91 protein-coding genes, 12 tRNA genes, 1 rRNA gene and 3 pseudogenes (1 of these 107 running past the window's edge) are annotated in these 115,343 nt (G+C 49.1%); 30 read left to right on the top strand and 77 right to left on the bottom strand.

Annotated features, from left to right (window positions below; genetic code table 11):
- A protein-coding gene (locus tag WMW72_RS08495) for a thermonuclease family protein (protein WP_341414998.1) crosses the window boundary here: on the top strand, positions 1-1,445 show its 3' portion. Its footprint begins 1,261 nt before the window's first position; 1,445 of the gene's 2,706 nt are visible here — the last part of the coding sequence; its start codon lies off the left edge, out of view; its stop codon occupies positions 1,443-1,445.
- A gap of 263 nt (positions 1,446-1,708) precedes the next feature.
- Here WMW72_RS08495 and WMW72_RS08490 read toward each other — a convergent pair whose 3' ends face one another.
- From WMW72_RS08490 to WMW72_RS08470, 5 genes are all read right to left on the bottom strand, one after another.
- On the bottom strand, positions 1,709-3,274 hold the full coding sequence (locus WMW72_RS08490) for a response regulator (protein ID WP_341414997.1): 1,566 nt from the start codon (positions 3,272-3,274) through the stop codon (positions 1,709-1,711).
- Positions 3,249-5,165: a cache domain-containing sensor histidine kinase gene (locus WMW72_RS08485; RefSeq protein ID WP_341414996.1), complete on the bottom strand. Its 1,917-nt coding sequence runs from the start codon at positions 5,163-5,165 to the stop codon at positions 3,249-3,251. The genes WMW72_RS08490 and WMW72_RS08485 overlap by 26 nt, the downstream gene beginning before the upstream one ends.
- A 123-nt stretch (positions 5,166-5,288) precedes the next feature.
- Positions 5,289-6,989: a type 2 periplasmic-binding domain-containing protein gene (locus WMW72_RS08480; protein ID WP_423227528.1), complete on the bottom strand. Its 1,701-nt coding sequence runs from the start codon at positions 6,987-6,989 to the stop codon at positions 5,289-5,291.
- Positions 6,990-7,036: 47 nt separating this feature from the next.
- Complete coding sequence (locus tag WMW72_RS08475; RefSeq protein WP_341414995.1) at positions 7,037-7,924, bottom strand: carbohydrate ABC transporter permease; 888 nt, start codon at positions 7,922-7,924, stop codon at positions 7,037-7,039.
- A gap of 18 nt (positions 7,925-7,942) precedes the next feature.
- The gene (locus tag WMW72_RS08470; protein ID WP_341414994.1) at positions 7,943-8,905 is read right to left on the bottom strand and encodes an ABC transporter permease; all 963 of its coding nucleotides are present in this window, start codon (positions 8,903-8,905) and stop codon (positions 7,943-7,945) included.
- Positions 8,906-9,162: 257 nt separating this feature from the next.
- On the opposite strand from WMW72_RS08470, the gene WMW72_RS08465 reads away from it, so the two are divergent.
- From WMW72_RS08465 to WMW72_RS08450, 4 genes are all read left to right on the top strand, one after another.
- Positions 9,163-9,945 (top strand): lipase family protein, encoded by a 783-nt coding sequence (locus WMW72_RS08465; protein ID WP_341414993.1) that lies wholly within the window; start codon positions 9,163-9,165, stop codon positions 9,943-9,945.
- Positions 9,946-10,188: 243 nt separating this feature from the next.
- The gene (locus WMW72_RS08460) at positions 10,189-11,208 is read left to right on the top strand and encodes a serine hydrolase domain-containing protein (protein WP_341414992.1); all 1,020 of its coding nucleotides are present in this window, start codon (positions 10,189-10,191) and stop codon (positions 11,206-11,208) included.
- Positions 11,201-11,716 (top strand): hypothetical protein, encoded by a 516-nt coding sequence (locus tag WMW72_RS08455; protein ID WP_341414991.1) that lies wholly within the window; start codon positions 11,201-11,203, stop codon positions 11,714-11,716. The genes WMW72_RS08460 and WMW72_RS08455 overlap by 8 nt, the downstream gene beginning before the upstream one ends.
- Positions 11,717-11,802: 86 nt before the next feature.
- The gene (locus WMW72_RS08450; protein WP_341414990.1) at positions 11,803-12,141 is read left to right on the top strand and encodes a response regulator transcription factor; all 339 of its coding nucleotides are present in this window, start codon (positions 11,803-11,805) and stop codon (positions 12,139-12,141) included.
- Positions 12,142-12,223: 82 nt separating this feature from the next.
- Here WMW72_RS08450 and WMW72_RS08445 read toward each other — a convergent pair whose 3' ends face one another.
- From WMW72_RS08445 to WMW72_RS08405, 9 genes are all read right to left on the bottom strand, one after another.
- Positions 12,224-13,204 carry a carbohydrate kinase family protein gene (locus tag WMW72_RS08445; protein ID WP_341414989.1) on the bottom strand — a complete coding sequence of 327 codons (981 nt, stop codon included), beginning with the start codon at positions 13,202-13,204 and terminating at the stop codon, positions 12,224-12,226.
- Positions 13,205-13,249: 45 nt separating this feature from the next.
- Positions 13,250-14,260, bottom strand: coding sequence for a zinc-dependent alcohol dehydrogenase family protein (locus WMW72_RS08440; RefSeq protein WP_341414988.1), 1,011 nt, complete (start codon positions 14,258-14,260; stop codon positions 13,250-13,252).
- Positions 14,261-14,282: 22 nt separating this feature from the next.
- Positions 14,283-15,089, bottom strand: a complete 807-nt coding sequence (locus WMW72_RS08435) for a histidinol-phosphatase (RefSeq protein ID WP_341414987.1) — start codon at positions 15,087-15,089, stop codon at positions 14,283-14,285.
- Positions 15,086-15,748, bottom strand: a complete 663-nt coding sequence (locus WMW72_RS08430; protein WP_341414986.1) for an MgtC/SapB family protein — start codon at positions 15,746-15,748, stop codon at positions 15,086-15,088. The genes WMW72_RS08435 and WMW72_RS08430 overlap by 4 nt, the downstream gene beginning before the upstream one ends.
- 57 nt (positions 15,749-15,805) lie before the next feature.
- Complete coding sequence (locus tag WMW72_RS08425; protein ID WP_423227527.1) at positions 15,806-16,594, bottom strand: carbohydrate ABC transporter permease; 789 nt, start codon at positions 16,592-16,594, stop codon at positions 15,806-15,808.
- 57 nt (positions 16,595-16,651) lie between these two features.
- The gene (locus tag WMW72_RS08420; protein ID WP_341414984.1) at positions 16,652-17,548 is read right to left on the bottom strand and encodes a carbohydrate ABC transporter permease; all 897 of its coding nucleotides are present in this window, start codon (positions 17,546-17,548) and stop codon (positions 16,652-16,654) included.
- A gap of 139 nt (positions 17,549-17,687) precedes the next feature.
- A complete protein-coding gene (locus WMW72_RS08415; RefSeq protein ID WP_341414983.1) occupies positions 17,688-19,292 on the bottom strand; it encodes a response regulator transcription factor in 1,605 nt (534 codons plus the stop codon).
- Positions 19,264-21,015 (bottom strand): cache domain-containing sensor histidine kinase, encoded by a 1,752-nt coding sequence (locus WMW72_RS08410; RefSeq protein ID WP_341414982.1) that lies wholly within the window; start codon positions 21,013-21,015, stop codon positions 19,264-19,266. The genes WMW72_RS08415 and WMW72_RS08410 overlap by 29 nt, the downstream gene beginning before the upstream one ends.
- A 105-nt stretch (positions 21,016-21,120) precedes the next feature.
- The gene (locus WMW72_RS08405; protein WP_341414981.1) at positions 21,121-22,467 is read right to left on the bottom strand and encodes an ABC transporter substrate-binding protein; all 1,347 of its coding nucleotides are present in this window, start codon (positions 22,465-22,467) and stop codon (positions 21,121-21,123) included.
- Between the two features lie 830 nt (positions 22,468-23,297).
- Here WMW72_RS08405 and WMW72_RS08400 point away from each other — a divergent pair.
- The gene (locus WMW72_RS08400) at positions 23,298-24,851 is read left to right on the top strand and encodes a glycosyl hydrolase family 18 protein (protein WP_341414980.1); all 1,554 of its coding nucleotides are present in this window, start codon (positions 23,298-23,300) and stop codon (positions 24,849-24,851) included.
- 258 nt (positions 24,852-25,109) lie between these two features.
- Here the strand turns inward: WMW72_RS08400 and WMW72_RS08395 are convergent, their stop codons facing one another.
- The 4 genes from WMW72_RS08395 to WMW72_RS08380 all read right to left on the bottom strand — a co-directional run bounded on the left by WMW72_RS08395 (position 25,110) and on the right by WMW72_RS08380 (position 28,535).
- On the bottom strand, positions 25,110-25,478 hold the full coding sequence (locus WMW72_RS08395) for a hypothetical protein (RefSeq protein ID WP_341414979.1): 369 nt from the start codon (positions 25,476-25,478) through the stop codon (positions 25,110-25,112).
- Positions 25,479-25,614: 136 nt separating this feature from the next.
- Positions 25,615-27,450 carry a glycerophosphoryl diester phosphodiesterase membrane domain-containing protein gene (locus tag WMW72_RS08390; protein ID WP_341414978.1) on the bottom strand — a complete coding sequence of 612 codons (1,836 nt, stop codon included), beginning with the start codon at positions 27,448-27,450 and terminating at the stop codon, positions 25,615-25,617.
- Between the two features lie 171 nt (positions 27,451-27,621).
- Positions 27,622-27,795 carry a hypothetical protein gene (locus WMW72_RS08385; RefSeq protein WP_341414977.1) on the bottom strand — a complete coding sequence of 58 codons (174 nt, stop codon included), beginning with the start codon at positions 27,793-27,795 and terminating at the stop codon, positions 27,622-27,624.
- 98 nt (positions 27,796-27,893) lie between these two features.
- Entirely contained in the window at positions 27,894-28,535 is a 642-nt protein-coding gene (locus WMW72_RS08380; protein ID WP_341414976.1) for a lysoplasmalogenase, read from the bottom strand.
- Between the two features lie 246 nt (positions 28,536-28,781).
- Here WMW72_RS08380 and WMW72_RS08375 point away from each other — a divergent pair, with 246 nt between their 5' ends.
- From WMW72_RS08375 to WMW72_RS08365, 3 genes are all read left to right on the top strand, one after another.
- On the top strand, positions 28,782-32,651 hold the full coding sequence (locus WMW72_RS08375) for a helix-turn-helix transcriptional regulator (RefSeq protein WP_341414975.1): 3,870 nt from the start codon (positions 28,782-28,784) through the stop codon (positions 32,649-32,651).
- Between the two features lie 131 nt (positions 32,652-32,782).
- The gene (locus WMW72_RS08370) at positions 32,783-36,436 is read left to right on the top strand and encodes an S-layer homology domain-containing protein (protein ID WP_341414974.1); all 3,654 of its coding nucleotides are present in this window, start codon (positions 32,783-32,785) and stop codon (positions 36,434-36,436) included.
- Positions 36,406-36,573 carry a transposase gene (locus WMW72_RS08365; RefSeq protein ID WP_341415184.1) on the top strand — a complete coding sequence of 56 codons (168 nt, stop codon included), beginning with the start codon at positions 36,406-36,408 and terminating at the stop codon, positions 36,571-36,573. Before WMW72_RS08370 ends, WMW72_RS08365 begins: the two co-directional genes overlap by 31 nt.
- 356 nt (positions 36,574-36,929) lie before the next feature.
- On the opposite strand, the gene WMW72_RS08360 is transcribed toward WMW72_RS08365, so the two are convergent.
- From WMW72_RS08360 to WMW72_RS08285, 16 genes are all read right to left on the bottom strand, one after another.
- Positions 36,930-38,105, bottom strand: a complete 1,176-nt coding sequence (locus WMW72_RS08360; protein ID WP_341414973.1) for an amidohydrolase — start codon at positions 38,103-38,105, stop codon at positions 36,930-36,932.
- Between the two features lie 221 nt (positions 38,106-38,326).
- Positions 38,327-39,487 carry a M20 family metallopeptidase gene (locus WMW72_RS08355; RefSeq protein WP_341414972.1) on the bottom strand — a complete coding sequence of 387 codons (1,161 nt, stop codon included), beginning with the start codon at positions 39,485-39,487 and terminating at the stop codon, positions 38,327-38,329.
- 14 nt (positions 39,488-39,501) lie between these two features.
- The gene (locus WMW72_RS08350; RefSeq protein ID WP_341414971.1) at positions 39,502-41,475 is read right to left on the bottom strand and encodes a S9 family peptidase; all 1,974 of its coding nucleotides are present in this window, start codon (positions 41,473-41,475) and stop codon (positions 39,502-39,504) included.
- Entirely contained in the window at positions 41,472-42,479 is a 1,008-nt protein-coding gene (locus tag WMW72_RS08345; protein WP_341414970.1) for an ABC transporter ATP-binding protein, read from the bottom strand. The genes WMW72_RS08350 and WMW72_RS08345 overlap by 4 nt, the downstream gene beginning before the upstream one ends.
- A complete protein-coding gene (locus WMW72_RS08340) occupies positions 42,476-43,492 on the bottom strand; it encodes an ABC transporter ATP-binding protein (protein WP_341414969.1) in 1,017 nt (338 codons plus the stop codon). The genes WMW72_RS08345 and WMW72_RS08340 overlap by 4 nt, the downstream gene beginning before the upstream one ends.
- Positions 43,479-44,336 (bottom strand): polysaccharide deacetylase family protein, encoded by an 858-nt coding sequence (locus tag WMW72_RS08335; protein ID WP_341414968.1) that lies wholly within the window; start codon positions 44,334-44,336, stop codon positions 43,479-43,481. The genes WMW72_RS08340 and WMW72_RS08335 overlap by 14 nt, the downstream gene beginning before the upstream one ends.
- Before the next feature lies 1 nt (position 44,337).
- Positions 44,338-45,144: an SDR family NAD(P)-dependent oxidoreductase gene (locus WMW72_RS08330; RefSeq protein ID WP_341414967.1), complete on the bottom strand. Its 807-nt coding sequence runs from the start codon at positions 45,142-45,144 to the stop codon at positions 44,338-44,340.
- 8 nt (positions 45,145-45,152) lie between these two features.
- Positions 45,153-46,058 carry an ABC transporter permease gene (locus tag WMW72_RS08325; RefSeq protein ID WP_341414966.1) on the bottom strand — a complete coding sequence of 302 codons (906 nt, stop codon included), beginning with the start codon at positions 46,056-46,058 and terminating at the stop codon, positions 45,153-45,155.
- Positions 46,055-46,984, bottom strand: coding sequence for an ABC transporter permease (locus tag WMW72_RS08320; protein WP_341414965.1), 930 nt, complete (start codon positions 46,982-46,984; stop codon positions 46,055-46,057). Before WMW72_RS08320 ends, WMW72_RS08325 begins: the two co-directional genes overlap by 4 nt.
- A 61-nt stretch (positions 46,985-47,045) precedes the next feature.
- On the bottom strand, positions 47,046-48,623 hold the full coding sequence (locus WMW72_RS08315; RefSeq protein WP_341414964.1) for an ABC transporter substrate-binding protein: 1,578 nt from the start codon (positions 48,621-48,623) through the stop codon (positions 47,046-47,048).
- A gap of 89 nt (positions 48,624-48,712) precedes the next feature.
- Positions 48,713-49,372 (bottom strand): helix-turn-helix transcriptional regulator, encoded by a 660-nt coding sequence (locus WMW72_RS08310; RefSeq protein ID WP_341414963.1) that lies wholly within the window; start codon positions 49,370-49,372, stop codon positions 48,713-48,715.
- Positions 49,373-49,390: 18 nt separating this feature from the next.
- Positions 49,391-50,605: a threonine synthase gene (locus tag WMW72_RS08305; protein WP_341414962.1), complete on the bottom strand. Its 1,215-nt coding sequence runs from the start codon at positions 50,603-50,605 to the stop codon at positions 49,391-49,393.
- Between the two features lie 422 nt (positions 50,606-51,027).
- The gene (locus tag WMW72_RS08300; RefSeq protein WP_341414961.1) at positions 51,028-52,485 is read right to left on the bottom strand and encodes a sulfatase; all 1,458 of its coding nucleotides are present in this window, start codon (positions 52,483-52,485) and stop codon (positions 51,028-51,030) included.
- Positions 52,486-52,512: 27 nt separating this feature from the next.
- A complete protein-coding gene (locus WMW72_RS08295; protein WP_341414960.1) occupies positions 52,513-53,379 on the bottom strand; it encodes a carbohydrate ABC transporter permease in 867 nt (288 codons plus the stop codon).
- 9 nt (positions 53,380-53,388) lie between these two features.
- Positions 53,389-54,261, bottom strand: coding sequence for a carbohydrate ABC transporter permease (locus WMW72_RS08290; RefSeq protein WP_341414959.1), 873 nt, complete (start codon positions 54,259-54,261; stop codon positions 53,389-53,391).
- Positions 54,262-54,321: 60 nt separating this feature from the next.
- Positions 54,322-55,485, bottom strand: a complete 1,164-nt coding sequence (locus tag WMW72_RS08285; protein WP_341414958.1) for an ABC transporter substrate-binding protein — start codon at positions 55,483-55,485, stop codon at positions 54,322-54,324.
- 339 nt (positions 55,486-55,824) lie between these two features.
- On the opposite strand from WMW72_RS08285, the gene WMW72_RS08280 reads away from it, so the two are divergent.
- The 3 genes from WMW72_RS08280 to WMW72_RS08270 all read left to right on the top strand — a co-directional run bounded on the left by WMW72_RS08280 (position 55,825) and on the right by WMW72_RS08270 (position 59,062).
- Entirely contained in the window at positions 55,825-56,778 is a 954-nt protein-coding gene (locus WMW72_RS08280) for a helix-turn-helix domain-containing protein (protein ID WP_341414957.1), read from the top strand.
- 219 nt (positions 56,779-56,997) lie between these two features.
- Entirely contained in the window at positions 56,998-57,831 is an 834-nt protein-coding gene (locus tag WMW72_RS08275; protein ID WP_341414956.1) for a helix-turn-helix domain-containing protein, read from the top strand.
- A 229-nt stretch (positions 57,832-58,060) separates the two neighbouring features.
- Positions 58,061-59,062, top strand: a complete 1,002-nt coding sequence (locus WMW72_RS08270; RefSeq protein WP_341414955.1) for a hydroxyacid dehydrogenase — start codon at positions 58,061-58,063, stop codon at positions 59,060-59,062.
- A 91-nt stretch (positions 59,063-59,153) separates the two neighbouring features.
- Here the strand turns inward: WMW72_RS08270 and WMW72_RS08265 are convergent, their stop codons facing one another.
- Positions 59,154-60,548, bottom strand: coding sequence for an MDR family MFS transporter (locus tag WMW72_RS08265; protein WP_341415183.1), 1,395 nt, complete (start codon positions 60,546-60,548; stop codon positions 59,154-59,156).
- 14 nt (positions 60,549-60,562) lie between these two features.
- Positions 60,563-61,303: an SDR family oxidoreductase gene (locus tag WMW72_RS08260; RefSeq protein WP_341414954.1), complete on the bottom strand. Its 741-nt coding sequence runs from the start codon at positions 61,301-61,303 to the stop codon at positions 60,563-60,565.
- A 218-nt stretch (positions 61,304-61,521) separates the two neighbouring features.
- Here WMW72_RS08260 and WMW72_RS08255 point away from each other — a divergent pair, with 218 nt between their 5' ends.
- Positions 61,522-61,950, top strand: a complete 429-nt coding sequence (locus tag WMW72_RS08255) for a MarR family winged helix-turn-helix transcriptional regulator (protein WP_341414953.1) — start codon at positions 61,522-61,524, stop codon at positions 61,948-61,950.
- Between the two features lie 12 nt (positions 61,951-61,962).
- Here WMW72_RS08255 and WMW72_RS08250 read toward each other — a convergent pair whose 3' ends face one another.
- Complete coding sequence (locus tag WMW72_RS08250; protein ID WP_341414952.1) at positions 61,963-62,244, bottom strand: hypothetical protein; 282 nt, start codon at positions 62,242-62,244, stop codon at positions 61,963-61,965.
- A 141-nt stretch (positions 62,245-62,385) separates the two neighbouring features.
- On the opposite strand from WMW72_RS08250, the gene WMW72_RS08245 reads away from it, so the two are divergent.
- A complete protein-coding gene (locus WMW72_RS08245) occupies positions 62,386-62,949 on the top strand; it encodes a DUF4367 domain-containing protein (protein ID WP_341414951.1) in 564 nt (187 codons plus the stop codon).
- A 367-nt stretch (positions 62,950-63,316) separates the two neighbouring features.
- Here WMW72_RS08245 and WMW72_RS08240 read toward each other — a convergent pair whose 3' ends face one another.
- From WMW72_RS08240 to WMW72_RS08215, 6 genes are all read right to left on the bottom strand, one after another.
- On the bottom strand, positions 63,317-63,748 hold the full coding sequence (locus WMW72_RS08240; protein WP_341414950.1) for a universal stress protein: 432 nt from the start codon (positions 63,746-63,748) through the stop codon (positions 63,317-63,319).
- A 5-nt stretch (positions 63,749-63,753) separates the two neighbouring features.
- Entirely contained in the window at positions 63,754-64,986 is a 1,233-nt protein-coding gene (locus WMW72_RS08235) for a CynX/NimT family MFS transporter (RefSeq protein ID WP_341414949.1), read from the bottom strand.
- A gap of 219 nt (positions 64,987-65,205) precedes the next feature.
- Complete coding sequence (locus WMW72_RS08230) at positions 65,206-65,766, bottom strand: helix-turn-helix domain-containing protein (protein ID WP_341414948.1); 561 nt, start codon at positions 65,764-65,766, stop codon at positions 65,206-65,208.
- Positions 65,767-66,096: 330 nt separating this feature from the next.
- Positions 66,097-67,875: an ABC transporter ATP-binding protein gene (locus WMW72_RS08225; RefSeq protein ID WP_341414947.1), complete on the bottom strand. Its 1,779-nt coding sequence runs from the start codon at positions 67,873-67,875 to the stop codon at positions 66,097-66,099.
- Positions 67,853-69,604: an ABC transporter ATP-binding protein gene (locus tag WMW72_RS08220; protein WP_341414946.1), complete on the bottom strand. Its 1,752-nt coding sequence runs from the start codon at positions 69,602-69,604 to the stop codon at positions 67,853-67,855. The genes WMW72_RS08225 and WMW72_RS08220 overlap by 23 nt, the downstream gene beginning before the upstream one ends.
- Before the next feature lie 552 nt (positions 69,605-70,156).
- Positions 70,157-70,612, bottom strand: a complete 456-nt coding sequence (locus WMW72_RS08215) for a DUF6262 family protein (RefSeq protein ID WP_341414945.1) — start codon at positions 70,610-70,612, stop codon at positions 70,157-70,159.
- Between the two features lie 158 nt (positions 70,613-70,770).
- On the opposite strand from WMW72_RS08215, the gene WMW72_RS08210 reads away from it, so the two are divergent.
- Positions 70,771-71,055: a hypothetical protein gene (locus WMW72_RS08210; RefSeq protein WP_341414944.1), complete on the top strand. Its 285-nt coding sequence runs from the start codon at positions 70,771-70,773 to the stop codon at positions 71,053-71,055.
- Positions 71,056-71,256: 201 nt separating this feature from the next.
- Here WMW72_RS08210 and WMW72_RS08205 read toward each other — a convergent pair whose 3' ends face one another.
- Complete coding sequence (locus WMW72_RS08205) at positions 71,257-71,835, bottom strand: TetR/AcrR family transcriptional regulator (protein WP_341414943.1); 579 nt, start codon at positions 71,833-71,835, stop codon at positions 71,257-71,259.
- 119 nt (positions 71,836-71,954) lie between these two features.
- Here WMW72_RS08205 and WMW72_RS08200 point away from each other — a divergent pair, with 119 nt between their 5' ends.
- The 5 genes from WMW72_RS08200 (at position 71,955) to WMW72_RS08180 (ending at position 75,380) form a co-directional block, all read left to right on the top strand.
- On the top strand, positions 71,955-72,314 hold the full coding sequence (locus tag WMW72_RS08200) for a DoxX family protein (protein WP_341414942.1): 360 nt from the start codon (positions 71,955-71,957) through the stop codon (positions 72,312-72,314).
- A 65-nt stretch (positions 72,315-72,379) separates the two neighbouring features.
- Entirely contained in the window at positions 72,380-73,219 is an 840-nt protein-coding gene (locus WMW72_RS08195; protein ID WP_341414941.1) for an SDR family NAD(P)-dependent oxidoreductase, read from the top strand.
- Between the two features lie 2 nt (positions 73,220-73,221).
- Positions 73,222-73,905 (top strand): SDR family NAD(P)-dependent oxidoreductase, encoded by a 684-nt coding sequence (locus tag WMW72_RS08190; protein ID WP_341414940.1) that lies wholly within the window; start codon positions 73,222-73,224, stop codon positions 73,903-73,905.
- Positions 73,906-74,407: 502 nt separating this feature from the next.
- Positions 74,408-75,040, top strand: a complete 633-nt coding sequence (locus WMW72_RS08185) for a TetR/AcrR family transcriptional regulator (RefSeq protein ID WP_341414939.1) — start codon at positions 74,408-74,410, stop codon at positions 75,038-75,040.
- Positions 75,033-75,380, top strand: a complete 348-nt coding sequence (locus tag WMW72_RS08180) for a DUF4260 domain-containing protein (protein WP_341414938.1) — start codon at positions 75,033-75,035, stop codon at positions 75,378-75,380. The genes WMW72_RS08185 and WMW72_RS08180 overlap by 8 nt, the downstream gene beginning before the upstream one ends.
- A gap of 567 nt (positions 75,381-75,947) precedes the next feature.
- On the opposite strand, the gene WMW72_RS08175 is transcribed toward WMW72_RS08180, so the two are convergent.
- Positions 75,948-77,042: an L-dopachrome tautomerase-related protein gene (locus WMW72_RS08175; protein WP_341415182.1), complete on the bottom strand. Its 1,095-nt coding sequence runs from the start codon at positions 77,040-77,042 to the stop codon at positions 75,948-75,950.
- Between the two features lie 317 nt (positions 77,043-77,359).
- Here WMW72_RS08175 and WMW72_RS35540 point away from each other — a divergent pair.
- Positions 77,360-77,818, top strand: a pseudogene (locus WMW72_RS35540) (CBO0543 family protein); the annotation flags it as partial.
- Positions 77,794-78,276 carry a CBO0543 family protein gene (locus tag WMW72_RS08170; protein ID WP_341414937.1) on the top strand — a complete coding sequence of 161 codons (483 nt, stop codon included), beginning with the start codon at positions 77,794-77,796 and terminating at the stop codon, positions 78,274-78,276. The pseudogene WMW72_RS35540 and the gene WMW72_RS08170, both read left to right, overlap by 25 nt.
- Positions 78,277-78,608: 332 nt before the next feature.
- On the opposite strand, the gene WMW72_RS08165 is transcribed toward WMW72_RS08170, so the two are convergent.
- A complete protein-coding gene (locus WMW72_RS08165) occupies positions 78,609-78,890 on the bottom strand; it encodes a hypothetical protein (RefSeq protein ID WP_341414936.1) in 282 nt (93 codons plus the stop codon).
- A 192-nt stretch (positions 78,891-79,082) separates the two neighbouring features.
- On the opposite strand from WMW72_RS08165, the gene WMW72_RS08160 reads away from it, so the two are divergent.
- The 5 genes from WMW72_RS08160 to WMW72_RS08140 are packed head-to-tail and all read left to right on the top strand — an operon-like array spanning position 79,083 to position 81,402.
- Positions 79,083-79,325: a spore gernimation protein GerQ gene (locus tag WMW72_RS08160; protein ID WP_341414935.1), complete on the top strand. Its 243-nt coding sequence runs from the start codon at positions 79,083-79,085 to the stop codon at positions 79,323-79,325.
- 12 nt (positions 79,326-79,337) lie between these two features.
- On the top strand, positions 79,338-79,724 hold the full coding sequence (locus WMW72_RS08155; RefSeq protein ID WP_341414934.1) for a spore coat protein: 387 nt from the start codon (positions 79,338-79,340) through the stop codon (positions 79,722-79,724).
- Positions 79,721-80,857: a zinc-dependent alcohol dehydrogenase gene (locus WMW72_RS08150; RefSeq protein WP_341414933.1), complete on the top strand. Its 1,137-nt coding sequence runs from the start codon at positions 79,721-79,723 to the stop codon at positions 80,855-80,857. Before WMW72_RS08155 ends, WMW72_RS08150 begins: the two co-directional genes overlap by 4 nt.
- Positions 80,858-80,888: 31 nt before the next feature.
- Positions 80,889-81,092, top strand: a complete 204-nt coding sequence (locus WMW72_RS08145; protein WP_087568450.1) for a hypothetical protein — start codon at positions 80,889-80,891, stop codon at positions 81,090-81,092.
- A 13-nt stretch (positions 81,093-81,105) separates the two neighbouring features.
- Positions 81,106-81,402, top strand: coding sequence for a spore coat protein (locus WMW72_RS08140; protein WP_341414932.1), 297 nt, complete (start codon positions 81,106-81,108; stop codon positions 81,400-81,402).
- Positions 81,403-81,950: 548 nt separating this feature from the next.
- Here the strand turns inward: WMW72_RS08140 and WMW72_RS35535 are convergent.
- The 18 genes and pseudogenes from WMW72_RS35535 to ppc all read right to left on the bottom strand — a co-directional run bounded on the left by WMW72_RS35535 (position 81,951) and on the right by ppc (position 103,481).
- Entirely contained in the window at positions 81,951-82,082 is a 132-nt protein-coding gene (locus tag WMW72_RS35535; protein WP_423227529.1) for a helix-turn-helix domain-containing protein, read from the bottom strand.
- A gap of 456 nt (positions 82,083-82,538) precedes the next feature.
- Positions 82,539-83,837: a hypothetical protein gene (locus tag WMW72_RS08135; RefSeq protein ID WP_341414931.1), complete on the bottom strand. Its 1,299-nt coding sequence runs from the start codon at positions 83,835-83,837 to the stop codon at positions 82,539-82,541.
- A 152-nt stretch (positions 83,838-83,989) separates the two neighbouring features.
- Complete coding sequence (locus WMW72_RS08130; protein WP_341414930.1) at positions 83,990-85,066, bottom strand: hypothetical protein; 1,077 nt, start codon at positions 85,064-85,066, stop codon at positions 83,990-83,992.
- Positions 85,066-85,698 (bottom strand): hypothetical protein, encoded by a 633-nt coding sequence (locus tag WMW72_RS08125; RefSeq protein ID WP_341414929.1) that lies wholly within the window; start codon positions 85,696-85,698, stop codon positions 85,066-85,068. The genes WMW72_RS08130 and WMW72_RS08125 overlap by 1 nt, the downstream gene beginning before the upstream one ends.
- Positions 85,679-87,730 carry an AAA family ATPase gene (locus WMW72_RS08120; RefSeq protein WP_341414928.1) on the bottom strand — a complete coding sequence of 684 codons (2,052 nt, stop codon included), beginning with the start codon at positions 87,728-87,730 and terminating at the stop codon, positions 85,679-85,681. The genes WMW72_RS08125 and WMW72_RS08120 overlap by 20 nt, the downstream gene beginning before the upstream one ends.
- Before the next feature lie 208 nt (positions 87,731-87,938).
- Positions 87,939-89,561 (bottom strand): Tn7-like element transposition protein TnsE, encoded by a 1,623-nt coding sequence (locus WMW72_RS08115; RefSeq protein ID WP_341414927.1) that lies wholly within the window; start codon positions 89,559-89,561, stop codon positions 87,939-87,941.
- Positions 89,561-90,685: a TnsD family Tn7-like transposition protein gene (locus WMW72_RS08110; RefSeq protein ID WP_341414926.1), complete on the bottom strand. Its 1,125-nt coding sequence runs from the start codon at positions 90,683-90,685 to the stop codon at positions 89,561-89,563. The genes WMW72_RS08115 and WMW72_RS08110 overlap by 1 nt, the downstream gene beginning before the upstream one ends.
- Positions 90,686-90,898: 213 nt before the next feature.
- Positions 90,899-91,024, bottom strand: a pseudogene (locus WMW72_RS35530) (hypothetical protein); the annotation flags it as partial.
- A gap of 173 nt (positions 91,025-91,197) precedes the next feature.
- Positions 91,198-91,506 (bottom strand): annotated as a pseudogene (locus WMW72_RS35525) (TnsA endonuclease N-terminal domain-containing protein); the annotation flags it as partial.
- Positions 91,507-91,704: 198 nt separating this feature from the next.
- Positions 91,705-92,064: a hypothetical protein gene (locus WMW72_RS08100; protein ID WP_341414924.1), complete on the bottom strand. Its 360-nt coding sequence runs from the start codon at positions 92,062-92,064 to the stop codon at positions 91,705-91,707.
- 72 nt (positions 92,065-92,136) lie between these two features.
- On the bottom strand, positions 92,137-92,493 hold the full coding sequence (locus WMW72_RS08095) for a helix-turn-helix domain-containing protein (protein WP_341414923.1): 357 nt from the start codon (positions 92,491-92,493) through the stop codon (positions 92,137-92,139).
- A gap of 231 nt (positions 92,494-92,724) precedes the next feature.
- On the bottom strand, positions 92,725-94,554 hold the full coding sequence (gene glmS / locus WMW72_RS08090) for a glutamine--fructose-6-phosphate transaminase (isomerizing) (RefSeq protein ID WP_341414922.1): 1,830 nt from the start codon (positions 94,552-94,554) through the stop codon (positions 92,725-92,727).
- A gap of 769 nt (positions 94,555-95,323) precedes the next feature.
- Positions 95,324-96,664 (bottom strand): phosphoglucosamine mutase, encoded by a 1,341-nt coding sequence (gene glmM / locus WMW72_RS08085; RefSeq protein ID WP_341414921.1) that lies wholly within the window; start codon positions 96,662-96,664, stop codon positions 95,324-95,326.
- 187 nt (positions 96,665-96,851) lie between these two features.
- Positions 96,852-98,138, bottom strand: coding sequence for a CdaR family protein (locus WMW72_RS08080; RefSeq protein WP_341414920.1), 1,287 nt, complete (start codon positions 98,136-98,138; stop codon positions 96,852-96,854).
- Positions 98,139-98,954, bottom strand: coding sequence for a diadenylate cyclase CdaA (gene cdaA / locus WMW72_RS08075; RefSeq protein WP_341415181.1), 816 nt, complete (start codon positions 98,952-98,954; stop codon positions 98,139-98,141).
- Positions 98,955-99,097: 143 nt separating this feature from the next.
- Positions 99,098-99,709 carry a zf-HC2 domain-containing protein gene (locus tag WMW72_RS08070; RefSeq protein ID WP_341414919.1) on the bottom strand — a complete coding sequence of 204 codons (612 nt, stop codon included), beginning with the start codon at positions 99,707-99,709 and terminating at the stop codon, positions 99,098-99,100.
- 82 nt (positions 99,710-99,791) lie between these two features.
- On the bottom strand, positions 99,792-100,358 hold the full coding sequence (gene sigW / locus WMW72_RS08065; protein ID WP_341414918.1) for an RNA polymerase sigma factor SigW: 567 nt from the start codon (positions 100,356-100,358) through the stop codon (positions 99,792-99,794).
- 330 nt (positions 100,359-100,688) lie between these two features.
- Positions 100,689-103,481, bottom strand: coding sequence for a phosphoenolpyruvate carboxylase (ppc, locus tag WMW72_RS08060; protein ID WP_341414917.1), 2,793 nt, complete (start codon positions 103,479-103,481; stop codon positions 100,689-100,691).
- Between the two features lie 204 nt (positions 103,482-103,685).
- Between ppc and WMW72_RS08055 the strand changes: the two genes are divergently transcribed.
- The 3 genes from WMW72_RS08055 (at position 103,686) to WMW72_RS08045 (ending at position 113,413) form a co-directional block, all read left to right on the top strand.
- Entirely contained in the window at positions 103,686-106,424 is a 2,739-nt protein-coding gene (locus tag WMW72_RS08055; protein WP_341414916.1) for a CHASE3 domain-containing protein, read from the top strand.
- A 269-nt stretch (positions 106,425-106,693) separates the two neighbouring features.
- Positions 106,694-107,515: an SDR family oxidoreductase gene (locus WMW72_RS08050; protein WP_341414915.1), complete on the top strand. Its 822-nt coding sequence runs from the start codon at positions 106,694-106,696 to the stop codon at positions 107,513-107,515.
- Between the two features lie 165 nt (positions 107,516-107,680).
- Complete coding sequence (locus WMW72_RS08045) at positions 107,681-113,413, top strand: choice-of-anchor I family protein (protein ID WP_341414914.1); 5,733 nt, start codon at positions 107,681-107,683, stop codon at positions 113,411-113,413.
- 114 nt (positions 113,414-113,527) lie between these two features.
- Here WMW72_RS08045 and WMW72_RS08040 read toward each other — a convergent pair.
- From WMW72_RS08040 to rrf, 13 genes are all read right to left on the bottom strand, one after another.
- Positions 113,528-113,601, bottom strand: a tRNA-Gly gene (locus WMW72_RS08040).
- A 10-nt stretch (positions 113,602-113,611) separates the two neighbouring features.
- Positions 113,612-113,688, bottom strand: a tRNA-Pro gene (locus WMW72_RS08035).
- A 20-nt stretch (positions 113,689-113,708) separates the two neighbouring features.
- Positions 113,709-113,785, bottom strand: a tRNA-Arg gene (locus tag WMW72_RS08030).
- Positions 113,786-113,791: 6 nt separating this feature from the next.
- Positions 113,792-113,866: transfer RNA gene (locus WMW72_RS08025), tRNA-Gly, on the bottom strand.
- A gap of 684 nt (positions 113,867-114,550) precedes the next feature.
- Positions 114,551-114,630 (bottom strand) — tRNA-Leu (locus WMW72_RS08020).
- Positions 114,631-114,637: 7 nt separating this feature from the next.
- Positions 114,638-114,710 (bottom strand) — tRNA-Lys (locus WMW72_RS08015).
- Between the two features lie 4 nt (positions 114,711-114,714).
- Positions 114,715-114,789, bottom strand: a tRNA-Gln gene (locus WMW72_RS08010).
- Between the two features lie 7 nt (positions 114,790-114,796).
- Positions 114,797-114,872: transfer RNA gene (locus WMW72_RS08005), tRNA-Thr, on the bottom strand.
- A gap of 13 nt (positions 114,873-114,885) precedes the next feature.
- Positions 114,886-114,961, bottom strand: a tRNA-Val gene (locus WMW72_RS08000).
- Between the two features lie 4 nt (positions 114,962-114,965).
- A tRNA-Glu gene (locus tag WMW72_RS07995) sits at positions 114,966-115,040 on the bottom strand.
- Between the two features lie 4 nt (positions 115,041-115,044).
- A tRNA-Thr gene (locus WMW72_RS07990) sits at positions 115,045-115,120 on the bottom strand.
- Positions 115,121-115,123: 3 nt separating this feature from the next.
- Positions 115,124-115,199 (bottom strand) — tRNA-Asn (locus WMW72_RS07985).
- Between the two features lie 20 nt (positions 115,200-115,219).
- Positions 115,220-115,336: ribosomal RNA gene (gene rrf / locus WMW72_RS07980) — 5S ribosomal RNA — on the bottom strand.
- Positions 115,337-115,343: the final 7 nt, after the last annotated feature.

Raw genomic sequence — 115,343 nt, 5'->3', positions numbered from 1 at the left:
GACTGCTCGCGCATGTGTACCGCAAGAGCGACAACCTTGACGTCAACAAAGAAATGCTGAAGCGCGGTGCGGCCGTCAACTATTACATTTACCCGAACATGAAATACTTTGCGGAATACGGGACGGCCGCCAAGCAGGCTTCGCAGGAAGGCAAAGGCATCTGGAACCCCAGCCAGCCGCTGCCCAAGCTGCCGTATGTATACCGGGCCGCAGGCTGCATGGAGCGGTATGTCGGTCATGCAGAGACGAAGAAATACTATGTACCGAAGCGGTACGAAGAAATTCCGTTCGAGTACCGCGTATTCTTCGGCTACGACAAGCAGGAGCCCAAGACGGCCGGCTATACCCCGGCTGACCCCTCCGATCCGGACCATAACCCGGCTACGGACTGCACGACCGGAAGCCTCAAGACGATCGCAGAGGTTCGCGGCAATTGGAATACAGACACCACCTATCAAGTGATCGGCGAAGTGACGGCTGTACATCCCCCCGACCATGCGTTTATTCAAGATACGACAGGCGGCATCCATCTCTACGGCAAAATTCCTGCCGATCTTCAGGTCGGACAAGAAGTAAAAGTGGACGGCAATGTGCAGGAGTTCTACGGCGACTTGGAATTCAAGAACGCCAGGATCGAGAAGCTGGACCAAGACCGAATTCCGACGCCGATTCCACTGGAGCTCAAGCTGAATCAAGTGGCGGAGTCGAATGAAGGGCTCCTGATTAAGGTGAGCAACGTCTGGATCACGGGCAATTACAGTGGAGGCAATGGAGGCATCCGGATTACGGATGACACGGGAACGGAAGTCGTTGTTATCTCCCCGACCAAGGGAGGGGTATTCCTCACCGAATTGCAGAAGCTGCCACAGGGCAAGTCGCACAAATTCAACATCATCGGCGGAAGCTCCGTGTGGAGCAGCCTGCGGGAGATCTACCCCCGCTCCCTGGCTGACATCGTGCCGGTAGACGGGCAGAGCGGCCAAGGCTCGCTCACTGGAACGGTGAAAGCTGAGGGCCGCAGTGCACAGAGCTCGATTGAGCTTACGGCGAAGCACCAGACGAGCGGCAAGGAAAGCAAAATTACCGCTTCGGCCGACGGCTCCTTCACGATCGCGAATCTGGCGGCCGGCTCCTACACGGTGACAGCCAATCTGAAGCATTACCTCCCGGTCAAAGCGACAGCCATCGTGCAGGACGGCAAGGCTACCGATATCGGAAATTTGGCGGTGGCAGCCAACGGGGGAAGCCAAGAAGGGTTCATGCGTGGGGGCAACGTGTATCCCGATGCGGAAATCAATATTTACGATGCGGTCATCGTAGGCGCTTCGATCGGCAAAACGACGCCTGAAGCGCTGGCGGCGGCAGATATCAACGGAGACGGAAAGGTCGATCAGGCCGACCTCGATCTGGTCGAGAAGAACTTCCTGATTCCAATCGCAAACTAACGAGCAGTTGGTCCAAAAAAAGCGGCGCCCCTTTACGAGCTGAATAGCTCGCAGGGCGCCGCTTCTTGTTGCGGACTTGAAGACGGGGCAGTGGTGGAGCGAAGGGATAAGCCAGGCGTTGTATGGTTTCAACACCCCAGACTCATGGGGTTCCCCGCACGTCATCCTAATCCAATCTTTAACCAACAAGCAAGCTTTTGGAAGGTATTCGAACAGGAATGCCCTCTTCGCATCGCCGTCATGCCGCCCCGGGCACGGCTGCTTCACCGGCGCATAGCCTCACGCTGCTCACGGTATTCCTGGGGACTGACTCCCTCCAGCTCCTTGAAGACGCGGCTGAAATGCTTTGTATTCTCGAACCCCGTCATCTCGCTGATCTCATAAATTTTGTACTCCGTTGTGTCCAGAAGCTCTCGAGCCTTGTCGATCCGCAGCTTCTTCAGGAAACTGAGAAAGCTCTCGCCCGTGTACTCCTTGAACGCCTGGCTGAAGTACGAATAGTTCAGCGACACATGATTCGACACGATCGTCATGTTCAGATCCTTGTGGAAATGCTCCTGCATATACTGCACGGCCCTCTTCATTTCCTTGTGATCGATATGGAAAGCTTTCATGCTGCGTACGTAATCATTCAGCCGCTGCAGGAGCCGTTCCACGTTATGATAGTAGTCATGGAAATCCTGAAAATTCCCGATATCCCCGACGGTCTTGAACAACCGCAGAATCTCGACCGATTCGCCTCCATACACGTGGAAGACCTTGTCGAAGACCAGCTCGTTGAACGCCTGGCTGATGCCCTCCAGATACGAAATATCGTATCGCGCTACGGTCTTCATATCGAAAACTTCCATCAGCAGTGCCGTCATCTGCTTCTCCCGGTCCGTGCCGAGCATATTGGCGATCTTCCGGATCGTCTCTGCGGGAATCACGAACTCTGTGCTTTTCCCTGAGATAGACCCGTAGCGGACCACCCCCGGAGCTGATTGCAAGAACGTATACTTTAGCGCTTGTACCGCCTCCTGGTACGCTGCTTGGATGCGGGTCACGCCCCGGGTAGGCTCGCTCATGCCCATGCTGTAGGTGAAATACCCCGCTCCCTCAATCCGTTCAGCCAGAAATTGAAACAGCTCGCTATGCTCCGCGATCAGCACCAGCTGATTCTCCTTATCCCACACATGCGCACGCCGCATGCGGAATCTCTCAGGGGCATTCTCCAGCTCCGCCTGGATGCGTGCCAGAAGCTCGGGGGAGCCCATCGTCTTCACGGTTCCCCGGTATCTCAGCGCCCCCAGCTGGAAGCCTTCCTCCAGCCATTCCATATCCGTACCCTGCAGATGCTCGCGCAGCCCGCTGTCGTCCAGATGCGGATGACGCAGCAGGTAGCTGAGCTGGCTTTCCCGGTAGGCCTCCCGCTGCCGGACAGAGCCCGTGAGCTGGTCATGAACCTGTTCCCGCTGGGCCAGCTCCTTCTCCAGCCGCAGCATCGTACGGGCCAGTTCCTCGCGGACAATCGGCTTGAGCAAATATTCAAGCACCTGGTAGCGGATCGCCTCCTGTGCGTAATGAAAATCATCGTGGCCGCTCAGGATGATCACGGCCGGCTTATCGTCCAGCTCCTGAATCCGCTTGATCAGCGCCAGCCCATCCATGACAGGCATCCGCAGGTCGGTGATGACGACGTCCACGGTCGCAGCGGTCAGAAGCGACAAGGCTTCCTGTCCGTCCTGAGCAAATTCGAACGCATAGACGCCCGGGAACTCCCTCGCAATCATCGCCTTCAGACCGAGCCTGATATTTTTCTCATCATCCACGATAAGCACTCTTCTCATCCTCAGACAACCCTCCCGATAAGATCAGATAAGGCAGCTTCATCCGCACCTGCGTATAAGCGCCCTCCTCACTTTCCACCGTAATGCCGTACTCATAGCCGTAATACATCTGAATCCGCTGCGTCACATTGCGCAGTCCGATCCCATTGCCTTCCTGCTCGCCTGGCAGTCGATGTCCGTACTTGATCTGGAACCGCGCATCGTCCATCGTCAGCTTCTCATGCAGCAGGGCCAGCTGTGCGGCAGACATGCCCGCACCGTTGTCCGTCACCTCGATCAGCATGTCTTCATCCCGCTGCCAGGCCCGAATCCGGATCGTCAGCCCCTCCCGCCGCGTCCGTTCCGTCCTCATGCCATGCTTCACCGCATTCTCTACCAGAGGCTGCAGCGACATTTTCAATACTTCTTGCCCCTGATAGCCTGGAGGAATGTCGAGCTGCAGCACCAGCTTATCGTCATAGCGAATATTCATAATGGCCATATAGTTCTGGATATGCTGAATTTCATGCCGGAGCTGCACATGGTCGTGCGACCATTTCAGGCTGTAGCGCATCATCGCGCCCAGCGAGGTCAGCGCATCCGAGATCGTGTACTGCTCCTCAACCTCAGCGAGCATTTTCAAATTTTCGAGCGTGTTGTATAGAAAATGGGCGTCGATCTGATTTTTCAGAGAATTCAGCTCCGCTTCCTTGGTCGCAGCCCGCTTATTAACCCCTTCCACGATCAGCTCGTTCATCTTCTTCATCATCTGCCGGAAGTGATGCGCGAGCTCGCCTACCTCGCCGCCCGCATCCATATCGATATGGACGTTGAGGTCTCCACGGCGCACCTTCTTCATCGAGTCGCGCAGAATATGCAGCTTCTTCAGAATCAGCGACTGCAGCAGATAGGTGATGACCGATAGCAGCGTGATGAGGATGACGGCTGCGGCGATGAACCAATTGCGCGTCTGATTAATCTGCTTCAGCGGCTTCTCCAGCGACACGACATTAACCAAATAAGCATCGAGCCCCTCAATGGGCAGCGTCAGACACAGATAGGGCGTGTCGCCAGCCATAAAGGTAAAACTGCTGTCCTCCCGGTCAGGGCGCCCTTCCCAGTTACGGCGAAGCTGCTCCAGATCGATGGCCTTGAAGAAAGGGCTGCTCATATCCGTAAACAGATGCCCCGAACGGTCAATGACCAGCATGTGGGACTGATCGTCCTGAATGGGGCTGAACGTCTTCTGGAAGAAATCTTCGATCCGCATATCGACTTCTATGAGGCCGACAGGACGATCTGTCTGCGGATCGACTTCTTGGATCAACGATACGTACGTAGACTGGTCCGGGTCATCCGGCTTCGTCCGGATCGCCATCTCCCGCTCATTCTCCAAGATTCCCCACCAGGGAGCCCCCTTCTGCGCCAGCACGCTCTTGTACCAGCCCCGCTCGATGACCCGGCTCTCGTTGAAGAAGATCGGCCAGATTTCCCGCGCATTCGGATTACCGGTGAACAGCCGGACATTGGCAATACTCGGGTTGTTGTACATCAGACGCTGGAGGTTCGAGTAGGTGCTCATTTTGAAATCAATCAATGCCATCACATCCAGATCGGACGGGCTTTGCAGATAATTCATCGCCTCTTTGTCAGCAAGAAAAATCTGGGCCGTCCGCCGCATGCCCTCCATATGATTGAGAATATGCGTGTTCTCTCCGGCCAGCACATACTGGTTTTTCTTCAGCGTATCCTCAATCGTGTTCTGGTAGAAGCCCTTGAACATATACCAGGAAAATAGAATAATCGGGATCAGGATAATGAAAATATAAGCGGCGATCAGCTTCGCCTGGATCGAGATGCGATCCGTTACTTGCTTCAGCCTTGCTTTCCACCTTCGCAGGATGCGTCCCATGCTTTGCCCAGCCTCTCTCCATTCTTTTCCTGATTTTAGTATAAGCGGATGGTCTTGTGGAAGAAAGGCGAAAAACCCGAAAGCCCGGATGTGGATCGGGCTCTCGGGCTGAACGTTCCCAAGTTACTTCGTGAATTTGGCAATTTTCTCCCGGTTGGCTTCGAATTCCTTCTGGGAATAAGCCTGAACCTTATCCAGCCCTGCCGATTGGCGCTCTTTCTGGTACTTGTCGAAGAGCTGGTCGAATTCCGCATCGGATTTGGCGAGCAGCAGCTTCGGCAGTGCACGGCCCCAAGCTTGCGCCATCTTGCTATTGGCGATACCTTCCGGAGAGTTCCCGGTCGGCACGATATTATCGTATTGCGAGAAGTTCTTCGTCTTGCCGCGAGTCCATTCCTCCGGCTGCTTGATCGGCTCCACACTCGGCGGCTCCCAATCCAGGTTCAGGTTCGTATCCATCAGCATCCAGAAGGTAAAGGAAGAGCCGTACTTCTTGTCAAATGCACCACGGTCCTTATTTCTCAGATCGAGAACCTCCGGCTTGAATTGATCCTTGCCATTAATCACATCGTAGCTGACGCCCTTCTCGCCGAAGAACAGATCCTTGTTGCCCTCTTCGCTGATCAGATAGCTGAGGAACTTAATCGCTCTCTCTTTGTCCTTAACATCCTTGGAGATTAGCGTGACGGTCCAGCCGGCGATACCCGGACCTGCCAGGGTAGGCGGTTCCTGCTTGGCATTGGCAGGTCCATCCACAGCAATATACACGGAATTCGGGTCTTTCTGATGCAGCGAGATATTCTGCTTCGCCAGGTCCGTGCGCTGGTACAGCATCGCAAAGTAACGGCCCTGTGCAATCTTCTCCTCCATCTGAGGACGCTTGTCGATGAAAATGTCCTTGGCCAGCAATCCCAGTTCATTGGCCTTGCGGAATGTTTTCAGCCAGCTCACAAACTCCGGATCGGTGGAACGGTCATACAGCTTGTTGTCCTTCTCGTACGGAACCGCCAGGAAATTGGCGAGCATCGAGCCGTTCTGAGCCCCGTCGAGCAGGGAAGAGTTTCCATTCTCGTTGAATTCATGCAGCCCCAGCGGGATCAGCGGCTGACCGTTAACCTCTGGGAATTTTTCCTTGGCTGCCTGCAGTGCCTTCAGGAAACCCTCCTGCGTCCGCATATCCGGCTTCCCAAGCGCTTCATACATGTCCTTGCGCACCAAGAAGGTCTGGTTGCCGATGAACTTGCTTCCATACTTCTTGTAATCCTCCGGTGAGGAGGACGCATTCGGATAGCCGTAGAATTTGCCGTCCTTCTGCGTGTACCAGGCGATCTTGGCAGGGTCCGCTACTTTGAAGAAGTAAGGGTCATACTGCTTGGCCAATTCATCCAGCGGCAGCACCATGTTGCCCTCGATCATTTTCTTCACGGCATCCTCATACCAGCCCAGCGTGATGAAATCAGGCAGCTTGCCCGAAGCGATCATCGTATTCAGCTTCTCGTTCTCATTGCCGGCCGGCACGATAAAGTTGATGTTCACGCCGGTTTTCTTCGTGATGTATTGGGAGGTCGGATCTACGCCCCATTTGTTAGGAAACCAGGAGAAGTTCAGGTACCAGTCGAACGTAATCGGCTTATTATCCGACTTCCAGCCTGGCTGATCGGCGTTCACTGCCGCCGCCGGCGGCGCGGGCGTGGGTTCCTTGCCGCTAGCCGGCTCGGTGGTTCCTTTCGTGCCCTGATTGGTGGAACATGCGCTGATGGAGACAGCCGTGAACAGCGCAAGCAGAGTGGTCAGCGTCTTGCGGGTTTTACTTATTTTCATCATGCGTTTCCCCTTTTCTCATTCATAATCGGCCGAATGGCCGGATAGGATTAGCCCTTGATGGAACCAATCATGAAGCCCTTCACAAAGTATTTCTGCAGAAACGGATACGCGAGAACGATCGGAAGCGTCGTGATGACCATCGTCGCCAGCTTGATGGTCTGGGAGGAGACGGACTTGGAGACATTGCCTGCCGCCGCATTCATCATCTGGTTCGAGCTCGATTGCGCTACCACACGATACAGATACGTTTGAATCGGCTGAAGCTCGGACTTGTTGATATAAATCATGCCTGTGAAGTAATCATTCCATTGATAGACCCCGTGGAAAAGGGCAATCGTGGCGATGACCGGCATGGATACCGGAATGATGATCTGATAGAAAATTTTGAAATCATTGGCCCCGTCCAGCTTGGCTGCCTCCTCCAGACCCTCAGGAATCTCCCGGAAAAATGCCAGGAAGATAATCAGATCGAAGAAGCTGAACATGGCAGGAATGATATATACCCAGAAGCTGTCCAGCAGATTCAGATCGCGGATCAGCAGGTATGTGGGAATGAGCCCTCCGCTGAAGAACAGGGTGACCGTCCCCAGCATCATGTACACCTTGCGGCCGATCAGCTCCTTGCGCGAGAACGCATACGCCACCATGGCGGTGAATAGCACATGGATGACGGTTCCGACAAGTGTCTTGGCAATCGTGACGCCCATCGCCAGCATGATGCCGTCGTTCTGGAATACGGCATGATAGCTGTCCAGACTGAACATCCGGGGCCACCAGTAGATACCGCCCCGCATCGCGTCATTGCCGTCATTGAGGGAATTCACAACCACGTACCAGATCGGGTAAAGCGTCACAAAGCAGATGACCAGCATCAGGACATTGTTGAAATGGTCGAATATCGCCTCCCGCATCGTTCTGCGGTTCAGAGAAAGCATGATGCCCTCAGCTCCTTGCTAGAATAAGGATGTGTTATTTAGCCGCTTCGTGATGTAATTGGCCCCAAGCAGCAGGACGAGCGATATAAGCGACTTGATCAGGCCGACCGCTGTCGCATAGGAGAACCGGCTTAGCTTCAGACCTGTCTGATACACATAGACGTCGATGACGTTGCTGGCACTTTCATTCAGCTGATTCTTGAGCACGAGAATCTGATCAAAGTTCGAATTCAGAATGCCGCTGACCGCCAGGATGAACAGAATCGTGATCGTCCCCTTGATGGAAGGCAGCGTGACGTAGAACATCTTCTGAAACCGCCCAGCGCCATCAATCGTCGCTGCTTCATACATCTCCGGTGATACGCCGGCCATGGCAGCCAGGTAAATGATCGCCGACCAGCCTAGCTCCTTCCAGATGTCCGAGGAGACGACAATGCCCCAGAAATATTGCGGCTCCGCCAAGTAGCTGATCGGTTCTTGGATGAAACCCAGTGCCATCAGCAGATCATTGATGATGCCGACATCCGACAGCCAGGTCGCCAAGATCCCGCCCAGAATGACCCACGACAGGAAGTGGGGCAGATAGGAGATCGTCTGTACAGCCTTCTTATACCGGACCGAACGCAGCTCATTGAGGAATAGCGCGAAGATAATCGGCAGCGGAAAGCCGAATAGCAGCTTGAGCACACTCATACCTAGCGTATTCTTGATCACATCCGCCAGGCTGTCATCGTCGAAGAAGGCCTTGAAATGCTCCAGTCCCGCCCAGGGCGCTTCCGAAATCGGCTTAACGATATTAAAATCCTTGAAAGCGATGATGATGCCGTACATCGGCACATAGTTGAACAGAAGGATCCAGGCTACGCCCAGTAAAGCCATCACTTGCAGATACCGCTGTGCGTACAGCGTCCGTAGCAGCTTGGATCGTCTGACGGCTGATGAGGACTGCCGTGAAATTTGGATATCGTTATGGGGATCCATCCCGCTGCACCTCCGACTGCATCTTCATAGTGTAAGCACTTACAGTTATTTATTGTAAACGGTATCCTCTGCTGGTGTAAGTAGCCAAATTTCAGATGAGGTCTCTCTTTTTCAGGTCGGTGCCCAATATCCGACAGTTCTGCTGCCTTTCTTGGGCGCGAAGTCCTCCTACATCTGGGTATATGTCGGAAGACAGGTGTCCTTCGCCCTCATAATATATGAGGAAGAACGATGTCGGATTTAGGGGAGAGGATCTTATGAGCTCAAGCCCGTTTGATACACGGAACGCTATTTTCCTTGCTGCGGTATGCGGACAGACCTACAGTCAGTTCGATAACCAGGACGGCACCTTCGTCTTGCCCCACGGTTACCGTCTCATTGCCTCCTTCAAGGCCTCCTCCTTCATGGGCAGTGAGGCGTGGTTCGGATTTATTACCGAATCCGCAGACCGGATCATCATCGCCTTCCGCGGTACGAATACGAGACCGGAGTGGATCTCGAATTCCATCGCACGCCAGACTCCCTATCCGTTCCTCAGCGACAGCGGGCTGGTACACAGCGGGTTTCTGGACATCTACCGGACAGCCCGCAAGTCTATTCTGTCCGCTCTGCGCAAGCTGCCCGAGGACCGGAAGCTATTCATCACCGGCCACAGCCTCGGAGGCGCTCTAGCTACCCTGTGCGCCGTCGACGTTGCAGCGAATTCCAAGTTCAAATCGCCCGTCGTCTACACCTATGCCTCACCACGTGTAGGCAATCCCAAGTTCGCCATGCGCTTCAATAACCTCTTGTCAGGCCGTCACCGCATCTATAACAACAATGACTTGGTTCCCGGGCTGCCGCCCCTTGTCTACCGCTCGCCCAAGACGGACCGCACGTACTTTTACGTTCATGTGAAGAAGGGCTTTGAGCTTTCGTTCCAGAACGGCTCCGTGTCGGCTAACCACTCCCTCCCCAGCTACTTCGACCAGTTGGCGAAGCTGAACCCCGCCTATACCCGGGAGATGTGCTCCCGCAATCCGGGATTTTGTCCGGTCTGAGCGGACGTGGAGGCAGAGAAAGAGACCGGGAGCCCATCCTCCCGGCCTCTTTTCGTCTCCGGTCATGGAATCATGACCCCCATTCCCCCGAACGACCGCTGAGATCGATGAGGATTGCGCGATCACGCCAAATAAATGCGTGAAGGGGGCGAATTCCGCCTGCGGATACGGATTTGCTTTTCCGAAGGGTATGGTACAGTAGGGGCAATATCGCCCTGCTTAACGGGAAAAGGAGATCTCTATATGCACCTGCTGGCTTACAACGTGACCGTAAAAACCCGGAAGAAGTTTCTGGCTGCGTTAGCGGCATTCAGCCTGATTTCGTCCATGGCCTGTCCCTCTATGCTGTCCGCCGCATCTGCGAAGCTCTCGGATACTCAGGAAGTAGAAGCCTTCGTGGACGGCTTCTTCCAGCGCCCAGACATCCGTAGCAAGCTGGCCGGCGCGGTCGTCGTCGTCGTAAAGGGGGACCAGACGCTGCTGAACAAGGGTTATGGATACGCCAATATTGAGCGGCAGACGCCGGTAGACCCGGAGAAGACGCTGTTTCGTCTCGCCTCGATCTCGAAAACCTTCACCGCAACTGCCGTCATGCAGTTGGCTGAACAGCATCAGGTGGACCTAGACCGCGATATTACGGGCTATCTGAACGGCCTGGATATTCCGAATCCTACGAAAGACCCCCTGACCTTGAAGCATCTGATGACGCATACCAGCGGGTTTGACCGCACGGAGGCTGCTGAAGATGAAGGAGCACCGGGTACTATATCTACGCTGGACGCATTTGTAAGAAGCTATGTTCCTACCGTCATCCGCAAGCCGGGAGAAGCGTACCGTTACGACAACTATGCGTATAATCTGCTGGGCTATATCGTTCAGAACAGGACGGGCCAATCGTTCGATCAGGTGATCGCGGACCGTATTTTCAAACCGCTCGGGATGACCCACAGTTATTTCGCGCTCACCCCCGATATTCAAGAGCAGCTCGCTACCCCTTACGACGGGGAAGGCCAGCCGCTTCCGCAGTATGCCACCCTGCCCAACAATTCGCCTGACGGGGGCTTGATCTCCACAGGGGGCGACATGGCCCGCTTCCTCAAGGCCCAGTTGAATGGAGGCAAGCTAGGGCAGGCCTCGATCCTGAGCGAGCCGTCCTTGCTGCAGATGCAGAACCAGCGTGTCCATTCAACCGGATATGCCGGGCGTCGGGTACGGGTGCGAAACTACTTACCCGCAGTTCAGCAACGGGCAGACCGTGATTGACAAAGGAGGCGTCGCCTCCGGCTTTCAATCGCATCTGTGGCTGCTGCCGGAGCAGCAAACCGGACTCTTCGTCGCGCTTAACAGCACCCAGAACGCCAAAGCGCTCCAAAGCTCGCTGTTCGAGAGCTTCATGAATCATTATTTCCCGCCCACGAAACAGAGCGGGCAGCCGCAAGCGTCCGTGCCGAGCACGAAAGAACAGCTCGCTCGTCTGGAAGGGGTGTACCGCGACCTGAGGCTCCCCATGTGGCATTACGATATTGTGGCGCATGACGGCGGACTCACCGTCACCGATGGCTACGGAGAGCATCACCTGACGCAGTTGGAAGACCTGCTGTTCATAGACGAGAATGGAAGAAAAGCAGGCTTCAAGGAGAGGGAGGACGGGACGATCGCCTATTTCTCCTATAACAAGGCAGACAGCTGGTCGGAGAAGCTGCCGGAGCGGCAGCCCTTCGCCGATGTGCCTGACGATCATCCCTACGCGCGATTCATAAGGAGCGGCTAGGGAATACGCTCAAAATCATCCTATTATCCGGCTATACCTATGACGAATTCTACAGCAAGGCTTATGAGATAGGGGCCCACGCCTACTTGTCCAAGCAAAGCACCTACGCCCAGATCATCAATGCGATCAAACAGAGCATGCTGGGACATGTACTTGTCCCGGAGAAGCTGCTGGCCAAGCCGCTTGACCCGCTAACCCCTACAGAACGCGAAATTCTCAGGCGCATCGCGTCCGAGCAGAAGAATAAGGAGATCGCCAAGGAACTGGCGATGAGTCAGCGTACCGTGGAATCCCACATGACTTCGATGAACCAAAAGCTCGGCGTCAAAACCCGGATCGGAGCCGTAGCCAAGGGCTACGAGATGGGATTGCTGGGCCCGGTGAGCGAGGGGCGTTCTTCGGATCGGGATGACTTCCGTATGTAAGAATGAACAAACGAAAAGGCTGGTCGTATATCTATTAGATATCGACTGGCCTTTTCCGTCATTGGGCTTATTTATCCATCCTTCACAAATTTCCCTTGTTAATATGCCTGGTTCCACATAACCGCTGAATGTCGGCCAAGGCGGGCATAGCGGGTATTCCTCCTCTCTTCGTCGCAGCCAGCGCGCCTGCCGCGCAGGCGAAATGAACGAATTGCTCCATATCGGCTAAGGTTATCGCGTCCAGCGTTCCCGAATATTCGAGCACCTGGTATAGGACGGCCGCCATGAAAGCATCCCCGGCTCCGGTCGTATCCACAGCCTCTACAGGATAAACGGGTAAACATCCGCGCTCGCCTCTCAAATTAAATACGCAGCCTTGCTCTCCCAGCGTAACGAAAATAAGAGGGATGCAGTACCGGTTATAGAGCTGCCCGATAGCCAGGTCCATATCCGGTTCGCCGGTGACGAACGTCAGCTCCTCCCCGGAAATTTTCACGATATCCGCATACGGCATGCCTTGCAGAATCATGCGCCGTGCCTCGTCTAAATCGCTCCATAAGGATTCCCGCAAATTCGGATCGTAGGATATAAGCTTGTTTTTACGTTTCGCATGCATGACCGCTTGAAAGGTAGCCGTCCTGGAAGGCTCCCCACTCAGCGATACCGAGCCAAAGTGAAACATGCTCGCGCGATCGATCAAGCCGGTGTCCACTTCGCCGGGTTGAAGCTCTAGATCCGCACCCGGATTCCGGTAAAAACTGAAGGAACGGTCGCCTTGGCCGTCTAGATGCACGCAGGCCAACGTGGTAGGCGTCCGGCTGTCGAATACGAGTCCTGTTCTGTCGATGCCGCTTGCCTTCATCGCGGCTTCCAATTGACGTCCGAATGCATCCTGGCCTACCTTGCCGATGAATGCCGTTTTTTTGCCTAGCTTGCTTAGGGCAGCCAGCACATTGGTCGGGGCTCCGCCCGGATTAGCTTCATATAGGGGATGTCCCTGTTCGGACATGCCACAAGGAGTCAAATCAATGAGCGATTCTCCAATGGCTAATACATCGTACACGTCCTCTCTTCTCCCCTCTATACCTGATTCGCGCAATGGCCAGTTTTATAGCTCAATTTGTACCTTCAGCAGATCCGGTGATTTCGGCTCGTTGAAAAACGGAATGGCTTCCTCCAGCGAAATTGTCTTAGATATAAGCGGCTTAACCTGTATCCGCCGTTCCTTCAACCAGTGGAAGGCAGGGATAAACGTATGGTTAATGGCCATAGAGCCGAGCAGCGTCCAGTCCTTATGGTACAACTCAAACGGATTAACCCGGATGCTGGCATGGTCAGGTGTTACGCCGAATTGCAGATAGGTACCTGCAGGACCGATGTACGGCATCGCCGTTTCGATAACAGCAGGTATACCCGTCACATCAATGACAGTGTCAAAGCCGAACCGGTATTGCGGGTCCGCCTTGATCTCCTCGGCTAGCCTCTGGCTAAGCACCGCTTTGGTCGCCCCGTTCTCCAGCGCCATAGCCAGCTTGCCCGGAGAAATATCGACCGCGACTACCTCTGAGGCTCCAGATACGGATAAGGCTTGAATCAGCTGTTGTCCCATTGCCCCCGCGCCGAATAGAATGACTCTGCTGCCGACTTTAAGCTGCAGACGATTCATTGCGTGTACGATGCAGGCGACCGGCTCGATGAAGGCTGCCTCGTCAAACCCCATCGAATTCGGCAGCTTCACCACATTGGCGGCGGGCACGGCGATATACTCGGCCATACTGCCGTTCTTCGTTACCCCAAGAGCCCCCCATCTCTCACAATGGTTGCCCCTCTGAGTCAAGCAGAATTGACACGCCCCGCAGAACAGAGATGGATCTGCGCTAACGCGGTCGCCAGCATGCAAGCCGGTAACGCCTTCCCCCACCGAATGAATGACGCCTGAGAACTCATGGCCCGGCACGATGGGAAAGTGAGAGAGGTATTCCCCTTCGAAAATATGAAGGTCCGTACCGCATATACCGACGCGTTTCACTTCAATCGTGACCTCGTTCTTGCCGGGCTCGGGATACGGAAGCTCGCGGATCGCGGCTTGACGGGCCCCTTCGATTACCAATGCCTTCATATCTATCATCTCCTCATGACGTTTAGAGAGGTATGCTTTGACGCTTTCTTTCCCGGTAGAAGGTCCACTCTTTAAACCCGAGCTTCTTCAAGGCTTCGCGGACATCCTCCCACTCATCCCCGACCCGCTCCGGCACATGTGAATCCGAGCCGAACGTGACGGACACGCCGTAATAAGCTGCCCGCTCTAGGATATCCAACGACGGGTGCCAGCCTCCGCTTGGCTTGAACTTGCCGGAGGTGTTCACCTCAATAGACACCCCGCTTGCGGCGATAACCTGCAGCGTCTGCTCCATCAGTGGAGACAGATGACCGGCGATCGCCGGACAAAATCCTTTAATCGCGTCGATATGTCCTAGGATTTCGAACATACCGCTTTGGGCGGATGCCTGAATAAGCCCCAAGTATATTTCGGCTTCGGTCTTCAACTGTTCCTCGTCAACTTTGTCCCAACGCGTTTTATCGAAAATATGCTTGCCGCTGGATACATGGACAGAGCCGATCCTATAGTCGAAGGGATATTCCGCGTATACGCGTTTGTAGAGCTCTGCGTGCTCCGGGAAAAAATCGGATTCGATGCCGAGAAGCACTTCGATTTTTCCCCGGTATTGCTCCTTCAGCCGCAGCACCTCCGCCACATATTCCGGCAGCTCCGACTTCGCCATTGCGATCGCCGGATTTAGTTGATTTTCCTCGCTGGCCAGGAACGGAGAATGATCGGAAATACCAATGATGCTTAATCCGTTAGCCAGTGCTGCCTCAATATAATCGCGAATCTTTCCCTCCGCATGCCCGCAGCGGTCATGATGGGTATGCAAATCGAATTTCACAGGCTTGCCTCCTTGTAGTTGCCCACGCTTTTAACGCCCGGTATGAGCTTGATGGTTTCCGTAATGAGGAACAAGTTTTGCTTCTTGGTGCGGTAGCTGATTCGAATGCCAAGCATGCCGTCATCCATAGACTCTACGTTCAGATAACCAAGCTTGACGTTCGGAGTGTCCAGCGCATGCGAGATTTGCTTCAGCATGCCGGGCGCGTCTTCCACGACGATATGAAGCGTCTTGGTCGTGCGTGAGGGGATTACTCTCTTGCCGAGTCCGTTCAGGGCCAGCAAAGTGATCATCATCAGCACGGTAGCCAGGGCGGTCACGAAGTAAAACCCCGCTCCCGCGGATAATCCGATCGCGGCGGAAACCCACAGCGATGCGGCTGTCGTCAGACCCGAGACGGACAAGCCGTTTCGGATAATGGTGCCTGCCCCGAGAAAGCCAATCCCGCTGATTACCTGGGCACCGAGTCGGGCGGGATCCATCCGTACGTTCGGCTCTTCTGCGAATTGGGAAAAGCCGTACATCGACAAGAGCATGATCAATGCAGCCCCTAAGGCAACGAGCATATGGGTTCTCAGTCCGGCATGATGATTTCCCCACTCCCGCTCAAACCCGATCATGCCTCCGCCCAGCATCGCCGCGAATAAGCGGATGGTCATTTCCCCATGTGAAATATGCCATACATCCATTTCTCTTCCATCCCCTTACTTCCAGGCTTAGCCTTTTACCCCCCCGCTAGATAGCCCTTCGATAACCTGCTTTTGTCCGATGATGAAAATAATGAGCAGCGGCAAGATCGCGGAGACGGCTCCCGCCATAATCAAAGAGTAGTACACACCGCTCAAATCCGAAAATTTAGCCAGACCCAACTGCAGCGTAATTTTAGTTTCCGACCGGATAAAAATAAGCGGATTCTGATAATCGTTCCAGGTCCAGATAAAGCGCAAAATCGCGTAAGTCGCAATCGCCGGTCTCATCAAGGGCATAACGATCCGGGTAAACGTGGTGAAATGTCCCGCTCCGTCGATTTTGGCCGACTCAATAAACTCATTGGATATACTCATGAAAAATTGCCTGAGCAGGAACGTCCCGAGCACGCTGAAGCTGGACAGCAGCACCAGCCCGAGATGGCTGTCGAACAATCCGACCCACCGGTAAATCAGGAATTGCGGCACGAGCGTCGCTTGATGAGGGATCATGTAAGTCGATAACACGATCAGGAACAAAACGTCTCTTCCCTTGAATTTCATCTTCGTAAAGCCGTAGGCCGCCATGCTGGAGAACAAAGCCGATAATACCGTCGTAATCACGGCCACCTTGATGGAATTCCAGTAATACAGACTGAATGGGAATTTGCCGAACCACACCTGCGTGTAATTTTCTATGGCGTTCCATGTCGAAGGAATCCACTCGATCGGATATTTGAATACATCCGACTCTACCTTGAAGGAAGCCGACACCATCCAGATAAACGGGAGCACCATGACAATGCCGAATATGAGCATGATAACGGTTATCACTGTTTTTTGTATTCTTATCTTCCTGTGCATAGGAGCCTCCCGTTAGTAGTTAACCCATTTTTGCTGCGCTTTCCACTGGATGACGGTAATGATGAATACGAGGATAAACAGGATCCAGGCCATCGCGGAAGCGTACCCCATGTTCAAATTGATAAATGCCGTTTCGTATAAATAATAGACGATGACGGAGGTCGACAACGCCGGTCCCCCTTGGGTCAGCACGTTAATGATATCGAACACCTTGAAGGAGGATATGATGCCCGTGACGAGCAGGAAAAACGTCGTTGGCGTCAGCAGGGGCAGTGTCAGCTTGAAGAACTTGCTCGCCGGTCCGGCGCCGTCGATATCCGCGGCCTCGTACAGATCCTTCGGTATGGACTGCAGTCCGGCCATGTAAATGATGAGATTAAAGCCAATGTTGATCCAGACTACGATCATGATGACGGAGGGCATGGCATAGTGAATATCGGCCAGCCACTTGGGCGGATTATCGATTCCGATGGCCGTCAGCATGTGGTTAACCGGTCCGAAGGAAGGCTGGAAAAGCACCATCCAGATAACCGATACGGCGACAACGCTCGACACATACGGGAAGAAATAGACCACTTTGAAAAAACTCTTAAAATAAACGTGCTTGTTGATAAGGACCGCCAATAGCAGGGAAATAGCCAAGCCGATCGGCACTTGAATCATAAAAGTAAAATTGTTGATGACGGAGCGGATAAAGACCTCGTCGTCCGCCAGCCGGGCGAAGTTGGCGAGTCCCGTAAACTTGATCGCCCCCGGACTGAAGCCCTTCATAAAATTCCATTCCGTAAAGCTGAGGACCAAAGAGATCAATATAGGGGCAACCGTAAGCACCAGTACGCCTAACAGCATCGGTCCGACAAAGACATACCCGGCCGCCGTATCCTTCCACTTCATCCAGGTCGTTCTCATGGATATTTTTCTCCTTTCACATTCTCGTTGCTTGCCTCCTTATCATAGGATTTCTCCCTTTCATTTGTAATGTAGATTCCTGACCAGTTACTGTCCATTCTTGCTATGCCGCAGACATGAAGGCTGTCTGGGGCTGCCGCTAGCGGTAGCCTCTGTAATGATTGGGAGTCATGCCGGTCAGCTTTTTGAACACCTTATAGAAGTAATTCTTCTCATAGCCGATTTTCTCTGCGATCTCATCGACTGATAATTGCGTCTGGTCCAGAAGCTCCTTGGCATGCTCGACTTTAACTTTGGTGATGTATTCGACGAAATTCTCCCCTGTTTCTTTCTTGAACAAGCGGCTGAGGTAGCTCGGATTGAGATGAAGAACGCTGGAGAGCTCCTCCAGCGTGACGATTTTGTCGATATTCACAATCACGTAACGCTGCGCATTCAGAATTTCGATACGCCGGATGCCATGACTTTCTTTTTTCATTTTGGTCATCATGCTGCCGACGAGGCCGAGCCACTCATCCTTCATTTCCTGCAAAGAACAAGCATTGCTCATGGTAACCGGGAACTCTTCGTTGGCATCCACGGCAATCAAGCAAAGAGATCTGACCTTCATCTGCAGCTCGACGACAACCTTATTAATCCATTCCTTAGAAATCACGCTTGGAAAACGCTCACGACGAATAAAATCGACCCATCTGCACACGGTCGCTTCCATCTGCGCGGCTTGTCCCGAGATAGCCGCCCGCTTCATTTCATCCAGCGCTTCATAGTAATAGCGAAAAATATCATCCTTGGACAGAACCGGGGGATTCAGCTTCTCGACGGCCCCCGGCTCCATATAAAAATACTGCTCGTCCGAATGAAACAGCAGCTTCAAATGACGGGCCAAGCCTGCCGAGAAGTCGGTTGGCTTGCCGATAATAAACGACATATCAAGCGACATCCGCTTGCGGAGCTGCCTCTGGATCGATGTCATGATCGCAGAAACATGATCATAGATATTGATCGCGGGATTCGTCTGAAAGGAGAATAGGATAAAATCCTTCCGCGCATCATGTTCGAAATATATAGCGTTATCATACTCCTCGAGCAATTCCTCCATCGCATTGGCCAACGCAAACTTGAGCAAATCCCCGGACATTTTCAGTCTGCGCTGCGTTTCATCCGCACGGTTTAACATGCATAATACGGGAAGCAGCACAGGCGATTGCGTATCAAGTCCGCATTCGGCCGCCTCGCTTTTCCAGCGCGCATCGTTCCATATGGGGTTATGCAGAGTCGTATGCATCCAGCGGTTACGCTGAATCGACAAGGCGGATTTGCCCGAGAACTGCCTGTCCTGCTTTTGCTGTCGGCTTGCGTTGGACCGATGATCGAGAGTCTCTTTGAACTTTCTCAAGGTCTGGATGACCTTGTCGATATCGAAGCTCTCCTTCAGCATATATTCGCATACACTCAGACTGATGGCCTTTTGAGCATATTCGAATTTATCATGACAGGAAATAATGATGGAGAGCAGCTCCGGCTGATACGCTTTAATGGCTTCAATCAGCTCCAAGCCGTTCATCTTCGGGATGCCGATATCCGTGATGAGAATATCCGGTGCATGGCTCTCCGCTGCTTGTAGCGCTTTCAAACCATTTTCGTACATGCCGATTAATTCAATCCCCAGCTCGGTCCAGGGAATATTGCGCGATAGAAATTGCAGTACCGGATAATCATCCTCTACGAGCATCAGCTTGTACATCGAATTCTCCCCCTCCCGAAATCGGCATACTCAATCGAATGGTGGTTCCAAAACCCACGGTGCTCTCGATGTTGATGCCGCAGTCCGTTCCATAGGACAACCGCATCCGATCGTACACATTCGTAAGCCCGATGCCCGCATGCGGCTTATGTTTACCGTCGGCTAGCCCGCTTTGCAGCTGCTCCACTTCCTCGCGCGGCATGCCCTTGCCCGAGTCCTTCACAGCCACGATCAGATGCTCCTCCTCCACCCAGCAGCTTACCGTGATGGTCCCGCCTGTATGCTCCAGCCCATGTAGGATGGCATTCTCGACAATAGGCTGCAGCAAAAGACGGGGCACCTTGAAGACGGAGCTGTCGGACGAGCAGTACATTTCAAACCTGATCGTTTCCCTATGGCGAAAATTCATCAATTTCACATAGTGAGTCATCGTTTCAAGCTCTTCTTCCAGGCGCACCCATTCATTATTACGATTAATGGTCATTCGTAGAAACGAGGATAACGAGAGCAGCAGCCCGGCTGTCTCGTCATGCCCTTGTGACATGCTGTTGATCCGGATCGAATTCAAAATATTGAATAAGAAATGGGGCTGCAGCTGCGCTTGCAGCATCTCCAGTTCCATTTGCCGCTTCAAGTTTTGCTCCGTCTCGATTTGCCGAATCATCACTTGTATCCGGCTGAGCATCGAATCGAAGGAAGTGCCGAGAATACCGACTTCATCGCGCCCCTTGATATGCGAGCGAAACTCCAAATTGCCCGAATCAATCTTGGAAGCCAGGCGTGCCAGCTTCAATACGGGCTTCGTAAAGCGATCCATCATGTAAACGATCAAAATAACGAACAGCGAAAATAGAATCAGCTGAAAAATTCCGATACTGCGGAATAGCTGGGTAATGAAGCGGGTAATATGGTTATACGGAACAAGACTGACAATTTGCCAGCCTCCAAAAGACAGCGCTTTGCTGCTCACGTATAATTCCGACTCGTCGTATGCCAGAGCCGTACCGATCTTGCTCGAATCATTATGGGACAGGATCAAGCCGCCGCTATCGACGATCATGATTTGCTGGTTGCTGTCATACGTTTGCAAAACCTTGCGAACCTTCTCCTCAGGCAAGCTGATAATCAGATACGCATACGGCTTGTCGAACGGACCTTTAATCGCACGGGCAATCGTTAAAGAATGGGGCCTGCCCTGCATATACATGCGGTGCGCTCCCACCCAGAACGTTTCGAGAGCCGTCAGCTCATTTAACTTAGGAAACCATGCTTCATCCAAGTAACGGGAGGGATTCATGCTTTTGTAGGCATAGTTCGTCATAGACGTTCCATCCTCAAGCAGCAGCGTTATATATAAACTGTCATCCATCAATAAATTGTCCAGAAACTGGCCTATTTTTCTTTCGCCCATCCAGATTTGAGGATCGCGTTGCTGGCTTTTGCTTTTCTCGAATGCTTTGTTCTGCAATAAAATCGAATTGATTTCCGGATCAAACTGAATCTTGTTGGAGATATAGATCATGTTCTGAATGAGTGTAAGTACATATTGATGGACCACGTCCATCGAAGCCTCGGCATTATCGATCGCCTGCCGCTTCAGCACGTTTTGGGTCCAATAGCTGGACAAACTGAGCGCTGAAGCCGCAGGGATCAACAAACAAAGCACGGCCGTGATAATGACTTTGGATCTAAGGGAAATAGGTCTTAAGCTGTCTCTGTTCATAGGGATCCTCTTCCTATCGTCGTAGTCGCCACGGGGAAGCCGCCGGCCTTTGGCCTCCTGAGCGATTGAGGAGCCCTAAGGTCTCCATTCCATATTTAAAACCTGTTATTTCTGGTTGAGCTTCGCGATCTTCTTGACCTTCTCGTCCGTCTTCTTAATGGTCGTATCTATATCCTGATTGCCTAATAAGAATAGCTCTACTTCTTCATTATAAGCTTTAATAATCTCATTGTAATAGGTAGGCGGTATTCCCAGCTTGGCAAATTTCACCTTGGACATGACATTCTTGAACGATTGTCCGTCAACGAATTCAGGTTTTTGCGTATGGCTGATAATATTATCGATTTCTTTATCCACATCGAGCTTTTTCCACGCCCCCAGATACTTCCCTTGTACGGAGAAGCCTTGAGTTGTGTAATAACGTATAAACTTATAGCTCGCTTCCTTATTCTTCGAAGCCGCCGCCACGGATAAGTACAAGGTTTCGGAAACAGGAGCGTAATTAGGATCGTCCTTGCTGATTTTCGGAAATGGGGCAAATGCCGTTCGGAAGGTGGCCGGGTACTTGTCATAGCCTCCGACACGCGTCAGCATATATCCGCCCAAAATCTGCATGCTGGCTTTACCGTTGAAATACGGCCAAGCATAGTGGAGCTTCTGGGAAACAATATCCGCATACGCCATCGCAGATTTATCGACCATCTCCGTTTGTTTGAGAATCTCTAGAGATTTTCTCAGCGCGGGACTCGTAACATTAGAGGATTCATCCGCATTGATCAGCATGTTCTGCTCAGGCTGGCTTCTTAAAGCGAACGTATTGGAAGCGGCCCAGTTATGAATGTAGGTGCCGAAACGCTTGCCCGTTCCTTCCCCCTTGGTCAAAATTCGGGCGTATTCGAAAAATTCGTCAAACGTCCAATCCGTAGGAACCGGCAGGTTGGCCTCCTTCAGATGATCCATGTTCAACAGCACCATGTCGGGCATCAAATGCCCTGGCAGCGCATAATAAGCCCCATTCATCTTCGTGTCCAATTTATATTCATCGTCGAATTTCACGCCTTCCTTCTCCAAGAAAGGGTTAAGCGGTTCCAGCATTCCCATTCCGACCCGTTGCGCATAGGTAATGTTGGAGGGCATCATGACAACGTCCAGTTGTTCGCCAGATGCGGCCAACAAGTCTAGCTTCTTCAGAGATTCCGTAGAATCAATCGCTTCCAGACGGATCGACTCCACTTTAATGCCGGGGTTCAGCTTCTCGAATTCAGCAATGACCAGATCCAGCTTCTCATCCTGCGTATTCTGCCAGTGATGAAACTTGATGGTGATGTCTTTTTGTCCATTGTTCGTAGAGGCGGGTGGCTTGTTTTCCTCCGTCGGACTCTTCCCCGTGCACCCGGCCATAACGACAAGAGCGAGCGTCAGACAGAGCAAACGGCTGCTTCGTGTGATCATTTCATTATTCCTCCCCTAAGGCTTGTTTATGATGACGAGTCCAGAGTATCATAATCAATCTTTCCAAATAATCGATAAAATCTACATTTTGCATCTTATCTTGTCATGATAGCCGATCCGGTGGCTTTACCTAGCCATAGGATTCATCCCTAAACAGCCCTAGGTTTATAGCTTCTTACAAAAACCGACGGCATTCATGGGCTTCTTCCGTACTTATTCGACAAACCCTTTCGTTTTCCTTACTATAGTTTTCTATGGTTATGTTCTCTGTCCGAAGGCAGCCACAGAGATGCGTCGCGTCGAACAAGCTCCATTTAATAGAAAAATATGAAATTTTATTGACAATTATTTTGACTCTGTATTATTCTTAATTTAATCTAAACAACTCAGAATTTCCCCTTCTACAAAAACCAACCTTCACTTCCTAAGCAGATAAGTTGAACATCCGCCTGCGTACCCACCCTATCCTTCGTACCCTACACGGTTCGTTTTATGACAGCCATATCAGGTTGACTCATTCACGCTTCCCTTGATACTTTCCAATAACGCCAGTTGACACGGATGGCCAGAATTGGCTTCTCGCGTCTGAGGTCATAGACATGCTGCCGTCTATTCCATGGTATGGAACTGATCGATGTATGAAGTCAATCGAAATGAAAACGATTACAAATAATCTTCTTTATCAGCTTGCTCGCCATCAGGTGTTCGTCGTATTGCCATGATGAAATCGATTTCATTTTATTCAAATTTGAAAGGAGGTGATGCGCTGCCCGATAGAGGCCGCATTGGCTAGTAGAAGTTCAAATCCAAAACAAAAAGGAGAATTTGTGATGAACTCAAATCGAGTTGCCTCTCCCCCTTCCCTAGGGAAAATCGTCCTGCTCTTCCTGCTGTCCTTACTGCTGTTCGCTTCGACATTGATCGTCGGACCGGCCAAGCAAGCCGAGGCCGCTCCTCTGCCCAAGAAAATCATCGCTTACCTCGCCGGCTGGGCGAACTGGACCGCCAATGATATCAAGGCCGAGCAATTGTCTCATATCAATTATTCCTTCGCTCTGATCTCGAACGGCCGAGCGACCATCACGAACAATGATCGCACGAAGCTGCAAGTCCTAGTCGGACTGAAATCCAGAAATCCGGACCTGAAGGTCGTGTTGTCCATCGGGGGCTGGGGGGCTAACGGCTTCTCCGACGCGGCTCTGACGGACGCCTCCCGCACGATCTTCGCGGATAGCCTCGTCCAGCTCGTCACCTCCAACAACCTGGACGGCGTCGACATCGACTGGGAATACCCGACTAATCCAGCAGCCGGGACGACAGCTCGTCCGCAGGATAAGCAAAACTTTACGTACCTGCTCTCCAAGGTCCGCGAGAAACTGAATGCCGCCGGGCAAACCACCGGCAAGCAATACCTGATGACGATTGCAGCCGGAGCCAGCAGCGGCTATCTGAACGGAGTGGAGATCAACAACATCACTCCTCTGCTGGACTGGATCAATCTTATGACCTATGACTTCCATGGAAGCTGGGATTCCACCACAGGGCATCATACCAATCTGTCGGCGAGGGACAACAGCGTCACCGCTTCGGTCAATCTGTTCCGCAACAGCGGCGTACCCGCCGCCAAGCTCGTCATCGGCGGAGCCTTCTACGGCAAAGCCTGGACCAACGTCCAAAATGGAAATAACGGTTTGGACCGTCCGGCTTCCGGAGGCTTCGACGTCGAATACAATAACATTGTCAGCCAGTATCTGAATAAAAACGGCTATACCCGGTATTGGGACAGCAGCGCCCAAGCGCCTTACCTGTTTAACGGGAATACCTTCATCTCATATGACGACCCGCAATCTCTGGCGCTGAAGGTTCAATACTTGAAGAATAACAACCTCGGCGGCATTATGTTCTGGGAGTACAGCAATGACAGATCAGGAGCGCTGCTTCAGACTATTTACTCGGAGGTCACGGGCAACAGCGTTCCGAATCCGAGCGGATATTCCTATCTCGTCGCTCAAGCTAACCAGCGGATCGTCTCTGCCGAAAACTACGGCAATGACCAATTGGTCGCCAACCGGCAAACTCCCGGCGACTGGGAACTGTTCGAGTTGATCACCAACTCGGACGGAACCGTATCCCTCAAGTCCAAAATCAATAATAAATACGTCACAGCCGACATCAATGCCGGAGGCGCGCTGATCGCCAAGGCTACCACAATCCAGCAGTGGGAGAAATTCAATCGTGTAGCGCAAAGCGACGGAACGATCGCGCTTCAAGCGCTCGTTAATAACTTGTATGTCACCTGCGACCTGAACAACGGCGGCAAGCTTGTCGCCAGCCGCAATTCCGTAGGTGGAGCCTGGGAAGCCTTCCGGGTTCAGAGCAATTAATCAATGAGGCCGTACCCTTGGCCTTAAGAGTATATCCATGAAAAAAGTGCGGGTCTGCCGTATGCCGTATGCCGCAGGCCCGCATTTCTTCTCTGCCTATCCCTCGCCCACTCCTTCACCGTCTCCTCTTCCTGCCTGATCAGCTCCAGGCTAATCTGCCCATGCTCCACCGTAATCAGGCGAAATGCAAGCAGATCCAGCCCTACCGCCGTCTGAACGAAATACCAGTTATGGTCCCTGAAGATGGAATTCGCATGATTATGACCGCAATCGGCAGCTTGCCCGACCCTGCTTCTTCCCCGTTTTTTCGGATATGCTCATCGATCCCCCTCTGTCCAGCGCCTGCAGATAGGCTGACATCTCGGAGGAAGACGGCGTATTCGCGAAGCAACACCTTTCCTTCAGGGGACAATATAATACAGCATTCATCCGGTTGCTACTCACCGTATCCAGCAGCGTTTCGATAGCGGAGCCGTACAGCTTAATCGTGAGCGTGCCTAGCGGATGGTCGTCCTGGAGGATGTTCTTGCTGACGTACAAGGCTTGCGGGAAGGCACGGAAATGAAATCGGGGGCGACGTCGGAGTGGATAAAGCTGCTGTTGGGCAATGTCCGCGTCCCGTACCAAGGAAAGGAAGACATGGTGGTGGATGTGAAGCGCTCCTCCTCTTCTTGATCAATAGGCGATGGCGTGCAGCAACAATACGGCACGTCAAACAGCCGGAGCATGACATAGCATGCTCTGGCTGTACGCAGTACGTTTCCTAAAAATTCACCCCATTCAACCACTTCTCCATAGCCGCCACAGGCCCTATTCGCAATTCCTCCACGAGAGAGAAGGCCTCCTCGGGATAATCCGTAATGATGCCATCGACGCCCAGGCTGAAGAAGCGGGACATCTGCTCCTTCTCGTTCACGGTCCACACATAGATCGGCTTATGATTCCGCTTGGCGGAAGCGACCACCTTCTCGTTGACCATGTACTCCTCCATCACCACAAAGTCGGCGCGAATTTGCCCCATATCGGGCACACCGGCGAACATGATATAACCGACCTCAAGCTCCGGCTGCGCGGCTTTCACTTGCTGAACGATCTCATAATCCAAGGACTGTACGACGCAATTCGCCTGGAACTGCTGCTCACGCATAATCCGGGTGAAGGTATTCACCAAATCCCGCTCTTTGCCATGCGTCTTGATCTCGATATTCAGCTTGATGCGCCCTCTGGCCGCGTCCATCACTTCCGCCAGACTGCTGATGCGGCCGGTCAAATTCCCCTGCCTCACTTCCAGCTGCCTCAGCTCATCCATCGTCAGATTGTACACTTCGGCATTGCGGCCCGTCAGCCTCTTCAGGTTCGTATCATGAATAACGGCGAGTTCCCCGTCCTTGGTTTCCAACACATCGATTTCAGCATAATCCGCCTTGGCCTCGATGGCCCCTTGGATCGCTTCGATCGTATTTTCGGGCCCCTTGGCCGTGTAGCCCCGGTGAGCCATGATCGACACCTTCTCATCGCCAAGCTGGACGTCGCCTAGCGCCGGTACGAGCACAAGGGCTGTCGCCAAAGCTGTGAGCAGGCCTAGCACGACCAATTTTCTTTGGTGCTTGTGCAGTAAGCCGCGATTCCGTGAGGAACGGGTTTGCTTCTCCTGCACGTCCAGCTCAGGCAGAACGGAATGGCTCGGGTCGGCTTTGGCCGTGTAGATTCGGGTGAGGGTCGTGATGTAAAGCGGCGTTAAGAACAAGGTAGCCAGGTACAGAGCTATGACAGCACTCTTCGAAACGATAGAGCGTATGATTTCAGCCATTCCCGTCTGCCCGGACCATCCTGCATAAATGAGGACCACCGCCCCCAAAACCAAGGCCATCATCAATAGAACGACGATCAGGTACAACAGTATGGCGCAGATGATCACGATCGTGATGCGGATATAGTTTTTCTTCAGGATGGCCGCGCTTTTCTTGGCAGCTTGGCGGAAGCTTAACGTTCCCTCGATGACGATCATGTGCAGCAGGAAGGTCCAGCGAATGTTAAAGAACGTTAGGACGCCAAGCACAACCACGTAGAGCAGCGTGCCCCAGCCTGTCTTGAAGAGCTCTCCCGAGATAAAATTCGGAATTTGCAGGGAAGGCAGCAGGGTGGCGCCAAGCCCTCCGCTCAGCAGAGGGAAAATGAGCAGCAGGTAGAGTGCCCAGCCGACAAACCCGTATTTGAACAGCGAAGGAAGATAGGCCAGTGATTGCAGGAATGCTGGAATTAGCCCGATTCTCTGCTTCTTCTGACCGTAATACGCAAGGAGGACCAGCACCGAAAACTCCAGGAAAATCAGGATCGTAGCGACCGGTATCAAGATCAGCATGCATAAAAAGCCGTATCGGCTGATCACGAAGTTCAGCAGCTCGTAATTCGTGGCGCCGGCAAAGCCGCCCACGCGGAGCATTCCATGAAAAGTGAACGAAATCGCCGGAATAAAGATGAAAAACGTCAGCGTCTTATACAAGAGCTCAAAGATGAACACGGATCGAAAATTAAAGATCAGCGTTCTGAAAATATCGGCAACCTGCCTATGTAGGGGAACCCTGGAAACTCGACGCATCTTAAGCACCTACTTGTACAAAGGATCGATCCATGACCCGGCGAGCGATGGGTCCGCCTGGCGATGAAATATCCTTCATTTTAACACAAGGACAGGAAAATCACGAAAAGGGATGGGAATAATACCCACCCTGCGTTATGAACACCTTCCCCCGACATTCGTTTTTGCTGGCTACTCTTTATTTAATTTTTCAAGAATTTTTTGCAAGGTGGTATTGATGTTCAATAAGGCCATGAATACAAATCCTAACATAATAAAAGTAATAATTTCCTGCGTAAAAATAGATACGACGGCCAGCAATACGGCGTAGAGTATATTCAGATACCCATTTTGAATAAACTTCAATTGAGAATCCTCCTTCGCTAATATCGAATAGGTAAATTATACAAAAAAATACTCGAAAAGGCTTGGGTTTTCAGCCGATTCAAGTATTTGAAATAGCGTCAAGACTTCTTTTCCATACTGAGAGCAATTAAAAACTGCGCCGAATAGTAGGTAATCATCACCCCGTACTTTGCCCACGCAAGCGGAGCGACAAACATATTCCAGGCAAGCAGCGAATCGGACAGAAAGAATAGGACGGCTCCTGCTACGGCAATTCGGCTCCTGCTAATAACGGCGCTCCAGATCATGATGGAAATGACAATGACATAGATGAGCACCGGCATCCATAATCCGCTGTTTCCGCTTGTATACATGCCTTCTTGGAGTTTCCGTAGTAAGAAATAGGAGTACACTGCAATTGGAATAAGAGAAAGCCAATGGACGGAGGAGAACTTCCACTTCGTGATAAACGCCATGATATATACGAGATGCGCTGCCAAAAACGCGAATAGTCCTGCCGCAAACCATTGTTTTCCCGGTAACAGCAACAAGCTGTCGCCAATGGCAGAGAGGAATAAACCGACAATGATGCAAGTTTTATAAGCTTTAGAGACATTGCGGGTTAAACCTGCCAGCCCCATAATAAGAAGGATTGTCCCCGGCTTTAATATCCAGCGCAACACCGTTTGTTCGCCTGCCATGGCGAATAAGTACCCTACCCCGGAAACTATAATAGCGGCTATTAACAGATTTCGATACATAGGCCGTTTCCCCCAATATGAACTTATTTTTGCACGCTGCGCTTGTTCTGCCTGTCGGCAGCATGCCCGAGGTCAGTATAGTTCACTATAACTATTCGCACATATGCCAAATGGTATAGAACACTCAATAACAGCGGGAAACTGCCGATAATATAGATGAAGGAAGCTCAACGGTCTCTATTGTCGAACTACTGTAATTGACCTGCAAATGGATGTACGAAGTGCACAAAAGGGGTAGTGTTTAACATGCAAGAGCTTACCAAGGAGATCCAAATCCCGGATGAAATATATGGTAGAGAAGATGAACTTGCCGTTTTACAAGAAGCATTCCGATGGGCCGCTCTCGGCTCCACAGAGTTAGTTGCCATTTCGGGGCAGCCCGGTGTGGGGAAATCCTCTCTCGTGCTAAAAGCCTTCAGGTCCACCGTCATCGGAACGTGTAAATTCGCTTCAGGCAAATTTGATCAGTACAGTACAGGCATCCCTTATGCGCCTTTTATAAAGTGTTTTCAAACCGTTATTAAGCAAATACTGACCGAGCCTGATCCCATTCTTCAAAAATGGGCCGAGAGTGTTCAAGAGGTGGTCGGTCCGAACGGAGCCGTCATTGCGGAAGTGATACCGGAAGCGGAATGGCTTCTAAAACCGTATCCTCCTCTGGAGCCAATTCCGGCCATAGAATCGCAGAATCGGTTTGAGTCGGTGTTTCTCCGCTTCGTTCAAGTATTCACACAGTTGGATCATCCGCTCGTTTTGTTTTTTGATGATGTGCAGTGGGCTGATGAAGCTTCGCTTCGACTGCTGCACTCGTTGATCGTTGCCCCCGACAGTCAAAATCTGCTTGTGATCGCCGCATACCGTGACCAGGAATGGAATGAGAACATCAACCAGATCGAGCAATGGATGCTTGGAGGAGTACATGCCGGATATTCAATACGCCGGATTTCGCTCAAGCCGCTCGAATTCAGGCATATACAGAAGATGGTGGCGGATTCCATCGATTGTCATACATCCGAAAGCTCTCCTTTGGCTCAGTTGTTATTTGCCAAGTCATTGGGAAATCCGTTTTATTTGAAGCAACTGCTCCAATCGGCCTTCGACGAACAAAGCATTCGGCTTCATCCCAATGGAGGATGGGAATGGCAGCTGGAAGCTCTGAGAAAACTGCCGGAAATCGACGGGCAAGTCGATTATTTGATCGATCGGATCAGCAGAATTCCAATGCGCTCCAGAGAGCTGCTTGTTGTGAGCTCATGTCTCGGCAACAAGTTTAATGCTCGATTGTTAAGCGCCGTGAGCGGTTATACAGAGGACGAGCTGAACCAGCATTTGGCGTCCGCCATGCAAGACGGGCTGTTGATTGCGGTCGATCAGGAGGATACCGTCCTACAATATCAATTTACACACGATCGAATTCAACAGGCGGCTTATTCGCTGCTGGATCGTCAGCACCTGATGGAAGTCCATCTGATCGCAGGGCGCTATTTGATGAAGCAATATTCAAGCGACAAGGATCAGCCTTTGTTCGATATCGTAAACCATCTCAATCATGCGCTCGAGCTGCTATATCCGGAGGAACGCGAAACGGCTGCCGAATGGAACGAGGAGGCGGGCAGGAAAGCGATGCAATCTGCCGCCTATTCGACAGCGCTGCAATATTTTAAGACGGGCATTGAATGCGCTCCAGACGATTTCTGGAATCGCCGCTTCGAATTTACATTTCAAATGCATGTAAAGTGTGCCGAGTGCGCCTATCTATGCGGGCAATATGATCAGGCAGACGCCATACTTAGCGCCGTACTGAAGCGGACGCGCAGTTGGCCGGAGTGCGTGAAGGCGTATACATTGAGAATCGAGCAATACAGCAATATGGGAAAATATTCGCAAGCCATTGAATTGGGGCTTCAAGCGCTAAGGGATGCCGGCATTCGAATATCCGACCGGCCGCATAAACTGGTTATTCTTAAGGAAGTTCAATTAACGAAGCGGCTGCTCGCGAAGAGGATGGAGGAACTGCCCGCGTTGCCCGAAATAACAGACCCTCAGGCCAAAGGCGTGTTGGAGCTGTTAGCGGCTCTTGTGGCGCCGACGTTCTTTTTCAACCGTGACGTGTTCGCTGTCATTGCATCCAAATTCATACGGCTCGTATATGAGCACGGCTCCTCTCCGGTAGCCCCCGGTGTATATGCGGCTTATGGCATACTGCTAGGTACGGCGCTTGGTCAATATGAACTGGGATACCGTCTGGGGCAAATTGCGATCGACTTGGTGGATCGGTCCACCCATGCTTCGGTTAAAACCAAAGTGCATGTCATATTCTATGGTGTCATCTCCCCTTGGATACGATACGACCGCGACGATGAAGTCAAGCTGGAGCAGGCTGCCAGGCTAGGCTTGGAAGCGGGAGATTACGTATACGCAAGCTATGCGATCGGCAGTCTTATCAATTTGTCTTATGTCAGAGATTCGATGGACCACATGTTTGAGGTCAACCGCCAAAGCTTGCAAGTGATCGAGCAGACGAAAGAAGAGCTTGTTTTCAAAAACGCTTTAATTTATATGGAATTGGCAAAGATATGGAAGAACCCAACTGGAGACATAGGGCCGATCACGGGTGGACGGACATCTGAAGCTGAATTTTTGGAAGAAGTCATGAAAGAGGAAGGCCAGGCTGTAACGATGTATCAACTATACACGTATAAAACGCAAATGTATTATTTGTTCGGACGGTACAGGGAAGCGGTTCGCTTCGCTGAATTAGCCAATTCCTATGAGCATTTGTCGGCTCATGCTCCTCACTTGTCAGAGCATCATTTCTACGAGGCGCTGTCGATTGCAAAGGCATGGGAGGCATTTTCTGCAAGCGAAAAAAGCGCGTATTCGAAGATATTAAAGCGGAGATGCCGACAGTTCAAAGCATGGGACAAGATGTCTCCGGAAAACTTCAGACATAAGTGGCTGTTGATTCAAGCGGAGATAGCCCGGTTAAAAGGGGCGGAGCAGGAGATGGTCGATCTGTACGATCGTTCCATTCAATTTGCCCGTGAGCGCAATTATGCCCAGTATCAAGCAGTGGCTTGCGAGTTGGCAGCGAAGTATCATTTGCAAAAAGGCAGAGAAAGAATCGCCCGCGGATATATTCAGGAAGCTTATGACATGTACGGCGTATGGGGTGCGGAGTCCAAGCGACACGGCTTGCGTATGCAATATCCGCAATGGTTGCAGGAATCAGTGAATAGCGAAGAACAGGCGGCTTCACTTATACCGGACAAGGACCAGGATTCAACGCGAGCAGATGACAAGGCGAGCTCCGACAATGCTGCTAAAGGTGACACGGACACGATGCGGCAAGAGGCTGCTGCTAAAGAAATTGACTTTGGTGTGATTGTCAAAGCTTCCTTGTCATTGTCCCAAGGGTTGGACTTGAAGGAGATTTACAAGCATCTGCTGGAAATCATTATAGAGACTTCCGATGCGGTAAAAGGATGCCTGATCGTAGTTAGGAACGGTGAGCTGCATGTAGAAACCGTTATTAAGGCTAACGGTGAGATTAGCGAGCTGTCTACCGCGTTGTCGGATAGCGAGGATGTGCCGGCGTCCCTAGTACAATATGCTTCGCGGCTCGGGCAATGGGTCCAAATCGAGAATGCCTCGCAGGATGATCTTTTTCAGACCGATCCGTACATGACCCGGAACCACTGTCAGACGGTTTGTTGTTTGCCGCTTTTTTTACAGGAGCAGCTTTCAGGCTTGCTCTATTTGGAAAATAGCCGGCGTAGCCATACGTTTGCACATGACAGCATCGCGACGATTCGTATTTTGGCATCGCAAGCTCTGTTCGTCTGGAAGCTGTCCGGCTCTTTCGGAGACATGCCTGTCTCTCCGGTCACGCCGAATGAACCGAAGGATGAGTATTCCATGGACGCCTTGACCGACCGCGAGCTTGAAGTGCTGAACCTGATGGCATCGGGAATGACCAATAAGGAAATTGCTTATCAGTTGGGAGTTACGGCAGGTACAGTCAAAGTTCATATCCATAACCTATTCAGCAAATTAAACGTGAACAGGCGAACGAAAGCTATTGCCGAAGCCAAGAGGAAAAATATACTGAGTTAATCGGAATACGACGGATGTGAGGATGCGATGAGCATCCTTTTTTTGTCCCTCTATACCATTTGGTATATGCGGATTCCTGCCATGACGGATATGATCATGACAAGAAACTATTTAACTAGGAGGATATTGTTTTGGGATTCAAAAGCAGGTTCAGACGTTGGCAAATCATTCTCACTTATATTCTCATTGCGGGGCTTCTCGCCCTCGGAGGCGGGGTTCCCGTTCAGGCCGATTCAGGTGCTGGCAACAGCTCCTTCAGCAGTTTTACGGTTACGACAGAAACACCCGCTTATTTCAGCGGTTATCGGGACAACCAGGGAAATTATACGAAAGAAACGCCGGCCTATCACTTCAAATTTACGACTGCCGACAATTTGCAGGTGGGGGACATGATTCAAGTCGCGCTGCCACATTCGTTTAATTTCGTGGGAAACCCGGGATTTTTTTGGTCGGCCAATAAGGCCGTTCCGCTGGCTAATATTTCTGCTGTAGTCAACGGAACGCCAAGCGGCATTATTGATGCCGCAACGACGCAGTATTCGGATGACGGGTTTCCGGCATTGTCGTTCCAACTATCCAGCGCCATAGCTAGCGGTGCTATAGTGGACGTTCGTTTGGCCAATTTTTTGATTACGCCTGATTATCACCGCAGCAGACCGGGGCTGATGCCGTATGCGCTCCGTTCGAGCGGCAACTCTCATCCATTCTCGACGACTCATGGCTTGTTTACCCGCAATGTTGCCAGTTACTATCCGGACGCCAACTCGTATGCGGCATCGGCCGTCACGGGTTATCATTTCAAGTTTACCGTCATGCAGCCTATAGAACCTAGCGGAACGATCACGATGGTGTTTCCTCAGGGAGCAACAGTTCCTGCTTGGGTCGACGCATCTAAAGTCAAAATCAACGGGACGCCGGCGGCTTCGGCGGTTGTGTCCGGCAATGAGCTGACCGTTCAATCGACGACTGTATTACCGAGCTTCTCAGCAGCTGTGATTGATATCGCCCCGTCTGCCCAACTCGCGAATCCGTCTGTACCTGGCTATTACAATTTCGCCATCAAGACGAGCGTCGATCCGATGGCTGCGACCCGCAGGATCGGAATCATCTCCGCATCGGGCGCTTCCTTAGCCGACAACCCGTCCCACAACAAAGGTTATGTGGACGAGGGCAATACCCATTTGCGCTTTATGTTTACCGCACCTACGATACTGAAGGCAGGAGATACGGTTACCGTATCCAGCGCTCCCGGTACGGTATTGAGCGAACCCGGCATTTCCGCAGCAGATATCACCTTGGAATGGGCATCGGATGATCAGGAGCACAACGTCTCCGCTGCGGCTTCCGTAACCCGGATCGCTGACAACAAGCTGCAATTCGTCCCTCCTCCGGAATATTACGTCGATCCCGACTATCATCTCATATTCAATATTCCGAAAACGATCGTACAAGGCTACGGAGAATACGAATTTCAAGTATCCACTTCGCAGCAGGTCATACCTGCAAGCGTGACGCTATTAGTTGCTCCGCCCCAGATTCAAAATTTCAATGTGAATGCCAGCACTAGAGTTGCAGGCGCACAGAACGTATCCTATACGTTTGCTTTCCAGACGAATGAACCGTTGGTCGCAGGCGACGATTTCAATCTCATATTTCCGCAGGGAATCACAGTCCCGCCGGATATACAAGCAAGCTCCGTTACGGTCAATGGGGTCCAGGCGAGTGGTGTTGCATTTGATAGTTTCCTGCGCAAACTCAACGTAGGCGTCCCTATGAATTTGCACCTGCTAGATGCAGTTTCCATTACGATCACCGGGGATGCAGGACTGACCAATCCGGCTGTCGGAGAGTATTCGTTCAGCGTGTATCCTACATGGTACAGCAATAAAGAAGCGACGCAAACGCTCAATTTTGCAACGATGACGGGAATAGCCGTATCGCCGAAAACCGTGGAGCTGAAGCTGGGAAACACCGTCAGCAAGCAGCTTCAAGTAATAGCGAGTTTGTCGGATCAGACAGCACAGGACGTGACAGCGGCAAGCTTCGGCACGACGTACAGCAGCAGCGACACGACCGTCGCGACGGTCAAGCCGGACGGCCTGATCGAGGCCAAGCAGGCAGGCCAGGCGGTGATCACGGTCACCAGCGGCGGATACACCGATACGGTGAGCGTCACGGTAGCGAATGCCGACGTGCCAACGCCGACCGTCACCGGGATTGCCGCATCTCCAAAATCCGTGGAGCTAAAGCTGGGAAGCACCGTCAGCAAGCAGCTCCAAGTGACGGCGAGCTTATCGGATCAGACGGCTCGAGACGTGACAACCGCAACCTATGGTACGGTGTACAGCAGCAGCGACACGACCGTCGCGACGGTCAAGCCAGACGGCCTGATCGAGGCCAAGCAGGCGGGCCAGGCGGTGATCACGGTCACCAGCAGCGGATACACCGATACAGTGAGCGTCACGGTAGCGAATGCCGATGTGCCAACGCCGGCCGTCATCGGGATTGCCGCATCGCCAAGATCCGTGGAGCTAAAGCTAGGAGGCACCGTGAGCAAGCAGTTGCAGGTGACAGCGAGCTTATCGGACCAGACGGTACAAGACGTGACGAACGCAACCTATGGCACGGTGTACAGCAGCAGCGACACGACCGTCGCGACGATCAAGCCGGATGGCCTGATCGAGGCCAAGCAGACAGGCCAGGCGCTGATTACGGTTACGAATAGCGTCTACAGTGACAAGGTAAACGTCACGGTAACAGCGGATCAGCAAGGAGGGGGTACAGATACAACATCTTCTAGTGGCAGCAGTCATTCGGCCCCTCAAGAGATAGACAGTGTGGAGAAGTATATCGTTGCCGCCGAAGGAGGAAGCCTTGTCTTTGATGGAGTCGCTTCCGTACAAATAGCTCCGAGCTCCTTACCTGCAGACGGGAAAATAAAAATAGCCAAACTGCCAGCACAACATTCACCTCTTGCAACGGGTCTGGAAAGGCTCAGCAGGAATGTCGTGGAGTTCACCAGCAGCACGGGCAAAACATTCAATCGACCGGTAACGCTTGGTTTCAGCTATAATCTGCAGCAAGTGGGCACAGGTTTGAAGCCGGCCGTGTATGACTACAACGAAAGCCAGGCTCGTTGGATGTACTTAGGGGGCAAGGTGAAAGGAGATGGTACAATTGCCGTCGAAGTCAACCATTTCGGCAAGTTCGCCGTATTTGCATCTAGCATAATCGGGTTTGCTGATTTGAAAGGCCATTGGGTAGAGACGTATGCAGACCGTCTGATCGGCATGGGTGTCATTCGCGGCTTTGAAGATCAAACATTCCGTCCCAATCAGAAAGTGACCCGAGCAGAGTTTGTGAAGATGGCTGTCGATCTATTAGCATTAAAGCCTACTGCGGCTCCCGCCGCTTTCGCAGATAACGATTCGATTCCGTTTTGGGCAAAGGGCGCCGTCGATTCGGCTGTTGAGGCAGGAATCATCCAAGGCTATGAAGAGCAGGGCAAACTTTGGTTTAAGCCGAATCAATCGATAACTCGCGCGGAGATGGCCGTCATTCTCTCTAAAGTATTGGAAAAGCAGCGGATTAGCGGGAGTGTAGACAAGGTTGCGTTTTCGGATCAGGCGAGCATTCCGGATTGGGCGCAGTCAGCGGTTCATGCCATAGCAAGCTATAAAATCGTTAGCGGCTATGAAGACGGCACATTCCGCCCGGACAATAACGCCACGAGGGCTGAAACGGTAAAGATGCTATTTATGTTATCGGAGTTCTTGCCTCTTTAGCTTTATGGCAGGCGAACTTAAGCGCAATAGGAAACAGTCCGAATGCCAAACAACTAGTTGCCTATGCTGGTCTTGACCCTGGTGTCTACAGTTCGGGTAAACAAGCTTCTCCATCAAGTCTATGCCATCCTCAATAAAGAGCAGCCCTACCAAATCTAATACCATAATTATCCGGAATCCTTCACGCCAGTGAAGGATTCTTGTTATGCTCAAAAAAGAGTATACCAATTTCTAAAACATTGTCCATACTCTAAAGCTTGACAAACCCGATTGCTTGCTTGGTTTCAACTGAAAAAAGGAGCCTTGTTGGGCTCCGCCTTGACTTTGATTTACACCATACAAAGTACCCCCATGCGTCATGAAGCTAGCCTTCAATGACTTTGCACAGGGGTGCTCTGCCAATCAGTTACCGGATGAATGTCGTTCCGGTTCTACTCGTTATTCCCTATCCTTGAACGTGAAACATGCCCTCTTGTCCAGCCACTTGAACGTATCAGTCTTTGAACAGCAGCCGTTCTGCTACGCCAACGAACAGGCGAGCACCATATTGCAGCGCATGTTCATCAATTTCGAATTTCGGATGGTGATGCGGATGCACGATTCCCGCTTCTACATTGCCGGCACCAATGAAGACGAAGGCGCCCGGTACGACTTGCTGGTAAGCCGAGAAATCCTCAGCGCCCATGCCGGGTGGAAGCAAGGTGACTGCTTCTGTGCCGAAGAGCTCTGCCGCTGTCTCCTCGACAAATCGGGTGACATTGTCGTCATTGACCACCGGTGCATAGCCAAATAGGTAGTCCAATTCATATTCCGCGCCATGAGCGGCCACAATGCCCGCTACGATCTGCTCCAGCCGCTGCCGGGCCCCTTGGCGGATGTCTTCCCGGAAGCTGCGCACCGTACCGCGCAGCACAGCCGAGTCAGGGATGACGTTGTGTGAAGCTCCTCCGGTAAACTGGGTGACGGAAACGACAAGCTGCCCGAGCGGGTCGGTATTGCGGGACACAATGTGCTGCAGATTCGTCACGATCTGCGCGCCGATGGCGATGGAATCAATGGTGTTGTGCGGTGATGCAGCGTGCCCGCCGCTGCCTTTGATCGTAATGGTAAAGTTGTCGGGCGAAGCCGCCCGCTCCCCATAGCCTAGGCCGATCTGGCCGAGCGGCAGCTGGGAAGACAGATGCTCGCCGATAATCCAGTCGACGCCATCCAGAACGCCTGCTGCCACCAGCTCGCGGGCGCCGCCGGGCGGCAGCTCCTCTGCATGCTGGAAGATGAAGCGCACTTCGCCGTGGATGCGGTCTCTGTGCGGGACCAGCTGCTTGGCAACCGTTAGCAGCGTAGCCGTATGCCCGTCATGCCCGCAGGCATGCATGATACCGTCTACCTGGGATTTGTAAGGCGTGTCGTTCGCCTCCTGAATCGGCAGCGCATCCATATCGGCACGAAGCGCCAGCACCTTGCCGGGGAACTTGCCGATTAATCTGGCTACGACACTCGTCGGTGTAGGACGGCTAATCTCCAACTGGCCGAACCCCCGCAGCAGATCCTCCACATATTGCGCTGTCTTGAATTCCTGGAAGGACAGCTCCGGCTTCGCGTGCAGCTCCCTGCGCCAGGCGATCGTCTGCTCGGTAATTGCTTCTGTCCATTGAATAATGCTGCTCATGCTATCAGCTCCTTATAGGCTAGTCATTGGATGACTTCTATGAATTTAGTTCATGACAAAGCTTCGCTTTCTAATCACAAGTAATCTACTTGATTAAGTATGATATGTTGCTATAATAAACCAAACTAGCGCAAAAGTATAATAAAACCAAATAAAAACCTGACCGCAGAAGAACGCAGAACGCCCTTGCAATCAGGATTTTGATGAAACTTAGCAGACGGCTAAGCGAGCGTACCTGTTCCTAGAGGCTCCTCCATCGCTTCCACGATTAAATGAGCCAGCAGTGCCGTACGCAAGACGATGCTGTCTATCTCCACGTATTCGTCCAGCGCATGAGCACCGTGGCCGACCGCGCCGAGCCCGTCCAAGGTAGGAACGTTCAGCGCCGCCGTAAAATTGCCGTCGCTGGCGCCGCCCGTGGCGGTCTCCTCTAGTACGAAGCCCAGCCTGCCTGCAATAGGCTGAGCGCGAGCGAAAAGCTCACGGCTTGCAGTCCGTTCCATCGGCGGGCGGATCATGCCGCCCGTAACTCGCACCTTCGCGTTAGGCAGAACGGGCGAAACACCTAGAATACTGCGGCTAAGCCGCTCCGCCTCCTCCATCGTTTCGATGCGCAGATCAAGCTGAGCCCGCGCCTGGCCGCTGACCACGTTGACAGCCGTGCCGCCTGAAGCGATGCCGACATTAACCGTGGAGCCCTTCTCATAATCGGTTAACCCTTGGAGGAACAATATTTGATGGGCCAGCTCCTCCAGCGCATTGACGCCTTCACTATGGTTGACTCCAGAATGAGCGGATACACCTTCGACCTCCAAGGTAAAACGGCCGACTCCTTTGCGCGAAGTTTTGAGCTTACCCGAAGGGCCCAATGCCGGCTCAAGCACAAAGACGGCATCGCTCTTGCGGGCTTCTTCCTCGATCCATGGCCGGGAGGAGGGACTTCCCACCTCTTCGTCGGTATTGATGAACAAAACGATATTTTTGGCCGGCGCATAATGGGCAGCCACCGCGTGCATCGCGTACAGCCCTTGCAGCAGACCGCATTTCATATCGAAGATGCCGGGACCGTATAGGCGCCCGCCTTCCTGCCGGAACGGACGCTTCGCCGTCTCGCCTTCCGGCCATACCGTATCGATATGCGTCATCAGCAGGATTTGCCCCGTTCCCTTACCCAAATGCAGCTTGACTTGATTTCCGTATTTTTCTTGGCGAATATATTCAACCGTACCGCCCAGTTGCTGCTGGAACCGGTCGATGACAACTTGCATCGCCTGATCCACCAACGCTTTGCTGCCTGTCGGAGTGTCCAGGTTAACCAGATGTTCCAAGTCCGACAGCAAGCTCCCCTGCTGAGCTTTTATAAAATCCAGCAATTGACTCATGATCCTCACCCGCCTTATCCGTTCCGTTGAAACCAATTCGCTACCGCATCAAGCCGTGCTATACGCTGCCGAGGCTTTCCCGACGAAGCCATGGCATGGGAAGCGCCCGGGAAGCGGATAAACTCAACCTGTTTGCCAAGCCGCTTCAGAGCTTGGAACCACTGTTCCCCTTGCTCGATCGGACAGCGATGATCCTGCTCTCCATGGAGAATCAACACCGGTGTGGTTACCCGCTCGGCATATCGGATCGGCGAGCGCTCCATAATATGCTCCTCACCGTTCCAAAGATCCGTCCGTCCCCCAAGCTCGTACAGATTGATCTGAAAACCGAGATCGCTGCTGCCGATTTTGCTGTACAAGTTGCAGATCGACCGCTCGGTTACCGCCGCCTTGAAGCGGTGATCGTGGCCGATAAGCCAATTGACCAAGTACCCGCCATAGCTGCCGCCCATCACATATATCGGCTCGTCTTTCTCCGTACCTGCCGTTTCGAGGAAACCGAGAATATCGTCGACGTCCTTGCCGCCCCACTGCCCAACAACGCCATACGAAAAAGCTTGCCCGTAGCCGTAGCTGCCCCGCGGATTGCAAAAGACGATCCGGTACCCCCGGCTCGCCAAATACCAGAAGTCGTAATGAAACGAGTGGCCGTAAGCAAGATGCGGACCGCCGTGAATCATCAGGATCGTGCCCGCACGCGGTGCCGCTGCTTCCGCATCCTTTCGCTCCAGCGTCCAGCCCTGAACGATCCAGCCGTCGGGCGTACGATGAGACAGCTCGCCAATAGCAACGGCAGGCGCCTGCCGCAGCAGCTCCTCGTTATCGTAAGTGATCCTCTCTACGACTGCAGCGGATTCCCCCTGCCACACCGCGCGGTACAGCTCGCCCAGCCGGTCCATCGCATCCCCGACAAACACCACAGCCGTTTCCCGTTCATCGCAGTGCTCCACATCAAACGCATGCACGTTGAGGGACAAAGGAAGCTCAGCGATATGGAGCATTGCCGTATCCAGCCGGTACAGCGACTGTCTGCCTTCGGATGTTCCGGCAAATACGATGGTCCCGCTCGCCACATGATAAGCGGCGACCGTATTCAGCCCCGTTCGCTTGCTGTCGCCAATAATGTGATAGCCTAACGGTACATCGATGTTCCCCTCCAGCCAAACGGCCTTACCGTTCTGCCGAACAATAAACCACCGGTCAAATTCAGCACTGTTCGGCGTGGTTTCCTTTCCCGTACCGAGCAGACTTCCGTTCTCCAAAGGAATAAGGGCCGAAATCGACTTCACTTCCGGATCGATCGTTGTAATCGAACCGCTTGCCCTGTCCCGTACATGGATGTGGGGATTTTTATGCCGATCGTCCTCTCCCGGGAAATCCACCGAAAAATAAAGCTGTTTTCCATCCGGCGAAAAGGCCGGGTTTCCGTGATCGGACTCCAGCTCGGTAATCTGCTTCACTTCACCCGATTCCAATCCAATCTCAAACAAATGCGTATAGCCGTTCGTCATGCCTTCGCCATCCAGCTTATAGCGCATTCTTTTTACCGCATAAGCCGTTGTGTTAATCTCGTTGACCCGGCTTATAAAAACGATGCTTCCGCCGTCCGGAGCCCATACGAAATCCTTCACCTTGCGTCCGGGCGCAAGAGCCAGCACCGCGCCAGACTCCGGCCGGTACAGCCAGAGCTCGTCGCTTCCTTCTACCTTGCGGATAAAGGCGAGCAGGCTCCCATCCGGCGACCATTTCGGACTGTGATCCAAAGCAGGCGGCTGTCCTTCTCCAGACTCGGCCAACAGAGGCGTTTCCGTATGCGTCTTCGTATCCCAAACGGTCAGCCGGCTGATATAACCATCGTTCTCGATGTTCATGCTCGCCTTGGCGAGCACGACCTCCTCCCGCTTGAGAGGATGGACAGCCGGCGCTCCAAACAACGTGATCCGCGCTAAATCTGTCGATTGCAGCATGCTAAGTTCCGCTCCCTTCATGTTTCGCCCACCAAATGACAGGCTACCCAATGTCCCGGCTCCGCTTCCCGCCACTGTGGCTCTGCTTGGCTGCATCTGGCTTCCGCCCAAGGGCAGCGGGTATGAAACCGACAGCCTGCCGGCGGATGAAGCGGACTCGGCAGTTCACCGCGCAGCGTAATTTTTTCGCGCTGCCGCTGCAGCTTCGGATTCGGGACCGGGATCGCGCTCATCAACGCCTGCGTATACGGATGCAACGGCTTTTGGAATATCGTCTTCTTGTCGCCAAGCTCGACCATTTTGCCCAAATACATGACGCCGACGCGGTCACTGACATGACGGACAACGGATAAGTCATGCGAGATGAACAAATAGGTAAGGTCCAGCTCCTTCTGCAGCTGGCCGAACAAATTGACGATCTGTGACTGTACAGAAACGTCCAAAGCCGAGACCGGCTCGTCGCAAACGATAAATTTCGGGCGCAAAGCGATCGCCCTGGCGATCACTATACGCTGCCGCTGGCCGCCGGAGAACTCATGCGGATATTTATCCAGGCTGGCTGGAGGCAGACCGACCATCTCCAGCAGTTCTTTGACCATCTGTATTTCCCGGCCCGTATGCAACCCGTGAATGCGGAACGGCTCGGACAAAATATCGCGGATTTTCATCCTGACATTCAGCGAGGAATAAGGATCTTGGAAGACGATCTGCATGTCCTTCCGCAGCTCCCGCAGCTGCTCTGCCTTTAATAGGGACAAATCCTGCCCGTTAAATCGTGTCGTGCCTTCCGTCGGGCGCTCCAAATACAGCACTGCGCGGCCTGTCGTCGATTTGCCGCAGCCGCTTTCGCCTACAAGACCCAGCGTTTCTCCCGCAGCTAGCTCGAAGCTGACGCCGTCCACCGCCTTCACGACAGAACGGTTCAAGCCGAACAGCTTGGACGATTGCGTATAGTGCTTTTTGATATTGTCGACGACGATCAGGGGAGCAGCTCCTGCCCCTTTTTCAGCGTATCCTTGACTCATGAAGCTCCCCCCTCCGCCGGATGCCAGCAGGCGACGGCATGACCGTGCCGATCCGCCGTCAGCTCGGGATTTTGCGATGTGCAGATGTCCGTGGCCGACGCGCAGCGCGGATGAAAGGGACAGCCCTGCGGCAAGTTTTTCAAATCGGGAACGACGCCCGGAATGGTGTTCAGCTCCGTCTCATCGTCGCTAGTCAGATCGGGGATGCTATTCAGCAGCCCGATCGTATACGGATGACGCGGTGCCTCCAGCAAATCGTCGACGTCCGCCAGCTCCATCAGTTGACCGGCATACATGACCGCTACCCGGTCGGCGGTATCGGCAATGACGCCCATATCGTGCGTAATGAGCAGAATAGAAGTACCGTAATTGCGCTTGATGTCCTTGAGCAGGTCCAATATTTGCGACTGGATGGTCACATCCAAGGCTGTCGTCGGCTCGTCGGCAATGATCATTTTGGGGCTGCATGCCAGCGCCATCGCAATCATCACCCGCTGCCTCATCCCGCCTGAGAGCTCGAATGGATACTGATGAAAGCGCACGTCGGGCTCCGAGATGCCCACCGATTTCAGCAGCTCGATGACGCTGCGTTTGCGCTCGGCTTTGCTCATCGGTTTATGCAAAATATATAATTCCTCAATTTGCCGGCCGATGGGAATGAGCGGATTCAGCGCCGTCATCGGTTCTTGAAAAATCATCGAGATGGTATTGCCACGAATGCGTTTCATCTCGGATTCACTTTTATTTGTAAGGGACATGCCATCAAGCATGATATCTCCATGGTCAAAACGAGCATTCGCCGGAAGCAGCTTCATAAGAGACAAGGCCGTAAGGCTTTTGCCGCTGCCGCTTTCTCCGACGAGACCGAGAATTTCGCCTTTGTTCAGCTGCAAAGACACGTTGCGCAGAGCCGTTACCGGACCCGACGCTTGCTGAAACGACAAGGAAAGCTTATCGATGCTGACGATGGCTGACGACTCCTTATCGGCTGCCCGTTCTTTAGAGACCGTCATGGCCCAGCCCTCCCAGCGATTCGCGGAATTGCCCGGCATACTGCCTCGCATGGTATTCGGCGATTTCCCCACAGGTGGCCCACCATACCTCGGGATCATTCTTCAGCCTGGACAGCAGTCCTTCAAGCGCGATCAGCCGCGACCCTCGTCCGCTGATCCAATCGTGAACCGTCAGCAGGAACAGTCCGCCGAACCGCTTGATGCCTTCAAACTCCTGCTCCCACGTATCGATCACGGTGCGCGGGTTGAGCGGCGGATTTCCCGCTCCGCCACCGGTATACCGGTAAAAAATAGCATCGTCAAGCAGCCACTGTACCGGGATCTCCGGCAGATCCTCGAACCAATACGGATGGTCGTAGCCCATCAGCGAGCTGTCATAAGGAATCCCATGGCGCTTGATCAGCTCGAACGTATCCGGTGTCATCTCCCAGGAGGGGGAGCGAAAGCCCATCGTTCGCGGACCGATCACCTTCTCCAAAGCCGCCTTTCCCCGGAGAATACTTTCTTCCACCTGCTCTTCGGTCAGCTCATCCACCCGTTCGTGCAAGTAGCCATGCAAGCCGATTTCATGCCCCGCTTGGGCGATCGCTTCCACCGCTTCGGGATAATGCTCGGCGATGACTCCGGGTATAAAAAAACTGGCCCGGATGTCCAGATCGGACAGCATCCCAAGAATCCGGTAAATCCCTTCGCGCGGGCCAAAGGCTCTCTGCTCCAGCTCTCCGAGCGTATCCGGGCGATTATGCCGTGAACGCCATAAGTAGGGAGTTTGCCCGTCAAAATCGATGCTGAATACCGCCGCACAGCGCTTGCCGTCCGGCCAAGCATACGTCGTTTTTGTCATATCAGGCCTGCTTTCCGGCCTGAGCCCCGGAGGATTTGAAGGTGCCGGCCGTACGCCCGCCGTCGACTGTCAGCGTCGAGCCGGTCATAAACGAAGCAGCCTCGGAGCACAAGTACAGAATGGCAGTCGGCGCATCCTGCGGTCCAGATGTGCGGCCGAGCGGAATTTGCGTGAGCATATTCTGCACGTAGTCCCCGGTCAGCTCACTGACCTCGCTGCCAGGTGCAAATCCGGGAGCGACCGCGTTCACGCGAATGCCGTACGGCGCCAGCTCCAGCGCGAACGAGCGGGTCAGCATGGACAACGCCGCTTTGCCCGTCGAATAGTGGCCGCCGCCAATCTGGGTGCTAAGCGCAGCTCCGGAGCTAATGTTGATGATCGAGCCCGGCTTGCCGTCGTCGATCATCTGACGGGCCAGCAGCTGGGTCAGCAGAAATGGCGCCTTCACATTCACGCCGAACGAAGCGTCCCAATCTGCCGCACTCATTTCCAACAGCTTGTGCCTATGATAAACGCCAGCGTTATTAATTAAAATATCGGCGGAGGACCATTCCTTCGCAACGAATTCGGCCAGATCAGCAATGGACGCCTCCTGAGTCAGGTCGGTCGTATGAAACAGCAGCTCCACCTTCTGCAGAAGCGGGTCTTCCTTCATCGCATACAGTTGTTGTTCGCGGATGTCCGACAGCAGCAGCTTCGCCCCTTGGGCTGCAAAGGCCTGTGCGATCCAAGTGCCGAATATGCCGGCCGCTCCTGTAATGACAACCTTTTTGCCGATAAACGCGCCTTCAAAATGCAATTCGATCACCTCGTGGTTTATCTTTTTTGATTTTTCGGGTCCAGCCGATCCCGGACATAATCCCCGATCATGTTAATGGAGATAACGACGGCAAAGATCGCAATGCCGGGAAAAGTCGTAAGCCACCACGCCGTGGAGATGTACTGCTGGCCGATCGACAGCATGGAGCCCCAGCTCGGATTCGGCGGCTGAACCCCCAGCCCGATGAACGATAAAGAAGCCTCGAAAATAATCATCAGCCCGACTTCCAGCGTGGCGACAACAACAAGCGAAGGAATCACTTCAGGCAAAATATGCTTGAACAACAGCCTGCCAGGTCGTGCACCCAAGGCGGCGGTCGCTTTGACAAAATCTTTGTTCACCGTAGCAAGCGTCGTGCTTTGCGTCACCCGGGCATATCGGGGCCAGCGCGCGAGGCCAAGCACAATGATCAGATTCAGCAAACTCGGCCCCAGCACAGCTACGGTCAAGATCGCCAGCAAAAAAAACGGAATGGACAACAAAATGTCGGCCACACGCATAATGAGAGCGCTGACCCAATTTCGATAAAATCCGGCCAGCATCCCAAGCAGTCCGCCGACAATCCCGGATATAAATACCGCGGTCACGGATACGAATAAAGACACGCGGGCTCCGTAGATGAGCCGGCTGAACACGTCTCTGCCTAGCTCGTCGGTGCCGAGCGGATAAGATGACCCATCCGGTCCGATAAATCCCGGCGGCTTCAAGCGGATGGACAGCGCGGTCAGCGTAGGATCATGCTTCGCGAACCATCCGGGCAGCAGCGCGATCAGGACGAACAGCAGTAAAATAAAGGCGAAAGGAACTATGGAAATCGGCCCAAACCTCCACAGTTTGGCCTTCGTTTGCCTGATCCAAGAGCGTGGAGGAGACGACGGTTCCGGTGCGGGCAATAGACTCATTGTGATGTCCCTCTCTCCAGCTTGATTCTTGGATCTACCCATGCGTATACAAGATCGGTAAGCAAGTTAATGAAAATATAAACCGACGCACCGAGCACCACGACAGCCTGCACCAGCGGAAAGTCCCTCGACGCAATGGACTGAATCGTCAGCTGGCCCAGACCGGGCCAAGCGAAGATCGTCTCCGTCAGGACGGAGCCTCCGAGCAGATTGGCACATTCCAAGCCAAGAATCGTAATGATCGGAATGGAGGCGTTGCGCAGCAAATGCCGGTACAGCAGCCTGGAGGTTCCTACCCCCTTGGAGCGGGCGGTTCGGACGTAATCCTGGCCGAGCTGCTCCAATACGCTGGAGCGGGTCATCCGCGCTACCGTCGCAATCGACAGCGAAGCTAGCGTAATGGCCGGGAGCAGCAGCGACTGCAGATCTTCCGCCCCAGACGAAGGCAGCCAGCGCAGCTTAACCGCGAACAGCATGATAAGCAGTATGCCTGTCCAGAAGGCAGGCATACTTTGACCGATCAGAATAAAGGGCATGCACACTTTTTCAATCCAAGTTCCTTTGTAGATCGCCGTAATCATGCCCATGGGCACCCCGATGATCACAGTCAGAATAAGGGCGGACATCGCAAGGTCGATCGTATATGGGATCCGGTCCATCACGATGTCCAGCACAGGCATTTTTTGCACATAAGAGTAGCCGAGATCCCCGGTAAACAGCTGCTTCAAAAACTCCACGTACTGCACAGCTACCGGCTGATCCAGCCCCAGCGCATGGCGAAGCACGGCAATATCTTCAGCTGTCGCATTCTGCGGGACCATGAGCAGTACAGGATCGCCGGTCAAGCGCAGTATAAAAAAGATGATCGTGGCTACGCCAAAGACGGAAATCAGAGCCTGGACGATTCGCTGTCCTACATAAAGCATCGCGATTCCTCCTAAACGTTTTGCCAAGCAAAGCTTGCTTCGTAAGCAACACTAAGCCGCATTATTTGATCCATTTCATGTCTTTGACAAAGAAGTTCTCCTGCGGATCGGGCTGCCACTGCAATTTTTTCGAAGCCCCGTACAGCGCATAAGCTTGGTATAATCCGATACCCGGCACATCCTGCTGGAGCACGTTAAACGCTTTTTTATAATTGTCCTTGCGCACCGCTTCATCGGTTGTCGCTCTCGCTGCGTCAACCGCCTGGTCAAACGCCGGATTGCTGTAGCTGCTCCAAATCGTACCCGTACGGAAGAGCGGGAGGATCGTGCCGTCGGCGTCCATGCACGCGCAGGACCAGATACCCATACGGATGTTCCCCCATTTGCGGGCAGGGTCTTGAACTTTTTTCAGATAAGTCGCGTGGTCAGTGCTCGCGATGTTGACTTTGATCCCGATTTTATCGAGATCGCCTTGAATCGCCTGTACGATTCGTTGGTCAAACGAAGGCGACGTGGCGAAATCCAGCGTAAGTCCGCTCGCATACCCCGCTTCGCTCAGCAGCGCCTTGGCTTTCTCAGGATTGTAGCTATATCCGGAAATGCTCGGATCGTAGCCGAACGAAAGCGGCGTCAGCACTTGGGTAACCGGCTTGCCGAAGCCGTGGAGCAGCGATGTAATCAGCGATTCATAGTTGATCCCGTAAGCGATGGCCTGATTGACCTTGCTCGATTTGGTCGGCGTATCGGTGGCCATATTGAAGGCCAGATAAGCTACGCGCTCCGTTGGCGTCGAGAAGACTTGAAGGTCGGACTTGCTCTTGATGTTCTCTACATCGTCGGGGCTAATTGCCGACACGAAATCGGCCTTGCCAGACTGCAAATCCGCCACGCGGCTTGCCGGATTCGGTACGAAACGGTATTCGATCGCCGGGATTTCCGGCTTGCCGCCCCAATAAGAAGCGTTGGCTTTCAGCGAAATTTGCGTTCCTTTCGCCCAGCTGTCGAATTGGTACGCACCGCTCCCAACCGGGTTCAGGTTGAACTGGTCGTTCCCCTTCTCTTTCACGTATTTTTGCGGCACAATGCTCAGGTTGACCAATTGGGTCAGCAGCGTTGGGCTTGGCCCGTTCGTGGTGATTTTAAGATCGTTGCCTTCCGCTTTAGCCGAAGCAATCATGTTGAAGTTGGCAAACTGCGGACTGCGGAATTCTTTGTCCAAAATACGCTGAATGCTGAAGGCAGCGTCTTCCGCTGTCAGCGGGTCACCGTTGTGGAATTTGATGTCGCTGCGGAGCTTGAACGTCCACTCTGTCGGCGAGTCCTGCTTCCATGATTCGGCCACCCATGGCACAAAGCTGTTGGTTTTCGGATCACGGTGGATCAGGTTGTCGAAAATGTTCCGGTATACGGCATAGCTGTCAAAGTTATACTGAAGTCCCGGGTCCAGGTTGGCCGATTCATTTGCGAGATCGACAACCAGCTTGCGGCTTTCCGTTTTGGCTTCAGCTGTAGCGCCTTGCCCTTGCGACTGCTGCTCATTCTTGTTGTTAGCCGCCTGCTTGGCTACGCTGCAACCTGTCAAAGCCATAAACAAAAATATGCTGAATACAATAATTCCGCTTTTCAATAATGATTTCATGTATGTAGTCCTCCCACGATGTTTACATCAAGCATCAGCATCATACCGTTCGGTATGTCTGTTGGATCCGTACAGCGTCACGCCTGGGGTTAAGAATGGGGATTCAAGGTGGCGTCCGCCCGAATTTTTTGCAAATAGTTGTAGACGGTATATTTCGATACGCCGAGCACTCCCGCCACATATTCGGTAGAGCCCTTGATCAGGAACGTCCCCTTTTGCTCCAGAAGGCGCACGCTTTCAATTTTTTCATCCGTTTCCAGCATGGATGGCGCCTGATTGAAGCCTTTGAGCACTTGGCTTACCAGATTGGCGATCATCTCCTGCACGGAGGAGTGAAACGTTTCTTTGTCCGTTTCTTCATGCTCGAACTGCACCATCTGCTTCAGCTGATTGTTTAAAGTAATATAATGGCTAACATTCAGATTGATGCACATGGCACCGATCACCTTGCTGTCGTCATCGCGAAGAAAAACTGTGGATGATTTCAGCACATATCCATTGGCCGATACCGTCTTATAGTTGGCGATGTCGCGAATTTCCTCAGCTGGCTTCTTCAGCTCCTGCAGCACCAAATCCGTAATCGGGGCTCCGATCTTGCGTTCCGTTATCGTTCCCGCCAGATGAATCAGAGACTTCTCCAGGTTAGAAAAATCATGAATCGCTACTTCGCATTCACTGCCAAGCATTTTCACCAGCATGTCCGCAGTGCGAATAGCCTGGTCAAAAATGGATTGCTTTGTGTGGTCCATGTGCCCCTTCCTTTTCCCTTATTCTCGGATCATCCGTTCACCTGGTTCAAGAGTCGGGACTTCCACCTGCACGGTTTCGGGGTATTTGATCCCGCTGCCCGTATTCAAGGCGATGACGGTCTCGCCCGCTTTGATCCAGCCGCTCTCTCTTAAGCGGCGTGCCGCCGAGAACGTCGCCGCACCCTCTGGACAGATGAATGCTCCCTCCAGACGCGCGATATCTGCCTGCTCTTGAAGCAGCGAGGCGTCATCGATGGCTATGGCGCAGCCGTCCGTTGCATAGATGGCTTCGAGTACAAGAAAATCGCCAAGCGCTTTTGGCACATTGATACCGAAGGCTGCAGTCTCGGAGTTCTCCCAAAATTCGGAGGACGACTTTCTTTCTTCCCAAGCCTTAACGATCGGAGCGCAGCCCGCCGCCTGAACGGCCACCAAACGCGGGAGTTTATCTGAAATCCAGCCTAACTCGGCAAGCTCCTTGAGTGCTTTATAGATCCCAATGATCCCTACTCCGCCGCCGGTCGGGTACAAAATAACGTCAGGCACCTTCCAGTTCAGCTGCTCGGCGATTTCCAGCCCCATCGTTTTTTTGCCTTCAATCCGGTAGGGCTCCTTCAACGTGGACGCATCGAATAAACCGTGATCTCGCACGGCTTGAGCTACTATTTTCCCAGCATCGCTAATCAGCCCGTTGACAAGATTAAGATTAGCGCCTGAAATCGCGCATTCATTGCGGGTAATGACCGGAGCTTCAATCGGCATGACGATAGACGCTTTGATGCCCGCTCTGGCCGCATATAAGGCCCATGCCGCACCGGCATTGCCATTGGTAGGCATAGCGAGCTCGCTTACGCCAAGCTCCTTGGCTTTGGACACGCCGACAGCGGCTCCCCGCGCCTTAAAGCTGCCGGTAGGGATAATGCCTTCATCCTTCATCCAAAGATGATCGATTCCCATCGTGGCACCGATGCGATCCATTCGCAGTAGCGGGGTCATGCCCTCGCCTAAAGTCACGATATTGTCCGGATCCACTACAGGCAGAAGCTCATGGTATCTCCATAGATCGTGGCCACGTCCGGCCAGACTGGAAGGTGTCCAATGTTTTTTTAGCTCCTGCAAATCATAATCGACCAGCAGTGGAGAACCGCACTCGCATAGCTGCTGGATTTGGTCATAGCGGTACTCTTTCTGACATTTAGGACAATGCAGATGGGTAATATAACTGAATTTCATCCGTACAACCTTCTCCCTGAATGAATACCAACAAAAATGAAGTTATTACAATTTTTTGTGAATCAAATCAAGACACTCTCCTGGAAACTAACCAAACAGGCAATCATTGAGTTTCGTACGTACGATGTAACAAGCTTTCGGTGGTCCGATCAGCATTATACACTTGTAATCCAGTTGGTTTACTAGCGTATTATCTTCAACAATTTAGCACGTTAAATAGACCCTGTCAATTTGGTTACAAAAAAATTTTAACAATTACAATTTTTAATAGCTTATAAAAATAAAGACGACTACTCAAGACGCGCTGAGCAGCGTCCTAGATTGTCGTCGTTTGGTGAGGGATAGGGCTGGGATTGAGAGGCCTAAGCTTAATTCTCCCATGTAACGCTAGCCATATAGGGAGATGCGCAAGCCGCATTCTATCAAGAACTTGAGATCCCCAGACGCTCATACTGTTCGTCGGGTGCTTCATTTTCTCTCATAAGCTGCTTCATAAGACTAAGCATTCGCGCTTCAATTTTCGAATCCTGAAGCTGCGACTTTTGCTGCGGGTCGTTGTGTACATCGTATAACAGCGTTCCGAACGCATGCAGATTTCCCCAAGTCCGTGCAGGGATTTTAAGAGTCTGTATCTGCTTGGTAAATGAGAATGGATTCGCCAATTCGATGTTTTGCAACTCTTGCGGGTGGAACCTGCTGCGCATATGAGTCGGCATCAGCGTATAGTTGTAAAGGGGCCGGTTGTCTGCATTTGCGGCTGCACGCATGTAAACATAGCGTCCGTCTGTGACATTGACATGTCCTCCGTGAATACCAAATAATGCTCCCTCACGGATCGGTTCGTCCGTCTCAATGGTTCGCCGTAGCGGTTGTCCCTGCATATCCTTCGGTAGCCCCACACCGAAATAGTCAAGCAGAGTCGCTGGAAGATCAATCGTTTGAACCAGACTTTGCCTGCGTTCTCCCTGCACGCCGGTTCTCGGATCCCAGATGAACAGCGGTGTATGAGCTACTTCGTTGTAGAACGGCTGCACACATTTCGCCCATTGATCATGCTCACCAAGCAGGAAACCATGGTCCGTGTTTACAATCAGCAGCGTATCCTTCCATAGATCGAGACGGTCCATCACATCTAGAACCTTCCCCAAATAATGATCGCACATCGTTAACAAGGCAGCATATTCGAACCTCATGTGCCTCACATCCTCCGGGGTTTCGGTTACTGGTCCATAAATCGGCCAATCTCCTAGCGGACCCTTGTAGTCATGGGCATAAAGTTTTTTATATTGTTCCGGACTGAAAAAGGGCTCATGCGGATCAAACGTTTCGAGCTGAAGATACCAATTGTCCTCCTCATGGTTCAATTCGATAAACTCTAAGCCACCCGAGAATGTCTGAGCTTGGGGAAACTGTTCCTCCTTCCTCATATATTGCCGGTTAATTCGATCCTGGCGGTACATTTTCCTAGCGATCGGATGAAGCCCTTCGAGCGATAAGCCGTCCGGATTGCGTACCTCTCCTTTCCAGGGATCACCTTCCTGTCCTCGAATTAGCTCAAATGAAGCATAACGCGGATGGTAGGTCCCCCCTCCGTCCTCCCAATAATGCTGGTGGTCGGTAATGAGATGGGTATAGACCCCTGCTTCACCAAGCATCTCGATTGCGGAGTCGTCAAAAGGCTCAAGCGGCCCCCAGCTTCGGTGCAGGAAATTATATCTCCCCGTATGAAGCTCTCTGCGGGCTGGCATACAGGGCATACTGCCAATATAACTGTTGTCGAAGACTGCCGTTCGTTCGGCTAGACGCTGAAAATTGGGCGTCTGAATCCAATCCGGGCCACCGTAGGGGGATAACATATGACGATTTAATGTATCGAACATGATCATGATTGCTTTCACTCGTTGATTTCACCCTTTCACTCCGGATGCTGCTACACTCCGAATAAATTGCTTTTGGAAGAACAAAAACATGATGATAATCGGCACAGAAACCAGCAGCGAAGCGGCCATCAGCAGGTTGTAATGAACGTGATGCTCACCTCGAAACGTCTGCAAACCGAGCTGAAGCGTGCGCATAGCTGCCGAATTCGTATAAATAAGCGGGTGAAAAAAATCATTCCATACGCTGACAAATTTGAATATGCCTAGCGTTGCAAGCAAGGGCCCGCTTTGCGGCAAATAGACAGAGAAGAATAAACGCAAATAGCCCGCACCGTCAATAAAGGCGGCATCATCCAGCGCTTTAGGGAATTGGAGATAAAATTGACGAGCCATAAATACACCAAACGCACCCGCAAGCTCCGGCACGATTAAGGAATAGTAACTGTCCAGCCAACCATTGCCCCCTGTGCCAAGCCAATCGTTGCCTCCAAAGAAGGGGATGGATTTCATAATAAGGAACTGAGGAATAATCACGACTTGGGCAGGCACCATCATACCGACCAGCATGACTAGGAAAATCGGCTGGTTTCCTCTGAACGCAATACGAGCAAACGAGAAACCGGCAATCGAGTTGAATAGCAAGCTGCCTATCAAAGCCGCAATCGTAACAAAGGCTGAATTTTTGAAGTACGTTAGCCAATCCCCCATTTGAATAGCCCGAACATAGTTTTCTGGGTGCCAGGAAACAGGCAGAAGCTGCATCGCATTAACCGCGAATTCCTCTTCCCCCTTCATCGAGGTAAAAAAAGCGATCAACAGCGGGAGGATCATAAGGATGGCAATTACAATCAGTGTGACATAGGCTGATATTCTTTCAATAATCGAAGTTTTCATGCTTCACCTCTACTCCGCCGTGTGATTCCGATTGCCCACTGCATACTGAATCAACGTGACAATCAATGTCGCCGCTAGCAGAAATACGGCCATCGCGGATGCATACCCCATTTTGTATTCCTGGAAGCTTGCGCTGACGATTTGCGATACGATGGTGGTGCTCGAATTGGCTGGCCCGCCACCTGTTAGAACGAACACCAGATCGAAAACCTGAAATGAACGGATGGTGGCTGTAATGAATAAGAACAAGGTCATCGGCTTCAGCAGCGGTACCGTGATAAACCAAAACTTCTTGAGCCCGGTTGCTCCATCCAGACTCGCAGCCTCATACAAATGCTCAGAGATGCTTTGGATGCCGGCAAGGAAAATGATCATCGCATAGCCTATACCGGTCCAAGTACCGACGACAATAACGGACCACAGAGAAGTTTCCGGATCCTGCAGCCAGTTACGGCCCCCGATTCCGAGCGTCTCAAGCAACCCGTTAATCGGTCCCTGACGAGGATCAAATAACCAAAGCCAAGTTAGCGATACCGCCACCGATGAAATAACGCCTGGCAAATAAATAATGGCGCGGAATACGGCAAGCCCCCGTAACTTCATCGACAGCAGATTGGCAAGAACAAGCCCCACGGCCATTCCTGGCACCACGGTTCCGATCCAAAACAGAGCCGTATTTTTGATAGCCCGGTGAAAGATATCATCATGAAGCAGCCGCACATAGTTTTTAAATCCAGACCATACCGGCGAGTTCAACATCGTGTAATCCGTTAAGCTCAAATAGAAAATCCAAAAGATCGGGATGAGTATGAATACGGTAAATAAAATGAAGTTCGGTAAAATCAGCAAATAGGGAATGATTCGGTTCAAGCCTTTTTGCACTCCACGTTCCTCCCGGAATTGAAGGGCAGCCTTAGATGGCCGCCCTCACCCGATTTTCTCTCACTTCGCGCTTGCGATTTCCTTGCGCGCCAATTCCGCATTCGTGGTTAGAGCTTCCTTAACCGGCTTGATACCGTGATAGGATTCTTCCAGTGCCAGCCTCAAATATTTCACATGAATTGCCCAGTTGCCCGAGGGACCATATCCCCTTGCATCCTTTAATGCTTCAAATGCAACCGCGTTAGCCGGTCCCAATTTCACATATTGGTCTTTGAGTGATTGAAGCGGGGGAATCATTCCCGTCTTCGTTGTAAACTCGAGGACATTGGAGCTTTCGAACCAGAATTTGATAAATTCCCAGGCTTCCTTCGGATACTTGGTCTTTTGCGCTGCCGTCACAAACGTTCCTAGCATTAACGCTGTACGCTTCCCATCCGGTCCTGCCGGCGGCAGTGTCCATCCGATCTTATCCGCGCCGACCGATTGCTGCAGCGATGCCGCACCTGCGGTTGAAATGAAAGCCAGCGCAGCTTGGCTGCTCTGAAACGGAGTACCACCCGCCTGCTGCTGGTTGGAGGGAATGATCGCCCCCGCCTTGTAAAGATCGACCAGCTTTTGTACCAATTCGATGGATGTCGGCGAATCAAACGTGGGGTTGCCGTTTGCATCATAGAAATCTCCTCCTAGCAAAAGCAGAAGGGATAGGTAAGATTGCTCCCCGTTACTTGTCTGAATGTCGATTCCCGATCGATCCGTCTTCCCGTTCTTCGTCACCTTCAGCTTCTCCGCATAATCGAATATGTCGTTAAACGTCTTCGGCGGATTCTCGGGATCAAGGCCAGCCTCCTTGAAGAAATCTTTACGCCAAGCTAACGGCCGAATTTCCGGAAATAGCAGGCCGTATTGTCCGCCTTTATACTGTCCCGCCTTCAGGATATCTGGGAAAAAGTCCTTCGTTCCTTCCCACTTATCAGCTTCTATATAGGGCTGTAAATCCAAATATTTGCCTTGATTCACCGTCGAGATCAACTGACCGAAACCTAGGCCGTGCACGTCAGGCTGTAAGCCTCCCGAATAAGCAACGGTGAGCTTCTGAAAATAATCCGCCCATGGGATGAATGTGGGTTCCACATGAATGTTGGGGTGGGAACCTTCAAACTTCTTGATCAGATTGGCTACGGCCTCCGTCGCAATCGCATCCGTACCGGGATACCATAGCTTCAAAGTTACTTTCTCCTTATTCGGTCCTGAAGAGGCTGCGCTAGCGTTAACTTCCTTCCCTGTATGGGCCGAAGAGCACGCGGTTACGAACAACATGGACACAGACAATATGGCGGATACAACTGTAATTTTCTTCACTTCGATTTCCCCTTAAGTGAATTTTTAGGTTGAGACCAGCGTCTCCATCCGGTTAACCGGTCTGAAATGCAACTCCACCTTTTCATAGCGATTTACTTGTTTTTACATTTAATGCTTAGTATTATAACATCTAGAGCTGCTTTCGTATTTATCATAAAATCGCGATAATGTTTCAAAAATACACATGATACAGAAGGGAGCACTATGAATACGCTCATAGAGTTCAGCAATCAAAGCTCGCTCGACCATGTGAACATTAATGTAAGATGGCTGAAGGAGTGGAAATTGAACGATACGCGTCCAAACTTGTTCATTTTTCCTTACACGGCCTTCTGGATTGTATTATCGGGAACAGCTGTCATTGAACTGAACCACACCCGTTATACACTCAAGCAAGGAGACATCGTCTCCATACCGTCTAAGTCGGCCCAGTCATGGAAGGAAATCGGTACCGGAGGTCCCTTCCACTATCTTTCCTTTGCATGCGAAGCCAAGACCGGCATGGTCGATTTTATTCGCTCTTATCAATTTCCGGAAGTCGTCACCGATGTAGATCAGGTGGAGATCGATCGGTTAGTCGAAGAATGGAGAAGCTTAGCGTGGGAATATAACGAGTTTTTAAAGCGATTTGATGAGAAGGATATCAAATCGACTGAGAAAGTTTTCATATCGGCTTCTATGGGGAAAGGCATCTCATTTCCTATTTTCACCTTGAGTACGGATCAGACGGTTTTATACCTTCGCATTCGCGCGAAAGGGACGCTATGGGTCCAGCAGCTTTTTCAGACGCTTCGAAGTCGTCTTCCCGATCACCCTATCGCATACGATACCCGGGTGTTTGAGGTTTGCGCTTATGTGGAGCAGCGCCTCCACGATCCGCCTACCTTAGATGAGATGGCTTCTTTTGTCTCGCTTAGTAAAGAACATCTTCGCAAGCTGTTCCAAGCCTCTTATGGCCTTTCTCCGATGCAATACGTCAAGCATGTTCGACTGCAGCATGCCAGAGATTTGTTATTGCTGACTTCCTTCCCCATTAAGGATATTGCCAGTAGGATCGGATATGAAGATCAGCATCATTTCTCCAGGGCTTTTCAGCAATCTGAGGGTATGTCCCCCAAGGAGTACAGACGTCGTACTCTGCAAGGCGGCAGAGTGTAAGGGTGTAGAGACTTTCGAGGACTTGCGCAGGATGCGGCCGTCCGATTCGTGCATCGGTTGTGCGGGTAGACGTGCAGTTGAGTTAAAACGAACAGGACAGCTGTGTGTCATATTACTTTTTTTGGTGCAAAAAATACAGGGATAAAATCGCAACTTGTCAAATAATTAGTTATCTTGTATTTTGCCAGATAAAGTAGTGATTGGAGGCTCCACGCGCAAATGACCAGCAAAAGTGACGATTTATTCATAAAAAATATTCACTTATATGAAAGTAAACATAAAGAAGGCGCCAACGTTACGGAGCATCATCATCAAATTCATCAAATTTTATATGCTTTAGACGGAAAGGGCACCCTTTCACTGGAAGGAAAGAACTTGGAGTTCAACCAAGACAACGGTGTGGTCATCGTGCCTTATGACAGTCATGCGATTTTCTCTGACTCGAAAATGACAGTGCTGGTCCTCGTATTTGATCAAACCACTCTAGATAGCTCGGTGAGTGATTCGCTGTTGGATGAATGTTTCAGCTCCTCACGATTAATCAAGCTAAATCCGTTCGCCGGGAGTGAATTCAGGCAGCTCCTAAGGAAGATGCTGTTCGAGCAGTCACGAGGAAAGCCGTTGAACTTGTTGGCTATGAAAATCCATTTATCCGAAATTCTGCTGGTCCTCGCCCGTTCGCAGCAGGTAACTCCGATATCGGATGCCAACAGTTTACGGGCCGAACGGCTGCGTAATTACATTGACACGCATTACTTTGAAATCATGAGCTCGAATGACATCTCCGCCAAGCTGGGAGTAAGCAATCGGCATATCCATAATATTTTTAAAGAACAATACAGCGTGACCCCGATGCAGTATTTAACCGAAGTCCGGATGGAGTTGGCGAAAAAAATGCTGGCTGAAACGCAGAAAGATATTATATCCATCTGTTTTGAAGTAGGGTTTGAAACGGTGTCTACGTTCTACCGCACGTTCAAAAACGCCGTTCACATGTCCCCGAATCAATACCGCAAAGCATATAAAACCGAACCACCAAACACCGTAACCTAATATACCCATAACCTTCTTCGTTTGCTGGCAATGAAGAGGTTATTTTTTATTCCGGCGGGAGTGCTGCCGGCAATAAAAAGAGTTCCAATATTAAGAAAGCGATTCTCATTCTAGTAAGACAGAGGCTCGCTCTATGCAATACGATAAGTGTATCACGTGACGTAAGTGTGTCTTGTACACCACTGTCATCACGCATATGCCACGCAGATAAGTAGAGGAGGAAGCTGTAGTGCGTACTCTCATTGCTATTTCCAATCCGGACTTGCGTAAGCTCGTTATCTCCGAGCGTGCGATAGCCGCATTGACTGAGGTTTCAGAAATTGATTGGGTTCCCGTAGGAGAATCGTATACGAGTGAAGATTTGGCCAGAGATATTCCAGCTTATGATGCTTGCATCACGAGTTGGCGTTCGCCTAAATTTACACAAGAGGTGCTAGAAAAGGCGGAGCGGTTAACATTTATCGGTCACGCAGCAGGTACGGTCATTCCCATTGTCGATGAATCCGTGTTCCAAAAGCCAATAACGATTGTGAATGCCAACTCGGCGTTAAGCAAATCGACGGCTGAAGGAACGGTTATGATGATGATGCTCGCTGCATGGAATGGCATTCCTTATATTGAGTCGCTGCAGGAAGGGAAATGGTCGCAGAGCAGCCAAGAAGCGGTAATGGGATTGTCTGGCACCACGGTCGGTTTGATTGGCTATGGCGAGATCAGTAGTGAAGTTATTCGCTTACTTGCACCTTATCAAATGAAGATTCTGCTTCATTCACGGTATTGTACGGAGGAGGTGGCGGCGGCATTAGGCGTTCAACTATGTGGTTTAGACGAATTATTGCAGCAAAGCGACATGATCTCGCTGCATAGCACGTTGACGTCAAGGAACTCAGGGATACTTGGCGCACGTGAGCTGTCGATGATTCGTGATGGCGCTGTCCTGATAAATACAGCCAGAGCTCATCTGATTGATGAGCAAGCGCTGATCGACGAATTGCGCAAAGGACGATTTACAGCTGCACTGGATGTATTTCATCAGGAGCCATTAGGCAAAGACCATGAATTGTTGCGCCTATCCAATGTGATTTGTACACCACACATAGCCGGGTTTAATCGCCACTGGAAATCGCAACAAGTAGAAATGGTTGTCCAAGATTTGTTGAGATTGTTAAAAGGTGAGCCATTGCATGGTGAGATCACATTGGATAAGTATCGCCGATTAACATCGAGGTGATAACAGCGTCTTTAATCCATTCATGTGACTAAGGAGCTTAACTTCATATCCAGAACCGCGCTGCTACGCTGGCGTCAAATGCTTGAATGACTTATCCCGCGCGCTTAACGACAACCCGCCGGATGAAGATGGCGACAATCAAACCTATAATCGAGACGATTAGCGAAAAGAAGAACGCGTTCCGGGAGCCAAATGCTATCGCGTCCGCCATTCTATCGAGAGAATTCGACAACATGGAATCCTGCAAGCGCGTATCCGTCCCTCGTGATAGGAGACTGACGGCAATGGCCGTTCCGATCGCGCCTGTCACCTGTTGAAGCGTACTCATGACGGCTGTGCCGTGCGGATGCAGAGCAGGCGGCAACTGGTTCAGCGCGTTCGTCTGCGCTGGCATCATCACCATTGAGATTCCAACCATCAGTCCGATATGAAGAGCGACGATCCATCCCGCTGAGGAAGAAGCCGTTATCCAGCAGTAGAACCCTAACGTTGACGCAATGACCAAGAAGCCCGGGATAACCAGCCGCTTCGGACCGTGCTTATCGAATAAGCGCCCCATCGAAGGGGAGAGGATTCCGTTCAATGCGCTGCCCGGCAGTAGCAGGAGGCCGGTCGTGAACGCGGAGAACTTCAAGCTGTTCTGCAGATATATGGGCAAAATAATCATGCTGGACACAATAATCAACATGCCGATCAGAATGATTGTTTGCCCCACTGTGAACATTGGGTACCGGAAGACGCTTAAGTTCAGCAATGGCTGACGTATGGTTAGTTGCCGAAGCGCGAACAACGCAAGGAATACGATTCCGATCAGAAGGAATACCGTAACCGCCATGCTTGTCCACCCCGCCTCCGCTTCGCCGGCCTTAGAAAAACCGAATACGACAGAGCCGAAACCTACAGTGGATAATACGATAGACAACAAATCGATCGGCGGCTTCGTACGCTTCGTTACATTTTCCAAGTACCTCAGTCCTATTAACAGGCCTATCCCTAGTAATGGCAAGGAAAACCCAAATATGTAACGCCAGGACAAGTATTCAATCAGCAGCCCGGATAAGGAGGGGGCGATGGCAGGTGCGAACATGATAACGAGGCCGACGGAGCCCATCGCCGCGCCTCGCTTCTCTGGCGGATAAGCGACAAGGATCATATTGAATAAGAGCGGAAGAAGCAGGCTCATACCGATTGCCTGCAGAACACGGGCTGCCAATAACATCTCGAAACCGAACGCCAGCGACGCGATCAAAGTGCCGGTTATCGAACTCACAAGCGAGATGATGAACAACTGCCTGGAGGTGAACCACTGTAGCAACAATCCGGTCATCGGCATAAGAATGCCGAGCGTCAGAAGGTAGCCTGTCGTTAGCCATTGCGCGGCAGAGGCCGATATGTGGAAGACCTCCATCAGATGGCTGATGGCGATATTCAGCGCCGTCTCACTGAACATGCCGACGAAGCCGCAGACGAGCAAGGACGTCATCATAAGGCTTCGATGATTCAATTCATTCCTCCGTTAACATGGATGGTCTGACCGGTTATCCAATCGGCTTTATCGCTCACTAGGTATTCAATGGCATTGGCGATATCCACAGGAGTACCCAAGCGGCCAAGGGAGTTCATGCCCTTCATGAACTCAATTTCTTCTTCTGACTTGCCAACGAAGAATTGCTCGGTTTGTATCGGGCCAGGTGCTACTGCATTGACGGTAATTTGCTTGGAACCGAATTCCTTGGCTAACTGACGAGTAAGGTGTTCAACCGCACCCTTGGTGCTCGCATAGACACTCATATCAGGGAAGGTTAGTCTCGTCCCTGCTGTAGAGATATTCACAATTCTCCCGTTGCTCTCCATATGCTTCCATGCTTGCTGACAAGCAAAGAAGACCCCTTTGACGTTAACCGAGAATTGATGTTCGAACTCCCTCTCAGTCACCTCGGACAGAGGGTTGTTCGTGAGCACCGCCGCATTGTTGATCAGAATATCCACTTGGCCGAACTCAGCCAGCGTCTTGGCGAACATCTCCTCAATCTCATGTATTCTGCTGAGATCGGCGCGAACCGCCAACGCTTTTCCTCCATTGCTCAAGATGGTATCCACCAAAGCTAACGCATCCTCTGCGCTATTCGAATAATTGATGACCACCTTGGCCCCCAATTCCGATAACCGCTCGGCAATGCCGCGTCCAATTCCTCTAGAAGATCCGGTAATCACTGCTACTTTTCCATTCAATGAGTTCATGCCTAATTCCTCCAGCTTTCTTGTGTATTGGTGTGTAATTAAGTTGGGTAATTACTTGTTCAAACTTTAACAGTTAGATTTCTAACAGTCAATATTTTTTTATTCGACTTCTATCCGTATTCGAACTAACCACGGTTCCGTTGACACTATTCTTTCATTCTTATATAGTTTAATTACTTACAATTAGAAATTTAATCGTTAGAAAGGAGGAGTCCAGCATGGATACCAACCCCGACACCCCATTTCTGGAAATGCTGCAGCTTATCGGACTTAAATTAAAGAAACAAGCCGATGAGAGCATTAAAGAACTGGGCTTGAATTCTCAGCAGGGAAAATTAATAGCCTACATCCATGAACATCAGGAGCAAGGCCTTATTCAAAAAGATCTTTCCGAACGGTTCCATGTGCGCGGAGCAAGCATCACAAGCATGCTTCAGGGACTTGAGAAGAAGGGATATATCGAACGGAAGATCCCCCCTCATAACGAACGGCAGAAGAACATCTACGTCCTCCCCAAGGGCCTTGCCTTGATCAATGACTTCGAACTATCCTTCCAGCGGGTAGAAGAGAAGATCGTTCAGAACCTCACCGAAGACGATCGGCAAGTTCTTCAACAACTTTTGACGAAGATCAATCAAAATCTGTAGACCATGTTGAGATTATCCCCAGATAAATGCAACTTGGATACAAATTCTGCTGGGAGATGACGCGGCTGAAAGCCAGCATCTTTTGTTTCTAATATATACCTGTTCTTCCATAGAAACTTGCCCAACTCCCTTGGATTCCATCCAGCGCAGCATTTCATACAAGTGCTTCGTCGTGGTCGGGAAAGAGCGGGTTTCGGCGGTTGGCGTTTCATCAGGTAAACCGATCATGACACAAACCACAATGTTTTTTTGATGCACGTCCGTACCTGCACAATGGGTAACAATCGCTTCCAAAAATCAATCTTATGCAAGTACATTTTCTCTGGTTTTTGGCATGGGTGTGAACGTGGTTGCTAAAAGGCAGGTTCATTAAAGTTGGTTTATCGTTTGGATTTTTGGTAACAATACGCCTAATCATTCTTTAGGTGGGATAACATGCGAAGAATTTTTTGCGCAGTGATTGTTGCGGTAATGGCTTCAACCAGTTCATTGGTTCATGCAGAGGTAAGCCCTAATCAAACATCAAATTATCACAAGTTGGATAGCACTACACTGGGTAAAGTTAAGCAGAAATCAAAATTCAAGTTATTTGTTCCTAAAAGCATACCTACAAAGTGGACGGTAGAACTTAAATATCCTTATCCGTTGGATATAACCAAACCAATCCAGAAAGTCAGACTACATTACTTCGATGATGCTGAGAACTACATGGTCGGAATTGAACAACACAAGGCGATCGGGTACAAAGTTAAAAAAGAACAAATAGAATTTGATGTTCGCAATAAAAAAAGTACAAAGAAAATTGTCGAAGAGGATTTCAAATTTGATACACAAGGCGAAATAATCAAGCTTAATGGAATCGAAGCGAGGTTTACTCCTTGGGGAGATCATACACTTGGCGGAATTTTACGATGGGTACAAGATGGTACTTATATTGAGATGGAAAGCACTCAATTGCCGAAGAAGGATATGACTAAGATAGCCGAATCATTGGGGTAAAGACCTACGACCCCGTAGAATAGGCTCAAAGCGGTCTTATGAAGATGTAGATAGGTAGGGGGGTAAATCCTTTATTTTACAAGTGACGTAAGCACTTCCAGCGACCGACTATGATTACTTACCAAATATCTGTTGGACCTTCGGTAAAGTTGGTGAACCATACTCACTTAGCGACATACAAATTGCCTGAGGATTTACAGGAGTGGGTGCAGTAGCATGTGATAAGCTCCCCTTACAGTAGCAGGCTTTTATTCTTTCACCTGTCTACCGTATGGGGAGTATATCAGTCTTAGACTGCCGCTGTAGTCATTTAAATAACGTACCCTTTTAGTATAACAATGCATCCTCTCTGCAGTCCCCGAAAAAGTTAATGCACAATGAGGACTGGGCAACTTGATAGCTGTGAAACCTTGTGGCTGACACTTCCAAGCATCACTTCTTTTATGCCACTTAGCCCACGGCTCCCAATAATAATGAGTTGCTGCTCGGTATCCCCTGCATATTTTAATATTTCATGTGCAGGATCTCCCTTAAGATGAACTGTTTCCGGGTTAATCCCCGCAGATTTTAATTTAGATTTGGCTTGTTGCAGCTGTTCCAAACTCGCTTTCTCCATTTCGTTCAATATTTCTTCCAAGAAATTCTCTGGTAAATATGTCATGCCATTCGTTACATATTCCTGGCTGACATTAACCAAAGTAACTTGAGATTGTTTGTTTCGGGCTACTTCAACGGTTGCATCGAGGAGTTTGTTCGTTATTTCAGCTTTATCAATTGCCACAATAATTTTGTCAAACATATTTATCATCCTTTCCGTGGCAGCTCGTAACTATTTCGGCTACCTACAAAACGGTTTCTTGCTGCTCCTATACCGACTAAAAAGAGCAATACCGCAGCGCCAAGCAGAATGAAAAGTGGCAAGTTCCAACTATTTGTCGCATCATGCAGATATCCTATAAGAGCAGGACCGACTGCGGCAAAAAGATATCCGATCGATTGCGCCATGCCAGACAGTTCCGCTGCTTGATGCGCATTTTCAGTACGTAACCCGAAAAACATCATGGACAAACTAAAGGCGAAACCTACACCTATTCCAAGTAAGATGATCCACAACAGAATGATATTGGAGCTTCCGTAAAGAAGTCCGAGCGTTCCCGTCAAAAGCAAAATGGTTGTGATGACCACTAACAACCGTTGGCTAGACATGCGCCCAGCAATAACGGGGACAATAAAGGCAAATGGAAGCATAACTAACTGCATGATCGAGAGGTACCATCCTGATTGGCCGGAGTCAATTCCTTGCTGCTTTAAAATCTCAGGCAACCATGCGATCAACACATAGAAAACCATGGACTGTATACCCATAAACATGGTTACTTGCCAGGCAAGCGGGGATCGCCAAACATTCACATCGTTGCTGGACATCTTTTGACTCGTCGTGGCTGTTTGCTTCGTTTGATTTCTTAATTGGGGTAACCAACAGAGGATCGATACAAAGCTTAGAATCCCCCATATTCCCAATGCTCCCTGCCATTTTAGACCTGCGTTCACGGCTAGCGGTACACTGATTCCCGATGCGATTGCTCCGCATAAGCTCATTGAAATGGAGAAAACACCTGTCATGGAGCCAATTTTATTGGGGAAATCCCTTTTGATTATACTTGGCAATAATACATTGCATACGGCAATTGCGAATCCAAGAATTGCTGTCCCAATAAACAGATTAGCTGCGCCAGATAAAGAACGTATTACAATACCGACAGTCAGAAAGATCAGGGCGATCATTATGATACGTTCAACCCCATACCTTCGTCCTAATTTTGGTACTAGAGGCGATAATAAAGCAAAGGCAAGCAAGGGTACCGTTGTTATCAGACCTGCTAATGTATTTGAAATATGAACGTCATCCCTGATGAGACTCACTAAAGGACCGACTGAGGTTAAGGGAGTACGTAAATTAGCTGCAATAACAATAATGCCTAGAATTATCAGCCCTATAGAGGATGGTACGGCTTTATTATTTTGTTTATTCGGCACTCTTCATTTCTCCTTCCTGAATTCTTACGTATTATTTGCTTCCTGCTGATTGAAAAAACTATGCAATACATTCGCGCGAACAACAAAAGTATATTATAATATACTAATTTTATCAATAAGTATTTTATAATATACAAAACTCATCTAAAAACAAAAATACAACTCTGAATTCCCGTCATGGAATTCGGAGTTGTATTTAATAATTGGAATTTTCAACTTTTAGAAACCATACTTTAAGGATATATGGAGCACTGTTTCGCTATCCGTATGATTGGTATAAGAATGAGGACAATCTGCACGAAAACTGATCGTATCATATTGATTCAATGTGTAAATCTCTCCATTGACTTGAATTTCAATGGAACCAGTCATGACTGTAGCAATTTCAGTTGTATTGATATGATGACCTTCAGGCTGATACGAGCTATTTGGCTGTAAGTAAGCCCGACACATTTCAATATCGTTACTTTTAAAGATTGGTTCAATGATCCAATTTTTTTGATCATTAGAAAACCGCAGTCCTTCACCTGCTCGATACAAACTAGCAGAGTCTTCTGATTTGAACAAAGCCAATAGCGGTAAAGATATACCTTTTGAAATTTTCCATATAATCGCCAAAGTTGGATTTGTCTCGCCACGTTCGATATTCCCCAGAGTAAGTTTGCTTACGCCCGTTAATCCCGATAAGTCTTCTAAGCTCATGTTTTTTTCTTTTCTGTACTTTTTCAAGGCAACGCCGATTTGTAATACAATTTCTTTTGATTCATCGATTTCATCCATTAGATTCACCTCAACAAAAAACAGTTATAGCTAGTATATTATTTATCTAGATTCTTTTCCATACGATTAGTATTTGATGGTGGACTACACTCCTATGAAAAAATCTGCCCGTTAGCTTTAATGAAGCTTTGTCAGTCTAATACTTTATTTTCTCAGTTTATCAAGACTAAAATTTGAAAAACCAGCACTAAATAAGGAGTTTCACATACTAGTCATAACTAATATGTGAAACCTACTAATGTGTTTAACTAACGTGCCCGCAAAGGCTTTACTTCTACCTACGATGCGGTTCACTTAACATCCCATTGGCAAAGTATTGTACATGCGTTATCAATTGGTTACGACTAGAGGATTTCTGTCCTCCGTATTTTTTACAACAACATTTCCACCTGCTATATACTGATTTTGGAAAAGCAAATCATAGGTTTCGTTTCTGTTACGTAGGTTTTCATGGGTATCAAAAGCTACCATCGCCCCTTCTTTTAAAACCATCACCTTGTCGCAGTCCAATATAGTAGATAAACGGTGAGCAATGGAAATCATGGTTTTCCCCGATGAAAGGCTCTTGAGTTCGGTAATGATGTCATTCTCATTTTCGTTGTCAAGAGCGCTTGTACTTTCGTCAAAAATGATAATGTCCCTGTCCTGTAAAAACGCACGGGCAATTGATAGGCGTTGTCTCTGGCCCCCTGAAAGTTTTACACCTTTTTCTCCGATTATCGTATCTAATTTATTATGCAAGGTTTCAATGAAGTCATAAATACTCGCTCTGCGGCAGCACACTATCAATTCCGCATCGGTTGCGTCGGCCTTTGCCAGCAATAAGTTTTCTCTGATCGTCATATTGAAAAGAACCGGCTCCTGTACAACGATACTAACTTTTTCTGACAGACTCTCGCTGTTCACGGTATATATATCAATGCCGCCAATGCGAATAATACCACTTTGCGGTTTAGCTTTCCCTGTCAACAGTTTAGCAATGGTAGACTTGCCGCTGCCGCTTTTTCCGACGATTGCCAGATGTTCACCCTTATTCACGGAGAAAGAAATCCCGTCAAGAGCAAATGAATCGTTTCCCTTATATGTAAATTTCAGATTTTCAACATGAATATGTGTTCCGTCCATTTTCTGATAGGGTCTCCTATCTACTTCTAAATTCAGGATCTCGACAACTTTTTCGATATTCACCGAATCATTCTTAAAGTTTATTATGGAATTACTAATGTTTTCTATATGCCCGAAAAACTGCCCGTAAAAGCTAATAAAAACGAGCAGCACACCGACTTGCGAGTATCCATTTATTACGAATAATCCACCAATAAAGTAGATAAACAACTGGGTAATGAAGTTTTTCGTGAAGAACGAATAGGTAACCGCTAGATGCGAATAGAGCTGGCTTAGAAACCAAATAGGCCTTATCTTCTTATAGTGTCCGTTTAATTCATCAAGTTGCACGTCCTCAAGGTTGTTGATCTTGACATCTTTCCAGTTTTGAATATTCGAGTGTAAAAAAGTTTCATATTTTGTTTGCAGTTTCCATAGTTCCTCTTTGGCTTTCTTCGATTTTCCTCCCAAAAAATTAACCATTAATAAAGAGATCGGAACAAAAATAAAGCTGAGAAGCGCGATCCGCCAGTCGTAACATAGCAAAATAACCGCCAGCGCAGCAGCGTAAACGACGCCGTAAATAAAATCTAATAGATGGGTCGTAAAAAAATTCTCGGCAACCATTGAATCGCTTTCAATCCGACTCTTAACATCGCCAATGCTATATTTGCTATATGCATCATGATCAAGGCTGATATACTTTTTGAGCAATTTATTTTTTATTCTCAGGTCAAATTTCAGTATTAACCGGTTTGAAAACCTCTTGCTAACTGCGATCCCGATTGTCGCGAACAGGAAAACAGCCAAATAACCGATGATGACAGGCGAAAGCACGCTCATATTTTTATCTACTAAAACGCGATTCACCAAAAACGAGTACAAGAACAAAGGGATAAGCCCGAATATTAAGTTCCACACCTTGAAAAAGCCAAGCGCAATCAACGGCTTGTTAATGCCATCTATATCCCGAGTTAATGCCTTAAAGGTTTCCAACCGGTTCATACGCTTCATCTCCTATGTACTGTTCGCGGAATAAGTCTATATACGTTGCATTTCTTTTAATCAGTACGTTGTGAGTATCATAGCCCACGACAACGCCGTCCGCTAAAACCGCGATTTTATCACAGCTTTTGATGGTAGAAAAGCGATGGGCGATTATAATAAGCGTCCGATCTTTCGACATATCCCTTATCATGTTCCGTATAAGCGCTTCGTTCTGGCTGTCAAGGAACGATGTTGCTTCGTCGAAGATCAAAATCTTAGGATTCTTGACTAATATCCTAGCGATAGCCAGACGCTGCTTCTGCCCGCCGGATAATTGTTGCCCGTCAGTTCCAAGCAGAGTGTCCAGTCCGTTCGGGAGTGTAAGGAAAATATCATAAAGGGCGGCTTTCTTAAGCGCTTCCATCAATAAGTCATCATGATCCTTGTTATTCGTAAATGATAGATTGTAACGCAGAGTATGATCGTAAAGGATTGTCTCCTGATGGACAATACCCACTTGGCTCCGCAAGCTATGTAGGTTATATTCATTGACATTCATTCCATCGATGAGAAGCTCGCCGCCGTCAACGTTATATAAATTGTAGAGCAGGTTCGCCATCGATGTTTTACCTGCGCCGCTCTTTCCAACAATGCCAATTGTGCTCCCAGCTTCAACACGGAGATTGAATCCGTTCAGAACATGCTTATCCTCGGTGTACCCAAATGTGACGTTGTTAAATTCAATCGTGCCAGCTGTAATTTGTTTCGGCGGATGGCTTTCTTTGTAATCCTCTTCATCTTCATTCAGAATATCCACGACACGTTTTATGGAGACAAGTTGCTTCCCGACCTCAACAATTCTACCGTTTATGGTGCTAAAGTAGGTCACAGCCATATTGAAATAGCTTACGGCGGCTACAAAAACGCCGAGCTGCATGTGGTCTTTAACAATGAAATAGGCACAGGTCACAAATATAACCAGTTGTGCGATAAGCATGATGAACGAATTAACCCTTTCTGCCGTCACGTCGATTCTTCCGCTTACCACGTTCATTTTATTGATGGCTGCCGTCTTTCTTAAATAAAACCTCGTTACTTGTTTACGTGCGTTAAGGATTTTTATTTCCTGCAAATTTTTCACGATTTCAAACAAGTAGGAGGACAGTTTACCCTGTTCCTTTGAAATATCATTTCTGACATTTTGCGATTTTTTCTTGAAATGTTTCGAGGTAAAGAAAACGACGGGAACCAGAACGACTGTAAAAACTCCCAAAAGTATATTGTAGTAAAACATAAAGCTGACAGCGAAAAGTATATGTAAAAAGTTAGAATATCCCCAAAGACCGCTCTGGAATACGAAATTCATAATATCCTTCGTGTCGTTGTTCATTCGGCTGATCATATCTCCGCTGTACATCCCAAATAGGTCTTTCCCTTTTTTATGTAATATCTTTGTGAACAGGGCCCGCCGTATATCAAAAACAAAACCCGTCATTAACTGTGATGAAATGAGATTGTTTAACGTCATAAGAATAAACTGATTGAACAAGAGTATGCCAGCATAGATAAAGCACAAATTCAAAAAGGCTGTCGTGTCTTTATCATAAAAAGCGATATTGACAATTTTCCCGTTGAGGAACGGAAAAATCATATTGATCATAGTGCCTAATGTAGTGACGATGAACCCACTTATAAATACCCATTTGTGCATCAATACAAATTTTGTGACCCATTGCCTTGTTGTCACAAATACACCTCTCTTATCTATAACAGATATGGATAACACCTACGCCACTTTATCATTGGTTAATGGCTCAAATAAAGCAATGTTCCGATTCTAGGAGTGCGGTTACACCGAACCATTCATCAGCAATATCATTCCAAAACTTTTTGTTTTGTTCTAAAACCCCTTTAGTATCAAGTGTGTTTTGTTTGAATTTATTATTATATTGCTCATTTAAACATCCTCCTTAATGCTTGGTTTAGGATGTTACCTATCGTAAAACATAATATCTTATTTTACAAACCTCAAAAACGCATGTTCGCTATTTTGCATAGATTTACACATTCACATTACAATGCCTAATTCCAGGTTTTTCAGAAAATAACAACTCTGTTTATCTCTAAAAAACTTAGATTCCCTCACATTTCCTCTATTTGTAAATTGAGATAAACTGCTTATCTCTTAGTTGAGCAAAAAACTGAAATGAGACTGTTTCTTCGGTAATTCAACTTATTGCACAAGAATCCTGTCCAGCCGCGTTGCTTTAGCTCAAGTAGCCGAGGGGAGAGAGTTTTGTCAGATCTTTTGATAGACCTCTGCATACGAAAACTTAAGTTGTTCTCGTAACTTTTTATTTTCTTCCTCGAGCTTCTTCATCTTACGCTTTAATGAAGCAATGATGGCGTCCTTGTTGTTTTCATCCATCTCTTGCTTGATTTGTTTTGGTGTCGGCACTTGAGCTTGCTGCTGACGAAGCGATTCAATGCGCACACGTATCTCAGGATTGTTATAGAGCGTTGCTTTGCTTGATGTATCGATTCCCGCCGTGAATCGGCAAGGCTGTTTCACGCTGAAGGGGATCGGCATAACCGCCATCACAGCGGCCAATTGCGCAAGGCACCGAAGCCAGCACGGTGGTAACGGTGGAGAAGCAGGGTACGTCAGCGGTCTGACCGAGCTCAGCGAGTCAGTCGGCAAATCGACGACTACTTTCACGCCGAAGCCATTTCCGTACAGCTCGACCAGAGTCACGATGACTCCAGCGGCAGAGGATGCTCACGTCCGTCTGACGGATCCGCAAGGCCGGGGGGCAGCCGCTCCGCTGCATTCGTGGATGCTATGCGACCCGTGGATATCAGCGAGCATGCCGAGTGGGTGCTTCAGGTCGTTTCGGAGGACGGCCAGACGATATGAGTAAACGATCTAGATGGTGCGAACGTTCGGTCTCGGCCAATTGTTGTATCGGCCGCGCCTTGATGCCGGCGTTCGCCAGCGACGTGCTCAAGTACGTAATCGAGGTGTCCGCGGAGATAGCCCAGATGCCGCTCCAAGCCGAGACGCTCGACCCTCAATTCTTGTTAACAGGATTTATTAGAGAAATCGCCTTTCTCGAAACTAAAAACAAAATGAAATCTCATCCAGACAATACAGTGTTTTTATTCCTCATTGGTTTTCTACTGAAGGGATGTAATTAATTTTCCAGAGGACAAGAATATACATCCATTACAAGCCGCGCACAGCGCGGTTTTTCGTTTTTAACGGTATAAGTTACTGCCTAGGCACAACCAACCAGTGAGGAGCCGTAGAAGTAAGTGTTAAATCATCTCGGACTAGAGGTGTTTGGTAGAAGAGATCTAGAAGTATCGCTCCTCGTTGTAAACTTATTTTCCGGAAGATTATTCTCCTAATATTAATATTGAGGCTTTCTTGGCTACCTCTTCTTTGTCAAATGTAACTTGCCCAGAAGCCCATAAGTAACCAGCCTCAAGGATAATGTTGGCATATATCGGCACATAAAAACTCTTCTCTATATCTGCGTATATGAAATCTAAACTTTTTGATAATTTTTTTTTCAACTCTAATAACATTTTATCTTTCAATTGCGGGATTAAACTAAAGTAACTGCTGCGACATTGAAAATTTGGTGGTTGATGATAATCACACACAGCTAGAACGAGCTGATGAATGTATTCTTTATCGAATTTCATATTTCCTGATGTGTGTTTTTCAATGACAGCTGAAGCAGATTCATTTACAATGTAATCCAATAATTCGTACTTATCATTGAAATGGGCATAGAATGTAGCTCGATTTACATGCGCTCCTTTGGTCAAATCGGCTACTGTTATTTTTTCAAAATCCTTCTCATTCACCATATTAACAAACGCATTAATCAAAGACTGCTTCGTTTGTGTCGTTCGTATATTTCTCACTTTTGTCCCCATGTTTTCCACCCCAATGCTGGCATTTTTCATTCCTGATATTATAGCAACATTTCAACTTTATTGTTGGTTGTTCTGTTTTGTAATTCGGTGTATGTTTATTAAAGTAACACCAGTTGCTTTAACGTATCATAAAAGGAGGGAATATACAATTGAGTTGGACTGTTCGAATTTTACAATTTTTAATAGGAGTGGGGTTCTTATTATTCGGATTTATGAAAGTAAGCGGAGATCCAACTCAAGTTGAAGCATTTGCGGAGATTTACGGATATGGGACAGGGTTCATGTATGCGGTAGGGGCAATAGAAGTTCTCGCGGCAGTAGGATTACTTTTAGGGTTTTGGAAGAAAAAGCTCGTCCCTGTATTCAGTTCAGTGTTGGTCGTGGTCATGGCTGGGGCTATTTTAACGCATATTAGAGCCGATCAAGGATTTGACGTTATCGTTATTCCCTTGGTGCTTCTCGTGTTGTGTATGCTTCTGTTTCTAGGTCACAGAAAAATGCGTAATTAGTCTTTGGCGATATTTGTTGCGATATTCGCTTTTAAATAAACTGTAACGAATGAGGAGAATAGAAGATGCAAACAATACTTGTAACAGGCGGAACGGATGGTATCGGAAAAGGAGTTGCTGCGCACTTCTTGAAGAAAGGTGACCTTGTAATAGTAGTCGGTAGCTCATCTGCTAAAGGGGACCTCTTCTTAAGGGAAGCTAGACAGTCAGGAGCAAAGGAAAGGGCTTTTTTTCTTCAAGCAAATTTGAGTTTGGTCAAAGAAAACAAGCGCATTATTGAGGAAATAAAAAGCCGGTTCAATTCATTGGATAAGATTGTTTTGTGTGCAACCAGTCACAAGACCAGAAAAGAATATTCTGAAACCCAAGAGGGCTTTGAGTTTAGCTTTGGGTTAGCTTATTTGAGCAGATTTGTTCTTAGTTATGGCTTAAAAGAATTGTTGGAAAATTCCGATAATCCTATGATCCTTAATGTTTGTGCTCCTGGAATGAACGGAACGGTTAACCTAGATGATATCCAATGCAAGAGGAATTACAACGGTGGAAAATCGAAATATCACGGCAGCCGATTAAACGACTTGCTAGGTGTAGCCTTTGCCCGCAATGATACTATTGGAAAAGTAAAATATATTCTCTTTAACCCTTGGGCTGTCCAAACCTCTGGCACTTTTGATGCCATTGAAAATCCAGTGTTGAGGAGTATTACGAAGCTCCTTTATAAAATAGTAGGTAGACCGGTAGAAGAAGCGGTTCTTCCGATTATCGATTTGCTTGAAAATCCGCCTTCACCTTCTTTATCTGCTTATAAAGTGTGGAAAAAAGTAAGTCTTGCGATGAAAACTTTTGATAAAGAAAATGCTCAAAAGCTTTATAACCTAACAGTTCAATTACTAAAAGGAGTTTAAGCATGATGAAAACTATTGCAATAATTGGTGCGGGTCCGGGGTTAGGATTGTCCCTTGCTAAAAAATTCGGGGAGAATGGCTTCAAGGTAGCTGCAGTTGCGCGCAATTCGGAGAAATTGGCCCTTATCATGAATGAACTTAACAAGCAAAATATTGAAGCGAAGTCTTATGTTGCGGATATCGCGGATTTGATCGCTCTGAAAAAAGTGTTACAAGCTATTAAACAAGATTTTGGTCATATCGATGTACTGGAATTTAGCCCATATGCAGGACCTGAGATATTTAGGCATGTATTAGAAACAAAACCTGAACATGTAATGGAACAAGTAAATAGTCATTTACTGCCAGCCATTCTTTCTGTCAACGAAGTATTGCCAGACATGATCAATAGTGGTTCAGGAGCGATTCTCTTTACAACAGGTTTATCCGCAATGTTCCCTATGCCATTTACCAGCAATGTAGGAATCGCCATGTCAGGTCTTCGTAACTATGCAACAAATCTTCACAATGAATTAAAGGAAAAAGGCATATTTGTCGGACATCTCTCCATTGGCACATTGATTCAACCAGGTACAGAAGGTGATCCAGATGTCATTGCAAAAGCTTGGTATGATTTATATGAAAGAAAAAATCACTTTGAACAAACTTTCCCTCAAGGAATTGATCTGACACAACTGTCGTTTTAATAATTAGAAAGTTATAACTACGGACAGAGGGCAACATGGCTTGTGACGCACATGTTGCCCTATAATATAAAACAGGAAAATGGCAAACTGGGACGCAAAGCCATGCCCTAGAGATTGCGTCGGAAAGAAGGCAGGATACAAATACTACTGGTGGACAGCGACCCCATTTTTTCCTATTCGATAGTGGATGTGCCCGGAACGGCGGTTATTAGACGGACGTTTCAGTAACAGCTAGTACAAACGGTAAGTGGTTGTCACATATATGTGTGGCCATTGGTTGCGGCTGCGATTAACCCCGCTTTTGTCGCAATACCATCTAACAATTGCTTTAAAGTGTGCTTTAAGGATTATGATATTAGCCATAAAAAATAACAGAATTTATACGGGAGAAGGAGCAGATAAGAATAAGACTAATTTATAACATTGACTGTTCGAACAAACAGCTTTACTATTAATCATAAGAACTGACTGTTCAACCAAACAGTATGGGAGCGAGGAAGCAATGACTAAAACACAAGCGCCTAACCAGGATGAACGAAGAAGCGCCATCATGCAAGCGGCATTCATGTTATTCGGGCAAGTAGGCTACGCGAAAGCGACCATGAAAGACATTGCGGCCAAGGCGGGTGTGGCTCAAGGGCTGATCGGTTACCATTTCAGCACGAAAGAAACGTTGCTGGTCGAAGTAGTCAGAGAATGGATGATCAACAAAGGAATGAAGGAGGCATTCGCGAGGCTGGATTTGCACGTTTCTCCTGCGGAGATTCTTCAGCAGGGGTTGCTCCATGTGGTTGAATTTCGAAAAGAAAACCCGGAGTGGTTTACGTTATTGATTAGTCTTTGGACGGAGAGCGTGAATAACGAAAAGCTAGCTAAAGAGCTGCTGGAACTTTACAAGGAGATGAAGTCGGGCATTATGGAGGTCATCGATCGCATGGAACTGCAGCTGGAAAAGAGTGAAAAGGAAACTTTAGCTTCGCTGATCCAAGCCGTTTTCGACGGATTGGCACTTCAAGCTCCTGTTCTGCTGTCTCCGGAGCCTCTCTCCCGCGAGCAGGTGTCGCGGGGCATCGGATGGATGCTTGAAGGAATTCGATCTGCAACCCAGAAAAAAGGAGAATCAAATCATGAATAAGAAATTAATTAGAATCGAAGGACTGGTCGTTCTTGCCTTAGGCACCTATTTCTACTTTTCCAACGGGTACAACTGGGCCGTCTTCCTGCTGCTGCTGTTGCTACCAGATGTGTTCATGATCGGATATGCAGTCAGCAAAAAAACGGGAGCATATCTGTATAATTTTGCCCATACGTTCGTTACGCCTTTGCTGTTGCTACTGGTAGGGCTGGCTTTCTCGGTCAACTTCCTCATTATGATCGGCCTGATCTGGGTGGTTCATATCGGCATGGACCGTATGATGGGCTACGGATTGAAATACGAAACTGGTTTTAAAGACACGCATATCCAAAGGTTATAAAGCTCGCACATCAAATACCTCGCGTTTCGGCCGCTATCGTTAGTGGACGGATACCGACGGTTAATATGTAAATAACTCATATCGATCTTACGCAGTAGAACTGAGGACATTCGATTTATGTAGATCCTCAATCAGTCATACGAGCTACGAGCGCACCATTGGGTATGATGACTGGCTTGAAATGGTGGGACCCTTGGTAAACAAGGGTCATTTCTTCTCAAATTATTATTGTACAAAATACTATATAATCTACATTTACAAGGTCGACAGAAAATTCTAGTGTTGAAGCGCATTTTTATGGGTTGTGACACAATATATCAAAAGCAATGCTGAGGGCGGCAGAAATGACTAGTTAGTGGCAGCTTGGCATTGCCGCGGGCGCTGGTATCGGGGGATTGCCGCAGGGAGCTCATCGATGCTGGCGATTACTTGGGTTGGGGCTTCAACTAACGTTCCCCGAGAGCTGAACAGGCTGCCGAGCGGCAGCCTCCAAATTCTTAATAACTATAAAGTCATAAAATACATTTTCTATGCAAATAGAGTTAATTTTGTAACGTGATATATTTACTAAAAGGTAGGAGCAGGTGGTTCGGCTATTTTTATACGTAGTAAACTATAAGGCTTCTGCCGCAGGTCATTTCCATAATGAAATCTTGACTGCCGATGTAATTGGTTCACGATGAAATATAAGTATTGATCTGGACCAACAGAAAAAGTATCCGGCCATAAAATTCTCGGATCATGTGCGATGGTTTCCATTATTCCATTCGGCAATATCTTTCGAATACTATTGTTTTCATAGTCTCCAGCGTAAACGTTTCCTTTTGCATCAGTGATCATTCCATCTGAAGCACCTTTTTCTCCCCAATACTTCACGTGATACTGTAAATTCATATCCGGTATCGTTCGGTCTCTTAGGGCCTCCGTTGAAATCGAGTACAGATGACGACTGGAGAGAGGACAAAAATACAACATCTTGCCGTCCGGGGAAATCGCTATACCATCGGATGCCAATCTAAAGGGTGAAGTAGATCCGTCTTGGTTCCGATTCATCAGGATTTTACCTTCAACTTTCGGTAAGAGATAGAGATCGGGCGAAGTTGAATTTGCCCCATTTAACCGTCTCCAGGCATAACCCGTTTCTAAATCAACGACAATTATGGCTCCTGGTCCTCGGGAAGACGAATCCGTTATATAAGCATAACCTGCTTTACCAACACGAAAGTCAACTCGGACATCATTCAAATAAGTGGTTGGCAGAACAACATCTTCCGTAAATGTATATACCCTTTTTATAGTATTTGAATTTAAATCAACAGCGACTAACTTCGCCCCCCCTTTCATGGGTTCTGAGAAATTAGGAGCTCCTGTATCCAATACCCAAAGTGTACCATTTCCATCAGCAACGATACTTTGGACACTAATGAGGGACGTTGTGATATTCGATGGGCTTACCACATTAACGTCTAAACTAGGATAAGGCTGTAATGTATCGTGAACGATTTCAGCCACCGTAAATTTAACGTCGTCTCCCCATTTCGGAAAGCAAATGAAAATACGCCCGGTTTCAGAAACAGCAACGCCTGTAGGCATGGCTCCGTAAAATAAAAAAACCGCCTCAAACTTACCGAAATACTTTTCACTCGGTAACATCACTTGTATTAAATCCTCCTCAACAGGTTCGAACTGCTATCATCTATTTATATGACTGAATGTGGTTCAATTGCCTGGATAAATAAAATAATTTTACGGGAACCCGCAAGTTCGTATTTATGACGGACAACGAGTAAACGGTGTTGTATTTTTTGCCTAAGTATCACCGCCCACGAAAGTATGAATAAAAGAAATATACTTACATAGGAGCCTCCTTCCTTGTACAAGCTATGGCCATGGACATCGAACGAAATTTATTGCTACTAGTCTGGTTTGTGTGTATAACCACCATCTATTTTCTTGTTCCATGAGCAAAAGCTCATGAATTTGTATTGTGCTTTCTTGCATGTCAGGCTGTGGTATGGACGGTAGAAATGCTGCTCGTTCACTTTGATTTGGTGGCCTACCCGTTGCGTGAATTTCCCAAAGCTTCGGATTTGAATATCACGTTCAAAGTGGTGTGGACGCCTGTTGCGAGCGGTCTTTATTATATGTACAGACCTCGTTCGAATAAGTTGACGAAGTGTTTTTACTTTGCCGCCTGGATTTCACTGCTCACCTTAATTGACGGGTTGCTAGCCGCCAATACCGACTTGGTGGATTATGTACATTTTCACTGGAGTTCGATGGCGATCGTGTTATCGATTATATTCCTATCCGTCTACGGACTAGCGAGCTGGTTCTTTAGAAACCGCAAAGTTTTCAGGAAGGAGGCGAGCGAGCGACGAGTTTGCTACTGCAATACGGCATTATCGTTTCAGTGTGGATCCTTTCATTGTTATTGATTCTCATTATCCCGAGGCAGAAACGTCGATTGGCGATGGTCGCTTTTTTGTTCAAACAATATATTACGTGTATTTTCGGTCATGCCATGGTCGAACTCCAACTTCTCGCCTATCCCGTAAAGGAGCTTGCCGACGTTAGCCGGACGAGCTTCACCTACGAATATATGGCCTATCCGATGATATGCGCGGTGTTCAACGCGTATTATCCGAGCCATCGGAGTGGCTGGATTCAATTCGGCTATTACGTGTTATTCACTACTGTACTGACGATAGGTGAGGTGCTGCTCGTACAATATACCGATCTGATTCGGTATGTTCGTTGGAACTGGTTGTGGTCGTGGGTTACGATTTTCCTCACATTCCTGATGACTCGAGCGTTCTGCGTGACCTACTTCGGAACCATGACACGAGTGGAAACGGCAAAACAAAAGAACGCAGCCAGTACGACACGTTCCTAAATGAGGGGCTATGCCCCCTAGGAAGCAGAAGAAAAAGGGGCTGTCCCAAAAGGCTATAGTGCAGTGGGCCAGTCCCTTTCGCTTGTCATGATTCGCTGCGCTGGTCCGGCAAATCAAGCGCGTTCGTCGGTGACTCTCCATGTCTATGGCAAATACGTTCCTCCGAGCGTCAACGCAGGTCATTTGCCCATGCGGAGAGTATCGGCGTAAATTCGGAAAACATCATACGAAGCGTCTACATAGATAGACGACCATACCTCGACATTAGTGAGCTTGATTCCACGTGTAGCCGAAAAAGAAGGAGAATCTCTGCCACTACCAAAGCTACCGTTTTATTGTTGGTCCGGCAGAAGTAATGCGTTTGCCGAAGTTTGCGCTTGATCTAAAAATCCCTCTGCTTGGGTCAAATGCTGCCGGGCCGTCTCCAAAGCTTGTGAATTTGTTGCCGCATTAGATTCACTTATTGAGCTTATCGCCTGATTTAAAGCCGTTTGCGCATCAGAAACCGCGTTAGATGCATGCTGCTCCAGCGTATTGCCGCTCGAGTGAAGTGTACCTTCTGCCGGTTTTCTTGCATTTTCGGTAGCTAGATCAATTTTGTTTTCATTGGGCAAGATGATTCCTCCTTCCTTGAGCAAAGATCAATAACTTAAACAGAAATAAGTATGCGGTTGAGATTTTGTTTATATTCTTGCGACTGCATGGGAATATTCGGACCCCACATTTCCGGCAATCCATTTTAGAATAGGGATCCAATGCGTAGGAAAATCTAACTTTGATGAAAGAAAGGAAGGGATAATTACTCAATGAATATGCCAACACTAGCGCCACACGAATCGATGGAACTGCATGAAGCGTTAAACTTCAAAACGCTCTGCCTCGCTAAGTCAAAACTTATGCAAGGCTTGGTCTTTGACCAAGAGCTGAAAGCGTTAATGCAGAAGGACGTCATATTATCTACGCAACAGATCGCCGAGCTCCAGGCCATCTACGCAAGAGCTCCATTCCAAGCGCCTGTTCCGAATAGCCCGACACCTATCACTCATTAAAGGGGAGCGCCAATGAACACCGATTATTTAGACCCGATTAATTCATTAAACATGCCGGAGATGGCAGATATGACATTTGCAATGGACTTCCTTATTCGTGCCAAGGAGGGTGTGCGAAATTTGTCCATCGCCCTGACGGAAACGGCTTCTCCCGATGTAAGAGCGCTGCTGCGCAAACATCTTATGCAGGGGATTGCACTGCACCAAGAAATCTCGGAGCTTATGATTCGCAAAAAATGGTTCCATCCTTACGAGCTTAACGAACAGTACCAACTCGACCAGCTTTCAGCGAAAAATACGGTGATGATCGGGCAGATGAATTTGTTCCCGGATGATACGTCGCGTAAAGGGATGTTTGATCGGACCCCAGATGAACATATTGGAGGACATAAAGCATGAAGGCGGTAACGTATCAAGGGATTAAAAATGTCGTGGTCAAAGAGGTGCCGGATCCGAAGATTGAGAAACCGGACGATATGATCGTAAGGATCACCAGTTCCGCCATTTGCGGTTCGGACCTTCACCTGATTCACGGGATGATCCCTAACCTTCAGGAGAACTATGTCATCGGGCATGAACCGATGGGGATCGTAGAAGAAGTAGGCCCTGGAGTGACCAAGGTAAAGAAAGGCGACCGGGTGATCATCCCTTTCAACATCGCATGCGGAGAATGCTTTTATTGTAAGAATCAGCTGGAAAGCCAATGCGACAATTCAAACGAACACGGGGATATGGGCGCATATTTCGGCTACTCCGGAACGACCGGTGGTTACCCTGGCGGACAAGCCGAGTATTTACGAGTTCCGTTTGCTAATTTCACCCACTTCAAGATTCCTGAAAACTGCGAGCAACCGGACGAAAAGCTAAGCTTGATCGCCGATGCCATGACGACGGCATTCTGGAGCGTAGATAACGCCGGCGTCAAGAATGGAGATACGGTCATCGTGCTCGGCTGCGGTCCGGTCGGACTTCTGGCCCAGAAATTCTGCTGGCTGAAGGGAGCAAAGCGTGTCATCGCTGTTGACTATGTCGATTACCGCCTACAGCATGCGAAGCGAACGAACAATGTGGAAATCGTAAACTTCGAACAGGATAAGAATATCGGCAACACTCTCAAGGAAATGACCAAAGGCGGCGCCGATGTCGTGATTGATGCGGTAGGAATGGACGGCAAGATGAGCGATCTCGAATTTCTAGCCAGCGGTTTGAAACTGCAAGGCGGCACCATGAGCGCATTTATCATTGCGTCTCAAGCTGTCCGCAAAGGCGGGACCATCCAAATCACTGGGGTATACGGCGGACGCTATAACGGATTCCCGCTCGGCGACATCATGCAGCGCAACGTGAATATCCGTTCCGGACAAGCCCCGGTCATTCACTACATGCCGTATATGTACGAGCTGGTTACATCGGGCAAAGTAGACCCTGGAGACATTGTTACGCACGTCATTCCACTTAGTGAGGCCAAGCACGGCTATGAAATGTTCGATACGAAAACGGACAATTGCATCAAAGTCATCTTAAAGCCCTGAATACGGGTAAAAGCAGGGGAGGACAATCCGAATGAATTCCAATTACGCTTTGCATGAGATGCTGGAGGTTCATGAAATGGCTGCGTTCAAGACCGTTTGCATGACCAAATCCAAAACCATGCAAGCTCTGGTAACCGATCCGGAGCTCAAGCAAATTTTGCAGCAAGACGTGCAATTATCACAGCAGCAGCTTCAGGAGCTCGGTGGAGTGCTGTCTAAAGTCACCCTAACCTAAAGGAGATAGAAACATGAACACCCTATTAGAACACTTGACAGGGCTTCATACGCTGACCGACGACGTGATCGCAATGGATTTTTTGATGAACGCCAAGAGCGGAGTCAGAAACTACGCCATGGCCGTAACCGAATGTGCCACCCCCGAAATCAAGCAAATTTTGATGAAACAGCTCGACGAAGCTATAGACTCCCATGAAAAGATAATAAACTATATGATGCAACGGGGCCTATACCATCCCTACCATATTCCGGAGCAAATTCAGCTCGATCTGAAAAATATTCAGACCGCTATGAACATTCCGTCCTGACACCGTATTCGTCCCGACAAAACGCGCAAAACCACCATGGTTCAGGCGCGTTTTTTGATTTTAGCCGAAGACTTTAGAGAATTATATGTTCCCCGCGTCAAGAATCCAACAATACAACAAGGGCAGACATACTCCGCTCTTATTTGGGCTTCGTCACAAACACACTTGAACAAGCGCGCCTTCGTTTGTTTTGCTTTTGATTGTCATTGCCACGCACATTCAACTATTCTGCTAGTTTGCTTAAGATCCCCTGCTGATGTTTTGTCCGCTTATGAGATAATCTTCAATCATACTGCCGGTTAGCGTAACGCCGCAGTCGGTCTATATCTTTATTTTCATAATCTACAACTAATTCCGAGTCTATCACTTTATTTTGCAGGGACAGCATGAGCTATGGATATTACTTTGAGGAAAGAGTTTCTTTGCCGAAGAGCTCATTTATATTTGTTTATTAAGCTCATTTGGTACCTATGTAGCATGTAAAAAACTTACTTACTTCATATTAGCTTCGTTTTATTAATCTTAATCTCTCTTTAAGTCGCATTATCTCAATAATTAAGCGTTTCCGCAGAGGGATTACTATTTCCCATTTCAATTTCATTCAGGTTCCCTTGGGAAATTTCAATACTTTTTGCAAACTGAATTTGGTTTAGATTACTCTCTTTTCGGATACATTTGATTCTATAGCCATGTCACTCAACAATTTTACCGCCGATCGTGAAGTTCACTTTATAATTAAAAATATTTATTCAAATTAAAAGGGAGCACCGAATTAATCCTCGGGCTCCCTTCTGGATGTCCAATCATCTTGCTTATCTGTTCCACAGATCTTTACTGGTTCCAGACTTTTTTATCACTGAACATCAGTGTTCGAAGATAATAATGTTTTAGACTAGAGTTCTAGGTTTGACACGGCTTTTAAGTTAATAAATTCGTTATTTTAAATTAATAAAGTTTTAGACTGGCTGTATACATAATTAAATGGAGTATTTAAAACCTGATAATAAAGTCTTAGACTGCTTGTTAAATGCTGTAACACAATCACGTCTCCATCCGCCAGTTTTCTCGCCAATCTAACGAGTTTTGTTCCATTTTATATTACGTAAAACCATTGAAATAATTACTACACCGAAACATTATTCCTTCTGCAATACAATAACAGTCTCTCTTAACCATTTAACCTGACCCGTTTGCTGGCTACTTGTTTTAATCTTTCTTGCCATTCTTATTTCACACACTTTAAAGCCCAAATTGTTTGATATCTCCTCAATAATTCGATCTGTTTCTATAACAACTCCAAAATAAGATGAATTTGCAACATTTATATACAGCTTACCACCGTTTTTCACCTTACTTTTTAGCTTTGTAAGCAATTCTTCAAGATCGCAAAAATAGCCGGCAATCATACTCGGAATGCTTTTATTCCAAAATTTTTCTTTATATAAAAGGATTTTATCCATTCGTTGTTTTAAAATCTCACTTTGGGGGAGAACATACTCTCCCCATCTAACTTGGACATGTGATCGCATTGTGTTTTTTCGCAAATCTCTGACACCTTCATAGTCTCGAACATGACCTAGCATCCATAGCTCAATCATATGGGAATCTGTATAATCTCTAGAGTTTAAATACGGAGGAGAAGTAATGACAATATCAATCGAATCATCTATTAAAGATTCAGCTAACTGTCGACAGTCGCCAGTCATAAAAAATTCTGTGTTTTGAATTGTATTGTTTTTTTTCTTATTTTCTATTTCCTTAATATCCGGTAAGACGTGCTCCAAACATTTTTTTATAAAGGTATCATATACGCTTTTTGTTCTAACAAGTTTTTTCGTCCATCCATCTTTATACTTCAATGCTTTTCCGTCACGATTAACATTGCTGAACTGTAACAATATCGACGCTAGAGTGACATACAGGATGTCCCTGTACTTAGGAGAATTTTCTGTTGCAATATCGATCGCTTTTCTAACATTTAATAAAGCATCGAAAGCAGCCTTATGAAATAGCCACTTCTCTAAGTTTTTCTTCTTTGAAATAGTTTTTAATCCAATCTTAAAATCATGCTTTATTCCTGATTCCAAAGTTTGTTTAATAAGATTTACAACCTCAATAAAATTTACAGAGGAATAATCATCACGCAGTTTCGCTCTACAAACTTGGCTCATAAACGGACTTATCTCAAATGCATAGCATTTAACTCCATTTTCTTGACAAACTAATGAAGTAGTTCCACCACCAGAAAATGGGTCCAAACAAGTGATATTGGTACTATTCTGTTCTTCTAGTATTGACTCAACAAAACTATTTGAAAAACCCTCAAGAATTGGGTACCATCTGTTCACTGATTTTCTTTTATTTTTATTGGCGCTAACGAAATTTAAATATTCATCAGACCAATTAGTGATCTTTGTAGCATTAAATGATAACATTATGATCAAAATCTCCTTTCTTATTAAGCAATTGTACCAGATAAACCTAGTTTCCGGAACAAGATTTTTAGACTATCAATTCAGAAAAAAAGACTGATCTCCCTATTAATCAATAAGGAAGAACAGTCGCAAAATAATTTTAAGATATACATCTAAGCAGGGTGTCTCTTTTCTAATTTTATATTAGGAACTACACTAAATAAAGGCAAATAAGTGCGCAACTCCGGCTTAATAAAATTGAATCCTTGGTAATCTACTTCTTGCTTATCATCCCGTGCATCAAAAAGAACTAAATATCCTGCACGAACATTATTCCCCATTGTTGTAAGTAACTCATCTATGTATTCGAGAGTTTGTGTCACGCCCTCTCTTGCTCGTGCATCACCATAAGAGGTAGATAACTTTGTACCGCAATCACTAATCGACTGTCCTAACCACTTAATTTCAAAAAAATAAAATTCACCATTGACTTCTGTAAATATATCTAGTTCTCGTTTACTGGCTGATAATTCAATCTCAATGCCAAATGTGTGCCTCATTCTCTCATTTAGAAAATTTTTTAAATGATCTCTCATAAATTTTTCTGGTTTATTTTTCAAAATATTTCTTTTAATTAATGATTGATCTATCCGTCTAAGAGTGCTATTGTCAGCAAAAAATACCATGTACTCACTTTGATTTGTTAAGTGTGTTTGTTCATAACTCTTTAAGACTTCAAGGATTTGAGACATGTCCTTTTTCTCTGAAAATCTTGTTAAGTCTTCTGTACAGTAAAATAAGTTTAATTCCCCAAGGTTTTCTCCCCTAATAAAGTAATCTACACCCTCTTTACCGAAGAAAATAACAACGTATCCATCTCTTGAGGAAGCTTTATAAAACTGTTTTGCTTCTGCGGAGGTTCTGAAATGCTGGCTTCGCTGATCTGTAATTTGGAGAACATTATTAACTTCAATAATATTAGTTGTCCTGAGTGCTTCAAAAATCTCTTGTTCAAAATTCTTGTTTATATCTTTCAGATTAATCAAATCTATATCACATTCTTTAATTAATAGAGAAAACAATAAGTTCTTATTGACACGGTTTTGCCAAAGCTTTTCAAAATTCCGCATTTTTAAAATCTTAAATTTTGGGTTGTTTAGTATGCCATTCTTCATTTGAATCAGTAAATCTTCTGCTTTTGCATTTATTTCATCAAGAAAACTTGGGTCGTCAAAATCGTGCCTCTGCATTATTCAGTTTCACCTCGAAGTATCTTACTGAAAACATAGTCAAAATACATATCCAAATATTTTTTGTTCTCTAATTCAGATGCTGAACTACCTAAGCTTTTCTCAAATGCAGCCTTCATTTTTCTTATAGTAATATCTGTTTTATTTCCTGGTTTGATATTTATTTCTTTAATCGAATTCCTCTGTATGTTATCTTGATACTGCGGATCACGAAAGACAAAGTCATATATTTTTTCTTCACCATAAATACCCAGGATATAAATAATCGATTCGATCCAATCTTTACGTTCTTTAAAGTAAGGCATTGAATATAGATCTGGCATCTGCCTATCAGAAAGACTCAATTCCTTATGATCCGTATAGTAAATGAATTCATTAGCTAATAAAAAACTTAATGAACGTGGTATTATTGCTGAGAATGGACCTCTTAATGAAACAGAAAAATCATAATCTTGTTCAAAGGGATTAAATTCGTTCTCGTGTCTAAAACTAAAAAGCACAGATGCTATGTACATTATCCTTTGAACAGAGAATTCTGTGACTGACTCCCATCCTATATCTTCAGAAGTTTTCAAAGCAGATAAAATATCTCCATTAACTCTATACAGAACATCATGCGAACCTTTTTGCATTTACCTTCTCCTCGATCCTTTTTGAGATTGATGTTAATCTCTCACTCCTCTGTTGTATCGGAGATGTTCGACCAAATTCTAATAAATTCAAAAAACTTAATTTATCAGCTTTGTCAATAATCAGATCCATAAATTCACTATTGTTCAAATTTGATGTGATAATTAGTGTATTAGGTTTCTGCAAGTATTTAAGAAAGATTTCCGCTGCATTTGCTTCGTATGAAATGTCTAGACTGCTATCTGGCGTCTCACAAACAAAGAAGGATGGAGTAGTATAAAAATGTCTTAAGAGACTCATTCGAAATGCTTGATCAGTAAAAAATCTTTGGGACTCTGACAATTCCAAAGGATCTGTACGTGGTTTACCTTTTATTACAGGTGTATACATTTTCACATCGTCTTTCAAGAAATTTTCAAATGTCAATTTACAATCCATACCTAAAAAATCACCAGCAAAGTCTGAAAAAATTGCTGACAGTTCTTTTGTGATCTTAATTAAATTCCCTTCAATTTTATTAATAATATTGTCCGCATCTTTATTGAATTTTTCGCTTAATTCTAAATTAAGTTGCTTCTCTCTTTCTAATTCTTCAATTTCTGTCATCATTGCTGTATAAGTAAATGATTCGTTAGACTTTTCTTTGTTACTATACAGATCATGTTCAAAATCCCTAAGCCTGGACTGTAGATCAAAAACTTCTCGTTTAAATTTATTATATATTTGATCTAATTTTTTCATTTCATTTTCTATATTATATATTTCCTTTTCATGACCCTGATTTAATACTAATATTTCATCTAGTTTATTTTTTAACCCAACAATGTGTTCTGGGGTATCAGTTTCTACCGTTAGACTTTCCTGACACAAAAAACAATGATCAGGATTAGCTGTCAAGGAACCATATTTATGTGACTCGATTTGTTGATTACACATTGGGCATGAATGTAGGTCCTTTATATTATCTAAGTAAATATTATATTTAGGATTTAAGGTTCCCCAAATTTTTTGATAAATCTGTGCTTCCTCATCTCGAATTGTTTGTTCTAACTCTTTTGCTTTTCTATTTAAATTATTTCGTTCATTATAGAAAACACTTAATTTTGTTTCTAGATTCTTTCTTTCCTTCTGAGTGTCATTTAACTTATCAGTTTGAAGCTCTAGATTTTTTCTTAGTTTATTAATTTCATTAATCGCATTAACTTCTGTATCTCCTGGTTCGTTTTCAATTTTTTTGATAATTTTACTAATTGCCCTCATATCTTCCGACTTATGACGAGCAATGCTATCATGATATTTGGCTTGACGTTTTGATTCTTGAAAGAGTTCATCTAATTCCGGATCATTGAAATACTTACTTGATAATCTTTCTTGAATTAGTGGTTCCCACATAATAGTTCTTCTATCTTCATCAAAAAATAAGATTTGATTAACAAAAAAAATCAAGTCATTAAAATCATTAATATTAGACAGCTTAGCAACCATATTTTCGTATTGTCCTTGAAGATACCTGTCTTTTTCATTTTCATTTAGACGCTCAAACTTATCCTGCCTAATTACTTCCCCGTCCAAATAATAACTCTCACCATTTTCTAAAACCTTTACACTCTTTAATGTAATCTCATGTAGACCACGAATTATTTCAAATTGAGTAGTATTAATTGAAAATGTCAATTTGACTTCCGCATTTGAATTTCTATCATAATCCCCCACCATACGGTTTTTAAAGTAGTCCATTGAATACTGTTGCCTAGCTAATCTTTTTTCGCTTTTATAAGTTCGAACATCAAGACCTTTTTTGTACAGTCCAATAAGCCCATATTTTATTAAATAAATAAAAGTGGTTTTACCTAAACCATTTCCACCAATAATTAGATTAATTCCGTGAACAAAATCAAAGGCAATGTCCTTCTTGTATAAAGAAAAATCCTTAATTTCAATCTTATGGAGTTCCGGAAGGTATATGTTATTCATAAAATTCAACCCCATTTTTGGATAATATTCATCTACTAAAAAATACCACATATAAGACATTTTAACCAGTCACCAATTTTTTAATAAGTCTTTTTGCTCAATATTTCATCTCTTCACTATGTATATGTTTCATTATAGCCATAAATGTGATCAATTAATTACATCAAGAAATTACGATCAGAATGCCCCCAGCACTAAACCGTTCAATAACCTCATATTCAATGCATGTTCATAGATACACAAGAATACTACTCCTGCTTCCGATTATTCAGTTATAATCAACAATTTTTCTGTAAATTCGTTCCTCCCAAGCAACAATATCATCATTTTGATAATGTTTAAGTTTTTGAATATCTAAATTGCAACCATTTAAAATATACTGATCCCAATGACCACCTTTTCTCACTACTTCCTCTAGTAGATATTTTATGTTTTTCTCGATCTCCCTCACGGTTAATTTTCTCTCATTTGTTAAAATCAAAGTCGATATCGACCACCCATCCGGACGCGCCATCTCAAGAATATACTTCTGCGAAACCGCCGTCGTAACTTGAGCAAGGGCACAAGTCCTCCGCACTCCATTATCGCAAACAGAGTACCTCTTCCCTAGGGGAAGCTGAAATACGCTCATCTTAATATTCATTCCATAATCATCGATCAGCTTACGAATTACTTTGAAGAAATCCTCTAGCCCTATACCCTCAGACATTGGTACAGCCTGCAAGCTTTCAAATTCAATCGGAGGAACTTCTCCACCTATTGCTGTATCCTCTAGACTTACCTCTTTTGCACCATCATTTTGATTCTTTCCGCCGCGCCCAATAGGTAATATGACTTCCTCACCAGCATTTACCTTTCGTCGTTCTTTTCGATCTATAATGATCTCAGGCTTTTGAGCAAAGCCATAAAAGGTAGGGGGTACATCGAGTACATCTTGATGTGTATTTTCTTTTGCGAAATCATTATCATCGGTTATTTCCAAATCTTCTTGTTCTGATTGATCAGTTATTCTAGTCTTCTTGGGTCCATCATATGTAATCTGTTTCTTCATAACTGGATGACTGTACACTAATTTTTCAGCAGGCAATTTCAAGCTAGATATTCCCATTATCTCTAAAACTAGAACTTGATTTCCTTTGCGTATGCAACGAACCAACACTTCGCATGGATCAAGGAAAGGTAGGTCAAATTTTAACGCTATTCCTTTACGGAAAATACTTTTAGGATCCAAACTATCCTTCTTTGAAGCTGACCGGAACAGGTAACTATAGATGGAATCCCAAGAATTTCGTATGGTTCCATTTCCATGGATCCAAGCTATGTGGAGAGCGCTATCTTTATTCTGTGCGATAGTCACAGGAAGAAGCCTATTAAAATCAATGAACATGGTTTCGTCTCGTAGCTTTACATTTTCGAATATCTGTTCTAAGCCGTGAGGCTGTAAAATTAAATGAGCAAGGGTTCGGTTCTTGACGAACAAGCATCTTGCCCATTCCAGCATAGGGACATAATACTCAAAGCCATTAATCTCATATTTCCAAACGTACTGTTTACCGAGATCCTTTTGTTTATCTAGATATAATAACTTACTAGGAACGTCGAACCCAAATACAAGTTGTCCCTGCTGGATATCTGTAACTTGAATGGTTTCTACAATACCCGCTATTGGTCTAGTCACTTCAAATGCGTTATCGGTATATATCTGTCCTAAACGTAGCATTGGCCAAACTCCGATTGGGTGATCAATGATTGCAATCGACTTATCTGATCGTCGAAAGGCCACATTCATTCTCCAATCTCCCTTTATCCCCGTGAAAAGAGAGCCTATCCAGCATAATTCAACTGTTTCTCCCTTATCAAATTGCCATCTACGAAATTTAGCCGCACACATTAGACCACCTCATTGTCCACATACAGAAAATTTGATTGTGATATATGCTTCTCGATTTCATGTTCCACACATTCTGAATACTTAGGACGAATGCCGGCAGCTTTAAACAACTCCCACTTTCTTAGTGGACAATTTCTTCCCCTTTTGAGAGCAGCCCACTTTATTCGGCGAATCTGAAACTGCTCAACAGTTTCTATATGTCGCTCAAGTTCAGCCATTGTTTTGGGGAGCTTTTCCTTCTGATTTTCAAGAAGACTCAATTTGCCTATTTTCTTGGCTACAGTGGTGAATCTTACTTGTACTGGTTTTTGAGCTGAAATCTGGAGCATTTCTTTACATTTCGCCGCGACAATGATGCTTAATTCTTCATCTCGCCGAACCCAGTTCACACGACTTCTTGTGATACTATGAGTGAATCTCCGTTTTTTCGAGCTATCTTCAGCTTTCTGAACTTTTGATTCCCCATAACAACAATTTGAGATTTCAGGCTTTTCGGATCGTGTATATTTGATAACAGTTCCTACATCCACACCTAATATTTTAGCTGTCTGTCTATAAGACAGTCCTTGATTGCGGTATTCTGTAGCCTTATTTATCCAAATCAAACCATACTCCCTAATCCTTCCAATATGTATCCGGTCCTTAATAGACTGATCCGGTCCACGTCTGGAATATATATGGCCACATTCACAGGAAAAGATTCCGATTGGCTTGCCGGTGTCGCTGCATCTGGATATTTGTAATGTTTGGACAACATTTTCTCCAAAATGATCCGCTGCTCTATTTAAGCAAGGCCAGGGGCTATCACCGAACGGTCGATAATTAGCACCATCAGCCTGAATAAACTCGTTCCACGAACCGTACAAAAAACGAATCAATAATAAATATCGGACTGGGCTTATTACTCGCCGTTCTTTTCTGGTCGCAAAATTTAGCCAGGAAGAATCTTGAGAAATACCACTCCCCAAAAGCTCTAGAAAATCTTCTCCGTAGAATGTATTAAATTGCTCTTGGAGCTGAGCCTGTCTTATTCTATTTGCAGAGGTAACATAACCTTTTTCCGCAAGACGAGGGAGTAGGAGCCTCTTGCTTGAATAAAAACATCGATTCTCATTGGTTTTCAATACATTCGCTATGTCTAAAGAAAGGCTCGCGAGTTTAGATATCGTTCTCTTCGATGTAGTTAGAGGAAGACAAGGATTGGATTTAAATAGTTTTGTTGATACAGGTAGAACTGTTATCCCCTGACGATCCTCTAAAGGCTCACTAACATTGTGGAGTATGCAGTTATGTTCAGCACATACAAACACACCTGAGGCTTGATGACCTCGATGCCAGTAGGGCTCACCATAGTGCTTAATGTCATCTTCATAACAAAGATGACAAAAGGATAGGGTTTCTTTAGATGCAACTCCTCCCGCAGACAAGCCAACAAAAGCATGTATGCCAGAGCGTCGTCGCACAAGGCAGCAGATCGATTGAGAGGTTCCTCGTTTCGCAAATACTTCAACATTAACTGCTCCAAATTCCCCGTAAGAGCTATCCCCAATTTATAGATATCCTGGTTATCATATTCGCGGTGAAACCATGAGATGTTACGTGTTTCATTCTCTGGAATTTCGTTTTCAGTCACTATCGCCCATTCGATGTTCCTTTCCTTCCAGAAGCGCCGCTCAATCTCAAGCTTCTCTATAACTCTATCATTTTCTAGGTTGCTTGACGGTTTGATACTTCTTGCTATATTCGAATTGCTAATCGAAATTAAAAAGTCGGTAGTCATAACGATTGGATCGTCGGTTTTAGGGTCTGTAGGATGTTTCACACCTAATTTTTCTGCAATAATTAACGTATCATCAAGGGGGAGTAGCGGATACTGCTCGCGAATATCAGTAACGGATTCAGAAAAATCCAGAAGGTAAAAATAATCTCTTTCAAGATTCGACATTAAATGGTGATAGCGATTGCTTGTCCATCCTTTAAGACGAGTTGCCAAGCCCTCTGATGGGACATCTTGAATGGTAAGCCAAGGTTTATACTGTGAGCCTTCACCTTGGCCCCTTCCTTCTTTTATCCACTTTTGGATCTTATTCATTGTTACATCGCGGTTTCTTTTCGCCACAACTAGCCACACTACCTCTCTCAATTACAGGAACTGATGATCCTTTAGTTTCTTTAGCCTGCGCCGCCCTGCACCGCGATATTTTCGCTGACTTCGCTTTAACCTTTTAAGTCTTTCTAGCTCCACAAAATACAGAGACTTAATTTCATCTGGTATAGTCTGATGTTTAACTTTGTAACAAACTATGAGTTCATTCTTATGAAAGATATAGATGCGAGACTTATCCTTGGTTCTAAAGCAAACTTGAAAAGCCCACCCACCATTATGTATAGCTTTTGAAAACCACTGTTCCTGTATCGCTTGTGGACAAGAATAATAAGCTGCTTGATACATGATGCCAAGTTCAGTTATTACTGCAAATCTAGTAACCTCCGTATAAGTCATATGGATCACCTCATAATAGATTTTATATCCATTATTAATCTTATCGGATATTTTATTCCAAAAAATATTTATTTAATTCGGATATCCGATATTATTCTTTTTCGCTTTAATTTTAGCTATCTGATGAAATTCGTCTTTCTCCAATTCAGGCAAGGTACGAAGTAATTGTATTAGTGCGATCTCCTGCTCAGAGACATTCACAGCAAATAGTTCATTATCGGGTACTGAATCTAACTCTTCATCAATAAGCCAATTCAAATCGCACCTAAATGCCTTTTTAAGAGCAAAAATAGTTTCATAAGAGGGGAAACCATTCCCACGTTCAATATCGCTTAGCGTGCCTTGTGAAACGCCAATACGATCCGCAAACTCCCTTTGGTTCATTTGGTTGGTCTTTCGGATTTGTTTAATCCGTTCTCCTAATTGCATCTGATTCCCTCCTGAATACAAAGAACCCCGAAATTATGAAAAACATAATTTCGGGGTCCAAATGCATTGATGTAGTAGTCTTGAAGCTCTTGTTGGAAGAACTGCCCGAGCAGAGTCAGTCTAAAACTTTATTATTCCAGTCTACAACTTTATTATCACAGTCTAATACTTTATTATTCAGTCTAAAACATTATTATTTGCGGACAATCAGTTGTTATCCTTGAACTCTCCCTACTCTACCGTCACGCTCTTCGCCAAATTCCGCGGTTTATCCACGTCATGGCCCAGAGCAAGTGAAGCATAGTAGCTCAGCAACTGCAGCGGAATAACCGACAATGCCGGAGCAAGCAGCTGATGCGTTTGCGGGATCGCGAACGTTTCATCCACGACCTTGCTCAACTCGTCGTTGCCTTCCATATGGATGCCGTACACCTGAGCGCCGCGAGCTTTGACTTCCTTGATATTGCTAACGGTTTTCTCGAACAGCACCTCTTGAGTCGCCAGGGCGATGACAGGGATGCCGTCCTCGATCAGGGCCAGCGTACCGTGCTTTAACTCACCTGCGGCATAAGCCTCGGAGTGAATGTAAGAAATTTCCTTCAACTTCAACGAGCCTTCCAGCGCGGTTGCGAAGTCCAAGCCGCGTCCGATGAAGAACAGGTTGTGATGCTTCGCGATCTGCTCAGCAACCTCACGGATCGAATCCGCTTGAGCCAGTACCTGCTCGACCTGCTTAGGCAGCTCCTGCATAGCAGCCAGCACTTCCTTCACATAGCCAGCTTCCACCTTCTCCAGCGTCTGAGCCAGATAGAGGCCTAACAGGAAGAACGCGATCAACTGCGAAGTGTAAGCCTTGGTCGAAGCGACCGCGATCTCCGGTCCGGCCCAAGTAACGATTACATCGTCCGCTTCGCGGGCGATCGAGCTGCCGACTACGTTTGTAATCGCCAGGACGCGTGCGCCGTTGCGTTTCGCTTCGCGCAGCGCAGCCAGCGTATCCGCAGTTTCACCCGATTGGCTGACTACGATCACCAGCGTTTGAGGCGTGATGATCGGCGAACGGTAGCGGTACTCGGAAGCGACATCAGCCTCGACAGGAATACGTACGAGCGTCTCAATAACCGACTTACCGACTAAGCCAGCATGGAAAGCCGTTCCGCAAGCGATGATATGCACGTTGCGGATATCTGCAATCTGCTCCCGTGTCATGCCGACTTCAGGCAGCAGCACCTTGGTTCCTGATGCATCGATTCTCGCACCCATCGTGTCCCGGTAAGCCTTAGGCTGATCGTAGACTTCTTTCAACATAAAGTGATCGAATCCGGCTTTTTCCGCCGTCACAATATCCCAATCGACATGAAATAATTCCCGGGAAATAAAATTGCCTTCAAGCGTCATCAATGTGACGTCGTCTTTTGTCAGAAGAGCCATTTCGCCGTCGTTTAGAATATAAACGTTGCGCGTATGCTCGAGAATTGCCGGGATATCGGAGCCGATGAAGTTCTCGCCTTCGCCCACGCCGATGATCAGCGGACTCGACAAACGAACGGCTACCAGTTTCTCCGGCTCATGCTCAGTCAGTACGCCCAAGGCGAAGGCGCCTCTCATCCGGGTAACGGCCTTCTGGACCGCACGGACGATATCGCCCTCGTACAAGCTGGCGATCAGGTGGGAGATGACCTCCGTGTCTGTTTCCGACACAAATACATGACCTTGTGCAATCAATTCTTCTTTGAGCGAGATGTAATTCTCGATAATTCCGTTATGAACGACCGAGAACTTGGACGAATTGTCCGTATGCGGATGCGAATTCACATCCGAAGGCTTGCCATGCGTCGCCCACCGGGTATGACCAATCCCGATGTTTCCGTTCAGCGGCGCTTCTTCGAGCTTCGATTCCAGAACAGCCAGACGGCCCTTGGACTTCTTGATCTGCAGGCCTTCCGTCGTGTAGACCGCTACACCGGCGGAGTCGTACCCGCGATACTCGAGTTTCTTCAATCCGTCAATCAATATATTTTGGGAATCCCGTTTACCTACATAACCAACAATACCGCACATATGCTCTTATCCTCCAATGGTTAGGAAAAGCCCTTCCGGCTCTTCATCGGAGAAACGCATACAGCGTTTGCGGGAAGCTAGCTTCGTGCTCCGTGCGCAAAGAAAGCTTCGTTCGCCTGTTCCAGGCGTGATTATTCAATTGTCGACACGAAGCGAAAAGCTCCCGCAGCTTGCGCTCTCACGAAGAAGCGTTTGCCCATGGCAAAGAAGCTTTTCATTCGTTTTAGTTTAGTGTCGGCTGCTGTCGAAGCATGCCGTTGTCATCCTGTCGAGCTTTTGTCCGCCCGGTCGCCCGGTCGATTTGTTGCTCGGCTTACGGTTAGGATGCTGACCGGAAGGTCCCCGCCGAATGTTTCGAACACCTTCACCTCGTCAACTGGATGAACGTCTGAGTCCCTGCTTCTGATGTGTTGTCTAAGAGTTTGTGAGAAGCCATCCTGCTGCTAGCGATGACTTGAGACCGGATCACATCAGAGCGCAGCGATGCCAACGCTCCCTGCCAGTTCTGGCGCTTGTATAGCTCGTGTAACCTCTACCCACCTTTCTGTATATGAATCAGACCTAATCACATCTTATGCATTTTGTATGAAAAGCGCAACCCTTTATTTTCAAACGGTTTTCATTTCATCCGTTTGTCCTGCGGAGGAACCAGCCACACGGCCCAATTCGACAAAAACTCCCTGAAACCGGCTAACGACGGTCCCAGGGATTGGTTCGCTGTCGTTCGTTAACGCACTATCTCGTAACCACTTGATTCAAGCCATATAGACTAGACCAGCTCACGCTCGATAACCGCCGCGATCTGCTGCACATAAGCTTCAACAACTTCCTTGTCCTGACCTTCGGCCATGACGCGGATCAGCGACTCCGTACCCGAAGGCCGTACCAGCACGCGTCCGTTATCGCCAAGCTGCTCCTCGACCTTGGCGATTTCCTCCGCGACCGCTGCGTTGTCCTTCAGCTTGCTCTTATCGCCAACGCGAACATTGACTAGCTTCTGCGGATATTTGCGCATAATCTTCTTCAGCTCACTCAGCGACTGTCCGGACTGTACCAGCGTATCTACCAGCAGAAGCGCTGTCAGGATACCGTCGCCCGTCGTGTTGTAATCGAGAAGAATGACGTGACCGGATTGCTCGCCGCCAAGGTTATAACCGCCCTTGCGCATCTCCTCCATCACGTACCGGTCGCCGACGGCCGTCTTAGCTGCCTTCATACCGACAGCTTCGATTCCCTTGAAGAAGCCGATGTTGCTCATCACAGTCGTGACGATCGTCTGCTCACGCAGCTTGCCCTCCTGGTTGAGCGCATGCCCGATAATGCTGAGAATGAAGTCACCGTCGACCTCTTCACCATGCTCGTCAACCGCGATCAGCCTATCGGCATCTCCGTCGAAAGCCAAGCCGATATGCGCTTTATGCTCGACAACAAGCCGCTGCAGCTCCTGTGGATGCGTCGATCCGCAGTGATCGTTGATGTTGCGGCCCGTCGGCTCCGCACCGATTGTGATCACTTCTGCACCGAGCTCCTCGAATACCTTCGGAGCCAGCTCGTAAGCCGCGCCGTGTGCACAGTCCAGAACGACACGGAAGCCTTGGAACGAAGACTTGACCGTCGATTGGATATAGTCCAGATAAGCGAACTTACCAGCCGGATCATCCGTTACCGTACCGATGTCCCCGCCCGTCGGACGCGGCAGCTCATCAACTTCGGCATCCATCAAGCGCTCGATCTCCAGCTCCGTCTCATCGGATAGCTTGAAGCCGTCCGCTCCGAAGAATTTGATCCCGTTGTCTTCCACTGGATTGTGGCTGGCCGAGATCATAACGCCGGCATCCGCCTTCAGATGACGCGTCAAGTAGGCGACGCCTGGCGTCGACAATACACCAAGCCGAATCACGTTGGCGCCGATGGACAGCAGTCCCGCTACCAGCGCAGCCTCCAGCATAGGACCGGATATCCGTGTATCCTGCCCGATAACCACGACAGGCTTCTCCACCTGTCCGGCGAGTACATAACCGCCGCAACGGCCGATTTTATAAGCGAGCTCCGGTGTCAATTCCTGGTTGGCGACTCCCCGTACGCCATCCGTTCCAAAATATTTCCCCATGCGCCTCTTCTCTCCCCTACCGTTACCTAATTGCTTCATGCTGCTTGTATCTACCATGCCGGCAAACTACACCCATTATCTCTGATTCGGTTCAGACGGTCAAATCCTGCGCAAAAAAACAAAGGATACGGCACCCGCTCCCGTATCCTTTCTATGCATTTTCGACCCCGTTCAGTCCGCTTCCAGCTTAAGGTGTTGCCCCCGCAGGAACGTTCGGGGAAGCCGCACCCTCAGTGACAGGCTTATCCCCCTTGGCGCTGATTTCCACCGTAGCCTTGAAGTCCTGCTGACCGCCTTTCTTCACGAAGGTCGGCAGATTCCAAGTGACGGATACCTCATGCTTGCCCGGCGGCAGATTGCTGACGTCCAGGATCGCCTGAACGTCCTGCGGCTTCAGCTTCTCGATAATCGCCGGTGCGCCTTCGACGGTCAGATTCAATTGCCCGGACTCGGGAAGCACGACTTTCGTATTAAAGCCGTCGTTCTGTCCCACGAAGGATAGCGGGATAGCTTCCAGCGTCTTGGTGACAGACGGGACGATAGACACATTGACTGTCACCTTATCGGGATCAAGCTGCTTCAGATTATTGCGCACAGGAATCGTCAGAGAGAACTCCGTATCTTCCTTCAAGTCATTGAGATTGACCTGCGGGCCCTCATAGAACTCCATCCGGTCCAGTACGTTCTGCGGCCCGTAGACCGTCACCTTGTCCGTGCTTTGCCGCACGGCCGACACCGCCAAGCCCCGCGGCGGCTCGCCAATGAGCTTGATTTGCAGCGGCACCAGCGTGAACGGGCTCGTGATCGGCACCTCGACATCGACGATATTCGGAGTTATGACAGCCGTCTCAATCAGCTTACCGTCCTTATCGTACGCCTGCAGCGTAGCCTTCTTGGTCACGGCAGAGGTTGCCTTCTCCACGTTAACGTCCGCCCGCACGGAATCGACCTGATCATAGATGCGGCTCGGGACCGAGACCGTCACCTGCTTAGGCTTGACGACAGGTTGTCCAGCCTTCAGACCTACGCCCGGAATACCGGTCACGTTTATGGTCACCTGCATCGATTTGATCATTTTCTCGTCGATGACGACCTTCACATTGGAGGGCACGACCTTGGCCGTCACATTGCTGGGAATGTCCACTGGCGTAACGGGAAGCACGAATTCTCCCTTGCCGACCTTGGTCAGGTCCAGCTCCACGGACAAATTGCCGGAGTTCATCGCCTTCTTCAGAGCAGCCTCCCGACCGCTTAGCGACAGAGACACCTGCGCCGGCTCGATCGACTGAATAAAATATTTATCGGTATCGTACTTCGGCGTGATCGATACATTCCCGATCTGCTGCTCGATAATTTCCAGGGCATTCGTGCCCGACACCGAGCTGCCATCCGACCGTACGACCGCCCACAGCATAATGCCGATGATCAGTGAGATGATTTTGACGACATTCGTATTGCTCAGCCAGCGGTCCATCTATCCCTTCCTCCATTTCCAAAGGGAACTGATCTTGCTCTTCTCCTTGGGCTTGGTCTTCGGCTTCAGCTCCTCGAACATCTTGGAGAGCAGCGGCTCCTCCTTGATATCCCGCAGGATATGACCGTTCATCGTGACCGAAATCTGGCCGGTTTCCTCCGAGACGATGATGCTCATCGCATCCGACACCTCGCCCATGCCGATCGCCGCTCTATGACGCGTGCCAAGCTCCTTGCTTATGAACGGATTCTCGGACAACGGCAGATAGCATCCCGCCGCCATAATCTGCTGCTTCCGGATAATAACCGCGCCGTCATGCAGCGGAGTATTCGGAATGAAAATATTGATCAGCAGCTCCGAGCTAATCTGCGACTCAAGGGCTATGCCCGATTCTATGTAGTCGGTTAGACCCGTCTCTCTTTCAAATACGATCAATGCGCCGATCTTCCGCTGGGCCAAATAATGGACCGCCTTCAGCACCTCGTCGATTTTGCGGTTGACTTCCTGATCTTCCTCCGTGTTCGAACGGCTGAACAGCGAGCCTCGTCCAAGCTGCTCCAGCGCGCGGCGAAGCTCCGGCTGGAAGATGAAGATGACGCCGACCAGGCCGAACGTAAACACCTGGTTCATGACCCACTGCAGCGTATTCAGCTTGAACCAGGAGCTCAGCGCCCAAGTAACGACGACGATTAGAATCCCTTTCAGCAGTTGAATCGCACGAGTACCCCGGACGACGAGAATCAGCTTGTAGATGACATAGCTGACGATACTTATATCAACGATATCCAATATGCGAATTTTTGTAATCCATTCCATCATCGTAAAATCCCCCAACTTTACCCGGGATGTTTGTCTCTCTGCAATATTCTTCCCTCCATCATAACATATTTGCAACAAAAAACCCTCCCCTTTCTGACAAGGGAGGGTCTAAGGTTAAGTACCCAAAGTTCCGTCCGCCCTTACTTGGCGTCGGAAACCTGGGAGAACCATGTATTCATCTTGTACCAGAGCCAGCCGAAGGCCTGATCGATCTGCGTAATTTGCCCGGAAATATGCGCCGTGGAAGCATAATGAACAGAACCGTCGATGACCGTCACATTCCCTTCCACTTCGCCGTCAACCTGGAGCTTGCCATTCTCAATGGTCAAATCCCCAGCCACCTTGCGCCCTGCCGGGACATACACCGTATCCCCTTTGATGACAACCGATTGCAAGTCCGCTCCCTTGACCAGCAGCTCCCGATCGTCATTCCATGTGGAAACGAACGTGGACAGCATGACTAGAGCGAAAATAGCGGCCACCGAAGCCGCCGGATGCTTGCGGATGTAACGGTAGAAGGCATTCCGGCGCTTGACCGGAGGCAGCGCCTGCATGACCCGTTCGGTCAACCCCTCCGGAACCGCAGGTGCCGTCCACGAGTGAACTAACGCCTCCACCTTCTCGAATTGCTGCAGCCGGCGCCGGCAATCCGCGCAAACGAGCAGATGCTCCTTCAGGCGGACGGAATCAGCACCATCGAGACTACCGTCCAAATATTCGTGCAACAAAGGGAGGGCTTCCTTGCATTCCATCTGCGAGCCACTCCTTTCTCCTGTCTCCATAAACTATCGTGATATACTCATACGCACGAATGAATTCAGCGTTTCAAAAAAACTAAAGAAGCAGCTCTAATTTTTTGCGCAAATATTCCCTGCCGCGGTGCAGCCTTGTCTTGATGGTGGTTACAGGCATCGACAAGGCATCGCTAATTTCCTGCAGGGATAAGTCCTGCAGGTAACGCAGCACGACGACCGCCTTATATTTCTCCGGCAGTGTTTCGATCGATTCGCGGATCTGGGCCTGCGTCTCGGATAACGCAACCTGCTGATCCGGCGTCTGGTCCAGACTGGCCAGCGTCGAGTACCAGTCACTGCCCTCTCCGTCGCTCATCTCCGCATCCAGAGAATAGCTGATCTTGCGCTTGCGCAGACGGTCGATACATAGATTCGTGCCGATACGGTAAATCCAGGTCGAAAACTTCTGCTGGTCGTCGTACCGTTCCAAATTCGTATAAACCCGCAAGAACGTCTCCTGCACAATCTCCTCCGCTTCATGACGGTTGTGCAGCATCCGGTAAGCAAGATGAAATATTTTATCTTTATAAAGCTCCACCAATTCGGCAAAAGCGGCTCGATCTCCACTCCGGGCGAGCTTGGCGAGCCGGGTATCCATGTGATTCACCAACTTACCTCCACTCCGAAAGACCCCGCTCCACGCAAACCAGGATCTATTCAGATTCTACAGGCGCGAACGAACCGTTCTACTCCGCTGATACGGGGCCTGTCCATAGGAAAAGCATACCAAACCACGGGCCTTCCTGTACAGCCTCCGGGCAAAAAGAATGCGTCCCTCACCCTATCGTGCGCAAATAGAGACACCTGTAGTCGCCTTCTCGTACCCTGTTTCCAGAAGCACCCGGTAAATACGAACAGCCGGGCAGCCTGTATGAAACCAGACCGTCCGGCTGTTCACGCCGTCCTAGGAGGAACTCGGTGTCCGATCCGCTTGGGATCAGCCCGTATTCCGGAGTCCTGCGGCAATCCCGTTGATCGTCAGCAGCACTTCGCGGAGCAGCAGCGGATCGTCTTCGCCGCCTTCATCACGCGAGGAGCGCAGCTCGGATAACAGATCAACCTGCATGTAGGACAGTGGGTCCACATAAGGATTCCGTAACCGGATCGATTCCTGGATGACTGGCACATTGTCCAAAATTTCCTGCTGACCGGTAATTTGCAGAATCAGCTCGGAGGTTTTGCGGTACTCATCCTCGATCAATTGATAGATCCGGGTCGCCACACTTTGGTCGTGAATCATGCTGCCGTATTCCTTGGCGATCAGCAGATCCGCCTTGGCGAGCGCCATCTGCAGGTTATCGATCAGCCCGCGGAAGAACGACCAGTTGCTGTACATGTCCTTCATCACTTCGAGATGCTGAGGATTATCTTGGTAGTAGCTGCCAAGACCTGTTCCTGCTGCATACCAAGCCGGGAGCAAGTATCGGCACTGCGTCCACGCGAATACCCAAGGGATAGCCCGCAGATCCTCGAACCGATCGCTGTTCTTCCGCTTGGAAGGACGGGAACCGATATTCAGCTCGCCGATTTCCGGCAGCGGTGTCGATTCTTTGAAGAAGGTCATAAAGTCCGCATCGCGGAAGATCAGATCCTGATACTTCTGCTGCGCCCGCTCAGAAATCCCGCGCATGATCGCTTCGTATTCCTCTTCGGAAGCATCCACCTGAGGATTACGCGCCATGAGTGCGCTCGTGATCAGAGCCGACGTCGCCTGCTCCAGACTGCGGTACGCGATACCCTTGATCGAGTAGCGCGAGGAGAGAACCTCGCCCTGCTCGGTGATCTTGATGCCGCCGCCGACCGTATCGGCCGGTTGGGCCAGAATGCTGCGGTTCAGCGGCATGCCGCCGCGACCCAGCGCCCCGCCGCGGCCATGGAAGAACTTCAGGCGCACATCATACTTCTTGGCCGTAGCGGTGATGCTGCGAAGGGCCATCCGAAGCTCCCAGTTCGCCGTAATTACGCCGCCATCCTTGTTGCTGTCGGAGTAGCCAAGCATAATTTCCTGCAGGTTGTTCGTGCTGTCCAGACTTCTGCGGTAGGCTGGAATCTGATACAGCGTCGCCATAATCTCAGGAGCAGCGTGAAGATCATCGATCGTTTCGAAGAGCGGCACGGATTGCAGCGTGCAGGTGACCGAGCCGTCCGGACCTTGCAGATACAGTCCCGCTTCCTTAGCAAATACGAGCACTTCCAGCAGATCGCTGGCGCCCTGAGTCATGCTAATCAGGTAGCTGGAGATACAGCCGCGGCCAAATTCCACCTGTGCCTTCTGAACGACACGGTACACGTTCAGACACTCCTGCGTAGACTCACTGTAAGCAATATAAGGCGAAGTAATCGGACGCGGGTCATTCAGGAGCGAAGTCAGCAGCGTGATCTTTTCTTCTTCTCCAAGGGCCGCATAGTTCTCGGTAATGCTCATGCCGGACAGTACTTCCGTCATAGCTGCCTCATGCTCCTTGCTGTGCTGGCGTACGTCCAGCGAAGCGAGGTGGAAGCCGAACAGCTCGACCTGGCGAATCAGCTTCTGCACATAAGCATCCGCGATAAAATCGGCGAAGTGGTTGCGCAGGCTCCGTTCAATAATATGCAGATCAGCCATGAATTGCTCAGGACCGGTATATTTTTTCTTATCCGATGCGGACGGATTGCCCGTATTGCGGATTTTCTCCAACATAAAACGAACCTTAATCCGGTAAGGCTCCTTCTCGTTGCGCCAGCTCTCGTCCAGCGTCAGCTCCACATTCGCCCGATCCTCTTCAATGGAATCCAGCAGCTCCTGCGTCACCTCAACGATATTCTTGCTGAAGCTCATATGGCCCAGCAGCGCGTTAAGCTCTTCCTCATACTTGGTCAGTGCCAGATTACGGTGCAGCTCGAGGGTCTGCCAGGTGATGTCCGAAGTGACAGACGGATTGCCGTCCCGGTCTCCGCCGATCCACGAACCGAACTTCAAGAACGTCGGTACATGCCATTTTTCCTCCGGATAGTATTTGAGCAGACAGCGCTCCAGCTCCTGATACACCTGAGGCAGCACGTCGAACAGCGTCTCGTCGAAGTAATACAGTCCGTTGTTGACTTCATCGATAACCGTCGGCTTCCGGTCTCTCAGCTCGTCCGTCTGCCACAAGGTGATCACTTCGCCCAGCAGCTTCTCACGCAATTGCTCGCGCTCACGGAACGTCAGGTTCGGGTTGTCCAATTCGGCTACGTCGCGGGCGATGCGCTGATGAATGTCCAGCACGGCGCGACGGGTTGCCTCGGTTGGATGTGCAGTCATCACAAGCTCCAGCGAAATGCCGGAAATCATCTCCTGCACTTCCCCGGACGAAATATTCAAGCTCTTCAGTTCACGGATTACATCCTCAATCGAACCGGGTTGAACATTCTCACCAGCCGAGCGCTCGTAGTCCCGCTTGCGGCGGATACGGTGATTTTGCTCCGCTATATTGATAAGTTGGAAGTAAATAGCGAACGCCCGCACCACCTGGTGGCGAATCTCAGGGGCAAGGCCTCCCACCGTCTCTTTCAGCTCGGCGTACATCTCTGGTGTGTACTGGGCACGCAATGTTTTACTCATCTCTCTAATTTTCTCTACGATGGTAAACAGCGAGTTGCCGCCTTGATGAATCAATACTTCACCCAGAATATGCCCCAGAAAGCGGACATCTCTGCGCAGCAAATTGTTGGACGTGTTTTTGTTACTGTTCGTACTTGAGTCCGTCATGGTTCTCCTCCATCCATCTACATCCATCTACATGCAACTACATGCAAGGTCATAGCCACTATTTTACCACATCCCCCCGCGACGATGTACCCCATTTATGCGCTAAAGCGAAAAAAACATCTTACTCCGATTTGAATTGCCGCCTCCTGGGGGAAAAGTTACAATAGAAGAAGTCTGTCCTTTAGTTGGAGGAGGAGCCTTACTGTGGGTAAGAATAGAACTTTTGGAATACGCGCCAAAATTGGACTCGGGTACATCGCATTACTGCTATGCTTGGCTATTACGGCCTTTTTACTGATCAATCGCATGTATGCGCTGCAGCAGGAGCTGCGTCATATCGTCGATCATGATCTGGAGGTGCATAATCTGTCCAACCGGCTTGAGAAGCATATGCTGGATATGGAGACCGGCCAGCGAGGCTTTGTCATTACAGGAAAATCAAGCTATCTGGAGCCTTACAACAACGGCAAAAATACATGGCAGAAGGACTACAACGACCTTCGCGCCCGGATGGGAGATACCCCGTCCCAGCTGCAGAAGCTGGAGGATATCCGGGATCTGATCCAGACCTGGATCCGGACGGCTGGCGACGCGACCATTAATCTGAAGGAATCGAATGACGCCGCCGGACTTGCGAAGTTCTATGAATCCGATCCGGGCAAGCGGTACATGGACAAGCTGCGTATCCAGATGGAGGAATTCCGTTCGACCGAGAAGCTGTTCACTCAGAACCGCGTAGAAACGCTGGAAACCCTTAACCGCTGGATTCAGACCCAAATTTATCTGCTCATCACTGCGGCCATCATACTCTCTTGCATTGTAACCCTGGTCGTTTCCGGCTCCATCGTCGGCACCATCAACCGTGTATCGGCTACGATCCGCTCGCTTACGCTCTCGGAAGGACAGATCGGCACCCGGATTACCGTAAGCACGAAGGATGAAGTGCGCGAGCTGGCTGAATCCACCAACGGCCTGCTGGAACGCATGGAACGCCGCAACTGGATCAAAACCCAGTCAGCCGAATTTGCAGGCTCCTATCAAGGTCAGGCCAACATCCGCAGCCTCGCCGAGGCCTTTATCCAGAGACTGGCTCATACTCTTAATCTGCCCTACGGCATCGTCTACATACGCCAACCGGGACGGGTAAGCCCAACTTATGCACCGGCGGCTGCTTATGCCGCCGAAGGCGAATTATCTTCCAGACCGTCCTACCGTGCCGGCGAAGGTCTCATCGGCCAAGCGGCGCTGGACCTGCGGATGATATCGCTAAGCGAGCTGCCCGATGCTCATGTTCGGATTTCGTCCGGCCTTGGGGACAGTCTGCCACGCCATCTGCTGCTCGTTCCTGTTCCGCATGAGAACGAAGTGGTCGCCATCGTGGAACTAGCCGCCTTCCAGCCTTTCGGGGACACGGAGCTGGAGCTGCTGGAGCAGCTTCGGGAGAACCTCGGAGCGGCGATCCAGGGCGTGCTGGATAATATGGAGCTGCAGCGTCTCTACCAGGAATCCCAGGCTATGACCGAGGAACTACAGGTGCAGGCCGAGGAACTACAGACCCAGGCGGAAGAGCTCCAGACGCAGCAGGAGGAGCTGATCGCCTCCAATGACTCGCTCCGACAGTCTGAGGACCGTCTGATCTGGCAGAAGCAGACGCTGGAGCTGCAGAAGGAAGAGATGGCTTCCATCTCCAAGTATAAATCCGAATTTATGGCCAATATGTCCCACGAGCTGCGGACGCCTCTCAATAGCATGCTCATTTTGTCCCAATTGCTTGCCGAGAATAAAGAAGGCAACCTGACCGGGAAGCAGATCGAGTTCGCACAGACGATCAACGTGTCCGGCAGCGATCTCCTGAGACTGATCAATGAGATTCTCGATCTGTCCAAGGTCGAGGCCGGCAAGATGGAGCTTCAGTTGGAGCATTACGCCTTGGAAGATTTGAAGGAATCGCTGGAACGCAGCTTCCAGCCGATAGCAGAGAAGAAAGGCTTGCAATTCCGCATTCAGGCCGCATCCGGCTTGCCCGATGCACTCTTCACAGACGGACACCGGTTACAGCAGATTTTGCGCAATCTGCTCTCCAATGCTTTCAAGTTTACCCATAGAGGCAGCATTACGCTGCAGATCGACCGACCGGCCACACCTCTGTACGGGACGGATGGTCATCCGGTGTCCGGCCTCTGTTTCTCGGTTATAGATACAGGTATCGGCATCCCGCCGGAGAAGCTCGACGTTATCTTCGAGGCCTTCCAGCAGCTGGACGGGACGACCAGCCGCAAATACGGCGGCACAGGTCTCGGGCTTACAATCAGCCGGGAGATGGCAAGACTACTGAGCGGAACGCTCCAGGTACAAAGCACACAAGGAAGGGGAAGCCAGTTTATCCTAACGATTCCGGAGCAGCTTGGCGACGAGGCATCGATCTATTTGAATCCAGCCGATACGGAAGCGGCGGCGGCGGTGACTGACGGGGACACAGCCGAGCGGAAAGCCTGGGGACAGGATAAGCTGGACCCCCTTCCCGCTCCTGCAGTGCTTGGTGATGCTGCATTCGAACCGGCCAGCTTGCGTGGGAGAACCGTACTTCTCGTAGAAGATGATATCCGCAACGTGTTCGCTCTCTCCACCTACCTAGAGAAGCTCGAACTTACCATCTTATACGCAGAGACGGGCCTGGAGGCCCTAGACCAGCTTGAGCGTCATCCGGATGTCGATCTGGTGATCATGGATATCATGATGCCGGAGCTAGACGGCTTCGAGACCATGCGGCGTATCCGCCATCAGCTACGCTTCCAGCAGCTTCCGATTATCGCGCTTTCCGCCAAAGCCATGAAGGAGGATCAGCGGAAATGTATGGAAGCCGGCGCTTCTGCCTATATGAACAAGCCTGTTGATCTGCAAAAGCTGTACAGCCACTTAACCTATTGGCTGGAGTTATCCTAGTCTTAACTTTATTCGAGTAAGAAAATCAGACCTCGGGACGATGCGTTCCGGGGTTTTCGATTCGGCTTCTTTGGGAACCAAGTCGTCTCTCGCTGTCCTCGCATGCACAAGCTTACGTCCTCAGCCGGTTGTTTGGGGAGAATTTGAGGTGGGTAATACACCGGTAAGCAGCCAGTCAGCAGGAGAATAGCGGCGTTATGCATGCAATCTGCTCTTCCGTCAAAACCTAAAACCTACAACTAACAACAATTCCAAGGGAGGCTTCTGATATGGATCAGCCTAACACTCAAGCAGATCCGGTCCGGGATCGGCGGTTAGACGGGAAAATCGCTTTCATTACAGGAGGCGGATCGGGGATCGGACGCGCCACCGCTCTATTGATGGCCAGACACGGAGCTAAGGTCGGCTTCGTGGGGCGAACCCGGGACGAGCTGGAGGAGGTTCAGCACGAGATCGAGCGCGGCGGCGGCGAGGCTCTGGCGCTTGTGGCTGACATTTCATCCCCTGAGGCTATCGAAGCAGCGATTCAACAAACCGCAGCCAGATGGGGCAAGCTCGATATCGTATTTGCCAATGCGGGTATTAACGGCGTGCTGGCACCGATCGAGGACATGCAGGTCAGCGACTGGGAAAAGGTCATCGGGATCAATCTCAAGGGGACCTTTCTGACGGTGAAGTACGCCATCCCGTTACTCAAGACGCATGGCGGCAGCGTGATCATCACCAGTTCCATCAACGGCAACCGGGTATTCTCCAACTTCGGCTTCAGCGCATACAGCACGTCCAAGGCCGGACAGGTCGCTTTCATGAAGATGGCCGCACTGGAGCTGGCCCCATTCAAAATCCGCGTCAATGCTATCTGTCCGGGAGCGATCGAAACCAAGATTGGTGAGAACACCCGACACACGCCGGAGCTGGAGAAGATCCAGATTCCCGTTGAATTCCCTGAGGGCAGTCAGCCGCTTGAGGATGGCCCGGGATCTGCCCAGCAGGTCGCTCAGCTCGCTTTGTTCTTAGGCTCCGACGACTCTTCTCATATCACGGGAACTGACATTTATATCGATGGCGCCGAGTCTCTGATCCGCGGCTAAATTCCTTCACCTAGCTCCGCACTCCCCCTCCTTGGCTCACGGGAATGCGGGGCTTGTTTATCTTCCGGACTTTACGATAAAAACATATAACCACGGCATGCGCTTAACACTCCCCACTTACAATGGACAAGATCATCTATATAAAAAGAGGGAGTGAGTTCAGGCTTGAATAAGAAAAGAAGAACGATCGTTTCCCTGCTGCTCGCCAGCGAACTGATCGCAAGCTCTTTGCTGGCTATTGTACCCGTCCGCGCAGCCGAATCGGTAAATCCGGGTACGCCTTATACGGCGGACGGCAGCTATGATGTGACGGTACCCCATGTCTTCATCAATCAGATCTATGGCGGAGGATTAGAAGCCGATCCCGATACGCCTGTATCCCACGGATTTATCGAGCTTTACAATCCTACAGAACAGGATGTTCCATTGAATCAGTGGTCCCTCCATTACGCCTACAACGACAAGAAATCCTCCACTAATCCACAAGGAACCACGACCGACTGGAAGTCGCTCAACCTGACTGGCACGATCAAGGCACACTCCTCCTATCTGATTACAGGCAAGCCGACTGGCGCTTTGACAAAGAATCAGAAGATCGATCTCACAAGCAAAAGCGACCAGACCCTAGATGAGTCCATCTATAATAAGGCCATGAAGGTTGCTCTGATGAGCAATCAGGCAACGCTTACGCTGGCTCAGCCTTTTTCCCCGACCTCCAAGCCCGCGGGCTACATAGACCTGGTAGGGGTAGCTGACAATGATTCTGAAAGCGTGATCGACGGCTACGAAGCTGCTTTCCCTACAGGCAAAACGGAAGGCAAATCGAAGAAAAAGGGGATCGTCCGTAAAGCCTTAACCGACACGGATAACAATAAAGCCGACTTCCAGCAAATCGACTACAGCAGTGCAGATGCGGCCACCCTGCTCGCCAAGGGACCACGCGGCAGCATCGACGGCTCATGGCCGCTTGGGGCGCTCGGCATCTCGACGGACAAGCTGGCCGATGCCTATGAGGGCAGCAGCTACTCGGTTACTGCAGCCGCTTATGGCGGCAAGCCGCCTTATCGTTTTCAAGCCGAGGGACTGCCTACGGGTCTGTCGATAGATGCTGCCAGCGGCAACGTAAGCGGTGTGCCTGCAACAGGTACAGCAGGCTCCGCAGCCGTCACGGTGGTTGTCTATGACAGTGCGCAGCCTGAGGCCCGTGCCAGCCGCTCGCTGACATTGGCTGTCAAGCCGCCCAAGCCTGTTTTGACGCCAGACACCTTGAACATTCAAAAAATCGGTCAATACCAGGTAGGCGCATCCAATAAGGATGGCGGCGTTGCGGAGATTGTCAAATATAACAAGGACAATGGCAAGCTGTATGTCGTCAGCGGCTCCAGTGTGCCCCCAAGTCTGGATATCGTCCCACTGACCGGTGGCGGTACCTTGTCCAAGGAAAAATCCGTTCTGGTCAAAGACCTGTCCGAGCGTGACGGGTTCATCTTCGGAGATTTGACCAGTGTCGATGTGAACACCGCCACCAAGCGTGTAGCGGTCGCTATCCAACATGCCGACTCCATGAAGAACGGTAAAATTTTGCTGCTCGATTATGACGGTGCTCTTATCCAGTCTTATGAAGCCGGGGTTCAGCCGGATATGGTCAAGTTTACCTCCGATGGCCGGTATATCCTGACGGCCGATGAGGCAGAGCCTCGTCTGGGCAACCAAGACCCTGAGGGCAGCGTCACCATCGTAGATACGGTTAAGGGTGAATCGGTCCAAGTGAAATTTGACGACCCTAGTGTCATCGATGATGCCGTTCACATCCGGGGGACTGCCGACCCAGTCAGCGGCCTGATCAAGGGAAGCGGTACGAAATCCGATGCCGTGCGTGATCTGGAACCGGAATATATCGCGCTTTCCTCCGACGAGAGCAAGGCTTATGTAGCCCTGCAGGAGAATAACGCCATCGCGATCGTGGATATCGCCGCCAAGAAGGTAATGGCAGTTAAAGGTCTTGGCTACAAGGACTTTAATAGCGCCAAGAACGCCCTGGACATCGTGAAGGATGGCCAGATCAAACTGGAGAACGTTCCTTTCTACGGCATGTATATGCCGGACGGCATTGCCACGCATACGATTCAAGGCAAAACCTATCTCTTCACAGCCAATGAAGGGGATGCTACCGATTGGCCTGGCTACAAGAATGCAACGAAAATCGGCAAGCTCAAAGCGGAACTGAATTCGGAATCTGCAGCAGCTCAATTCCTGCAAGGAAAAACGCAGTATGATGAATTAGAAGTCGCCAGCGATATGAGTAAGGATGGCGTGTATCTGTACGGAGGACGCTCCTTCTCGATCTGGAATCCCGATACCATGACGCAGGTTTATGACAGCGGCAGCGATTTCGAACGAATCACCGGTGAACGCCTGCCGGATTATTTCAATGCCAGCAACAGCAAGAATGAGAAGGATGACCGCAGCACCAAAAAAGGCCCTGAGCCGGAATACGTCGCCGTAGGCGAAGTCGGCAGCAAGGTACTGGCTTTTGTCGGCCTGGAGCGCATCGGCGGCGTCATGACTTACGATGTAACGAATCCGTCCGAGCCCGTATTTGTCAATTACTTGAATACACGAGACTTTACAGCAGGTCTGAACACGGACACAGGACCGGAAGGTCTTGAGTTTATCCCGGCGGCAGACAGTCCTACTGGCTCCCCAATTCTGCTGGTAGCCAACGAAGTGGGCGGCACGATCGCCGTTCTTGAACTGAAGACGCCTAAGGTACAGCTTGACCGCAAGGAACTCACGCTTCGTGCAGGCGATGCATCCGTGAAGCTGACGGCCACGGCAGATGGCGGCTCAGAAGGCCTGAGCTGGAGCTCGTCCAACCCGGCTATAGCCAAAGTCGACAATCAAGGCAATGTGACGCCTGTAGCTAGCGGAAAAGCCGTCATCACCGTCCGCACAGCCGATGGCTACGGACAAGCTCAAGCGAACGTGACCGTTTCCGGACCATGGAAGCTGACGGTCATGCATACGAACGATACCCATGCCCATCTGGCGGATGTAGCGCGCCGGACCACGCTCGTGAAGCAGGTTCGTCAAGAAGCCGGCAATAGCCTGCTGCTGGATGCAGGCGATGTCTTCTCCGGGGATTTGTATTTCACCAAGTGGAAGGGGCAAGCGGATCTTGCCTTCATGAACCTGATGGGCTACGATGCCATGACGTTTGGCAATCACGAATTCGACCAAGGCACGCAGACGCTGGCAGACTTTATCAGCCAGGCTAAGTTCCCGCTCCTGAGCTCGAACATCGACTTTAGCGCTGACAGCAAGATCAGTCCTCTGCTGAGGAAACCTACAGTGATCGATACACAGAAGCCTAAGTCAACCGCTAATTCCGGTGTCTATCCCTATATCGTAATGGACGTTAACGGCAAGAAGGTTGCCGTATTCGGCCTTACGACAGAGGATACCAAGGAAACATCCAGCCCGGGCAAGGATGTTCTCTTCAATCCAGCTGCTGAATCGGCAGCTAAGACCGTGCAAGCGATTAAAGGTGAAGGCATTCAAATCATCATTGCCCTGTCCCACCTGGGGTATAACCGTGACCGTGAGCTCGCTGCCGCCGTACCGGGCATCGACGTTATCGTAGGCGGACATACCCATACGAAGCTGGATGAGCCTGTCGTGATCTCCGGCAATCCATCTGAGCCTACTGTCATCGTGCAAGCCAATGAGTGGGGCAAGTACCTCGGCCGCCTGGACGTCACATTCGATGAGCAAGGCGTCGTTCAGACAGGACAAGGCCAGCTCCAGGGCAAGCTTATTACCGTAGACGATAAAGTTGCTGAAGACCCCGAAGCCAAGAGCATGCTGCAGCCTTACAAGGCCGAGCTCGAGCTGCTGAAGCAGCAGGAAATCGGCAAAACAACCGTGCTGCTGGACGGTGTGCGCGAGAATGTGCGGTCCAAAGAAACGAACCTGGGCAACTTTATCGCTGACGGCATGCTAATTAAAGCCAAGGCGCTCAAAAACGCCGATATCGCCATCATGAACGGCGGGGGCATCCGTGATTCCATCCAGCAAGGGGTCATCACGATGGGGGCGTTGCGTACGGTAATGCCATTCGGCAACACGCTCTATGTGCTGGATGTAACAGGCAAGCAGCTGAAGGAAGGGCTCGAGAACGGCGTCAGCGGCGCCAAATCCAAGGACCTCCCAGGCAAGTTCCCACAGATTGCCGGCATGACCTTCAAATGGGACCCTGCACAGCCTGCAGGCAGCAAGGTATTTGACGTCATGATTAAGCAAGGCGAGCAATTCGTTCCGCTGCAGCTCAATGCGACTTACAGGCTGGCTACGAATAGCTTTGTCGCCAATGGCGGGGATGGCTATGCTTCCTTCGCTGACGCAGTAGCGAGCGGAGCCTATCACGAGGATCTGGGGTACCCGGACTATGAGAATTTCATCGACTATGTGAACTCGCTGGGCGGTACGATCTCTCCTGCGGTACAAGGCCGGATTATCGAGACATCCAAGCCAAGTACCGAGAGCGGCTCGGACAGCGATAGCGATACAGGAAACACTGGTAACTCTAGCCCGGCAGCTCCAGGAGAATCATCCGGATCGAAGCCATCCGGCAATTCAGAATCCAACACGATTCAACTGCCAGCAGACGCCCTACAAATCAAAGAAAGCAAGAACAGCGAGGGTCAGACGGTCAAGTCTGTCACTGTTAACGCTGATAGCTTGAGGGCTGCATTGGCTCAAGCGGTTGGTGGCTCTGGAGGCGGATCTGTACCGTCTCAGGTCGCGATCAACGTTCCGACAAGCGGTGGAGCTGCCCAAGTGACCTTGCCGGGTGAGGTACTTGCTGCTAATGGGAGCTCAAGTAACCAAACCATCATATCAATCCGTACCGAGACGGCCAGCTATGAGCTGCCGCTTCATATCTTGAATGCAGCCGGTACCGGCTTAGGAGGCTCTAGTCCATCCAGCGTTCAAGTCGAGATTACACCGGCTGCAGGTTCACTGCTGCAAAGCCTTCAACAAAGCGTCAACGGATTGAATGGCGCTACACTGGTGGGTAATCAAGCTATTGACTTCCAAGTGAAGGTTACCGTCAACGGGCAGACCAAGAACTTGACTGATTTCGGTAAAGCCTATGTGAGCCGCACGATCCAACTGCCTTCAACAGGCAATTGGCTGAATGCCACAGGCGTTATGTATGATCCGAAAACGGGCGAGTTCCAATTCGTCCCTGGCGATGCCAAGACGGTGAACGGCCAGCCGGCCTTCGAACTGAAGCGCCCAGGCAATAGTGTATACGCCGTGTTAATGCATACCAAGAACTTCGCCGATCTGAACGGCCACTGGTCGCAGAATGACGTGGAGAAGATGGCTTCCAAGCTGATCGTCCGTGGTGTTAGCGACGACCGGTACGCACCGGATCAAACAGTCACCCGAGCGGAATTCACAGTACTGGTCGTGCGCAGCCTTGGTCTGACAGCTAGCGGCGATGCCTCCGCCTTCAAGGACGTCCCTGCCGCTTCCTGGTACGCCGGAGCTGTCGGCACTGCAGCCCGCCTCGGCCTTGTCGAAGGCAAGGAAGCTGCCTCATTTGCACCTGATGCCCAAATTACACGCGCTGAGATGGCCGTGCTCATCACACGCGCCATGCAGTTCGCTGGAGTTGCCACATCCGCAGCAGGCAAGGATGGTCTGACCAGCTTCAAGGATGCTTCCTCCATCCCACAGTGGGCTTCCACCCAAGCTGCGTGGCTTGCGGACAAGGGAATTATGCAAGGTGATTCGGACGCGAGATTCGCGCCTGCTGACCCTGCTACACGAGCTCAAGCGGCCGTGACTCTGCTTCGTACGCTAAAGAAGGCAGGCTTTGTAAACTAATTGCTGGCCAACACAAAAGCCCGGTTTCTCTCCAGATTGGAGGAACCGGGCTTTTGTGCATGTTTAAGAGAAATAAAAAAACCTTGATTTCTCAAGGTTTGACTGTTGTGTGTTTGGAGCGGGTGATGGGAATCGAACCCACGCTATTAGCTTGGAAGGCTAAAGTTCTACCATTGAACTACACCCGCAATATAAAGATGGTCGGGACGACACGATTTGAACATGCGACCCCCTGGTCCCAAACCAGGTGCTCTACCAAGCTGAGCTACGTCCCGATAAAACAATTAAAACTAAATGGCGTGCCCTGAGAGATTCGAACTCCCGACCTTTTGATTCGTAGTCAAACGCTCTATCCAGCTGAGCTAAGGGCACAAAATATGGAGCGGAAGACGGGAATCGAACCCGCGACCCTCGCCTTGGCAAGGCGATGCTCTACCGCTGAGCCACTTCCGCACGGTACTAACTTCGCTAACTTGTTTGTCCAATTCGTTTTAGCGACAAGTGTTATAATATCACTTACTAACTCGAATTGCAAGCCTATTTCAAAAAAAATTTCAAAAATTATTTCGCACTCTTTTTTAAAGGCATTTCTGTCTGAAAACACGGTTGCGATCGAAGTATTCTCTATCAAATATTAACCCTTATTGAGCGTCTGTTGCCCCTTCACCTTAGAAAAGCTATATGGAGATATTTCCGGTCAATCGATAAAGGATCAAAATAGACTTAGGTACACATAGTTTAAAGATGCATTCAGAGGCCAACAAATGCTCCTCACGCCTCGCAGTGCGATCAGATCGCCTCTTATACGGCTGCCAAGTTAATAGAACCGACAGACCATCCTGACGAGTCTACACCGTCTAATGGACAGTTCTATACATTCTTAGGGCAAGCATCCGTTAGGCCATTTGTTAGCTGTAAGAAGAAATTAAACGCTCAGAAGGCATAATAGGCATATTCTAAGACTCTATTAGACTTTCATAGGATTACCTTTAGACAAACATAACTACACCCAGCAGAGCCTAAATTGATTCGTTTAACACGAAGAAAGTTTCCTATGAAGCTTGCTTTACCTTCGTTGTTTTAGCTGCACAAATAAAAATAAGAAAATCCCCTTATTTAAGGGGATTTTCTATGTACTGCGCGTAGAGGGACTTGAACCCCCACGGTCTCCCGCCAGATCCTAAGTCTGGTGCGTCTGCCAATTCCGCCATACGCGCATAAACGTGAGCCATGTAGGACTCGAACCTACGACACCCTGATTAAAAGTCAGGTGCTCTACCAACTGAGCTAATGGCTCGCAATGGCTGGGGATCTAGGATTCGAACCTAGGGGTGACGGAGTCAAAGTCCGTTGCCTTACCGCTTGGCTAATCCCCATTATTGCTGGTGCCGTCGAGAGGACTTGAACCCCCAACCTACTGATTACAAGTCAGTTGCTCTACCAGTTGAGCTACAACGGCATATAAAATTAGGTGGTGGAGGCTGACGGGATCGAACCGCCGACCCTCTGCTTGTAAGGCAGATGCTCTCCCAGCTGAGCTAAGCCTCCATGTTGGTGACCCGTAGGGGATTCGAACCCCTGTTACCTCCGTGAAAGGGAGGTGTCTTAACCCCTTGACCAACGGGCCGTACTGGAGCTTCCAACCGGAATCGAACCGGTGACCTCATCCTTACCATGGATGCACTCTACCTACTGAGCTATGGAAGCAAATGGCTCCCCGAACAGGACTCGAACCTGTGACAACTCGATTAACAGTCGAGTGCTCTACCAACTGAGCTATCAGGGAATATGAAGTTAAAAGAATCGGCTTGGCGACGTTCTACTCTCCCAGGACCCTGCGGTCCAAGTACCATCGACGCTGGAAGGCTTAACGTTCGTGTTCGGGATGGGTACGCGTGGTTCCCTTCCGCCATCATCACCAAACCGGATT

The sequence above is a fragment of the Paenibacillus filicis genome (assembly GCF_038070315.1).
Lineage (GTDB): Bacteria > Bacillota > Bacilli > Paenibacillales > NBRC-103111 > Paenibacillus_G > Paenibacillus_G filicis.
The sequence above is the reverse complement of the archived record's forward strand: the minus strand, read 5'-3'. Positions and strand labels throughout refer to the sequence as shown.

Excerpts from the sequence above, each read along its gene's own strand:
- WMW72_RS08185 (WP_341414939.1), top strand. The coding sequence starts at position 74,408 with ATGACTAAAACACAAGCGCCTAACCAGGATGAACGAAGAAGCGCCATC.
- WMW72_RS08350 (WP_341414971.1), bottom strand. The coding sequence starts at position 41,475 with ATGAAGGGAGCGGAACTTAGCATGCTGCAATCGACAGATTTAGCGCGG.
- WMW72_RS08380 (WP_341414976.1), bottom strand. The coding sequence starts at position 28,535 with ATGTATCGAAATCTGTTAATAGCCGCTATTATAGTTTCCGGGGTAGGG.
- WMW72_RS08070 (WP_341414919.1), bottom strand. The coding sequence starts at position 99,709 with ATGGAATGCAAGGAAGCCCTCCCTTTGTTGCACGAATATTTGGACGGT.
- WMW72_RS08080 (WP_341414920.1), bottom strand. The coding sequence starts at position 98,138 with ATGGACCGCTGGCTGAGCAATACGAATGTCGTCAAAATCATCTCACTG.
- WMW72_RS08100 (WP_341414924.1), bottom strand. The coding sequence starts at position 92,064 with ATGACTTATACGGAGGTTACTAGATTTGCAGTAATAACTGAACTTGGC.
- WMW72_RS08425 (WP_423227527.1), bottom strand. The coding sequence starts at position 16,594 with ATGCTCATATTCGGCATTGTCATGGTGCTCCCGTTTATCTGGATGGTG.
- WMW72_RS08390 (WP_341414978.1), bottom strand. The coding sequence starts at position 27,450 with ATGCGTCGAGTTTCCAGGGTTCCCCTACATAGGCAGGTTGCCGATATT.
- WMW72_RS08440 (WP_341414988.1), bottom strand. The coding sequence starts at position 14,260 with ATGAAGGCATTGGTAATCGAAGGGGCCCGTCAAGCCGCGATCCGCGAG.
- WMW72_RS08115 (WP_341414927.1), bottom strand. The coding sequence starts at position 89,561 with ATGTGTGCGGCTAAATTTCGTAGATGGCAATTTGATAAGGGAGAAACA.
- cdaA (WP_341415181.1), bottom strand. The coding sequence starts at position 98,954 with ATGGAATGGATTACAAAAATTCGCATATTGGATATCGTTGATATAAGT.
- WMW72_RS08230 (WP_341414948.1), bottom strand. The coding sequence starts at position 65,766 with ATGGATGAAATCGATGAATCAAAAGAAATTGTATTACAAATCGGCGTT.
- WMW72_RS08410 (WP_341414982.1), bottom strand. The coding sequence starts at position 21,015 with ATGAACAGAGACAGCTTAAGACCTATTTCCCTTAGATCCAAAGTCATT.
- WMW72_RS08260 (WP_341414954.1), bottom strand. The coding sequence starts at position 61,303 with ATGAACTCATTGAATGGAAAAGTAGCAGTGATTACCGGATCTTCTAGA.
- WMW72_RS08180 (WP_341414938.1), top strand. The coding sequence starts at position 75,033 with ATGAATAAGAAATTAATTAGAATCGAAGGACTGGTCGTTCTTGCCTTA.
- WMW72_RS08240 (WP_341414950.1), bottom strand. The coding sequence starts at position 63,748 with ATGTTTGACAAAATTATTGTGGCAATTGATAAAGCTGAAATAACGAAC.
- WMW72_RS08050 (WP_341414915.1), top strand. The coding sequence starts at position 106,694 with ATGGATCAGCCTAACACTCAAGCAGATCCGGTCCGGGATCGGCGGTTA.
- ppc (WP_341414917.1), bottom strand. The coding sequence starts at position 103,481 with ATGACGGACTCAAGTACGAACAGTAACAAAAACACGTCCAACAATTTG.
- WMW72_RS08345 (WP_341414970.1), bottom strand. The coding sequence starts at position 42,479 with ATGAGTCAAGGATACGCTGAAAAAGGGGCAGGAGCTGCTCCCCTGATC.
- glmS (WP_341414922.1), bottom strand. The coding sequence starts at position 94,554 with ATGTGCGGTATTGTTGGTTATGTAGGTAAACGGGATTCCCAAAATATA.
- WMW72_RS08125 (WP_341414929.1), bottom strand. The coding sequence starts at position 85,698 with ATGCAAAAAGGTTCGCATGATGTTCTGTATAGAGTTAATGGAGATATT.
- WMW72_RS08420 (WP_341414984.1), bottom strand. The coding sequence starts at position 17,548 with ATGAGAACGACCTGGATGAAGTGGAAGGATACGGCGGCCGGGTATGTC.
- WMW72_RS08320 (WP_341414965.1), bottom strand. The coding sequence starts at position 46,984 with ATGCTTTATGTAGGACAGCGAATCGTCCAGGCTCTGATTTCCGTCTTT.
- WMW72_RS08155 (WP_341414934.1), top strand. The coding sequence starts at position 79,338 with ATGAACACCGATTATTTAGACCCGATTAATTCATTAAACATGCCGGAG.
- WMW72_RS08275 (WP_341414956.1), top strand. The coding sequence starts at position 56,998 with ATGACCAGCAAAAGTGACGATTTATTCATAAAAAATATTCACTTATAT.
- WMW72_RS08300 (WP_341414961.1), bottom strand. The coding sequence starts at position 52,485 with ATGTTCGATACATTAAATCGTCATATGTTATCCCCCTACGGTGGCCCG.
- WMW72_RS08135 (WP_341414931.1), bottom strand. The coding sequence starts at position 83,837 with ATGTTATCATTTAATGCTACAAAGATCACTAATTGGTCTGATGAATAT.
- WMW72_RS08140 (WP_341414932.1), top strand. The coding sequence starts at position 81,106 with ATGAACACCCTATTAGAACACTTGACAGGGCTTCATACGCTGACCGAC.
- WMW72_RS08280 (WP_341414957.1), top strand. The coding sequence starts at position 55,825 with ATGAATACGCTCATAGAGTTCAGCAATCAAAGCTCGCTCGACCATGTG.
- WMW72_RS08430 (WP_341414986.1), bottom strand. The coding sequence starts at position 15,748 with ATGACCATCCGCTTATTCGCGGCGATGCTGGGCGGAGGCATGATCGGG.
- WMW72_RS08245 (WP_341414951.1), top strand. The coding sequence starts at position 62,386 with ATGCGAAGAATTTTTTGCGCAGTGATTGTTGCGGTAATGGCTTCAACC.
- WMW72_RS08405 (WP_341414981.1), bottom strand. The coding sequence starts at position 22,467 with ATGATCACACGAAGCAGCCGTTTGCTCTGTCTGACGCTCGCTCTTGTC.
- WMW72_RS08400 (WP_341414980.1), top strand. The coding sequence starts at position 23,298 with ATGAACTCAAATCGAGTTGCCTCTCCCCCTTCCCTAGGGAAAATCGTC.
- WMW72_RS08255 (WP_341414953.1), top strand. The coding sequence starts at position 61,522 with ATGGATACCAACCCCGACACCCCATTTCTGGAAATGCTGCAGCTTATC.
- WMW72_RS08150 (WP_341414933.1), top strand. The coding sequence starts at position 79,721 with ATGAAGGCGGTAACGTATCAAGGGATTAAAAATGTCGTGGTCAAAGAG.
- WMW72_RS08475 (WP_341414995.1), bottom strand. The coding sequence starts at position 7,924 with ATGCTTTCTCTGAACCGCAGAACGATGCGGGAGGCGATATTCGACCAT.
- WMW72_RS08375 (WP_341414975.1), top strand. The coding sequence starts at position 28,782 with ATGCAAGAGCTTACCAAGGAGATCCAAATCCCGGATGAAATATATGGT.
- WMW72_RS08360 (WP_341414973.1), bottom strand. The coding sequence starts at position 38,105 with ATGAGCAGCATTATTCAATGGACAGAAGCAATTACCGAGCAGACGATC.
- WMW72_RS08130 (WP_341414930.1), bottom strand. The coding sequence starts at position 85,066 with ATGCAGAGGCACGATTTTGACGACCCAAGTTTTCTTGATGAAATAAAT.
- WMW72_RS08120 (WP_341414928.1), bottom strand. The coding sequence starts at position 87,730 with ATGTCTTATATGTGGTATTTTTTAGTAGATGAATATTATCCAAAAATG.
- WMW72_RS08470 (WP_341414994.1), bottom strand. The coding sequence starts at position 8,905 with ATGGATCCCCATAACGATATCCAAATTTCACGGCAGTCCTCATCAGCC.
- WMW72_RS08315 (WP_341414964.1), bottom strand. The coding sequence starts at position 48,623 with ATGAAATCATTATTGAAAAGCGGAATTATTGTATTCAGCATATTTTTG.
- WMW72_RS08415 (WP_341414983.1), bottom strand. The coding sequence starts at position 19,292 with ATGTACAAGCTGATGCTCGTAGAGGATGATTATCCGGTACTGCAATTT.
- glmM (WP_341414921.1), bottom strand. The coding sequence starts at position 96,664 with ATGGGGAAATATTTTGGAACGGATGGCGTACGGGGAGTCGCCAACCAG.
- WMW72_RS08295 (WP_341414960.1), bottom strand. The coding sequence starts at position 53,379 with ATGAAAACTTCGATTATTGAAAGAATATCAGCCTATGTCACACTGATT.
- WMW72_RS08340 (WP_341414969.1), bottom strand. The coding sequence starts at position 43,492 with ATGACGGTCTCTAAAGAACGGGCAGCCGATAAGGAGTCGTCAGCCATC.
- WMW72_RS08325 (WP_341414966.1), bottom strand. The coding sequence starts at position 46,058 with ATGAGTCTATTGCCCGCACCGGAACCGTCGTCTCCTCCACGCTCTTGG.
- WMW72_RS08210 (WP_341414944.1), top strand. The coding sequence starts at position 70,771 with ATGAGTAAACGATCTAGATGGTGCGAACGTTCGGTCTCGGCCAATTGT.
- WMW72_RS08095 (WP_341414923.1), bottom strand. The coding sequence starts at position 92,493 with ATGCAATTAGGAGAACGGATTAAACAAATCCGAAAGACCAACCAAATG.
- WMW72_RS08490 (WP_341414997.1), bottom strand. The coding sequence starts at position 3,274 with ATGAGAAGAGTGCTTATCGTGGATGATGAGAAAAATATCAGGCTCGGT.
- WMW72_RS08355 (WP_341414972.1), bottom strand. The coding sequence starts at position 39,487 with ATGAGTCAATTGCTGGATTTTATAAAAGCTCAGCAGGGGAGCTTGCTG.
- WMW72_RS08310 (WP_341414963.1), bottom strand. The coding sequence starts at position 49,372 with ATGGACCACACAAAGCAATCCATTTTTGACCAGGCTATTCGCACTGCG.
- WMW72_RS08335 (WP_341414968.1), bottom strand. The coding sequence starts at position 44,336 with ATGACAAAAACGACGTATGCTTGGCCGGACGGCAAGCGCTGTGCGGCG.
- WMW72_RS08195 (WP_341414941.1), top strand. The coding sequence starts at position 72,380 with ATGCAAACAATACTTGTAACAGGCGGAACGGATGGTATCGGAAAAGGA.
- WMW72_RS08460 (WP_341414992.1), top strand. The coding sequence starts at position 10,189 with ATGCACCTGCTGGCTTACAACGTGACCGTAAAAACCCGGAAGAAGTTT.
- WMW72_RS08205 (WP_341414943.1), bottom strand. The coding sequence starts at position 71,835 with ATGAAAAATGCCAGCATTGGGGTGGAAAACATGGGGACAAAAGTGAGA.
- WMW72_RS08485 (WP_341414996.1), bottom strand. The coding sequence starts at position 5,165 with ATGGGACGCATCCTGCGAAGGTGGAAAGCAAGGCTGAAGCAAGTAACG.
- WMW72_RS08145 (WP_087568450.1), top strand. The coding sequence starts at position 80,889 with ATGAATTCCAATTACGCTTTGCATGAGATGCTGGAGGTTCATGAAATG.
- WMW72_RS08465 (WP_341414993.1), top strand. The coding sequence starts at position 9,163 with ATGAGCTCAAGCCCGTTTGATACACGGAACGCTATTTTCCTTGCTGCG.
- WMW72_RS08480 (WP_423227528.1), bottom strand. The coding sequence starts at position 6,989 with ATGATGAAAATAAGTAAAACCCGCAAGACGCTGACCACTCTGCTTGCG.
- WMW72_RS08265 (WP_341415183.1), bottom strand. The coding sequence starts at position 60,548 with ATGATGACGTCCTTGCTCGTCTGCGGCTTCGTCGGCATGTTCAGTGAG.
- WMW72_RS08225 (WP_341414947.1), bottom strand. The coding sequence starts at position 67,875 with ATGAACCGGTTGGAAACCTTTAAGGCATTAACTCGGGATATAGATGGC.
- WMW72_RS08305 (WP_341414962.1), bottom strand. The coding sequence starts at position 50,605 with ATGAAATTCAGTTATATTACCCATCTGCATTGTCCTAAATGTCAGAAA.
- WMW72_RS08160 (WP_341414935.1), top strand. The coding sequence starts at position 79,083 with ATGAATATGCCAACACTAGCGCCACACGAATCGATGGAACTGCATGAA.
- WMW72_RS08190 (WP_341414940.1), top strand. The coding sequence starts at position 73,222 with ATGATGAAAACTATTGCAATAATTGGTGCGGGTCCGGGGTTAGGATTG.